Annotated in this window: 110 protein-coding genes, 1 tRNA gene, 2 rRNA genes and 3 pseudogenes (1 of these 116 cut by a window edge); 68 read left to right on the plus strand and 48 right to left on the minus strand. The window is 63.4% G+C overall.

What is annotated here, in order from left to right; all coding sequences use genetic code 11:
• Both CLU85_RS02170 and rrf read left to right on the plus strand, forming a co-directional pair.
• A 23S ribosomal RNA gene (locus tag CLU85_RS02170) occupies positions 1-2,291 on the plus strand; it begins 588 nt to the left of the window's first position.
• Positions 2,292-2,430: 139 nt separating this feature from the next.
• Positions 2,431-2,543: ribosomal RNA gene (gene rrf, locus CLU85_RS02175) — 5S ribosomal RNA — on the plus strand.
• Between the two features lie 197 nt (positions 2,544-2,740).
• Here the strand turns inward: rrf and CLU85_RS02180 are convergent.
• The 5 genes from CLU85_RS02180 to CLU85_RS02200 form a co-directional block, all read right to left on the minus strand.
• A complete protein-coding gene (locus CLU85_RS02180) occupies positions 2,741-3,508 on the minus strand; it encodes a class II glutamine amidotransferase (protein ID WP_100408853.1) in 768 nt (255 codons plus the stop codon).
• 86 nt (positions 3,509-3,594) lie between these two features.
• A complete protein-coding gene (locus CLU85_RS02185) occupies positions 3,595-5,052 on the minus strand; it encodes a DHA2 family efflux MFS transporter permease subunit (RefSeq protein ID WP_100412327.1) in 1,458 nt (485 codons plus the stop codon).
• Positions 5,053-5,110: 58 nt separating this feature from the next.
• Positions 5,111-5,299: a 4-oxalocrotonate tautomerase gene (locus CLU85_RS02190; protein ID WP_100408854.1), complete on the minus strand. Its 189-nt coding sequence runs from the start codon at positions 5,297-5,299 to the stop codon at positions 5,111-5,113.
• Positions 5,300-5,338: 39 nt separating this feature from the next.
• The gene (locus CLU85_RS23245; protein WP_232727700.1) at positions 5,339-5,482 is read right to left on the minus strand and encodes a hypothetical protein; all 144 of its coding nucleotides are present in this window, start codon (positions 5,480-5,482) and stop codon (positions 5,339-5,341) included.
• A 278-nt stretch (positions 5,483-5,760) separates the two neighbouring features.
• Positions 5,761-7,968, minus strand: coding sequence for a malate synthase G (locus CLU85_RS02200; RefSeq protein ID WP_100408855.1), 2,208 nt, complete (start codon positions 7,966-7,968; stop codon positions 5,761-5,763).
• 304 nt (positions 7,969-8,272) lie between these two features.
• On the opposite strand from CLU85_RS02200, the gene CLU85_RS02205 reads away from it, so the two are divergent.
• Together CLU85_RS02205 and CLU85_RS02210 are read left to right on the plus strand one after the other, a co-directional pair.
• On the plus strand, positions 8,273-9,196 hold the full coding sequence (locus CLU85_RS02205; RefSeq protein ID WP_100408856.1) for a LysR family transcriptional regulator: 924 nt from the start codon (positions 8,273-8,275) through the stop codon (positions 9,194-9,196).
• A 53-nt stretch (positions 9,197-9,249) separates the two neighbouring features.
• Positions 9,250-9,696: a DUF2214 family protein gene (locus CLU85_RS02210; protein WP_100408857.1), complete on the plus strand. Its 447-nt coding sequence runs from the start codon at positions 9,250-9,252 to the stop codon at positions 9,694-9,696.
• A 136-nt stretch (positions 9,697-9,832) separates the two neighbouring features.
• Here the strand turns inward: CLU85_RS02210 and CLU85_RS02215 are convergent, their stop codons facing one another.
• Positions 9,833-10,126, minus strand: coding sequence for a PsiF family protein (locus tag CLU85_RS02215; protein ID WP_100408858.1), 294 nt, complete (start codon positions 10,124-10,126; stop codon positions 9,833-9,835).
• Between the two features lie 110 nt (positions 10,127-10,236).
• Positions 10,237-10,761, minus strand: a complete 525-nt coding sequence (locus CLU85_RS02220; RefSeq protein WP_100408859.1) for a hypothetical protein — start codon at positions 10,759-10,761, stop codon at positions 10,237-10,239.
• A gap of 121 nt (positions 10,762-10,882) precedes the next feature.
• On the opposite strand from CLU85_RS02220, the gene argS reads away from it, so the two are divergent.
• The 9 genes from argS (at position 10,883) to CLU85_RS02265 (ending at position 19,436) form a co-directional block, all read left to right on the plus strand.
• Positions 10,883-12,604, plus strand: a complete 1,722-nt coding sequence (gene argS, locus CLU85_RS02225) for an arginine--tRNA ligase (protein WP_100408860.1) — start codon at positions 10,883-10,885, stop codon at positions 12,602-12,604.
• A 15-nt stretch (positions 12,605-12,619) separates the two neighbouring features.
• Positions 12,620-13,267 (plus strand): SPOR domain-containing protein, encoded by a 648-nt coding sequence (locus CLU85_RS02230; RefSeq protein WP_100408861.1) that lies wholly within the window; start codon positions 12,620-12,622, stop codon positions 13,265-13,267.
• A 56-nt stretch (positions 13,268-13,323) separates the two neighbouring features.
• On the plus strand, positions 13,324-13,980 hold the full coding sequence (locus tag CLU85_RS02235; protein ID WP_100408862.1) for a thiol:disulfide interchange protein DsbA/DsbL: 657 nt from the start codon (positions 13,324-13,326) through the stop codon (positions 13,978-13,980).
• 109 nt (positions 13,981-14,089) lie between these two features.
• Positions 14,090-14,746, plus strand: coding sequence for a lipopolysaccharide transport periplasmic protein LptA (lptA, locus tag CLU85_RS02240; RefSeq protein WP_100408863.1), 657 nt, complete (start codon positions 14,090-14,092; stop codon positions 14,744-14,746).
• Positions 14,743-15,525, plus strand: a complete 783-nt coding sequence (lptB, locus tag CLU85_RS02245; protein ID WP_100408864.1) for an LPS export ABC transporter ATP-binding protein — start codon at positions 14,743-14,745, stop codon at positions 15,523-15,525. The genes lptA and lptB overlap by 4 nt, the downstream gene beginning before the upstream one ends.
• On the plus strand, positions 15,525-17,126 hold the full coding sequence (locus CLU85_RS02250) for an RNA polymerase factor sigma-54 (RefSeq protein WP_100408865.1): 1,602 nt from the start codon (positions 15,525-15,527) through the stop codon (positions 17,124-17,126). Before lptB ends, CLU85_RS02250 begins: the two co-directional genes overlap by 1 nt.
• Positions 17,127-17,198: 72 nt before the next feature.
• Entirely contained in the window at positions 17,199-17,630 is a 432-nt protein-coding gene (locus CLU85_RS02255; RefSeq protein ID WP_100412328.1) for a thioesterase family protein, read from the plus strand.
• A gap of 32 nt (positions 17,631-17,662) precedes the next feature.
• Positions 17,663-18,955 carry a class I SAM-dependent RNA methyltransferase gene (locus tag CLU85_RS02260; RefSeq protein WP_100408866.1) on the plus strand — a complete coding sequence of 431 codons (1,293 nt, stop codon included), beginning with the start codon at positions 17,663-17,665 and terminating at the stop codon, positions 18,953-18,955.
• A complete protein-coding gene (locus tag CLU85_RS02265) occupies positions 18,945-19,436 on the plus strand; it encodes a putative toxin-antitoxin system toxin component, PIN family (RefSeq protein ID WP_100408867.1) in 492 nt (163 codons plus the stop codon). The genes CLU85_RS02260 and CLU85_RS02265 overlap by 11 nt, the downstream gene beginning before the upstream one ends.
• Positions 19,437-19,447: 11 nt before the next feature.
• Here the strand turns inward: CLU85_RS02265 and CLU85_RS02270 are convergent, their stop codons facing one another.
• The 3 genes from CLU85_RS02270 to CLU85_RS02280 form a co-directional block, all read right to left on the minus strand.
• Positions 19,448-21,199, minus strand: a complete 1,752-nt coding sequence (locus CLU85_RS02270; RefSeq protein ID WP_198509239.1) for an ABC transporter ATP-binding protein/permease — start codon at positions 21,197-21,199, stop codon at positions 19,448-19,450.
• A 283-nt stretch (positions 21,200-21,482) separates the two neighbouring features.
• Positions 21,483-22,313 carry a hypothetical protein gene (locus CLU85_RS02275; protein WP_100408869.1) on the minus strand — a complete coding sequence of 277 codons (831 nt, stop codon included), beginning with the start codon at positions 22,311-22,313 and terminating at the stop codon, positions 21,483-21,485.
• Positions 22,310-24,052: an FMN-binding glutamate synthase family protein gene (locus CLU85_RS02280; protein WP_100408870.1), complete on the minus strand. Its 1,743-nt coding sequence runs from the start codon at positions 24,050-24,052 to the stop codon at positions 22,310-22,312. The genes CLU85_RS02275 and CLU85_RS02280 overlap by 4 nt, the downstream gene beginning before the upstream one ends.
• A gap of 215 nt (positions 24,053-24,267) precedes the next feature.
• Between CLU85_RS02280 and CLU85_RS02285 the strand changes: the two genes are divergently transcribed.
• On the plus strand, positions 24,268-25,122 hold the full coding sequence (locus tag CLU85_RS02285) for a UPF0149 family protein (protein ID WP_100408871.1): 855 nt from the start codon (positions 24,268-24,270) through the stop codon (positions 25,120-25,122).
• A gap of 130 nt (positions 25,123-25,252) precedes the next feature.
• On the plus strand, positions 25,253-26,776 hold the full coding sequence (locus tag CLU85_RS02290) for a SulP family inorganic anion transporter (RefSeq protein ID WP_100408872.1): 1,524 nt from the start codon (positions 25,253-25,255) through the stop codon (positions 26,774-26,776).
• Here CLU85_RS02290 and CLU85_RS23580 read toward each other — a convergent pair.
• Positions 26,773-26,937: a hypothetical protein gene (locus CLU85_RS23580; protein WP_369858328.1), complete on the minus strand. Its 165-nt coding sequence runs from the start codon at positions 26,935-26,937 to the stop codon at positions 26,773-26,775. The two genes, CLU85_RS02290 and CLU85_RS23580, sit on opposite strands and share 4 nt — an antisense overlap.
• Between CLU85_RS23580 and CLU85_RS23585 the strand changes: the two genes are divergently transcribed.
• Positions 26,911-27,123 carry an SEC-C metal-binding domain-containing protein gene (locus CLU85_RS23585; RefSeq protein WP_100408873.1) on the plus strand — a complete coding sequence of 71 codons (213 nt, stop codon included), beginning with the start codon at positions 26,911-26,913 and terminating at the stop codon, positions 27,121-27,123. The two genes, CLU85_RS23580 and CLU85_RS23585, sit on opposite strands and share 27 nt — an antisense overlap.
• 92 nt (positions 27,124-27,215) lie before the next feature.
• Here CLU85_RS23585 and CLU85_RS02305 read toward each other — a convergent pair whose 3' ends face one another.
• The 10 genes and pseudogenes from CLU85_RS02305 to CLU85_RS02340 all read right to left on the minus strand — a co-directional run bounded on the left by CLU85_RS02305 (position 27,216) and on the right by CLU85_RS02340 (position 34,837).
• Positions 27,216-28,478, minus strand: a complete 1,263-nt coding sequence (locus CLU85_RS02305) for a hypothetical protein (protein WP_100412329.1) — start codon at positions 28,476-28,478, stop codon at positions 27,216-27,218.
• Between the two features lie 208 nt (positions 28,479-28,686).
• Positions 28,687-28,917 (minus strand): hypothetical protein, encoded by a 231-nt coding sequence (locus tag CLU85_RS22890; RefSeq protein ID WP_157803904.1) that lies wholly within the window; start codon positions 28,915-28,917, stop codon positions 28,687-28,689.
• A gap of 90 nt (positions 28,918-29,007) precedes the next feature.
• On the minus strand, positions 29,008-29,496 hold the full coding sequence (locus CLU85_RS02310; RefSeq protein ID WP_100408874.1) for a nuclear transport factor 2 family protein: 489 nt from the start codon (positions 29,494-29,496) through the stop codon (positions 29,008-29,010).
• Between the two features lie 52 nt (positions 29,497-29,548).
• Positions 29,549-30,454 carry an alpha/beta fold hydrolase gene (locus CLU85_RS02315; RefSeq protein ID WP_100408875.1) on the minus strand — a complete coding sequence of 302 codons (906 nt, stop codon included), beginning with the start codon at positions 30,452-30,454 and terminating at the stop codon, positions 29,549-29,551.
• 108 nt (positions 30,455-30,562) lie between these two features.
• Entirely contained in the window at positions 30,563-31,090 is a 528-nt protein-coding gene (locus CLU85_RS02320; protein ID WP_100408876.1) for a CinA family protein, read from the minus strand.
• Positions 31,087-31,614 (minus strand): phosphatidylglycerophosphatase A, encoded by a 528-nt coding sequence (locus CLU85_RS02325; protein WP_100408877.1) that lies wholly within the window; start codon positions 31,612-31,614, stop codon positions 31,087-31,089. Before CLU85_RS02325 ends, CLU85_RS02320 begins: the two co-directional genes overlap by 4 nt.
• 18 nt (positions 31,615-31,632) lie before the next feature.
• Complete coding sequence (locus tag CLU85_RS02330) at positions 31,633-32,112, minus strand: universal stress protein (protein WP_100408878.1); 480 nt, start codon at positions 32,110-32,112, stop codon at positions 31,633-31,635.
• 90 nt (positions 32,113-32,202) lie between these two features.
• A complete protein-coding gene (locus tag CLU85_RS23500; protein WP_255409624.1) occupies positions 32,203-33,084 on the minus strand; it encodes a DUF4139 domain-containing protein in 882 nt (293 codons plus the stop codon).
• A gap of 10 nt (positions 33,085-33,094) precedes the next feature.
• Positions 33,095-33,832: pseudogene (locus tag CLU85_RS23505) on the minus strand (DUF4140 domain-containing protein); the annotation flags it as partial.
• 120 nt (positions 33,833-33,952) lie between these two features.
• Positions 33,953-34,837, minus strand: coding sequence for a LysR family transcriptional regulator (locus CLU85_RS02340; protein WP_100408879.1), 885 nt, complete (start codon positions 34,835-34,837; stop codon positions 33,953-33,955).
• 131 nt (positions 34,838-34,968) lie between these two features.
• On the opposite strand from CLU85_RS02340, the gene CLU85_RS02345 reads away from it, so the two are divergent.
• The 3 genes from CLU85_RS02345 (at position 34,969) to CLU85_RS02355 (ending at position 38,710) form a co-directional block, all read left to right on the plus strand.
• Complete coding sequence (locus tag CLU85_RS02345) at positions 34,969-36,009, plus strand: NAD-dependent epimerase/dehydratase family protein (protein WP_100408880.1); 1,041 nt, start codon at positions 34,969-34,971, stop codon at positions 36,007-36,009.
• A gap of 32 nt (positions 36,010-36,041) precedes the next feature.
• Entirely contained in the window at positions 36,042-37,223 is a 1,182-nt protein-coding gene (locus CLU85_RS02350) for a twin-arginine translocation pathway signal protein (protein WP_100408881.1), read from the plus strand.
• Positions 37,224-37,393: 170 nt separating this feature from the next.
• A complete protein-coding gene (locus tag CLU85_RS02355) occupies positions 37,394-38,710 on the plus strand; it encodes a ferric reductase-like transmembrane domain-containing protein (RefSeq protein ID WP_100408882.1) in 1,317 nt (438 codons plus the stop codon).
• A 23-nt stretch (positions 38,711-38,733) separates the two neighbouring features.
• On the opposite strand, the gene CLU85_RS02360 is transcribed toward CLU85_RS02355, so the two are convergent.
• From CLU85_RS02360 to CLU85_RS02375, 4 genes are all read right to left on the minus strand, one after another.
• Entirely contained in the window at positions 38,734-39,288 is a 555-nt protein-coding gene (locus CLU85_RS02360; protein WP_232727701.1) for an RNA polymerase sigma factor, read from the minus strand.
• Between the two features lie 19 nt (positions 39,289-39,307).
• Complete coding sequence (locus CLU85_RS02365) at positions 39,308-39,511, minus strand: DUF2892 domain-containing protein (RefSeq protein WP_100412331.1); 204 nt, start codon at positions 39,509-39,511, stop codon at positions 39,308-39,310.
• Positions 39,512-39,641: 130 nt separating this feature from the next.
• The gene (gene thiL, locus CLU85_RS02370; protein ID WP_100408883.1) at positions 39,642-40,625 is read right to left on the minus strand and encodes a thiamine-phosphate kinase; all 984 of its coding nucleotides are present in this window, start codon (positions 40,623-40,625) and stop codon (positions 39,642-39,644) included.
• 85 nt (positions 40,626-40,710) lie between these two features.
• Positions 40,711-41,607 carry a LysR family transcriptional regulator gene (locus CLU85_RS02375; protein ID WP_100408884.1) on the minus strand — a complete coding sequence of 299 codons (897 nt, stop codon included), beginning with the start codon at positions 41,605-41,607 and terminating at the stop codon, positions 40,711-40,713.
• Between the two features lie 137 nt (positions 41,608-41,744).
• On the opposite strand from CLU85_RS02375, the gene CLU85_RS02380 reads away from it, so the two are divergent.
• Positions 41,745-41,969, plus strand: a complete 225-nt coding sequence (locus tag CLU85_RS02380) for a hypothetical protein (RefSeq protein WP_157803905.1) — start codon at positions 41,745-41,747, stop codon at positions 41,967-41,969.
• Complete coding sequence (locus tag CLU85_RS02385; RefSeq protein WP_100408886.1) at positions 41,951-42,376, plus strand: tautomerase family protein; 426 nt, start codon at positions 41,951-41,953, stop codon at positions 42,374-42,376. The genes CLU85_RS02380 and CLU85_RS02385 overlap by 19 nt, the downstream gene beginning before the upstream one ends.
• Positions 42,377-42,385: 9 nt before the next feature.
• On the opposite strand, the gene CLU85_RS02390 is transcribed toward CLU85_RS02385, so the two are convergent.
• The 4 genes from CLU85_RS02390 to apaG form a co-directional block, all read right to left on the minus strand.
• Positions 42,386-43,510, minus strand: coding sequence for a YbdK family carboxylate-amine ligase (locus tag CLU85_RS02390; RefSeq protein WP_100408887.1), 1,125 nt, complete (start codon positions 43,508-43,510; stop codon positions 42,386-42,388).
• Positions 43,500-44,759 (minus strand): cation:proton antiporter, encoded by a 1,260-nt coding sequence (locus CLU85_RS02395; protein ID WP_100408888.1) that lies wholly within the window; start codon positions 44,757-44,759, stop codon positions 43,500-43,502. The genes CLU85_RS02390 and CLU85_RS02395 overlap by 11 nt, the downstream gene beginning before the upstream one ends.
• 157 nt (positions 44,760-44,916) lie before the next feature.
• Positions 44,917-46,929 carry a site-specific recombinase gene (locus CLU85_RS02400; protein WP_100408889.1) on the minus strand — a complete coding sequence of 671 codons (2,013 nt, stop codon included), beginning with the start codon at positions 46,927-46,929 and terminating at the stop codon, positions 44,917-44,919.
• Positions 46,926-47,333, minus strand: coding sequence for a Co2+/Mg2+ efflux protein ApaG (gene apaG, locus CLU85_RS02405; protein ID WP_100408890.1), 408 nt, complete (start codon positions 47,331-47,333; stop codon positions 46,926-46,928). Before apaG ends, CLU85_RS02400 begins: the two co-directional genes overlap by 4 nt.
• 88 nt (positions 47,334-47,421) lie before the next feature.
• Here apaG and rpe point away from each other — a divergent pair, with 88 nt between their 5' ends.
• Positions 47,422-48,102 (plus strand): ribulose-phosphate 3-epimerase, encoded by a 681-nt coding sequence (gene rpe, locus CLU85_RS02410; RefSeq protein WP_100408891.1) that lies wholly within the window; start codon positions 47,422-47,424, stop codon positions 48,100-48,102.
• A gap of 653 nt (positions 48,103-48,755) precedes the next feature.
• Here the strand turns inward: rpe and CLU85_RS02415 are convergent.
• From CLU85_RS02415 to CLU85_RS02440, 6 genes are read right to left on the minus strand one after another with little or no spacing between them, the layout of a single operon-like run.
• The gene (locus tag CLU85_RS02415) at positions 48,756-51,761 is read right to left on the minus strand and encodes a pilus assembly protein (RefSeq protein WP_157803906.1); all 3,006 of its coding nucleotides are present in this window, start codon (positions 51,759-51,761) and stop codon (positions 48,756-48,758) included.
• A 17-nt stretch (positions 51,762-51,778) separates the two neighbouring features.
• The gene (locus CLU85_RS02420) at positions 51,779-52,357 is read right to left on the minus strand and encodes a PilX N-terminal domain-containing pilus assembly protein (RefSeq protein ID WP_100408893.1); all 579 of its coding nucleotides are present in this window, start codon (positions 52,355-52,357) and stop codon (positions 51,779-51,781) included.
• Positions 52,354-53,448: a PilW family protein gene (locus CLU85_RS02425; RefSeq protein ID WP_100408894.1), complete on the minus strand. Its 1,095-nt coding sequence runs from the start codon at positions 53,446-53,448 to the stop codon at positions 52,354-52,356. The genes CLU85_RS02420 and CLU85_RS02425 overlap by 4 nt, the downstream gene beginning before the upstream one ends.
• 10 nt (positions 53,449-53,458) lie before the next feature.
• Positions 53,459-54,004 carry a type IV pilus modification protein PilV gene (pilV, locus tag CLU85_RS02430; RefSeq protein WP_100412332.1) on the minus strand — a complete coding sequence of 182 codons (546 nt, stop codon included), beginning with the start codon at positions 54,002-54,004 and terminating at the stop codon, positions 53,459-53,461.
• The gene (locus tag CLU85_RS02435) at positions 54,001-54,489 is read right to left on the minus strand and encodes a GspH/FimT family pseudopilin (RefSeq protein WP_100408895.1); all 489 of its coding nucleotides are present in this window, start codon (positions 54,487-54,489) and stop codon (positions 54,001-54,003) included. The genes pilV and CLU85_RS02435 overlap by 4 nt, the downstream gene beginning before the upstream one ends.
• A gap of 10 nt (positions 54,490-54,499) precedes the next feature.
• The gene (locus CLU85_RS02440) at positions 54,500-54,907 is read right to left on the minus strand and encodes a type IV pilin protein (protein ID WP_100408896.1); all 408 of its coding nucleotides are present in this window, start codon (positions 54,905-54,907) and stop codon (positions 54,500-54,502) included.
• Between the two features lie 238 nt (positions 54,908-55,145).
• Between CLU85_RS02440 and CLU85_RS02445 the strand changes: the two genes are divergently transcribed.
• From CLU85_RS02445 to CLU85_RS02455, 3 genes are all read left to right on the plus strand, one after another.
• A complete protein-coding gene (locus CLU85_RS02445) occupies positions 55,146-56,027 on the plus strand; it encodes a DUF6502 family protein (RefSeq protein ID WP_232727702.1) in 882 nt (293 codons plus the stop codon).
• 81 nt (positions 56,028-56,108) lie between these two features.
• Positions 56,109-56,468, plus strand: coding sequence for a hypothetical protein (locus CLU85_RS23085; protein WP_198509127.1), 360 nt, complete (start codon positions 56,109-56,111; stop codon positions 56,466-56,468).
• A complete protein-coding gene (locus CLU85_RS02455; protein ID WP_100408897.1) occupies positions 56,465-57,532 on the plus strand; it encodes a DUF5666 domain-containing protein in 1,068 nt (355 codons plus the stop codon). The genes CLU85_RS23085 and CLU85_RS02455 overlap by 4 nt, the downstream gene beginning before the upstream one ends.
• Positions 57,533-57,650: 118 nt before the next feature.
• Here CLU85_RS02455 and CLU85_RS02460 read toward each other — a convergent pair whose 3' ends face one another.
• Together CLU85_RS02460 and CLU85_RS02465 are read right to left on the minus strand one after the other, a co-directional pair.
• On the minus strand, positions 57,651-59,825 hold the full coding sequence (locus tag CLU85_RS02460) for a HAMP domain-containing sensor histidine kinase (RefSeq protein WP_100408898.1): 2,175 nt from the start codon (positions 59,823-59,825) through the stop codon (positions 57,651-57,653).
• On the minus strand, positions 59,822-60,520 hold the full coding sequence (locus CLU85_RS02465; RefSeq protein WP_100408899.1) for a response regulator transcription factor: 699 nt from the start codon (positions 60,518-60,520) through the stop codon (positions 59,822-59,824). The genes CLU85_RS02460 and CLU85_RS02465 overlap by 4 nt, the downstream gene beginning before the upstream one ends.
• A 228-nt stretch (positions 60,521-60,748) precedes the next feature.
• Here CLU85_RS02465 and CLU85_RS02470 point away from each other — a divergent pair, with 228 nt between their 5' ends.
• The 3 genes from CLU85_RS02470 (at position 60,749) to CLU85_RS02480 (ending at position 64,395) form a co-directional block, all read left to right on the plus strand.
• Positions 60,749-62,098 (plus strand): SPFH domain-containing protein, encoded by a 1,350-nt coding sequence (locus CLU85_RS02470; protein ID WP_100408900.1) that lies wholly within the window; start codon positions 60,749-60,751, stop codon positions 62,096-62,098.
• Positions 62,099-62,100: 2 nt separating this feature from the next.
• Positions 62,101-63,621 carry a hypothetical protein gene (locus tag CLU85_RS02475; RefSeq protein ID WP_232727703.1) on the plus strand — a complete coding sequence of 507 codons (1,521 nt, stop codon included), beginning with the start codon at positions 62,101-62,103 and terminating at the stop codon, positions 63,619-63,621.
• A 66-nt stretch (positions 63,622-63,687) separates the two neighbouring features.
• The gene (locus CLU85_RS02480) at positions 63,688-64,395 is read left to right on the plus strand and encodes a phosphoglycolate phosphatase (protein WP_100408901.1); all 708 of its coding nucleotides are present in this window, start codon (positions 63,688-63,690) and stop codon (positions 64,393-64,395) included.
• 10 nt (positions 64,396-64,405) lie between these two features.
• On the opposite strand, the gene CLU85_RS02485 is transcribed toward CLU85_RS02480, so the two are convergent.
• Positions 64,406-66,058, minus strand: coding sequence for a methyl-accepting chemotaxis protein (locus CLU85_RS02485; protein WP_100408902.1), 1,653 nt, complete (start codon positions 66,056-66,058; stop codon positions 64,406-64,408).
• Between the two features lie 227 nt (positions 66,059-66,285).
• The gene (locus CLU85_RS02490; RefSeq protein ID WP_100408903.1) at positions 66,286-66,873 is read right to left on the minus strand and encodes a chalcone isomerase family protein; all 588 of its coding nucleotides are present in this window, start codon (positions 66,871-66,873) and stop codon (positions 66,286-66,288) included.
• A 364-nt stretch (positions 66,874-67,237) separates the two neighbouring features.
• Here CLU85_RS02490 and trpE point away from each other — a divergent pair, with 364 nt between their 5' ends.
• The 7 genes from trpE to CLU85_RS02525 all read left to right on the plus strand — a co-directional run bounded on the left by trpE (position 67,238) and on the right by CLU85_RS02525 (position 73,028).
• Positions 67,238-68,737 carry an anthranilate synthase component I gene (gene trpE, locus CLU85_RS02495; RefSeq protein ID WP_100412334.1) on the plus strand — a complete coding sequence of 500 codons (1,500 nt, stop codon included), beginning with the start codon at positions 67,238-67,240 and terminating at the stop codon, positions 68,735-68,737.
• Positions 68,734-69,069 carry a chorismate mutase gene (locus CLU85_RS02500; protein WP_100408904.1) on the plus strand — a complete coding sequence of 112 codons (336 nt, stop codon included), beginning with the start codon at positions 68,734-68,736 and terminating at the stop codon, positions 69,067-69,069. The genes trpE and CLU85_RS02500 overlap by 4 nt, the downstream gene beginning before the upstream one ends.
• Positions 69,066-69,650, plus strand: a complete 585-nt coding sequence (locus CLU85_RS02505; RefSeq protein WP_100408905.1) for an aminodeoxychorismate/anthranilate synthase component II — start codon at positions 69,066-69,068, stop codon at positions 69,648-69,650. The genes CLU85_RS02500 and CLU85_RS02505 overlap by 4 nt, the downstream gene beginning before the upstream one ends.
• On the plus strand, positions 69,647-70,318 hold the full coding sequence (locus tag CLU85_RS02510; protein ID WP_100408906.1) for a LysE family translocator: 672 nt from the start codon (positions 69,647-69,649) through the stop codon (positions 70,316-70,318). The genes CLU85_RS02505 and CLU85_RS02510 overlap by 4 nt, the downstream gene beginning before the upstream one ends.
• A gap of 19 nt (positions 70,319-70,337) precedes the next feature.
• Positions 70,338-71,375 carry an anthranilate phosphoribosyltransferase gene (trpD, locus tag CLU85_RS02515; protein ID WP_100408907.1) on the plus strand — a complete coding sequence of 346 codons (1,038 nt, stop codon included), beginning with the start codon at positions 70,338-70,340 and terminating at the stop codon, positions 71,373-71,375.
• A 56-nt stretch (positions 71,376-71,431) separates the two neighbouring features.
• Positions 71,432-72,235 carry an indole-3-glycerol phosphate synthase TrpC gene (trpC, locus tag CLU85_RS02520; protein WP_100408908.1) on the plus strand — a complete coding sequence of 268 codons (804 nt, stop codon included), beginning with the start codon at positions 71,432-71,434 and terminating at the stop codon, positions 72,233-72,235.
• Between the two features lie 70 nt (positions 72,236-72,305).
• Entirely contained in the window at positions 72,306-73,028 is a 723-nt protein-coding gene (locus CLU85_RS02525) for a uracil-DNA glycosylase (protein WP_198509128.1), read from the plus strand.
• 26 nt (positions 73,029-73,054) lie between these two features.
• Here the strand turns inward: CLU85_RS02525 and CLU85_RS02530 are convergent, their stop codons facing one another.
• The gene (locus CLU85_RS02530) at positions 73,055-73,960 is read right to left on the minus strand and encodes a LysR family transcriptional regulator (protein WP_100408910.1); all 906 of its coding nucleotides are present in this window, start codon (positions 73,958-73,960) and stop codon (positions 73,055-73,057) included.
• A 233-nt stretch (positions 73,961-74,193) separates the two neighbouring features.
• Here CLU85_RS02530 and CLU85_RS02535 point away from each other — a divergent pair, with 233 nt between their 5' ends.
• Entirely contained in the window at positions 74,194-75,177 is a 984-nt protein-coding gene (locus tag CLU85_RS02535) for a tripartite tricarboxylate transporter substrate binding protein (protein WP_100408911.1), read from the plus strand.
• A 145-nt stretch (positions 75,178-75,322) separates the two neighbouring features.
• Positions 75,323-76,933, plus strand: a complete 1,611-nt coding sequence (locus CLU85_RS02540) for a gamma-glutamyltransferase family protein (RefSeq protein WP_100408912.1) — start codon at positions 75,323-75,325, stop codon at positions 76,931-76,933.
• Between the two features lie 85 nt (positions 76,934-77,018).
• Here the strand turns inward: CLU85_RS02540 and CLU85_RS02545 are convergent, their stop codons facing one another.
• The 4 genes from CLU85_RS02545 to CLU85_RS02560 all read right to left on the minus strand — a co-directional run bounded on the left by CLU85_RS02545 (position 77,019) and on the right by CLU85_RS02560 (position 81,466).
• On the minus strand, positions 77,019-77,930 hold the full coding sequence (locus CLU85_RS02545; RefSeq protein WP_232727704.1) for a DMT family transporter: 912 nt from the start codon (positions 77,928-77,930) through the stop codon (positions 77,019-77,021).
• Entirely contained in the window at positions 77,927-79,090 is a 1,164-nt protein-coding gene (gene queA / locus CLU85_RS02550; RefSeq protein ID WP_100408913.1) for a tRNA preQ1(34) S-adenosylmethionine ribosyltransferase-isomerase QueA, read from the minus strand. The genes CLU85_RS02545 and queA overlap by 4 nt, the downstream gene beginning before the upstream one ends.
• Positions 79,091-79,189: 99 nt before the next feature.
• Positions 79,190-80,146, minus strand: a complete 957-nt coding sequence (locus CLU85_RS02555; RefSeq protein WP_100408914.1) for a 1-phosphofructokinase family hexose kinase — start codon at positions 80,144-80,146, stop codon at positions 79,190-79,192.
• 39 nt (positions 80,147-80,185) lie between these two features.
• A complete protein-coding gene (locus CLU85_RS02560; RefSeq protein WP_100408915.1) occupies positions 80,186-81,466 on the minus strand; it encodes an HD-GYP domain-containing protein in 1,281 nt (426 codons plus the stop codon).
• A 111-nt stretch (positions 81,467-81,577) separates the two neighbouring features.
• Between CLU85_RS02560 and recG the strand changes: the two are divergent.
• The 5 genes and pseudogenes from recG (at position 81,578) to ubiA (ending at position 88,219) form a co-directional block, all read left to right on the plus strand.
• A pseudogene (recG, locus tag CLU85_RS02565) lies at positions 81,578-83,721 on the plus strand (ATP-dependent DNA helicase RecG).
• Between the two features lie 4 nt (positions 83,722-83,725).
• Positions 83,726-84,691 (plus strand): LysR substrate-binding domain-containing protein, encoded by a 966-nt coding sequence (locus tag CLU85_RS02570; RefSeq protein ID WP_100408916.1) that lies wholly within the window; start codon positions 83,726-83,728, stop codon positions 84,689-84,691.
• A gap of 163 nt (positions 84,692-84,854) precedes the next feature.
• Positions 84,855-86,594 (plus strand): dipeptidase, encoded by a 1,740-nt coding sequence (locus tag CLU85_RS02575; RefSeq protein ID WP_100408917.1) that lies wholly within the window; start codon positions 84,855-84,857, stop codon positions 86,592-86,594.
• Positions 86,595-86,709: 115 nt separating this feature from the next.
• A complete protein-coding gene (locus tag CLU85_RS02580; protein WP_100408918.1) occupies positions 86,710-87,213 on the plus strand; it encodes a Dps family protein in 504 nt (167 codons plus the stop codon).
• A gap of 121 nt (positions 87,214-87,334) precedes the next feature.
• Positions 87,335-88,219: a 4-hydroxybenzoate octaprenyltransferase gene (gene ubiA, locus CLU85_RS02585; RefSeq protein WP_100408919.1), complete on the plus strand. Its 885-nt coding sequence runs from the start codon at positions 87,335-87,337 to the stop codon at positions 88,217-88,219.
• A gap of 58 nt (positions 88,220-88,277) precedes the next feature.
• Here ubiA and proC read toward each other — a convergent pair whose 3' ends face one another.
• From proC to CLU85_RS02605, 3 genes are all read right to left on the minus strand, one after another.
• Positions 88,278-89,114 (minus strand): pyrroline-5-carboxylate reductase, encoded by an 837-nt coding sequence (gene proC, locus CLU85_RS02590; RefSeq protein WP_100408920.1) that lies wholly within the window; start codon positions 89,112-89,114, stop codon positions 88,278-88,280.
• A gap of 73 nt (positions 89,115-89,187) precedes the next feature.
• Positions 89,188-90,681 (minus strand): glycerol kinase GlpK, encoded by a 1,494-nt coding sequence (glpK, locus tag CLU85_RS02595; RefSeq protein ID WP_100408921.1) that lies wholly within the window; start codon positions 90,679-90,681, stop codon positions 89,188-89,190.
• Between the two features lie 194 nt (positions 90,682-90,875).
• Complete coding sequence (locus tag CLU85_RS02605) at positions 90,876-91,640, minus strand: DeoR/GlpR family DNA-binding transcription regulator (protein WP_100408923.1); 765 nt, start codon at positions 91,638-91,640, stop codon at positions 90,876-90,878.
• 192 nt (positions 91,641-91,832) lie between these two features.
• Here CLU85_RS02605 and CLU85_RS02610 point away from each other — a divergent pair, with 192 nt between their 5' ends.
• The 25 genes from CLU85_RS02610 (at position 91,833) to CLU85_RS02730 (ending at position 108,821) form a co-directional block, all read left to right on the plus strand.
• Complete coding sequence (locus CLU85_RS02610; RefSeq protein ID WP_100408924.1) at positions 91,833-92,924, plus strand: ABC transporter ATP-binding protein; 1,092 nt, start codon at positions 91,833-91,835, stop codon at positions 92,922-92,924.
• A 1-nt stretch (position 92,925) separates the two neighbouring features.
• A complete protein-coding gene (locus CLU85_RS02615; RefSeq protein WP_100408925.1) occupies positions 92,926-94,002 on the plus strand; it encodes an ABC transporter ATP-binding protein in 1,077 nt (358 codons plus the stop codon).
• Complete coding sequence (locus CLU85_RS02620) at positions 93,999-94,895, plus strand: carbohydrate ABC transporter permease (RefSeq protein ID WP_100408926.1); 897 nt, start codon at positions 93,999-94,001, stop codon at positions 94,893-94,895. The genes CLU85_RS02615 and CLU85_RS02620 overlap by 4 nt, the downstream gene beginning before the upstream one ends.
• On the plus strand, positions 94,888-95,700 hold the full coding sequence (locus CLU85_RS02625; RefSeq protein WP_100408927.1) for a carbohydrate ABC transporter permease: 813 nt from the start codon (positions 94,888-94,890) through the stop codon (positions 95,698-95,700). The genes CLU85_RS02620 and CLU85_RS02625 overlap by 8 nt, the downstream gene beginning before the upstream one ends.
• Before the next feature lie 12 nt (positions 95,701-95,712).
• The gene (locus CLU85_RS02630; protein ID WP_100408928.1) at positions 95,713-96,021 is read left to right on the plus strand and encodes a DUF2160 domain-containing protein; all 309 of its coding nucleotides are present in this window, start codon (positions 95,713-95,715) and stop codon (positions 96,019-96,021) included.
• Between the two features lie 187 nt (positions 96,022-96,208).
• Positions 96,209-97,942, plus strand: coding sequence for an ABC transporter substrate-binding protein (locus tag CLU85_RS02635; protein ID WP_100408929.1), 1,734 nt, complete (start codon positions 96,209-96,211; stop codon positions 97,940-97,942).
• Between the two features lie 181 nt (positions 97,943-98,123).
• Positions 98,124-99,719 carry a glycerol-3-phosphate dehydrogenase/oxidase gene (locus tag CLU85_RS02640; RefSeq protein ID WP_100408930.1) on the plus strand — a complete coding sequence of 532 codons (1,596 nt, stop codon included), beginning with the start codon at positions 98,124-98,126 and terminating at the stop codon, positions 99,717-99,719.
• A 195-nt stretch (positions 99,720-99,914) separates the two neighbouring features.
• Positions 99,915-100,283: a 50S ribosomal protein L14 gene (gene rplN / locus CLU85_RS02645; protein ID WP_007861702.1), complete on the plus strand. Its 369-nt coding sequence runs from the start codon at positions 99,915-99,917 to the stop codon at positions 100,281-100,283.
• Positions 100,284-100,292: 9 nt separating this feature from the next.
• Positions 100,293-100,613 (plus strand): 50S ribosomal protein L24, encoded by a 321-nt coding sequence (rplX, locus tag CLU85_RS02650; protein ID WP_055395669.1) that lies wholly within the window; start codon positions 100,293-100,295, stop codon positions 100,611-100,613.
• A gap of 9 nt (positions 100,614-100,622) precedes the next feature.
• A complete protein-coding gene (rplE, locus tag CLU85_RS02655; RefSeq protein WP_092698010.1) occupies positions 100,623-101,162 on the plus strand; it encodes a 50S ribosomal protein L5 in 540 nt (179 codons plus the stop codon).
• Positions 101,163-101,170: 8 nt separating this feature from the next.
• The gene (gene rpsN / locus CLU85_RS02660) at positions 101,171-101,476 is read left to right on the plus strand and encodes a 30S ribosomal protein S14 (RefSeq protein ID WP_100408931.1); all 306 of its coding nucleotides are present in this window, start codon (positions 101,171-101,173) and stop codon (positions 101,474-101,476) included.
• Positions 101,477-101,496: 20 nt separating this feature from the next.
• Entirely contained in the window at positions 101,497-101,892 is a 396-nt protein-coding gene (gene rpsH / locus CLU85_RS02665; RefSeq protein ID WP_100408932.1) for a 30S ribosomal protein S8, read from the plus strand.
• A gap of 25 nt (positions 101,893-101,917) precedes the next feature.
• Positions 101,918-102,451, plus strand: a complete 534-nt coding sequence (gene rplF / locus CLU85_RS02670; protein WP_100408933.1) for a 50S ribosomal protein L6 — start codon at positions 101,918-101,920, stop codon at positions 102,449-102,451.
• Positions 102,452-102,462: 11 nt separating this feature from the next.
• On the plus strand, positions 102,463-102,828 hold the full coding sequence (rplR, locus tag CLU85_RS02675) for a 50S ribosomal protein L18 (protein WP_005793639.1): 366 nt from the start codon (positions 102,463-102,465) through the stop codon (positions 102,826-102,828).
• A gap of 17 nt (positions 102,829-102,845) precedes the next feature.
• Positions 102,846-103,364, plus strand: a complete 519-nt coding sequence (rpsE, locus tag CLU85_RS02680) for a 30S ribosomal protein S5 (RefSeq protein ID WP_100408934.1) — start codon at positions 102,846-102,848, stop codon at positions 103,362-103,364.
• A gap of 13 nt (positions 103,365-103,377) precedes the next feature.
• Complete coding sequence (gene rpmD / locus CLU85_RS02685) at positions 103,378-103,560, plus strand: 50S ribosomal protein L30 (RefSeq protein WP_007861725.1); 183 nt, start codon at positions 103,378-103,380, stop codon at positions 103,558-103,560.
• A 10-nt stretch (positions 103,561-103,570) separates the two neighbouring features.
• Positions 103,571-104,002, plus strand: a complete 432-nt coding sequence (gene rplO / locus CLU85_RS02690; RefSeq protein WP_100408935.1) for a 50S ribosomal protein L15 — start codon at positions 103,571-103,573, stop codon at positions 104,000-104,002.
• A 24-nt stretch (positions 104,003-104,026) separates the two neighbouring features.
• Complete coding sequence (gene secY, locus CLU85_RS02695; RefSeq protein WP_100408936.1) at positions 104,027-105,346, plus strand: preprotein translocase subunit SecY; 1,320 nt, start codon at positions 104,027-104,029, stop codon at positions 105,344-105,346.
• Positions 105,347-105,490: 144 nt separating this feature from the next.
• Positions 105,491-105,604, plus strand: coding sequence for a 50S ribosomal protein L36 (rpmJ, locus tag CLU85_RS02700; RefSeq protein WP_005793651.1), 114 nt, complete (start codon positions 105,491-105,493; stop codon positions 105,602-105,604).
• Positions 105,605-105,627: 23 nt separating this feature from the next.
• Positions 105,628-105,993, plus strand: a complete 366-nt coding sequence (gene rpsM / locus CLU85_RS02705; RefSeq protein ID WP_008906516.1) for a 30S ribosomal protein S13 — start codon at positions 105,628-105,630, stop codon at positions 105,991-105,993.
• A gap of 16 nt (positions 105,994-106,009) precedes the next feature.
• On the plus strand, positions 106,010-106,414 hold the full coding sequence (gene rpsK / locus CLU85_RS02710) for a 30S ribosomal protein S11 (RefSeq protein WP_005793662.1): 405 nt from the start codon (positions 106,010-106,012) through the stop codon (positions 106,412-106,414).
• Positions 106,415-106,506: 92 nt separating this feature from the next.
• Positions 106,507-107,130 carry a 30S ribosomal protein S4 gene (gene rpsD, locus CLU85_RS02715; RefSeq protein ID WP_092698009.1) on the plus strand — a complete coding sequence of 208 codons (624 nt, stop codon included), beginning with the start codon at positions 106,507-106,509 and terminating at the stop codon, positions 107,128-107,130.
• Positions 107,131-107,246: 116 nt separating this feature from the next.
• A complete protein-coding gene (gene rpoA / locus CLU85_RS02720; protein ID WP_100408937.1) occupies positions 107,247-108,239 on the plus strand; it encodes a DNA-directed RNA polymerase subunit alpha in 993 nt (330 codons plus the stop codon).
• A 91-nt stretch (positions 108,240-108,330) separates the two neighbouring features.
• Positions 108,331-108,723: a 50S ribosomal protein L17 gene (rplQ, locus tag CLU85_RS02725; RefSeq protein WP_100408938.1), complete on the plus strand. Its 393-nt coding sequence runs from the start codon at positions 108,331-108,333 to the stop codon at positions 108,721-108,723.
• 21 nt (positions 108,724-108,744) lie between these two features.
• A tRNA-Met gene (locus tag CLU85_RS02730) sits at positions 108,745-108,821 on the plus strand.
• A gap of 272 nt (positions 108,822-109,093) precedes the next feature.
• Here the strand turns inward: CLU85_RS02730 and CLU85_RS02735 are convergent.
• The gene (locus tag CLU85_RS02735) at positions 109,094-110,629 is read right to left on the minus strand and encodes an IS3 family transposase (RefSeq protein WP_100408939.1); all 1,536 of its coding nucleotides are present in this window, start codon (positions 110,627-110,629) and stop codon (positions 109,094-109,096) included.
• A 101-nt stretch (positions 110,630-110,730) separates the two neighbouring features.
• Here CLU85_RS02735 and glnQ point away from each other — a divergent pair.
• A pseudogene (gene glnQ, locus CLU85_RS23250) lies at positions 110,731-110,850 on the plus strand (glutamine ABC transporter ATP-binding protein GlnQ); the annotation flags it as partial.
• Between the last annotated feature and the right edge of the window lie 47 nt (positions 110,851-110,897).

The following is a 110,897-nucleotide window of genomic DNA, read 5'->3' on the forward strand; positions in this document are numbered from 1 at the left end:
AGTGGCAAGGTTAACCGAATAGGGAAGCCGTAGAGAAATCGAGTCCGAATAGGGCGAATCAGTCGCTGGGTGTAGACCCGAAACCAAGTGATCTATCCATGGCCAGGATGAAGGTGCCGTAACAGGTACTGGAGGTCCGAACCCACTAGTGTTGCAAAACTAGGGGATGAGCTGTGGATAGGGGTGAAAGGCTAAACAAACTTGGAAATAGCTGGTTCTCTCCGAAAACTATTTAGGTAGTGCCTCAAGTATTACCGTCGGGGGTAGAGCACTGTTTAGGCTAGGGGGTCATGGCGACTTACCAAACCTATGCAAACTCCGAATACCGACGAGTACAGCTTGGGAGACAGAGCACCGGGTGCTAACGTCCGGACTCAAGAGGGAAACAACCCAGACCGCCAGCTAAGGTCCCTAAAATTGGCTAAGTGGGAAACGAAGTGGGAAGGCTAAAACAGTCAGGATGTTGGCTTAGAAGCAGCCATCATTTAAAGAAAGCGTAATAGCTCACTGATCGAGTCGTCCTGCGCGGAAGATGTAACGGGGCTAAGCCAGTTACCGAAGCTGCGGATTTGCAATTTATTGCAAGTGGTAGGAGAGCGTTCTGTAGGCCTGTGAAGGTGTCTGGTAACGGATGCTGGAGGTATCAGAAGTGCGAATGCTGACATGAGTAGCGTTAAAGGGGGTGAAAAGCCCCCTCGCCGTAAGCGCAAGGTTTTCTACGCAACGTTCATCGGCGTAGAGTGAGTCGGCCCCTAAGGCGAGGCAGAGATGCGTAGCTGATGGGAAACAGGTCAATATTCCTGTACCGATCAATAGTGCGATGTGGGGACGGAGAAGGTTAGCTCAGCCAACTGTTGGATATGTTGGTTCAAGCCTGTAGTCGTGCTCGGTAGGCAAATCCGCCGGGCTTAGATGAGGGGTGATAACGAGTCTGCTTGCAGACGAAGTGAGTGATACCCTGCTTCCAGGAAAAGCCACTAAGCTTCAGCTATTGACGACCGTACCGCAAACCGACACTGGTGCGCGAGATGAGTATTCTAAGGCGCTTGAGAGAACTCAGGAGAAGGAACTCGGCAAATTGATACCGTAACTTCGGGAGAAGGTATGCCCCAAGTAGGTGAACCTGTACAAGGCGAGCCCAACGGGGTTGCAAAAAATCGGTGGCTGCGACTGTTTAATAAAAACACAGCACTCTGCAAACACGAAAGTGGACGTATAGGGTGTGACGCCTGCCCGGTGCTGGAAGATTAAATGATGGGGTGCAAGCTCTTGATTGAAGTCCCAGTAAACGGCGGCCGTAACTATAACGGTCCTAAGGTAGCGAAATTCCTTGTCGGGTAAGTTCCGACCTGCACGAATGGCGTAACGATGGCCACACTGTCTCCTCCTGAGACTCAGCGAAGTTGAAATGTTTGTGATGATGCAATCTCCCCGCGGAAAGACGGAAAGACCCCATGAACCTTTACTGTAGCTTTGTATTGGACTTTGAACAGATCTGTGTAGGATAGGTGGGAGGCTTTGAAGTGATGTCGCTAGATGTCATGGAGCCAACGTTGAAATACCACCCTGGTGTGTTTGAGGTTCTAACCTAGGTCCATTATCTGGATCGGGGACAGTGCATGGTAGGCAGTTTGACTGGGGCGGTCTCCTCCCAAAGCGTAACGGAGGAGTTCGAAGGTACGCTAGTTACGGTCGGACATCGTGACGATAGTGCAATGGCATAAGCGTGCTTAACTGCGAGACTGACAAGTCGAGCAGATGCGAAAGCAGGACATAGTGATCCGGTGGTTCTGTATGGAAGGGCCATCGCTCAACGGATAAAAGGTACTCTGGGGATAACAGGCTGATACCGCCCAAGAGTTCATATCGACGGCGGTGTTTGGCACCTCGATGTCGGCTCATCTCATCCTGGGGCTGTAGCCGGTCCCAAGGGTATGGCTGTTCGCCATTTAAAGAGGTACGTGAGCTGGGTTTAAAACGTCGTGAGACAGTTTGGTCCCTATCTTCCGTGGGCGCTGCAGATTTGAGGAAGCCTGCTCCTAGTACGAGAGGACCGGAGTGGACACACCTCTGGTGTATCGGTTGTCACGCCAGTGGCATTGCCGAGTAGCTAAGTGTGGAAGAGATAACCGCTGAAAGCATCTAAGCGGGAAACTCGTTTCAAGATGAGATCTGCCGGGGCCTTGAGCCCCCTAAAGAGTCGTTCAAGACCAGGACGTTGATAGGTCAGGTGTGGAAGCGCAGTAATGCGTTAAGCTAACTGATACTAATTGCTCGTGAGGCTTGACCCTATAACTTTGATAGCCAACACGCTGTGCGTGAAAGCTCAAAGATTGTTATGCCAAGTTGACGCAGTCAAAACACATAAAATCTGATTCCACTCTATGAATTCGTTGTCTTGCTCCAAGAGCAGGACGACTCCAAGTTATGCCTGATGACCATAGCAAGTTGGTACCACTCCTTCCCATCCCGAACAGGACAGTGAAACGACTTTGCGCCGATGATAGTGCGGGTTCCCGTGTGAAAGTAGGTCATCGTCAGGCTCTTATAGCCCCAAACCCCCTCAGTCTCCAAAGGACTGGGGGGTTTTGCGTTTGGGGATAGGAAAATAATTGCCTGTCTTTGGAATGAAAATCTCCGGCAGCAAACACCAAACCCCGGAATTGAAGAATAAGGGGCGGACGATCGATTGTCCTGCTCCCATCACATGCGGTTTCCGTGTGTGTCGGCTTGGGGTTGCCTAAACGGCCAGTCTTCTGCCCTCGCAAAATACCAGCAGTTCTCCTTTGCCGAAAGCTGTCCATGCTTCGTTGGTTGTCAGCGGGCTTGTCACGATCACAGCGACCTCGTCTTGCTCGCTGGTTTCCCGCGAGAAATCCAGCCTCACGTCCTCATCGCTCAGTTGCGCTTCGCCAAACGGATGTCGCCGCTCCAGGTAATACAAACTTGTCGTGGCGTGGGACCACAGCGCCTGGCCGTTGGACAGTAAAAAATTGAAGGTCCCATGAGGGCTGATCCGGGCAGCAAGCTCCTTCAACGTCAGGGTGAGTTCGCGTATGGGCGGCACGCTGGCGTGTGACTTGGCCAACTCCTGCATGATCCAGCAAAAGGCATGTTCGCTGTCGGTGTCGCCCACAGGGCGGAAATGCGAGTGCAGGCGAGGGCGGAAATCCTTGAGGTCTCCGTTGTGAGCAAATACCCAGTAGCGCCCCCAGAGTTCCCGAACGAAGGGGTGGCAGTTCTGCAGGCTCACCACTCCCTGGGTTGCTTTGCGGATATGAGCGATGACATTCTGGCTTTTGATTGGATAGCGGCGAATCAGCTCGGCGACCGGGGAGTCCACCGCAGCTTGATGATCGACAAAATGCCGCAGTCCCTTGTCTTCAAAAAAGGCGATCCCCCAACCGTCGCTGTGATGGTCGGTATTGCCACCGCGCTGTGCAAACCCTGTGAAGCTGAAGGTCACATCGGTGGGTACATTGCAGTTCATGCCGAGCAATTGGCACATAGCGAGGATTCCGTTTCTTCAGTGTTATGGACGCACGGGCGCTGTTTTGTCGTCTGTACAGCCTGCATCAAAACAAGGCTTTTGTCTCAGCGGGCCTTCGCCTCGCGCAACTGCCAGGCTGCCACAAGGGCCAGCACACACAGCAAGGTCAACATCAAAAAGGTTTCCCCAAAGGCGGTAATACGGGCCGTATTGCTTGCGCCAGCGGTTAACGAAGCGCCATGTGCGCCCAGCCGCCATTCGAGCACGATGCCGCACAGGCTGACGCCGGCTGCCCCACCCAGCATGCGCAGAAAACCGATGGCACTGGAGCCCTGGGAGATCAGTGATTTGTCCAGCGGGCGCATGGCCCCGAGGTTCAGCGAGGGCAAGATGAACCCGAGGCCGATCCGGCCCAGAATGGCAAAGGCCACCAGCATCCACAGGGGAGAACCCAGGCCCACAAACACCATGAGCCCGAATGAGAGCGCCAGCAGCCCCAAGCCCGTACTCACCAGAAAATGCGTGGGCTGGCGGTCCGCGAGCCGGCCTACAAAAGCAATGGTGGCCGCCAGTACAAACCCGGCAGGCAGCATGAGTGTTCCTACATGCGAGGCTGACAATTCCAGCCCCAGTTGCATAAACACGGGCAGCAGATAGGTCGACCCGAACAAGGCCGTGCCATAAATGAAAGCCACCACGCTGCCCATGGCAAATTGTCGGTACTGGAACAGCCGCAGATCCATGAGAGGCTTGCGCCCATCGCGGATCAGTCGACGTTGCCATGCAATGAAACAACCGACCGCGAGTGCGGCACCCACCAGCAGCGCGGCCGCTTCCACCATGGAGCCGCCATGCAACGACACCAAGCCGTTGAGCAGGCACAGCGTACCCACAGTGCCCAGCAGAAGACCGCGCCAGTCGAGTGCTTCGCCCTGCCGGTTGGCCTCCACGCCGCCAGGCGCCGTCACAGGTACAAACTTGTACGCCAGCCAGAGCGATGCCAGGCACAGAGGCACCACCATGAAAAAAATGGAGCGCCAGCCAAACCAGTCCACCAACAGGCCGCCAATGCTGGGACCAATGGCTGGCGCAAGCACCACGCCCATACCGAAAATGCCGCTGGCGCGGCCTTGTTCATGCGGCTGGAACGCGTACAGGATGATGACGGCGGGAATGGGCTGCACCACACCGGCCGCCAGCCCTTCGGCCACGCGCGCGGCCAGTACCAAGCCAAAGTCGCGCGCGAGCCCGCCCCCCAAACCGCCGAGCAGCAGCAAGAGCATGGCTCCGACATACGTGGCGCGGTAGCCATACCTGGACAGCAGCCATGGCGTGGTCAGCATGGACACGGTGGTGGCCACCATGAAGCCCGAGGTGACCCACTGGGCACGCGCCTGCCCCAGCGTGAAGTAGTGGCTCATGTCCGGGATTGCTACGTTCACAATGGTTGAGGACATGATCGACGCCATGGTGCCCACCATGACCGACAGCAGCAACAACCATCGATAGCGCTCGCCATAGCGCTCGCGTAACACGGACAGGGACCCTGAGGATGCCGTCATGGGTGGTTTGGCGTGGTCACTGGGGTCGGCCAAATGCGGTCAGGCTTCTGGGTTCCGCTCAGGAGCGCTCCAGCCAGAGCTTGCCGCCTGTGGCCCAGTTCTCGCGTTTCACATCGGTGATCAGGATGTCCACGGATTCGGGCGAACCGCCCAGGATCTCCACGCTCACGCGGGTGATCTCCTCGACCAGCTTGCGCTTTTGCTCGACCGTGCGGCCTTCCATCATCTCGACATGGTACGTAGGCATCTCAGACTCCTTCAGGGCTGTAACAGCGAAAAGCAGGAATCATATCGGTGCAGGCGGAGCGCCGTTCGCAAAGGGGCGCTGCCCGCTGCTGTAGGCAGCACCGCACGCCGCACAGATGCACACCTGGCCACGCTGCGCCTCGGACACGGCGGCCAAGGCCGTGGGGCCGATGGGCTGGGTCATGCACCAGCAACTCTCGGGGGGCGGCCTGCCACCATCGCACATTGGTTGGGCCCGCCACACAGAGGGCAGCGGGACTTCGGGGCGAGGGAGGGGTTCTCGGTGGACATGGGCCGGTGGCAGTAGTGCTCACAGCCAGTGTAAGGCGATGCTCTGCTTGCTGGTGCGGCCCATAGGCCCTCCACGGGAGTTCTAAGTGAAAATAGCTGCCAGCGCTTGACGGTCAAGCGCTAGCAGCTATCAATTAGAGAGCGCTTGGTGGTGCTCGTTGTCGACGGTCGTCAAGACGCCAGGGCTGCCTTGAGCTTCAGGCGCCAGGCATGAAGCAGCGGCTCGGTGTAGCCGCTGGGCTGCTCCATACCCTTGAAGACCAGGTCGCAGGCTGCCTTGTACGCCATGCTGGTGCCAAAGTTGCCGGCCATGGGCTGGTACAGCGGGTCGCCAGCATTTTGACCGTCCACCACCGCCGCCATGCGCTCGAAAGTCTCGCGCACCTGCGCCTCGGTCACCACGCCGTGCAGCAGCCAGTTGGCCATGTGCTGGCTGCTGATGCGCAGGGTGGCACGGTCTTCCATCAGGCCCACGTTGTGGATGTCAGGCACCTTGGAGCAACCCACGCCCTGGTCCACCCAGCGCACCACGTAGCCCAGGATGCCCTGGGCGTTGTTGTCCAGTTCCTGCTGCTTCTCGGCGTCGTTCCAGTTCGGGGCGGCGGCCACAGGCACGGTCAGCAGGCCGGTCAACAGGTTGTCGCGCTCGGCATTGGCGTCGGTCTTTTCCAGCTCGATCTGGATGTCGCTCACCTTCACCTGGTGGTAATGCAGGGCGTGCAGCGTGGCGCCGGTGGGGCTGGGCACCCAGGCGGTGTTGGCGCCGGCCTTGGGGTGGGCGATCTTCTGCTTGAGCATGTCCGCCATGAGGTCGGGCATGGCCCACATGCCCTTGCCGATCTGCGCCTTGCCGCGCAGGCCGCAGGAGAGGCCCACCAGCACGTTGTTCTTCTCGTACGACTGGATCCAGGCGCTCACCTTCATGTCGCCCTTGCGGACCATGGGGCCGGCATGCATGGCGGTGTGCATCTCATCGCCCGTGCGGTCCAGGAAACCCGTGTTGATGAAGGCCACGCGCGCCGATGCGGCGGCGATACAGGCTTTCAGGTTGACCGAGGTGCGGCGCTCCTCGTCCATGATGCCCAACTTCACCGTGTTGGCGGGCAGGCCCAACAGTTGCTCCACGCGGCCAAACAGGTCGCCTGCAAAACCCACTTCGGCGGGGCCGTGCATCTTGGGTTTGACGATGTAGACGCTGCCCTTGCGGGAGTTGCGAATGCCGTTGGCGCCGTGGCCTTGCAGGTCGTGCAGGGCGATGGCGGTCGTCACCACCGCATCCATGATGCCTTCGGGGATCTCGCGCTGCGTGCCCTGCGCATCCTTCCACAGGATGGCGGGGTTGGTCATCAGGTGGCCCACATTGCGCAGGAACATCAGCGAGCGGCCGTGCAGGCGCACTTCGCCACCCGTGGGGCCCGTGTAGACACGGTCAGGGTTCAGGCCGCGCGTGATGGTCTTGCCACCCTTGGCGACTTGCTCGGTCAGGGTGGCCTGGATGATGCCCAGCCAGTTGCTGTAGCCCAGCACCTTGTCCTCGGCGTCCACGGCGGCCACGGAGTCTTCCAGGTCGAGGATGGTGGACAGGGCCGCTTCCAGCACGAGGTCGCTCACGCCGGCTGCATCGCTCTGCCCGATGGGGGTGGAGCGGTCGATCTGGATATCGAGGTGCAGGCCGTTGTGCTGCAGCAGCACCGACGAGGGCGCCGCCGCGTTGCCCTGGTAGCCCTTGAACTGCGATGGGTCCTTCAGGCCCGTGCTGCCATTCGTGAGCGACACCACCAACTGGCCGCCTTCGACCTTGTAGCCCGTCGACTCCTTGTGCGAGCCACTGCTCAGTGGCGCCGTGTCGTCCAGCACCTGGCGTGCAAACGCGATCACCTTGGCACCGCGCACGGGGTTGTAGCCCTTGCCCTTCTCGGCGCCGTCGGTTTCGGGGATGGCATCGGTGCCATACAGCGCGTCATACAGGCTACCCCAGCGCGCGTTGGCGGCGTTCAGTGCATAGCGTGCGTTCAGGATGGGCACCACCAGCTGGGGGCCGGCCTGCGTGGCCAGCTCATCGTCCACATGGGTGGTGGTGGCCTTCGCCTCTGCGGGCTGGGGCACCAGGTAGCCGATTTTTTCGAGGAAGCCGCGGTAAGCCACCATGTCCTGGATGGGGCCGGGGTTGGCCTTGTGCCAGGTGTCCAGCTCGGTCTGCAGGCGGTCGCGCTCTGCCAGGAGGGCGATGTTGCGTGGGGCCAGGTCGGCCACGATGGCGTCAAACCCCTTCCAGAAGGCGGCGACATCGACACCCGTGCCGGGCAGCACCTTGTCTTCGACAAAGCGGTACAGGGAGGTGGCCACTTGCAGGCCATGGATAGAGGTGCGGTCGGTCATGGGGTGCCCAGAGAGTTGGTGAACAGGGGATCAAAAAAATAGAGGCTTCTGCACGCAGAGCATGGGCAGACTGTATTGCAAATGTTTGCACACATAAATACGCTGAAAATCTCAAAACCAGTGACTTTTACGCAAAAGTGGGCCCATGGCGAGGTGCTGTGCCTCTGCCATTTTGCTATCTAATTAATAGCAATAACCCGTTATTCAACATGCGCTATAGCCAATTTTTCTCACATTCCTGATCTAGTGCGCTGGCGCGGCGGTCTGAGGGGCTGAATTCCCGTGGTCCCCATAATGGTCGCCCATGGACAAACTCAAAGCCTTCGAATCTTTTGTGTCGGTGGCCACGCGCGGCAGTCTCACCGCAGCCGCCAAGGCCGAGGGCGTGGCGCCCGCCATCATGGGGCGCAGGCTGGATGCCCTGGAAGAGCATCTGGGTGTGAAGCTCCTGGTACGCACCACGCGCCGCATCAGTCTCACGCATGAGGGCAGCGCCTTTCTGGAAGACTGCCAGCGCCTGTTGTCCGATGTTGCCAATGCCGAGGCCAGTGTGTCCGAGGGCGGCGTCAAGGCCACGGGCCACCTGCGCATTACAGCGCCCGCCGGATTTGGGCGCCGCCACGTGGCGCCGCTGGTGCCGCGCTTTCGCACATCGCACCCCGATGTGACCATTTCGCTGAACCTCAGCGATCGCGTGGTGGACCTGGCGGGTGAGGGTTTTGACTGCGCCGTGCGCGTGGGCGACCTGCCGGATTCCTCCCTGGTCAGCGTGCGTATCGCCGACAACCGCCGCCTGTGCGTGGCCACCCCCGCCTACTTGCAGCGCCACGGCACGCCAGGCCACCCCAGTGAGTTGTCGGCGCACGACTGCCTCACACTGTCGAGCGAGGCTTCGCAAACACGCGGCTGGGCGTTTCGCATGCCAGTAGAGGGGGGCAACACGGAGGTGATTCACCTCAAGCCCGGTGGCCCGCTGGATTGCTCGGACGGGCAGGTGCTGCATGACTGGTGCCTTGCCGGTTACGGCATTGCCTGGCGCAGCACCTGGGAGGTGGAGGCGGAGATTGCCGCTGGACGTCTGGTGGAGGTGCTCCATGCGTTTGCCGCGCCTCCCAACGGCATTTACGTGGTGTTTCCCCAGCGCAAGCACATGCCATTGCGAGTGCGGCTGTGGATCGACCTGCTCAAGCACAATTACAGTCAGCCGGGGTTCTGGAAAGCTGTGTGACACCACGCTGACTTTTCTCTGAACCTGCAGGACTTTCACAAGGAATTGATCCCATGACTCTCGAAGCCGTCCTGGCTGCCCTCCACTTGGTGGCCATCCTGACTTTTGTGGTTTTTCTGTCGAGCCAGGCCGCGCTGTGCCGTATCGAATGGCTCAACGCCGCCGTGGTGGAGCGCCTGGCCCGTCTCGATCTGATCTGCGGCGTGGCAGGTGCGGTAATGATCGGCAGCGGACTGGCGCGCGTTCTGTGGGGCGTCAAAGGGGCGTCGTGGTACTTGTCGCAACCACTGTTTCACATCAAGATCACCATCGTCCTGGCCATGGTCGTCCTGTCGTTTGTGCCGTCGGTTGCATTTCGCCGTTGGCGCCACACGGTGCGCAGCACGGGCGCCTTGCCGGACGCATTCGAGGTGGCACGGGTGCGCCGCCTTGTGATGATCCAGTCGCATGTGCTGCCGGTCGTGGCCGTGATTGCGGTGTTCTGGGCGCGTGGCTGGTAGCGGCGCCGTGGTGGCGTTGCATTTCGCGCCTTCTTGCCCTGTGTGGTGAGCGCGCCGAACACAGCAAAAGAAAAGCCCGCCCGGCAGAAGCCGGCGGGCTTTTCTTTTGTCACGCGGTGCGTGTGGAGGATCTGGCTTACTTCTTCAGGCAGTCGCTCATGAAGGCTTTGCGTTCGTCGCCTTTGAGCGTTTTGGTCTTGGCATCGGCATTGCAGGTCTTCATCTTGTCCTGCTGTGTGACCGGTTTGTTGCTCAGGCAGGTTTTCATGAACGCCTTGCGTTCGTCGCCCTTTTGGTCTCCCGCTTCCTTGTTGCAGGTGGCCATCTTGGACTGCTGCTTGGTCGGCGCCTTGGCGTCGTCGGCAGCATGAACGTTAGCGCCCAAAGTCAGGGCCAGGCCGAGTGCGGTCAGGGAAATCAGCTGTTTCATGGAATCTCCTGGTGTGAGTGCGTTATGGGGGGTCCCGGCGGCATTGCACCATAGAACGCTGCGGGCGGCAACGCAGAGAAGGGAGGGCGAGCATCGGGGGACGGCGCGGTCTACCGCAGCGAAGGCCTCCGCGGCACCGCTGCGGCGTGGTGGGCGCGCAGCGCGGTATGAATCTGCCGTGGGTCGTAAGCCAGTCCCTCAAGGAGGACCACCACATCGCCCCCCCGTTGCCAGCGCTGCAGCGTTTTGACGATCACGCCCAGCGCCGATACCGTGCTGCTGCTGCGCAGCTTCACGCGGATGGCGTTTTCGTAGCCATCGAACTGTACGCGCTCCATGGCCTCCCACGGCACGGTGGCCGAATCATCGTCGCGCAGGTCGGTGATGCCGGATTCGTCGATCACCACCGCAGGCTCCCGTACGCTGTAGGCCTCCCAAGCCGACCGGCCCAGGGTCCCTGCGATGCAAAACGAGCTGAACGCCCCGACCGAAGCGATGAGCGTAATCAACCTGTTGTCGGCCGCATAGATCAGAAGCACCGAGTAGGCCAGGCACGCGACCATGAGCAGTGTGAAGGGCACCTGAAACAGCAGGGTCCACCGGCGTCGGTACAGAAAAATGGGTTGAGGCTGCATGCGTAAATCTCCTGAGCCAGGGCGTGGCAGCACCTTCTGCCGACGGGCCATTGTCGCTGTGCCAGCGCGATCCCGGCGGGTCGTCCGGCGCCTTCGTTAAACGGCCCCGTAAAATCCGCCGATGCTCACAGCCAAAAATGAATTGCTCGCTGCGCTTGCCGCCGAGCTGGAAGTCCTGTCCGAGGGCGCCGGCGCCAAGGCAGCGTTTGAATCCCCCAAGGTGGCCGCGCATGGCGATTTCGCCTGCACCGCCGCCATGCAGCTGGCCAAGCCGCTCAAGCTCAACCCCCGCGCGCTCGGCGAGCAGCTCAAGGCTGCCTTGGAGGCCACACCGGCCTTCCGGCGCTGGGTCGATGCGATCGAGATCGCTGGCCCCGGTTTTCTCAACATCCGCCTCAAGCCCGCCGCCAAGCAGGAAATTGTGCGCGAGGTGCTCGCCGCTGGCGAGCGTTTTGGCTACCAGACGGATCGGGGCGCCAAGGTGCTGGTCGAGTTCGTCTCGGCCAACCCCACGGGCCCGCTGCATGTGGGCCATGGCCGCCAGGCCGCGCTGGGTGATGCCATCTGCAACATCTTTGCCACCCAGGGCTGGGACGTGCACCGCGAGTTCTATTACAACGACGCCGGTGTGCAGATACAGACACTCACAAACAGCACCCAGTTGCGCGCCAAGGGTTTCAAGCCCGGTGACGACTGCTGGCCTATCGACCCTGAGAATCCGGCCAGCAAGGCCTTCTATAACGGCGACTACATCCAGGACATCGCCAACGACTTCCTGGCCAAGAAGACCGTCAAGGCGGACGACCGTGAGTACACCGCCACCGGCGATGTGGATGATGGGGAGTCCATCCGCCAGTTCGCCGTGGCCTACCTGCGCAACGAGCAGGACAAGGACCTGCAGGCCTTCAACCTGAAGTTCGACGAGTACTACCTGGAATCGAGCCTGTACACCAGCGGCCGCGTGGACGCCACGGTAGGCAAGCTCGTCGCCAACGGTAAGACCTACGAGCAGGACGGCGCCCTGTGGCTCAAGAGCACCGACTACGGCGACGACAAGGACCGTGTCATGCGCAAGCAAGATGGCACCTACACCTACTTCGTGCCCGACGTGGCCTATCACATCGCCAAATGGGAGCGTGGCTTCACCAAGGTCGTCAATATCCAGGGCACAGACCATCACGGCACCATCGCCCGGGTGCGCGCCGGGCTGCAAGCGGCCGATGTCGGCATTCCCCAGGGCTACCCGGACTACGTGCTGCACACCATGGTGCGTGTAGTCAAGGGCGGCGAAGAGGTCAAGATCAGCAAGCGCGCCGGCAGCTATGTGACGCTGCGCGACCTGATCGAGTGGACCAGCAAGGATGCCGTGCGCTTCTTCCTGCTCAGCCGCAAGCCTGACACCGAGTACACCTTCGACGTGGACCTGGCGGTGGCTCAGAACAACGACAACCCGGTGTACTACGTTCAGTACGCACATGCGCGGATTTGTTCGGTGCTGCGCGCCTGGCAAGAGTCCGTGGTCGGGCAGGGCGGTGGCGACGTGGCCTCGCTGCAGGGCGTGGACCTGTCGGCCCTGGAAGGCCCACAGGCCCAGGCGCTGATGCTGCAACTGGCCAAATACCCCGAGATGCTCACTGCCGCTGCTGACGGGGAGGCTCCGCACGACGTGACCTTCTACCTGCGCGACCTGGCCGCCAGTTACCACAGTTACTACGACGCCGAGCGCATTCTGGTGGACGATGAAACAGTCAAGCGGGCTCGCCTGGCTCTCGTCGCCGCCACTGCGCAGGTATTGCACAATGGCCTCGCCGTGCTGGGCGTGTCGGCCCCAGCCAGAATGTAAGCAGTGACGTTGAATATGAAGAAACAACAGACGGGCGGGACCATCATCGGCTTCATCGTCGGGGTCATTGTGGGCCTCGGCGCTGCACTGGCTGTTGCCGTGTACGTGACCAAGGTGCCGGTACCCTTCCTGAACAAGGGCAACGGCCGGGGCGCCGACCTGGATGCAGCCGAATCGCAGAAGAACAAGAATTGGGACCCGAACTCGCCGCTGTATGGCAAGAACCCCGCGCGCCCTCCCGCACCGGCCGTGGCGGCGGCTGCGTCGGCCCCGACCTCCACGCCAGCGCCCGAGGTGCGTGCTGCAGCTTCTGCTCCCAAGCCTGCCGCCAGCAAGCCCGAGGCCGCCAAGGCCGAAAGCAAGCCCGGTGCCGACCCGTTGGGGGATCTGGCCGTGGCCAAAGCGGCTGCCAAGGGCAATGTGGACCCGTTCGACTATTTTGTGCAGGCAGGTGCGTTTCGCACCCAGGCCGATGCCGACGCCCAGCGCGCCAAGCTGGCCATGTTGGGTTGGGAGGCCCGCGTGAGCGAGCGTGAGCAAAACGGCCGTGCGGTTTTCCGCGTGCGGGTGGGCCCGTTCACCAAGCGCGACGACGCAGAGCAACTCAAGGAAAAGCTTGATGCAGCTGGGGTGGAGTCTGCCCTGGTGCGCGTGCAGCGCTGAACTTTTTACTGAGCCTTGGCTCACACCCCCATACCCGAACCAGGAGAGTCTTTGTCATGAAACGCCGTGAGTTTTCTTTGTCCGCCGCCTCCGCAGTTGCTGCTACCACCCTGACGCTGCCAGTGGCCAACACCGCGCTGGCCCAGGCCCGCCAGTTCAAGGAGGGCAAGGACTTCAAGCGGCTGGACAAGCCCGTGGCGCCCGACGCGCCCGCTGGCAAGACCGATGTGATCGAGTTTTTCTGGTACAGCTGCCCCCATTGCAATGCGTTCGAGCCCACGCTGGACGCCTGGGTCAAAGCGGCGCCCAAGGATCTGAGCATCCGCCGTGTCCCCGTGGCGTTCAACGCCAGCTTTGTGCCACAGCAAAAGCTTTACTACGCGCTCGAAGGCATGGGCAAGCTCGAAGCGTTGCATGCCAAGGTGTTCCGTGCGATCCATGTGGAGAAGGCGAAGCTGGCCAAGGACGATGAAATCCTGGCCTGGGTGACCCAGCAAGGCGTGGATGTCGCCAAGTTCAAGGAGGTCTACGGCTCCTTCGGCGTGTCCAATCAGGTCCGTCGCGCTTCGCAGCTGCAGGACGCTTACGGGGTGGAGGGCGTGCCTTCGATGGGTGTTGCTGGCAAGTTCTACACAGACGGCACCATGGCTGGCAGCATGCAAACCGTGTTGCAAGTGGTGGAATACCTGGCCACCACGGCCCGCAAAGGCTGACGTTAAGCTGCCGCCTACCGTCTGGCACCCCCTCAAAAGCCCGCACAAGCGGGCTTTTTTCGTGGTGAAGGCCAACGGGTGGATACAATGATTGCAAGATTCGTGCCCTATGAACCATCGCCTCATCCCCCTTCTCTTGCTCGCAGCCCTGCTTGGCCCCTTGGGCGTGGCGCACGCCGAAAAGGCAGACCGCGCCAAACCGATGAACATCGAGGCCGATGCCCTGCGCCACGATGAACTCAAGCAGACCAGCGTGTTTTCGGGCCGCGTGGTCATGACCAAGGGCACCATCGTGCTGCGCGGTGCGCGGCTGGATGTGCGCCAGGATGCTGATGGCTATCAATATGGCGTAGTCACGGCGGAGGCCGGTAAACGGGCCTTTTTCCGCCAAAAACGCGACACGCTGGCCGGGGTGCCTGATGAGTTCATCGAAGGCGAGAGCGAAGTCATCGAGTACGACGGCAAGGCCGACAACGTGCGCTTCATTACCCGTGCCGAGCTGCGCCGCTACCGTGGGGCGATGCTCAGCGACGAAATCACGGGCGCCGTGATCGTCTACAACAACCTCACCGATGTGTTCACTGTGGATGGCCAGCGGACCCCTGCAGCCAATGCAGCGGGCGACGCCCCAGCCTCCGGCAGCCGCGTGCGCGCGGTGCTCGCGCCCAAGGACCCCAAGCCCGGCGCGACAGCACCGGTGCCGGCACTGCCTTCGTCAGCCCCTGTGCTGCGGCCCAGCAACAGCCTTGGCGGCGACGCGAAGTGAGCGCGCCGCCTGACCGTTCCGGCCCTGACTCCCAGGCCGGCAGCCGACTGGAAGTTCAGCACCTGGCCAAGTCCTATGGCAGCCGCAAGGTCGTCAAGGACGTGTCACTCACGGTTCAAAAGGGCGAGGTCGTGGGGCTGCTCGGCCCCAACGGCGCGGGCAAGACCACCTCGTTCTACATGATCGTGGGTCTGGTGCGCAGTGATGAGGGCGACATCCGCATCGACGGCCAATCGGTGGCCCATATGCCCATCCACCGCCGCTCGCGGCTCGGGCTGTCTTACCTGCCTCAGGAAGCCTCCATCTTTCGCAAGCTCTCGGTCGAAGAGAATGTGCGCGCCGTGCTGGAGTTGCAGCGTGGCGATGACGGCCAGCCGCTCTCACGTGACGCCGTTGAAGAGCGCCTGACGGCCCTGCTGCAAGAGTTGCGCGTGGACCACCTGCGTGCCTCGCCCGCCATGGCTTTGTCGGGCGGTGAGCGCCGCCGCGTTGAAATCGCTCGCGCCCTGGCCACCCAGCCGCGTTTCATTCTTCTGGACGAGCCCTTTGCGGGCATCGACCCCATCGCCGTGATCGAGATCCAGCGCATCATCGGCTTCCTGAAAGCGCGGGGCATCGGTGTACTGATCACGGACCACAACGTGCGTGAGACCCTGGGCATCTGCGATCACGCCTTCATCATCAGCGACGGCCGCGTGCTGGCGCAGGGCACGCCGTCCGAGATCGTGGACAACGCCGAAGTGCGCCGGGTGTACCTGGGCGAACATTTCCGCATGTGATGAAGCCAGGTCTCTCGCTGCGCGTCTCGCAGCATCTTGCACTGACCCCCCAGCTTCAGCAGTCGATCCGGCTGCTGCAGTTGTCCACGCTCGAACTCTCGCAGGAAGTCGAGCAGATGCTCGACGAAAACCCGTTCCTCGAACGCAATGCCGACGAAGCTCCGCGCGAAGAGTTTGGCCTGGAAGCGGCCGACACGCCCGCACAGGCCGATGACTACAGCGCGGACGATGCTATTTTTTCAGGAGCTACTAGCGCAAGCAGCACAAGCACTGAAAGCCAAAATGATGCTGAAGTCTCCAGCGCTGGCTCCGACGAGCCCGACTGGAGCGGCGACGGTACCGTGGAGATGGCGCCCAACGACGCCGAGTGGGGCGGAGATGCCCCTGCCCGCACGCGCAACGACTCCGAAGGCGATGAGGCCGACGCCACCGAGCTGGCCCGCTCCCATGAATCGCTGACCGCTTTTTTGCACCGCCAGGCGTTGGCGCTGCGCCTGTCCGAGATCGACCGCGCTGCGCTGCGCTTTCTCATCGAGTCGCTCAACGACGACGGCTATCTGGAAGACCCCCTGGAAGAGCTGGCCGTCAGCCTGGCGGGCCCCGAGGATCTGGAACAGATCGAAGAGCTGGTGCACCGCTTTACTGTGGCGCAGCGTTTGCTGCAAAGCCTGGAGCCTGTGGGTGTGGGCGCACGCGGCCTGGCGGAGTGCCTCACGCTACAGCTCAACGCCTTGGCGCAGGATGAAGACAGCGATGCCGACCCTGACACGGTGCAAACGGCACTGCGCATCTGCCAGCAGCCGCTGGAGATGCTGGCCCGGCGCGACGTGCGCCGCCTGACCCAGGCCTGCAGCGAAGGCGGCAGCAGTGGCGAAGAACGCACGCGCGCAGCCATGGCCCTGATTGCCCGGCTGGAACCGCGCCCAGGCCGCAGGTTTGTCGATGTGGAGCGCAACATCATCGTGCCCGACGTCATCGTGCGCAAAGCGGGGCGCGCCAATGGGCGTGATGGCCAGCACAACTTCATCGTCGCACTCAACCCCGACGTCATGCCGCGCCTGCGCGTGCATGACATCTACGCCGGCGCCCTGCGCGGCCACAAAGGCGGCGAGGGCCACCAGGGCATGCAGCAGCGCCTGCAGGAAGCGCGCTGGTTCATCAAGAACATCCAGCAGCGCTTCGACACGATCCTGCGGGTGTCGCGCGCCATCGTCGAGCGGCAAAAGAACTTCTTTACCCATGGCGAACTGGCCATGCGCCCGCTGGTGCTGCGCGACATTGCCGACGAGCTGGGCCTGCACGAGTCCACCATCAGCCGCGTGACCACCGCCAAGTACATGGCCACGCCGATTGGCACCTACGAGCTGAAATACTTCTTTGGTTCGGGCCTGGGCACCGAGACGGGTGGCAATGCATCCAGCACCGCCGTGCGCGCCCTCATCAAACAGTTCGTCGCGGCAGAAAGCCCCGCCAAGCCGCTGTCCGACAGCCAGATCGCTGAAATGCTCAAGGAGCAGGGCATTGAATGCGCGCGCCGTACGGTGGCCAAGTACCGCGAGGCGCTCAAAATTGCGCCAGCCAATCTGCGCAAGGCGCTGTAGATGTGCTGGCAGGTGGGTGCGCCCACCTGGTTTTTCCGTTCTGCTATTTCTCCTTCTACCCGCCGCTCCACCATGGCCCGCATCGTTTTCGACCTTCCTGCGCACTTCGGTTTTTCCACCGAAATGCAGATCTACATCAGCCACGTCAACCAGGGCGGCCACCTGGACAACGCGCAACTGCTCAGCCTGGTGTCCGAGGCGCGCGTGCGTTTCTTCCAGTCGCTGGGTTACCCCGAGGCCGATGTGGGTGGGTTGTCCATCGTGGTGGGCGACATCGTGGCGCAGTACAAGTCGGAAGGTTTCCACGGCGAGACCATGCGGGTGGAGATGGCGCCTGCGGACTTCAATCGCTACGGTTTTGACCTCGTTTTTCGCATGACCGAGAAGGCCGAGGGCCGCGAGGTGGCGCGCGGCAAGATCGGCATCGTTTTCATTGGCAAGGCCGACCGCAAGGTGGCGCCCATCCCCGAGTCCATCCGCCAATTGCTGCTTTTGCGCGCCTGAGAGGCTGAGCGCGTATCCTTTCGGCCAGTCTTATGAACCAACTCCAACTTTTCCTCCCCTGCGCCGCCGGCGTCGAGGGCTTTCTGGCCGACGAGGTGCACGCCATCACCGGCCTCACGGGGCAAGACCTGCTCATGGGCCGTGGCGGCGTGCTGCTGCGTGCCTCGTGGCGCGATGCGCTGCTGCTCAACCTGCACAGCCGCCTGGCCCAGCGCGTGCTGGTGCAATTGGCCCACCGCCCTTACCGTTCTGAAAACGACCTGTACGCCGCCGCCAGTGACGTGGCCTGGGAGATCTGGTTCACCACGCGCCAGACCTTCAAGGTCGAGGTGACCGCCCAGCACAGCCCGCTGCAGAGCCTGAACTTCGCGGGCCTCAAGGTCAAGGACGCGGTGGCCGACCGCTTCCGCGCCAAGAGCGGTGTGCGGCCCGATGTGAACACCCAGTGGCCCGACGTGCGCATCCACCTGCACCTGACCACCGACGAAGCCACGATTTACATCGACACCTCGGGCGAGCCGCTGTTCAAGCGCGGCTGGCGCGAGGACAAGGGCGACGCGCCGCTGAAAGAAACCCTGGCCGCTGCCATGATCGCCGCCAGCGGCTGGGACCCGCACGGTGACAACCCCCAGCCGTTGTACGACCCCTGCTGCGGCAGCGGCACCATCGCCATCGAGGCCGCCCAGATCGCCTGCCGCATTCCGGCCGGCATGCTGCGCCGCTTTGCGTTCGAAAAACTGCTGCCGTTCCAGCCCCATGTCTGGACTGCTATAAAAAACGAAGCTGATGGCGCAATACAGACAAGCACTGTGCCCATATTTGGCAGTGATGTGGCCCACCGCATGGTCGATTTTGCCCAGCGCAATGCCGAGCGTGCTGGCGTGGCCGACGCCGTGCAACTGCGCGGTGGCGACGCCCTGCAGCGCATGCCGCCGTGTGAGCAGCCCGGTGTGATGCTGCTGAACCCACCTTATGGCGAGCGCATTGCCGCCGCCGGTGCCGCTGGCCAGAACGCCAACGAACGCGCGGCCGAGCGCGCTCTGGGCGCCAGCGTGGGCCGCGAGGCTGCACACACCGATGATGGCGGCGAGTTTTTCAGCCAGCTGGCCACCCACTGGAAGAAGAACTACAGCGGGTGGACGGCCTGGATGCTCACGCCCGACCTCAAGCTGCCCGGCAAGATGCGCCTCAAAGAATCGCGCCGCGTGCCGATGTGGAACGGCCCCATCGAATGCCGCATGTTCCGCTTCGACATGATCAAGGGCGCCGTGCGCGACCGCCCTGCAAAGGCGGCTCCAGACAACGGCACTGGCCATGCAGGTTGAACTGCGCCTGCCCGCCGAAGGTGTGGCGGGCGAATCCGCACGCCCCGTGGTGGTGGACACCAACGTCGCGCTGGATTTACTGATCTTCTCCGACCCGCGCACCATCCCCCTGCGCACGCTGCTGGCCCAGGAGCGCCTCACCTGGATCGCCACGCAGGTCATGCGCGACGAGCTGGAGCGTGTGCTGGCCTACCCGCACATTGTGGAGCGCATGAACTACTACCGCGTGGACGCGGCGCAGGTGCTGGCGGCGTTCGATGCGCAGGTGCGGTGGGTGGCGATTGCGCCCAGGGTGGTCTATGTCTGCAAGGACGCGGACGACCAGAAGTTCATCGACCTGGCCGCCGCGCACCGCGCCATCTTGCTGAGCAAGGACAAGGCGGTGATCTGTATGCGCAAGCGGCTGCTCACGCTCGATGCCCATGTGGCAACGGCGCTGGTGTTCGACCGCGCAGGGGAGTCTGCAGTCGTCGACGCCTGAGCCCGCCGCGCTCAGCGATCGAACGTGAAGTCTGCGGCGGCGTGCAGAGCCCAGGCGCCATCGCCCTGGAGTTCCAGCACATGTGTGTGGTGCTTGAGCAGGGCGGGGCGGTGGGCAATGCTGATCAGGGTGGTGCCGCTCGCGCGCAGGCGCTCATAGAGGGCGGTTTCGTTGGCGCTGTCCAGCGCACTGGTCGCCTCGTCGAGGATCACGATGCTGGGCTTGCGCGCCAATACCCGGGCAAAGGCCAGGCGCTGTTGTTCTCCGGTGGACAACTGCTTTTCCCAGTCGTGCGACGCGTTGAGCCCACCCACACGCTCAGCCAGTAATTGCAGTTGCACCTCCTGCAGCAGCTCCAGCAGGCGTTCGTCGCTCAGCGTGGTCTGCTTGCTCGGGTAGATGATCTGGCTGCGCAGCGTATCGATCTGCATGTAGGGGCGCTGGGGCAGGAAGAAGAGGTCTTCCAGGGGCGGGTGCTGTACGGTACCGCTGCCCGTGTGCCACAAGCCGGCAATGGCACGCAGGATGGAGCTTTTGCCGCAGCCACTCGGCCCGGTGATCAGCAGTGCATCGCCGGGCTGCAATTGAAGCGACAGGTCGCGCACCAGCAGGCGGCCAAATTGGGGCGTGTAGAGGCAAAGGTCTTCGATGGCCAGTGTGTCGCCGATGCGGGTGGTGATTTGCGGGAGCGGCTCGGTGGTGTTGGTGGGCGCCTTGGGCACCCGCGCGTCGTCCATGTCGTCCGCCGTTTTTCCCCCTGCGCCAGGTTCTGCCCACGGAGTGGGCGCGGCTGGGGTTTTGAGCACCACCTGCGACAGGGCGTGCAGTCGGTCGATGCCCGCGACAAACCGGCTCAGGCTCTCGAAGTTGTCCACAATCAGTGAAATGGCGCCCAGCACGGCAGCGAAGGCTCCTGCGGCCTGGATGGCTCGCCCCACTTCCAGCTCGCCCGACAGCACCCCGTTGGCCAGGATGATGCTGGGCAACACCAGCGTGAGCTGGCTGAAAGCGCGCTGATACAGGTTGAGCGAGCGCTGCTTCTTGATGAGCCGAGCGTAGTTGGTGAACGCCGCCTCGAACCGATTGTCGATCTGGACGCGCTCTTGCGGCTCGCCGCTGTAGAAGGCAATGGATTCGGCGTTTTCACGCAGCCGCATGAGTCCAAACCGGAAATCTGCTTCACGCCGGATCTGCCAGAAGTTCAGCCGAATGAGCGGCGCGCCAAACAAGTACAGCGCCCCGAAGGTACCCAGCAGGGCATACACCGCCAAAAAGGCCACCAGGGTCTTGGAGATGGACCACAACACCGCACTGAAGGCCACCAGCTGCATCAGCGAGCCGAGGAAGATCAGCAGGAAGTGCGTGGACTTGCCCGTGAAGGTGTTGATGTCTTCGCTGATGCGCTGATCGGGGTTGTCGATGTCGCTGCCAGCGCCAATTTCATAGTACTTGCGCTCGCTCAGGTAGCCATCCAGGAAACGGTGGGTGAGCCAGCGCCGCCAGTGGTTGGAGAACGCGTCGCGCATGTAGTAGTAGTAGGCGTACACCGGCACGGCAAACGCCAGCACCACCAGGGTGGTGAGCACCGCAGACCAGAAGCGGTCAGCCTGCTTGGCAGCCAATGCCGATGTCATCTCCCCGGTCTTGTCGATCAACATCACGGCGAGCTGTGTCTCACACACCATGAGTCCGATCAGCAGCCCGAGCAAGCCCCATGCGGTGCGTTTCTTGTCACCTGTCCAGTAGGGCCGGGCCACGCCCATGAACTGCTTCCAGGCTGCCCGCGACAGGGTCGGCGGGCGCTGGCGGCGAGGCGTGGTATCGGGAGGCGGTAACGGCGCAGGCGCTGAAGAGGCGGGGGTCGCGGCGGCAGGAGTGAACATGGGAAGAAGTGTGACGAAAGGAGGCTCCGCCTGCACCTTAAATCGTCGTTCGGTCGGGCGCTGTCAGCGGATGGCAACAGCCCGCCAGGGGCGGCTGTGTCAGGGGTTCGTTGGCTGTGGAATCCGCACGATCTTCAGGCATCGCGCGGCGCCTGCAGCCGACTCATTGGCTGAGCAGGTCGTACGCTGCGCGTACCCGCTGCAGGTCGCGGCCCAGCCTGCGGCTGGGGGGCAGGTGCCGCATCCACCGCATGCGCCGAATGCTGGTGGCCAGCACGGCCTGCATCTCCGCGCTGCCTTGTGCCACCCACGCGGCCCAGCGCTCGCGTGCCTCGGGCAGCATTTCGGTTTGGTGCAGGTAGATGGCGGTGGAGTGCGCGTAACACAGCGCATCGCGCACATGGCACAACGCCAGCGGCAGCACGGCGGCCGGGTCGTCTTCAAAATCGATGCAGACCACGGCGCCTGTCGGGTCGCGCACCATGTTGCGTGCAAAGGCCTGGCTCAGGCAGGTGCCCTGGTGGTGTACATGGGTCATCGCATCCAGCCCTTGCTGCCACAGCAACAGTACGGCGGCGGGGTCGTTGGCGCGCAGGGTCCGGTCGATCGCGTTGCCCAGTGAATGGGCCTCTTCGCCCACGCGGCCCAGGTGGCGCATGGCAAAGCCATCGGCTTGCACGGCCAGAACCTCTGGCACCCGCACGCCGCGTGCGGCCAAGTCCTGCAGGCGCCGCACCTCGGTGGCGATGGCGGCGGGCCCGCCCGGGTTGGGCACGGGGCGCAGCACGTCCAGCCGCAGCAGCCCGGCCAGCATGGCCATGGCGCGGTAGCGGCCCGTGCCATGCGGCACGCCCGCGCGTTTGACCCAGATCTGTTCATTGCCCAGCACGTGGCTCATCACGCTGTGGGGTTGGGTGGCCAGTTTCTGCTGCAAGAAGGCGCTGTAGTCTGTGGCCTGCAAAGAGGACCGGGGGGCCGGGGTGTCCATCGTCATACGCTGGCGTTTCCTGCCACCACGGCCGAGGTGCCGGCGGCTGCCGCCTGCACCATCTCCACATGGTGCGGCACCGAAGGCTCCAGCGCAGGCTCGCTGGCCTGAAAACTGTGGGCGCTGGCCAGGGGCCAGTACAGGCGGAACACGTTGTGCTGCGCATCGAGCGGGCCCAGCAGCGCGCCGGGCTGCATGCGTGTGATCAGGTTGGACAGCAGCCGCACCTCGGTGTCGCTGATGCGGCGCACGATGTGGTGGGCCGTGATGTCCTTGGGGTGCGTGAGGCCTGCGGCCTGCACCAGCTCCTGCAGCGCGTGCAAGGTGCTGCGGTGGAACTGTGCCACGCGCGTGGCCTTGTCGGGCACCACCAGCGCCTGCTGGCGCAGCGGGTCTTGGGTGGCCACGCCGGTGGGGCAGTGGCCGGTGTGGCAGTTTTGCGCCTGGATGCAGCCCAGCGCCATCATGAAGCCGCGCCCCGCGTTGCACCAGTCGGCGCCCAGCGCCATCATGCGGGCGATGTCGAAGGCGCTGATGACCTTGCCCGCGCAGCCAATGCGCACGCGGTCGCGCAGGTTCACGCCCACCAGCGTGTTGTGCACCAGCAGCAGGCCCTCTTGCAGCGGCGCGCCCACATGGTCGGTGAACTCCACGGGCGCCGCGCCCGTGCCGCCTTCTGCACCATCGACCACGATGAAATCGGGCGTGATGCCCGTGACCAGCATGGCCTTGACGATGGCAAACCACTCCCACGGGTGGCCCAGGCAGAACTTGAAGCCGGTGGGCTTGCCGCCTGACAGCGTGCGCAGCCTGGCGATGAACTGCATCATCTCCACCGGGTTGCGAAACGCGCTGTGGCTGGCGGGCGAGATGCACGCCTCGCCCTGTTGCACGCCGCGTGCAGCCGCAATCTCGGCCGTCACCTTGGCCCCTGGCAGCACGCCGCCGTGGCCCGGCTTGGCGCCTTGGCTGAGTTTCAGCTCGATCATCTTGACCTGCGGGTCGATGGCGCTGGCGGCAAAACGCTCTTCGCTGAACGTGCCATCGGGGTTGCGGCAGCCAAAGTAGCCCGAGCCAATCTCCCAGATCAGGTCGCCGCCGTGCACGCGGTGGTGCTGGCTGATACTGCCCTCGCCCGTGTCGTGCGCAAAGCCGCCTTTTTTTGCACCCTGGTTCAAAGCCAGGATCGCATTGGCCGACAGCGCACCAAAGCTCATGGCCGAGATGTTAAACACGCTCGCGTGGTAGGGCTGGGTGCAGGGCGATACGGATTGCGACGGCGCATCTGGGTTGCCGCCAATCCACACCCGAAAGTCGTGCGACGGTAGCTGGGTGGGTGCCAGCGAATGGTTCACCCACTCGTAGCCCTGCGCCCCCACATCCAGGTGCGTGCCAAACGGGCGGTTGTCCGGGTCGCCCTTGGCGCGCTGGTACACCAGCGAGCGCTGCGCGCGCGAGAACGGCGCGGCCTCGCTGTCGCTTTCGATGAAATACTGGCGCACCTCGGGCCGCACATATTCGAGCATGAAGCGGATGTGGCCGATGACCGGGTAGTTGCGCAAAATGGCGTGGCGCGACTGCTGCAGGTCGTACACCCCCACACCCACCAGGGCCGCAAACACCAGCACCACCGGCAACCCCACGCCAAACGCTAGCAGCGCAAACAGCGACAGCAGCAGCCCGAACGCACACAGCGCAAAGGCCGTGTATCGCACCGGGTAGAGGGAGTTGAGTTGGTGGAGCATGGGGGTCCTGGTTCTGGTGGCGGAGCGAGAGGGGGCTACACTGACCGCCTTTTTATCGGGTTGCGATGTTGCGCGCGGCGTTCTTTGTGGAGGCCCGGCACCCCCTGGTCGCCGTGCTGGCGCTCCGCCAGCGCCACGGCACAAGGCCTGCGCATCATAAAAGTAAAACTTTGCCCTGCAGCCCCCGCTTTCTCGCTTGACGACCGGAGTCCCCCATGACCGAACCCACATCGCCCACACCCGCCACCGACGATCTTGACCCCGCAGCCGCACCGGCCGCAGCACTGGGCCCGGAGGAACTCGAAGAGATGGACAACATCCTCGACGACCTGCGCGCGCGCGGCGAGGAAATCCCGCAGTGGGAGTTCTGCGATGGTTTCATGACCGCGCTGATCTGCAGCCGCCGCCCCATCGCCCCGGCCGAATACCTGCCCATGCTGCTGGGCGATGGCGCCGAGCTGGATGTGGCTGAGGGCGACCCGCTGCCGCAGCTGCCCGCCTTTGCCGATGCCGCCCAGCAGACGCGTTTTCTGGAGCTGTGGAACCTGCGCTGGGCCGAGATCGTGACCCAGCTCGACACCGACGTGAACACGCTGGACGACGACCGCACCTTCCAGCCCGAAGCCATGGACATGCGCGGCGCCGTGGCCAGCCTCACCGATGAGCAACGCGCCGAAATGGGCGACGACCAGGAGATCCCGTCGTTTGGCCAGGTGTGGGCGCTGGGCTTCATGTTTGCCGTAGAAAACTGGCCCGAGGACTGGGCTGCCCCGCGCGACAAGGAAGCCGCCAAGTGGCTGGACAACGCGCTGGAAAGCATCGTGGCCCTGACCGAAGACGACACCGGCAAGCCCGAAGTCTGCATGTACGACGAAGACGGCGCGCCCAGCACCAGCCAGGCGCGCGTCGAAGCCTTTGGCGAAGCCATCTGGGCCGTGTACGACCTGCGCCAGCTGTGGAAGAGCATGGGCCCGCGCGTGGAGACCCTGCGCAAGGCCCCCGAGCCTGGGCGCAATGACCCTTGCCACTGCGGCAGTGGCAAGAAGTACAAGAAGTGCCACGGAGCTTAAGTTTGTGGGGTAGTTTGCTATAAATTGAATAGCTAATTGTGCTTGATGGATAAGCACTAGAGCCTGTTTTGATCTTCAACCCCTTGCAGCGCGCCTTCGGGCGCGCTTTGCTTTTTGCAGTGCACGCCGCATGTACTCTTCCACCCTGACCCGCCTGCGCGCCGAATGGGCGCCCAGCATTCCGCGCGAACTGTTGGCCGGGGCTGTGGCCACGTTTGCCCTCATCCCGGAAGTCATCGCCTTCTCGTTCGTAGCGGGGGTGGACCCATCCGTGGGGCTGTTTGCCTCGTTCGTCATCAGCATCGTGATTGCCTTCACCGGCGGGCGGCCTGCCATGGTGTCGGCCGCTGCGGGCTCGGTGGCGCTGGTGGCGGCGCCCTTGGTGCAATCACACGGGTTGGGCTACCTGCTGGCGGCGGGGCTGCTGGCGGGCGCGGTGCAGGTGGCGTTTGGGTTGATGAAGCTGGGCGTGCTGATGCGATTTGTGTCCAGCTCGGTGCGCACCGGGTTTGTCAACGCGCTGGCGATATTGATCTTTGCCGCGCAGCTGCCGCACTTGCATGGCGCCAGCGTGGCCACCTGGGGCGCGCTGGCGCTGGGGCTGGCGCTCATCTACGGCCTGCCGTGGCTGGGCCAGCGGCTGGCGTGGCCCGCGCTCACGGCCATTCCGTCGCCGCTGATCTGCGTGGTGGTGCTGACCGTGCTGGCGTCGGCCCTGGGGCTGCACCTGCCCACGGTGGGCGACCTGGGCAAGCTGCCTGATTCTTTGCCCGTGTTTGCATTGCCTGCGGTTCCCGTGTCGCTCGACACCCTGCGCATCATCTTGCTGCCCGTGCTGGCCATTGCCATGGTGGGCCTGCTCGAATCGGTGCTCACCGCCGCCGTGGTCGATGAAATGACCGACACCCCCAGTGACAAGAACCGCGAGTGCACGGGCCTGGGGCTGGCCAACATCGCCGCCAGTTGCTTCGGCGGCATCGCAGGCTGCGGAATGATCGGCCAGGCCGTGGGCAACGTGAAATACGGTGGCCGCGGGCGGCTGTCCACGCTGTTTGCCGGGGTGTTCTTGCTCATCCTCATGGTGGCGCTGAAAGACTGGGTGTCAAAGGTGCCGGTGATCGCGCTGGTGGCCATCATGGTCATGGTGTCCGCCGAGACGTTCGACTGGAAATCGCTCGGCGCCCTGGTGCGCCACCCGCGCCTGTCCAGCGCCGCCATGCTGGCCACCGTGGTCGTGACCATCGCCACGCACAATCTGGCCGCCGGGGTGGCGGTGGGCGTGGTGCTCAGCGGGGTGTTCTTTGCGTTCAAGGTCTCGCACATGCTGGAGGTGCAGATGCATGACGAGCCCGACCCAGGTGCAGCGCTGGGCCAGCGCACCTGGCGCGTGTCGGGTCAGGTGTTTTTTGCCTCGGCCGATGCGTTCATCGAAGCCTTCGACGTGCTGGGCGCCGAGGGCCGCCCGGTGGTCATCGACGTGACGCACGCGCACTTCTGGGACATCACCGCCGTGGCCGCGCTCGACAAGGTGGTGCAGCGCCTGCGCCACCATGGCTGCACAGTGCAGGTGCTGGGGCTCAATGAAGCCAGTGCGGTGCTGATTGATCGCATGGGGAGCGATGCAGCTCCCGCCAAGTCGCCTACAGGCTCCTAGCCGCTCTGCGCCAGAAACCTCTTCAGATTGCCCGCTGCCGTGCTGCGTACCTTGCGTTGGAGCGAGGGCGACCAGCCCGGCAGGCCCAGCGCTTGACGGCCGACTTCGTCGCCGCCGTGCACCGCATTCGCCACATGTCCCGCCGCAATGATCCGTGCCATTGCGGCAGTGGCAAGAAGTACAAGCGTGCTACGGGTTTGAGGTGGAAAACTACTGATTTGATAGCTGCTAGCGCTTATGGGATAAGCGCTAGAGGCCAATTTTGCTTGTTTTTTCACTGCTGCCCGGTCAGATGCGAGGGTGAGGTTCAAGGTGAGTGGCCGCCTGCCGCTGATCGAGGGCAGTGATAGGTGCCTTGGGGCCATAGGCGATAGTTAAGCGGCTGAAAATAGCGCCCTAAAGCGGGAGTCGAGCGGCGTCGCTCCTTGTCTTCCCTAGACTAGACAATGCCGCCAGCCCCCCTGAGCGGCTCTCGAAAGCTGTCGTGCCAGTGAGGGCTATCTTCCTTCACGAAGAAGTTCGTCACTCCACCCATATCCATACTTCCGTCTACTGTGGGGTGAAGACCGCTGCGACTGCCAAAGACAACGCCTACAACATGATCAGGCGCGCCCGTCAGGAACTCGCTGACACCTAGACGTAGCCCAGTAGGTTGCTGTCCAGGATCGCGGTCCTGCTCATGGACCGACGTCAACTGCTCCGCGTCCAGTCCCTGCAACGCTACCCAGAACAAAGCACCTCGCTGCCCTGTGAATTGCCGAGAAGCCGAGTCATTGAGGGTTGCGAACACTTGATTAAGGACATCGTCCTCGACGGCGCTCTGCATCACGAAAGCCAACATCCCTCCACCAGTCGTGCCGTACAGCGCAGCTTCCCGATTGACTGTTCCCGTCGCCAAGTCGATTGCGCGGCGCATGACTCGGGGATCAACCGCAATCGCAGCCTTGACCATTTCCGGTTCGAAGTTCTGAACTCGCAGATTCACGCCTCCGCTCAGGCTGGCGCTGGTACCCGCTACAACTTGAGAAACAACCTCCCGTGCGAGCGCCCCACGGTCCTCCGGTTCAACGGGCAGACGATAGGGGACCGTTAACACTACGGCCATACCGGTCTGCAAATGCTGCGCGACCGTGGAGATGTCCTTCCATACCTCTCCCCAGAAGTTCAGCGCATCCAGTCGATGGATGCGTCTGCCTTTGTCGTCGGAGATCGACTTGCACTCGACTTCTAGCCCCGATGTGCCAAGGTCATCGACCAAGAGATCAAATGTGCCGACGTTGTTCGCCCTGTGCCACGACACGTGTTTTCCTCTGCGAGTGAAGTGCGTGGCTGCCTGCAACTCGAGGCTTAGCCCATGCATGTTCTCTGCGCTGCTGAAGGCTGTCCTGACGCGCCTGACGAATGTACGAGCTTGCTTCGCCGTGCATCGATTCAACACGCCCAAAACTTGCGCGGCGAATCCCAACGCAGGGAAGATGGATTGGTCGTTGCAAACCTCCCAAGGTATGTCGCCATGCGCGGCAACTAGCACCCGGAGCCTCTCCAACTGGTACGCGATGGCGTATTCAGCATGCAAGTAGTCGCGGAGGAACCAATTTGAGCGAATCGCTGCCTCTTGCCTCGCCACCGCCCCCTGCCATTGATCGGGCCCAATCGCTGTCGCAAGGCGTCGATAGACAGTCGGCATCTGCGCTGTGGTCATCTCTGTGGCTAGCATTTAAGTTTAGAGGCCTCGCTTGTTTGTCTCGGAGCATCTGCCTAGTCAACCCTACCCGGCGTCGTCGTCATGTTGCTCGTCGGAAGTTGAAGCGATACCGTGAAGCTGTCAATCGCCAATGTAGGGAACTGGCCGAATTCTGCTCTGTGCTACAGGGAGCTGAGGGTTTATCGCGGACGCTGCTATAGGCAACTTAGTCAAGAAAATCGCGAACCGTGAGAACGCCCAAGAGGATTGTCATCAGCAGAAAAATCCATCCCAAGACTCCGAGTCCGAATGGTGCATAGACACCTTCAACCACCATGCGCGAATTGCCCTCTCTTGTATTGGGGTGTTCATCGCGCAATGGTGCCTTGAGCCTTGATGCGTCATAGCACAGCCATGCGCAACCCAGCGTGAGAAGCAACAGTAACCAAGCTGTCATCAGACTCTCCCTTATCGCGGCTTGTCGACTTTTGCCCGAGAGCCTAAGCTTCAATGCGGTGAGTCATTTGACTCACCGCCGCGCCACCCATCACCCCTGCGCCAAAAACTTCTTCAGGTTCCCCGATGCGGTGCTGCGCACCTTGCGCTTGAGCGAGGGCGACCAGCCCAGCAAAACCCCCGGCAGGCCCAGTGCCTGGCGTGACCAGCTCCAGAAGTTGAAGCGGTCGCGGTGCGTGGCAATGAGCCCGTCGGGCGTGAAGGTGAACGTGCCGTCGATGATGTTGTGCACCTTGCGCCCTGTGGCGCTGAAGAGGTAGTGGGCCTCCCAGTGGGCTTTGCCACCTTTGGCATCGGCGTCGATGCCGCTGAACTCCAGCTTCCAATGCTCGGCGGCGCCGGGCTTTTTCGTGGCGGTGCACAGCATGCGCCACATGCCGCCGATCTGGTCGCGGCCTTTTAGCGAGAAGGCCTCGTCGTCAAACGTGGCGTTGGGCGCGTAGCAGGCGGCCATGGTGGCGTGGTCGAGCTGCGCAAACGCGGTGTAGAAGCGTTGCAGGGTTTGGGCGTTGGGGTGCATGGAGATTCCGTGGCAAGGGTGAGAAGAGGCAGTCGACGTTGATGGTCGGATGTCAGTGCATGAACGCACGCAGCGCATCGGCCGTTTCGCTGGGCAACTGCTCGGGAATGAAGTGACCGGCGGGCACGGCTTGCCCCGTCACCACGCCCGCGCACTGCGCCTGCCACAGCGCCAGCGGGTCGAACAGCCGGTGCACCACGCCATGCGCGCCCCAGATCACCAGGGTGTCACACGCAATCTTCTCGCCGCGCGAGCGGCCCTCGCGGTCGTGGTCCAGGTCGATGCCTGCGCTGGCGCGGTAGTCCTCGCACGCGGTGTGGATGGCCTCGGGCGTGCAAAAGCAGCGTTCGTAGTCGGCCAGGGCCTGGGGTTCGATGTGGGCCAGGCCTGCGCTGCCCCAGCCGCCCAGTTTGGCGTGCAGGTAGGCGAGCGCGTTGCCGCCGATCATGGTTTCGGGCAGCGGGGCGGGCTGGATCAGATGGAACCAGTGGTAGTAGGCGCGGGCAAAGTCCATGTCGGTGCGGGCGTACATGTCGAGCGTGGGGGCGATGTCGATCACGCACAGCCGCTTCACGCGCGCGGCGTGGTCCAGCGCCAGGCGGTGCGCCACGCGGCCGCCCCGGTCGTGGCCGCACAGGTAGAAGCTGTCGTGTCCCAGCGCAGTCATCACCTCGGCCATGTCTTGCGCCATGGCGCGTTTGCTGTAGTTGCTGTGGTCAGGCAGGCCGGGCGCGTGGGATGAGTCGCCATAGCCGCGCAAATCTGGCAGCACCAGAAAGTAGTCGCGCGCCAGCTGTTGCGCCACGCGGTGCCACAGCGCGTGGGTTTGCGGAAAGCCGTGCAGCAAGAGCAGGGGCGGCGCGCCCACGGTGCCGCCGGTGCGCACAAGGATCTCGGCGCCCGAGGTGGTGATGCGCTGGGTGGTGAAGCCGTCAAACCAGGGGGATGTGTTTGTCATGGGGGTATGTTGTGGCAACGGGCCGGTGCAGCGCTGTCCTGTGGACGACAGTGGGGGTGTGTGGCAGCCCTGGCACTGTGGCCAGGGGTGTGGCGTCTTGCCGGCCCGTTATGCCGGCAGCAGGCTGAGCAGCCGCGTCAGGGCGTACCGCACTGTGGCCTGGCGAACGGCGGCGCGGTCGCCTGCAAAGTGCTGCATTTCGCTGTGGGTTTCGCCGCCCACGCACCAGGCAAACCACACGGTGCCCACGGGCTTGGCGTCGCTGCCGCCCGTGGGGCCGGCCACGCCGGTCACGGCCAGGCTGACATGCGCCTGGGAATGGGTGAGGGCGCCGTCGGCCATGGCGCGGGCCACGGCCTCGCTCACGGCGCCTTGCTGTTCGATCAGCGTGGCGGGCACGCCCAGCATCTCGACCTTCGCGGCGTTGGAGTAGGTGACAAAACCGCGCTCGAACCACTGGCTGGAGCCGCCCAAGTCGGTGCAGGCCGCCGCGATCATGCCGCCCGAGCAACTCTCGGCGGTGGCCAGCAGGTGGCCGTGTTTGAGCAGTTGCAGGGAAATTTGAGTCAAATTAGCCTCTAGCGCTGATGTATCAAGCGCTAGTAGCTCTTTATTTGATAGCGATGCGGTCGTCATACAAACCTCCACACTGCAATGACCAGCAGCGTGCAGAAGGCTGCCACAAAGTCGTCCCACAAGATACCCCAGCCGCCGCGCCAGCCAAACCCTTTGAACAGGCTGTCGGCCCAGCCCACCGGGCCGGGCTTGGCGGCATCAAAAAAGCGAAAGAGCGCGAACGCCGTCAGTTGGCCCCACCAGCCCATGGGCATGGCCAGCCACAGCACCAGCCAGAAGGCCACGACTTCGTCCAACACGATGCTGCCGGGGTCGGCCACGCGCATGTGGCGTGCGGTGGTCGTGCAGGCCCACCAGCCCACCACCGTGCTGGCCACGATCAGCAGGCCCATGTTCAGGGGCGATAGCCACTGCTGCAGCACCAGGTAGGCCAGCCACGCCCACAGCGTGCCTACCGTGCCGGGCGCCTTGGGGGCCAGGCCCGCACCAAAACCCAGTGCGATGAAGTGGGCTGGGTGGGCCAGCATGAAGCGCACGCTGGGGCGCAGGGGCGAGAGGGGTTGAATGGGCTCGGAAGCGGTCATGGCACCAGGGCGTATGGGTCAGGCGCCTGCGGCGGCAGCGTTGGCCCCGGCGGGCAGGCGCACCAGCAGCACGGGCACGGGTGAGGTGCGTGCAATGTGCTCGGCATCGCTGCCCATCAGTACACGCTCCAGGCCGCGGCGCCCGTGGGTGCCCAGCACGATCAGGTCGGCACCCCAGGTCTGTGCATGTTCCACCACCAGCTGCGCCACGCGGGCGTCCAGGTTCTCGATCAACACGGTGTCCACCGGAACGCCGCGTTCTGCCACGCGCTCCTGGGCCCGGTGTAGCAAGGCCTCCCCCGCCTTTTGCAGGCGGGGCAGCACTTCCTGGCTGTAGACCGACGGCAGCTCGAAGCCGCTGACGTGGGCCACGGGGTCTATCACGTTCAGCAGCCGGATGCGACCGCCGCTGGCTTGCGCCAGACCCGTGGCCTGTGCCACGGCGTGGTCTGACGTGGGGCTGCCGTCAACGGCAACGAGGATATGTTGGTAACTCATGGCGGGGTGGACTCCTTGGGGCTCCCATGCAGGAGTGTTGTGATTGTGAACGCCCGTTCGGCGTGATGGGGCGGGCCACGGGTTTTGGGCTCACTGGCGCTCTAGCAGTTCAATGTCCTTGGGGTAGCGGATGGTGTGCTCGGCGCTGAACTGCGCCGTGGCGCCCGCAGCCACGGGCTGTTGCCAGGCCACGGTGCCGGGCGTGCGGTTCCACGTCAGTTCCGCAGGCTGGGGCTGGTAGCGCGATTCCACTTCAATCTTTTCGTTGCGCGACACGGGCGCTGCATGCAGCACCTGCAGTGTGATGCTGGCCTTGTGGCGGTTCTCTACGCTGTAGCTGCGCCGTGTTTTGCGCTCGGTGCGCGAGCCGGTAAAGCCCGTGGTGCCCGTCAGGTCCTGGGTGGGCTCGGCGCGCACCGTGACCAGTTCATCGCGGCCAAACGACAGGCTGGTGCTGCCCGCCGGGACCCCCGCGCTGGGCGAGCCAAAGTCGATGCGCCCGGTGCCCACAAAGGCGTCGTCACGGTACAGGCCCGCAGCGCCTGCAGGCCACACCCCGGGCGGTTGGGCAATGTGGGCCACCAGATAGGCCGCTTCTTCCATGGCCGGGGCCGTGCGGGTGATCAGCGTGGCGGGCGCCGTGTGATTCCCCAGGGCCAGTGTCACGCGCTGGCCGCTCGATGGCACGGTGATGCGCTGGGGCACGGCGAACTCGGTGGCAAACCCCTTGTCGGTAGCGCTCACCTCGAACGTGGGCATGGCCTCGTCGGCGGCATTGCGAGACCGTGACACGGATGCGATGGAGGGCGCGGGTGCGGGCGCCATGGCCATGGCGGGCGCTGGCGCTGAAGGGCTTTGCGGTGGCGGCGCCACATTCAGCCACCAGGGGCGCGGCAACTGGCCCTGCGTGGCGCGGCAACTGGCCCTGCGTGGCGCGGCCCGGCTGACCGGTAGACAGTGTGAGCTGCACATTGCCCCAGTCCTCGCCGCTGTTCTGTGCCACCAGCGCTTGTCTTTCGATCAGCACCGTGGCCTTGGTGGCATCGAGCGTGGCACGGTAGCTGGGCTGCCAGCCCGGGCCGCGCACCTGGTAGGACAGGCGCAGCTCGGCCTCGCGCTCGGTCGCCAGGTGGATGGTGACCGACACCACCCGCGCACGCTGGCTGGCCACGCGGTCGCGCTCGGCCACCAGCGGTTTGAGCGACAGCTCCAGCGCCTCTTGCTTGCGCTTGAGCTGGTGGGTGCGCGTGAAGGCGTCCTGCCCCGACTTGCGCAGCACTTCGGCCGTGGCGGTGATTTGTGCGGGGGTGGGGCTGGCTGCGCGGCCCTGGGCGGCTTCTTCAGCGGGATGGGTGCTGGCCACGCTGCGCAGGTAACCGTCCACCAGTTGCAGGGCCGAGGCCTCGGCCTTCACCCCGGCGATCTGGTCTTCCAGATCACGGACGCGGCCGTCCAGCGGGCTGGCGCAGGCGGTCACCACATCGCGGTCTTCGGTGAGCACATTGAACTCGCCCACACGCACGGCGGGGTCGGCGTTGATCTGCAGGCTTTGTGCATCCAGCGACGCAGGCAGGCAGGCCAGCGTGAGCTTGCGTGCGCCTGCGGGCACCCTGGCCACACGCTCCACGGTGGCACTGCCGGGGTAGACGGTGACGCGGGCGATGCGGGAGGTGTCCTGGGCGTGGGCGGCCGGGGCCATGTTGCACAACCCCATGGCCATGGCGGTGAGGCCCAGGCGCCGCAGGGGGCGGTACAAGCGCAAGGTGATAGGGGCTTGGGTCACGGGGCTCCTTGGGCGCGGTGGACAAAGGGAATGGGATGCTAGCAGTCGCACAGGTTCTTACAGCACCCCCGGCACCTCTGCCGCCAGAAAGTCATACACCGCCCGAATCCTGCGGCTGGTGCGGATCTCGCGGTGCACCGTGAGCCAGATGGGCAGCTCGGGCAGGGGGAGCATGGGCAGCACCGCAACGACGTTGGGATCGGTTCGGGCCATGTAGTGGCCCACAAAACCGATGCCCAGGCCTGCACGCACAGCCTCCCAGTAGGCCATGAGGTCGTCGGTGCGAAAAGCGAAGTGCGCGCGCTCGACGGGGTAGCCCATGGTGGCAAAACCTTGCAGGATTTCTTCATGCCGGTCGTTGCCCACCAGCTCATGTTGCAGCAGGTCGGGCGGTTGCCTGGGCGTGCCGCTGCGGCGCAGGTAGTCGCGGTGGGCATAGGCGCCCAGCGTCACCGCGCCGATGCGTTTGGCCACCAGGCTGGCCTGGTCTGGCCGCACCATGCGCAGGGCGATGTCGGCCTCGCGGCGCAGCAGGTTCGTGACCTCGTTGCTGGCCACCAGTTCCACCTGCACCTCGGGCAGCGCCTGCCGCATGCGTGCCAGTACCGGCGGCAGCAGCACGCAGGCCACGGGCTGGCTGGCCGTGATGCGCACGGTGCCGCTGACCCCCGCCTCGGCGCCCGACACACTGCGCGCCAGCTGGTGCGCCCCGGCCTCCATGGCGCGGGCCGATTCGGCCAGCCGCAGTGCCGTGGCGGTGGGCTGCAGGCCGCGCCCGGTGCGCTCGAAAAGCACCACGCCCAGTTGCGATTCCAGCTCGGCAATGTGGCGGCCAATGGTGGGCTGGCTGGCATGGAGCATGCGTGCTGCGCCCAGCAGGCTGCCCTGGTCGAGCGCGGCCAGGAAGGACTGCACCAGGCTCCAGTCAAAGGTCTGCTTCATGGCGGTAGCGTGCAGTCAATGGAGGCGGTTGAGGTATTCAAATTTGCATTGCTGCTATGAATGATTGGGCAATTGTGTAACGGTTGCTGCGTTTCCACAATCGCTCCATCCCTCATGAACGGAGCCCTCACATGACCGCCCACCCTCTGCACCGCCCCTCCTCAGACACTCCCTCCACGGTGCTGATCCTGGGCGCCCGGGGCCGCTTGGGCCTGGCGGCCACCCGTGCCTTTGCGCAGGCCGGGTGGCAGGTGCTGGCCCAGGTGCGGCCCGGGGCGCAGGGGGCCGCATTGCCCGCCATTCCCGGCGTGTGGTGGATGCCGGTGGCAGTCCATGAGACCGCCGTGCTGGCTGCCCAGGCGCAAGGCGCGCAGGTGGTGGTGCATGCGCTCAACCCGCCCTATACCCACCAGGCCTGGCGCGAGCAGGCCCCGGTGCTGATGGAGGCGGCCATCGCCGTCACCCGCCAGCTGCGCGCCACGCTGATGCTGCCTGGCAACGTCTACAACTTTGGCGAAGGCATGCCACCCGTGCTGCACGAAGACACGCCCCAGGCCGCCACGGGCTTCAAGGGCCGGATGCGCGTTGAGCTGGAACAGCGCCTGCAGGCTGCCACGCGAAGCGGCGACATGCGCGCCGTGGTGCTGCGCGCCGGAGACTTCTTTGGCAGTGGCACCGGCAGCTGGCTCGACCAGGCCATTGCCAAGGACTTGCCCCGGGGCCGCATCACCTGGCCCGGCCCGCTGGATGTGGCCACGCCCTGGGCCTACCTGCCCGACCTGGCCCGCACGTTCGTGCGCGTGGCGCAAGAACGTGACCGCTTGGCTGCGTTTGAATGCCTGCATTTTGCGGGGCACCACGTCACGGCGCAGCAGTGGCTGCACAGCTTCACGGCCATTGCCGCAGAACAAGGCTGGCTGCCTGACGCTGGCGCGCTGCGGGTGGGTCGGTTGCCCTGGCCCCTGCTGCGCATGGCGGGGGTGGTGGCGCCCACGTTTGCCGCGCTGTCCGCCATGCGCTACCTGTGGACCACGCCCCATGCGCTGGACAACACCCGGCTGCGCGCCCTGATCGGCGACGAGCCCCATACCCCGTTCGACCCTGCCGTGCGCCAGGCGCTGGCGGACCTGGGTCTGGTGGCCATGCGTTCGACCCGCGCCGCGCTGGCCTGACAACACAACCCCTTTAAACCTGGAGCATGCTCATGAACCGTCGCAAATTCATTCGGCTGGCTGGTGGTGGCACCATCGCCGCCGCAACCGCAGGCACGCTGGCCGCCTGTGGCGCCGTGGGCTCGCACTATCCCGCCGAGGCGGTCGAGGCCTGGAACGGCCCTGTGGGCGAGAACGATGCACGTCGCCGCGCCGTGGCCTATGCCATCACCGCGCCCAACCCGCACAACCTGCAGCCCTGGCTGGTGGACCTGCGCGAGCAAGATGTCATCACGCTGCGCACCGACCCCGAGCGCGTGCTGCCGCACACCGATCCGCTGGGGCGGCAGATCCTGATCGGCCACGGTGCGTTTCTGGAGCTGCTGGTCATGGCGCTGGCGCAGCAGGGCGTGGCCAGTGACGTGTTGTTGTGGCCGCAGGGCGAGCTGCCCACGGCCCTGAAGGACTGGGACAACCGCCCCGTGGCGCGCATCACCCTCCAACCCGGCGGCCAGCCTGACCCGTTGTTTGCCCAGGTGCTGCAGCGCCACACGCCCAAGACCGACTTCGACACCACCCGGCCCGTGGCCCCGGCGCTGCTGGCCCAATTACTGAACAGTGCGCAGGCCCACACACCGCTGCGCGTGGGTGGCACGGTCAACGCCGACCAGTTGCCCGCGCTGCGCACGCTGTGCGGGGAGTCCGCCCGGGTCGAGCTGCTCACGCCCCGCACGATGATGGAGAGCATCCATCTCACCCGCGTGGGCCCGGCCGAAATCCTGCAGCACCGCGACGGCATCTCGATCAATTCACCGTTCGTGCGGGCGGTGTCGGCACTGGGTCTGTTCGATCGCTCGGCCCCACCGGCCGAGGGCAGCGCCGCCTACAACAACGCCATGGGGCGCTTTGAGGGCCACAGCCGAACCGCCATGGGTTTTGTGTGGATCACTGGCCCCAACACGCGCACCGACCAGATCCACACCGGCCGCCTGTATGTGCGCCAGCAGTTGCAGGCCACGGCGCTGGGTGTGGGCATGCACCCCATGAGCCAGGCGGTGCAGGAGTTTGCCGAAATGGCCCCGCACTTTGAGCGTGTGCACCAGCTGGTGCTGGGGCGGCGCGCACCCCGCTCGTCCGAAGAGGCCACCGTGCAGATGTTTTGCCGCATGGGCTACCCGCAGGGCGAGGTGCCTGCCACGCCGCGCAGGCCGCTCGCGCGTTTTGTGCGGACGTGATGGCCAAGCCGAAGCGTACAAGGGGCGTTGCACCTTGGGCGAAGGACTGATCCAGATCAACCCCCGCGCGCAAGTGGCTGTGCTTTGCCGCGTCTTCACAAACCGTTCAGGTGGCATTCATCGCCGTTTTCTACATTTGTTGCATTGCAATAAAAAAGCAGAGGCTGGTCATGCTGAAGAAGGTTTTGGGGGGCGCTCTGGCGCTGGGATTAGGGGCGTGGCTGCTGGCACTGTGGGTGCCCCAGTCTGCGCCACCAGCGTGGGGCGATGTCTGGTGGTGGCGCAACCAGTTGATATTGCTGTCGGGGCTGGCTGCCTGGACCCTGATGTCGCTCGTCATGGTGTTGGCTGTGCGGCCGCAGTGGCTGGAGCGGCCTCTGGGCGGGCTGGACAAGGGCTACCACCTGCACAAGTGGGCGGGCATCGGCGCGATTGTGCTGGGGTTGGTGCACTACGGGCTGCAGCTGTCACGCAGTCCGCTGGCCGCCTGGGTGGGCCGCCCTGTGCGCACGCCACGGGTGGACTGGTGGCTTAACACCTTTCGCCATCTGGCCGAGGAGATGGGCGAATGGGCGGTGTGGTTCCTTGCGGCCATGCTGCTCATCACGCTGTGGCAGCGGTTCCCGTACCACGTGTGGCGCTACCTGCACAAGCTGCTGGCGGTGGTGTATCTGGTGCTGGCCTTTCATTCCGTGGTGCTCACCCCGCCTGCGTGGTGGTTGCAACCTGCGGGTGTGCTGGTGGGTCTGTGCTCGTTGGTGGGGGTTCTGTGCGCCGTGCGTTCGCTGGCCGGTGCCATTGGTCGCAGCCGCCGCCATGCGGCCCGGGTGGTGAGCGTGTTGCCGCAGGAGGCAGGTGTGTTGGAGGTGACCTGTCAGCTCACGACCGCCAGTGGCTGGCACCATGCCGCCGGCCAGTTTGCGTTTGTCACGTTCGCGCCGGCCGAGGGCGCACATCCTTTCACACTGCTCAACGCCGATCAGGGCGACGGTGTGTTGCGGTTTGCCATCAAGGCGCTGGGCGACTACACCGGTCGGCTTGCCTTGCAAGTGCAGTCGGGGAAGGAGGTGATGATCGAGGGCCCCTATGGTTGCTTTGACTTTCGCCGCGACCGCGCGCCCGAGCAGGTATGGGTGGCGGCGGGTATTGGCGTCACGCCATTCATGGCCTGGCTCGAATCACTGCAGGCGGCGCCCACGCGGGCTCCCCGGGTGCACCTGCACTACTGCGTGCGCCATGCCGGTGAAGCCGTGTTTGCCGAACGCATGACGGCACTCTGTGCCCGCTTGCCCAGCGTGGTGCTGGAGATTCACTACAGCGACGAGTCGGGGCCGGTGGCACCTGCGGCACTGCTGGCAGGCACCAGCCGGGCGGCGAGTGTGTGGTTCTGTGGGCCGCAGGGTTTTGCCGAGGCGGTGCGCCAGGGCATGGAGCAGCTGGGGCGCTCGCCTGCGCGCTTTCACCAGGAGCTGTTCCAGATGCGCTGAGGCGGGTTCTCCGCGCCGCAGCGCTACGTGGCGCCGGTGCGGTCCGTGGGCGCCAGGTACTCCCGCACCAGCGCCCGCGCACGGTGCAGGCGGCTTTTGGCGGCCTCACGCGTCACACCCAGCCGCTGGGCTATTTCCTCGATCGTGAGTTCCTCGAAGTCGCGCATCAACAGGGCGTCGCGGTATTTGGGCGGCAGCGAGTCGATGGCCAGGGCCAGGTCGTGGCGCAGCTCGTGGTCGGGGCGGTGCGACCAAGCGAGGTGGTTGTCTACCTGCGCCAGCGACTCGGCCTTGAGCCACGTGAGCACCGGCCGCATGCACAGCCGTTGCACGATGCGCACCACCCAGCCGCCAAACGCCGCCACCTCGCGCAGCGCGCCCACGCGACGGTAGATGATGATGAGCGCCTCCTGCACCACGTCGTCGGTGGCTGTTGTAGCAGCGCAGTGGCGCAGCGCATAGCGGCGGATGTCGGGGCGGGTCAGGCGCAGCAGCTGCTCCATCGCCATGGCGTCGCCATTGCGCGCGGCAGGCAGCAGCTGGGCCGCGGTGAGGGGTGAGGATGTAGTTGCGGTCACAGGGGGCACGCTCCGGCCATCATTCCACCGACTTGCGGCCCGCCATGGCGCAGGCGGGGCAATAGCCCAATGCCCCGCTCAGGATGCTTCCGACACCCGAGGCGGCCAGTGCCAGGCCCAGGGGCGATGCGGCCAGCCACCAAAGGCCTGCGGCGATCAGGGCCACGCCCAGAGCGACGCGCAGCAGGCTTTCGGGACGGGTGATGTTTTTGCGGTACAGCATGGTGAAAAGCTCCTTGGCGGGTGGGTTGAAGGAGGCGCCAACACAGTGCGCCTCCCCCACCAAGAGCGGCGGGTTTCGCAAAAGGATTCATGGGGGACGAAAAAAAGTCGCTGCCGGTCACCGCTGCCCGTCACCGGAAATGGTCAAACGAGGCGTAGCGGTTGTTGACGGGCTGCCCATGAGCGTTCACCAGTTGCAGGCCCGGCTCGGAGAGCACAGTGCCGATGCGGGTGATGGGCGTGTCGCTTGCCTGCGATGCGGCGGCTACCGCATTGCGCCGCGTGGGCGGAGCGGTGAACGCCAGCTCGTAGTCGTCGCCTCCGGCCAAGGTGCATTGGAGAGCCAATTCTTGGTCAAATTGCCCTGTAGTGCCTGATATATATGCGCCGGAAGCTATCAAATTTGATGTGATGCAGGTGTCGATGCGTGCCCCCACGCCCGACGCCTTGAGGATGTGCGACAGATCGCCCAGCAGGCCGTCACTCACATCCATGGCGCTGCTGGCCACACCGCGCAGGGCCAGGCCCAGGGCCACGCGCGGGGTGGGGCGCTCCAGCCGCAGGCGGGCGCGGGCGAGCACATCGGCGGGCAGGGTGACGTGGCCCTGCAGCGCCTCCAGTGCCAGACGGGCGTCGCCCAGCGTGCCACTCACATAGATGTCGTCGCCGGGCCGCGCGCCACTGCGCAGCAGGGCCTGGCCGGGGGGCACCTCGCCAAACACGGTGATGCAGATGTTGAGCGGGCCCTGCGTGGTGTCGCCGCCCACCAGCTCGCAGCCGTGGGCATCGGCCAGCGCCAGCAGCCCGTGCGAGAAGCCTGCCAACCAGGCCTCATCCACCCGGGGCAGTGACAAGGCCAGGGTGAACGCGAGCGGTTTGGCACCGCAGGCCGCCAGGTCCGACAGGTTCACGGCCAGCGCCTTGTGGCCCAACGCCTCGGGGTCTACGTCGGCAAAGAAGTGGCGGCCTTCTACCAGCATGTCGCTGGAGACGGCCAGTTGCATGCCGGGCGCGGGTGCCAGAAGCGCGCAGTCGTCCCCCACGCCCAGGGCGACGGCACCGCCCGGGCGCATGGGGCGGGTGAAGTAGCGGGCGATCAGGTCGAACTCACCCATGGTGCACCTGGGCCAGTGGCGTGCGAGCGAGACAGAAATCGGAAAACATGGGCAGCAGCAATGAAGAAGGTGGTGAAACGATGCGCTAGTGCGGTGCAAACCACTGCGCCCAGTGGTCGATGCAGGCCTGGATCTTGGGCAGCCGGTGCCTGCGGGTGAGGGTGATGGCGTGAATGGGGCTGGGCTGCAGGTCCACCCAGTCGGCCAGAACGGGGGCCAGCAGGCCTTGGCGTACCAAGGGCTCGGCCACCACCGTGGCCAGGCGCGCAATGCCCAGGCCCTGCAGCGCCAGCCGCGCGGTGACGGCCGTGCTGCCTGAGCGCCAGTGGCCGTCGGCGACCCGCACGTGGGGCTCGCCATCGATGCGGAAAGGCCAGTGGTTCAGGAACGCCACCGCGCTGTTGGTGATGAGCCGGTGCTGGCGCAGATCGTCAGGGTGCTGTGGCACGCCGTGCGCCTGCAGGTAGCCAGGTGTGGCGTACAGGGCGCGGGCCAGCGTGCCCAGCGGGCGGGCTACCACGGTGTCGGTCAGCGGCAGCCCGGTGCGGATGGCGATGTCGATACCGCCCTGCACCATGTCGGCCATGCGGTCGTCCACCACCAGTTCCACGCGCAGTTGCGGATGCTTTTGCTGCAGGCTGTCAAAGCTGGGGATCAGCAGGTGCTCGGCCACGACCGAGCTGGAGGCCACGCGCACCCAGCCGCTGGGTTGGCCGCTCTGGTGGGCGAACTCGCCTTCCAGTTCGTCAAGCGTGCCGGTGATGCGGCGGCAGTAGTCCAGAAAGGTCAGCCCTTGGGGCGTCAGGGTGAGACCGTGGGTGGTGCGGTGGAGCAGGCGCACGCTGCACGCTTTCTCGATGCGCGCCAGGGTGCGCGAAACCTGGCTCACCGGTGCATCGCGCTCGCGCGCCACCGCCGAGAGCGAACCCAGGTCGGCCACCCGCACGAACAGGTGCATGTCTTCAAAGCGGATCTCGCGCATCGGGCAATGGTAACGGCGGGGCTTTGCGGTCCACGCAAAACGCTCTTGCGTTGCGCACGGTTTCCGGCAAGCTCTTCGCTGCCTACAGTGGACTCCACCCCAAGCACAGGTTCTTGGAGACCCCGAAAGGAACAGCCATGTCCCCGCAACACATGCACCCCGATGACTACCAGCGCCTGCGCGAATCCGCCAAGCGCCACGCGCTGCATTTGCGTCAGGAGGCCCTGCGTGAAGCCCCTGGTTGGGTGGTGCGTGGATTCATGCGTGTGGCCCGCCGGGTTCTCCGGGGTGCACCGCTGGGCGTTCCGTTATCCACCCCTTCAACCCCGGAGCTGACCACACCATGCCAACCCTCGTTCTGAAACTGACCCCGCTACAAAACCCCGAGCGCTATTCGTTGTTGGCTCGCGCGTTGACCGATCTCACTGTGCAGCTGTTGGGCAAGCGTCGGGATGTGACAGCGGTGGTCATTGACGACCTGCCCGCGGCGCGCTGGCACATCGGCGGTGCACCTGCCGAGCAACCCACGGCTTTGCTGGAGATCAGCATCACGCAGGGCACGAACACGCAGGATGAGAAGGCCGCCTTCATCCAGGCCGCGTTTGCCGAACTGCAGCGTCAGCTGGCCGGTGATGGCACGCTGGCCACCGCCAGCTATGTGGTGGTGCGGGAGTTGGCGGGCGCTGACTGGGGCTATGGAGGCCACACGCAGCAGGCGCGACAACAGGCACGCGTGGTTACAGCGGACGTATCGCTTCAGCCTGGGTGACGGGCCGGTTCAGACCGGCGTGCCGCGAAAGCGCTGGGCCGCCTGGCGGCTCACCTCGGCCAGCAACTGCTCTTCGCGCTGGCGCTCGCGCAGCCAGAGCGCATCGTTCTGGCCCGCTTCCACCTCGGTGCGCAGCATGTGCATGGCACTGGACGCCCCCTGCACGGCGGCGTGGCCCGCGATTTTGTCCATGGTTTTCAGGATGTGTTCACGCAGCGGCATGTGGTCGCCCGTGGCCGGGTCGACATACACCGCGTCCATGCCGAAGCGGCAGGCCTGGAAGCGGTTGTAGGTGTACACAAGGTAGTCGTCTTCTTCGGGCATGAAGGGCTGGTCGGCCAGGAACCAGGCCCCCAGCGACTGTACGAACCCCGCAAGCGCAGCGGCACGCTCAATGGTCAGCGGGGTGTCGAACACCCGGATCTCAATGGTGCCGAACTCGGGCTTGGGGCGGATGTCCCAGTAGAAGTCCTTCATGCTCTTGACCACACCGGTGCGCGTCATCTTGTTGAAGTAGGCCGTGAAGTCTTCCCACGTGAGCGCAAACGGCGCGCGGCCTGACAGCGGGAAGGCGAACACCGAGTTCAGCCGCGCTGAATCGAAAGCCGTGTCCTGCCCTTGTACGTAGGGGCTGGAGGCCGACAGCGCGATGAAATGCGGGATGTAACGCGACATGCGGTGCAGCATGAGCAGCGCTGCGTCGGCGTTGGGGCAGCCAATGTGCACATGCTGGCCAAAGATGGTGAATTGCTTGGACAGGTAGCCATACAGCTGCGACAGCTCCTGAAAGCGGGGTTTGTCGTAGATGCGGCGCTCGTGCCACTGCTGGAAGGGGTGGGTGCCCCCGCCGACCACAGCGATGTTGAGCTTGTCGGCGCTCTTGACCAGTGCATCGCGGATGGGCGTGAGCTGGCCCAGTACCTCGCTGGCCGAGTGGCAGATGTCGGTGGAGATTTCGATCATGCTGTTCGTCATCTCAGGCACCACGCTGCCGGGCAGCGGGGTCTTTTTCATGAGGCGCAGCATGTCGTCGGCGTAGGGTGCCAAGTCGTAGTCGTTGGTGTTGACGAGCTGCAACTCCAGCTCGACGCCCAGGGTCAACGGTTCGGAATGGTTGAAGGCTTCAAGACTCACGGGGGGACTCTCCGTTGTTGCTGCGGGTCAGTGGCGCCCAGGGTTTGGAGCTTTCGCCCGCACGGTAGATCGCCACGGTGGCAATGACGGCGCCAAACACCTCCATCAGCAAGATGGCGGGCAACGCCACACCGGCGATCACGTGGCCTGTGGAGGGTGACGCCAGCACGAACTGCGAGGCGATCAGCAGGGCGATGGAGGACATGGGCGTCATCGCGCAGCCCACCCACAGCGCCTGCTTCCAGCTCGCGCCGCTGCCCACATTGCCCAACGCCACGCCCATGGCCTTGGCCAGCAGGCGCACAGCAATCAGGGCCAGCACCACGCCAGCCACCGGAGCGCTCCAGTCGGCCTGTGCGGCCACGGTGGAGACCAGCACGAACATCAGCATGGTAAGCAGCGACGATGCGTTACCGAGCTGGCGCGGCCAGGCCCAGGGACGCGGGTTGAGCTGCTTGAGCAGCATGCCGCCCAGCAGCGCCGCCAACGGCGCGGAGCCACCCATGTGCGCGGCCACGGCTGTGCCCGCGGCCACCAGGGCCAGGAACAGCATGGAGGTGTTTTCGCTTGTCGGGCTCATGAAGCGCAAGGCCATGCGTAGCACCAGGGCCAGCACCGCCGCCACCACGATGGAGACGCCCAGCACCACCACCACCGGGTACACGGTTTCGAGCACCGTGACGCTCTGGCGGTTGATGAGCTCGGCCTTGGCACTGCCGAGGGTGAGCGCATACAGCGTGGACAGCGTGGTGAGCACGATGGCGCGTTCGGTCACGGGGCCGGCGGCCCGCGTGTCGGCCACCACGCGTGTCAGTACGGCGGGTGACGCGGCCAGCGCCACCAGGGCCAGGGGGCCAGCAGCTTGGGGTGGCAACTGAAGCCACACCAGCACCCAATAGACGGCGAAGTAGGTCAGAACTGACTCGGTGATGCTCTGCACCAGCACCATGGGGTTGTGGCGGAACCAGCGCAACGGGATGCGCCCGCCACACTCGAACAACACGATGGCAATGCCGAGTTCGAGCAAGAACAGGCCAATGCCTTGCAGCGGCCACACGGCCCCGCTGAAGCCAGCCAGGCCGGCCACAGTGCCGACCAGCGAATAGCCCACCACCTTGGGCAGTCCGGTGTGGCGTTGTGTGAGGTAACCCGCCATGGCGGCCACTGCCAGCAGCAGTGACCATTGCACCGTAGGCAGCCCGGCCGAGGGGCGCAGCCACTGCGCCCAGAAGCTCAGGATTTCATTCATGTCATGGGACCTCTGCGTCAGGCGGGCTGTGCCCGGTGGTGTGAAGGGACCGGCGCACGGGCTCTCCGCAGTCGGGAGGGGTGCGCTAGGCATTGGCCCCTGAATTTACACGCGGAAACACTCCGCCCGTGTAGGACAGGGGCGGCGGTTGCCCCGGTCAGCTGCCGGTTGCTGCCTGGGTGTCTGTCCGGCGGTCGGGCATGAAAAAGCTCAGGGGCGCCGTGCGCAAGCGGGCCCGGATCGCCGCATAGATGCGCGATCGGTCCACGCCGCTCACGCTTTGCGCACGCAGGGCGAGGCTGAACGCCAGGTAAAAACTCACCGACACATTCAATGCTCCCAGGAAGGGCAGCGAGGCCATGGCCCACCAGAACGTGGGCATCTGCAGCACTTGAAGCCCGAGCACGGCGCTGGCCGCGCCCATCTGGCCCGTGGACAGCGTGACGTGGCGCACATCCAGTCCCAGGCCAAAAAAGGCGGCAAACGCGGGCACCAGGCCCAGCATGAATCCGAGCGAGATGTTGGCAGCAAAGCCCGAGAGGTTTTCTCGCAGAAAACGTGCCCAGCGCGCTGCGCGCCGGGTACCCAGCAGCTGGGTGATGCGCGGGTTGTAGTGCATGGCCGAGTCGAGGCGGTTGAGCACAAACCAGTTCTCCGTCCAGCCCGCGATGATGCTGGATGCAAACAGCAGAACCCCGGTGAAGGCGGCAAAGAACAGCGAGGGCCCGAGCAGGTGCAGGGACTCGAACACATGCTCTGCCTGGTGTTTGCTGAGAACGGGGCTACCGCTGGCCCAGGCAATCAGCGCGGCCAGTGCCAAGACCGCAGGGGCTACCACCAGCACGTTGCCCAGCACGGCGGCGACCTGCGAGCGCACCAGGTGCGTGATTTCGTCCACAAACGCCTCGATGGCATTGCCGGTGCCCAGCTCCTTGAGCTTGGCCGCCATGGCGGGTGCCGTCATGGCCGGCTGTTTGGTGGCCACCGTGAAATGCAGCAACTGGATCAGTACGAAACTGACGGCATAGTTGATGCCAGCCATGAACCCTCCCCAGAATGCGGAGAGAGCCAGGGCGTAGAGCCCGAACTTGGCCAGGGTGGTGAAAGCCATCAGAGCGCCGCCGCCCGCGGCCTTGCGGAGCATGGAGCGGTACTCTGCTCCCGTGCGGGTGATGTAGTGCTCGCCGGTTTCTGCGCTGCGTTCGGCCACCTTGGCTGCCAGCAGCGAGGAATTCGCGGCCAGCAGGGCCCGCAGGCTGCGCCGCTCTTGCCCCACCATCACCAAGTGTGCCATCAGGCGCGCTGCGTTGACGGCAGGTTTGGGCGACAGCAGGCAGTCGAGCAGCTCGCGCACGCGCAGGATGCGTTCGCGCAGTTGCCGCAGTCGAAACACCAGCCCTACCGAAATGCCGTTCTCTTCAAAATGGGCATACACGGTGGCTGCCGCCGCGCGGCAGGCCTCCAGGCGCTCGCGCAGGCGCTGGGCAGACTCGTTGAGGCGGTCGGGGGTGCGCAGCGCATGCAGCACCTCGACGCGCAGACTCTCCACATCGCGGATGAGCACATGAAACGGCTGTGCCTCGCGGGCGGATTCGCTCATGCGCAGCCGCAGCTCGGGGGCGAACCCGGTCGAGAGGATCTGACCGGCGCAGTACGTGATGGCATCGAGCAAAGCCCGGTGCCAGCGCGTTGCACCCCCAGCGCTTTCTCCCGCATCGGCCGGTGCGAGCAGATCGACCAGCCGGTTGAGCTGGGCCTCTTCGAGCGCTGCCAGCCATTGGGCATCGAAGGCGCTGGGCAGCGCCAGCATGAACAGCTCAGAAGCGTCGATGGTCTCAGGGCTGCCCGGCAGCAGCTTGGTGCGCAGGCGCTCGGCGACTTCGCTGACCAGTGCCGTGCGGGGGGCAAAACCGAAATCGGCGAGCAGCGTGGTGACATCCACCTGGTCGACCAGGGTGAACCACCAGGCCTGAAGCCGCCGTTGAATGTCCGGTCGCGCAGCCACGGCATCGAGAAAAAGTTGCACCCGTCCCACGGACGCCGGGACCGAGTCGCGTTTGCCACGCACCCAGTCCAGCAGGTTGATGAGCCACAGATGACGGTGGGCCAGATCCGCCGAGGGATCCAGCGCCGCGAGCAGGCTGCCCAGGTCTTTGGGCGCGGCGCTCAATGCAGCACCCGGCCGCTCAGCGGCTCACCCGAAGGGCCGTGATTGATGGCCTCCAGTACGAACAGCGGCACGGGGGTGTTGAAGGGCTCGCCATCTTCGGCCACGCAATGGAAGGTGCCGTGCATGGTGCCACTGGAGGTGCGCAGTCGGCAGCCACTGGTGTACTGAAACGACTCTCCGGGCTTGAGCAGTGGTTGTTGACCCACGACGCCCAAGCCCTTGACCTCCTCGGTGTGGCCGCGTGCGTCGCTGATGATCCAGTGCCTGGAAATCAACTGTGCGGGCGCGTCCCCGGCGTTGGTGACGGTGATGGTGTACGCGAAGCTGAAAATCCCGGTGTCCGGCGCAGATTGCTCGGGCAGGTATTCAGGCAGCACTTCCACGTCAAACTGGTACTTTGGCATGGGGCGAATGGTAACGCTGCGGGTTCGTTCCATGGGCATTGGGGACCCTCAAACCCCCATGCCTTCTGTGCTTTGCGACAATCGGGGGATGAGCCGCACCTACCAAATCGCCCCCTCGATCCTTTCCGCCGACTTTGCCCGCCTGGGCGAAGAAGTGCGCAACGTCATTGCCGCTGGCGCCGACTGGATCCACTTCGACGTGATGGACAACCATTACGTGCCCAACCTCACGTTTGGCCCCATGGTCTGCCAGGCGCTCAAGCCGCATGCCAAAACGCCTGCGGGCGTGGCCGTGCCGATCGACGTGCACCTGATGATCCAGCCGGTGGACGCCCTGGCCGCCGCGTTTGCCGACGCTGGGGCGGACTACATCAGCTTCCACCCCGACGCCTCGGGCCATGTGCACCGCAGCATCCAGGCCATCCGTTCCAAGGGCGTCAAGCCCGGCCTGGTGTTCAACCCAGCCGAGCCGTTGGATGTGCTGGACTGGGTGATCGACGACATCGACCTCATCCTCATCATGAGCGTGAACCCCGGCTTTGGCGGCCAGAGTTTCATCGACTCGGCCCTGCGCAAGATCGAAGCCGTGCGCAAGCGCATCGACGCCTCGGGCAAGGACATCCGCCTGGAGGTGGACGGCGGCATCAAGGCCGACAACATTCGCCGTGTGGCTGACGCGGGCGCCGATACCTTTGTGGCGGGCAGCGCGATCTTTGGCAAGCCCGACTACAAGGGCGTGATCGACGCCATGCGCGTGCAGCTGGGATGATCTTCAGGGCAGGTGATGGCCTGCGCTTTTGTGCAACGCATATTTCGGCATGACGGTGGTAGTGACTGATTCACGCAGCACACCGCTACCCGACACGCAGCCTCCGACGGGGATTGCACTCCGTGAACACGTTCAGCTGGCTTGGCTGCGTCTTGAAAGGCAGCATGTCGCCGCGCGGCGTTGTCGTTAGCGCCCGCCCCAGGGTGACACAGCAGCCCTCTATTGGCAGTCGGCCTCCCACAGGCAGATGGTGCGGGTGCCTTGCGTGATGTTTGCATGCACTTTGGGCACTTTTTCTCATAGCCTGTGCGTGCACCCTGTGGCGGTGGATGTGACTTGGGGCAGCGGCAGCCGTTGGGGCCACGGCAAAAAGTGCGAGGCAGGTCATGGCTGGGCTCTTTGCTGCAATCACTGAAGGTTAAAAGTGCCTGGAGCGGAGTCCTCTGTGTCCTGCAATCGTGTCGGACAAAGCCTTCCACACTGTGGCACTCAATTGCCTATTCCCTATTCCCTATTCCCTATTCCCTATTCCCTATTCCCTATTCCCTATTCCCTATTCCCTATTCCCTATTCCCTATTCCCTATTCCCGGTGACCTTGTGCTAATCAAAAAAAGGCCGACATAGGTCGGCCTTTTGAAGGAAGTATTCAAAATCAACGCGCGTTTTCTTGGTACCAGAAGCGGCGCTTGCGAGGGACACCCAAGGTCGCTGTGGACTTCCCTGCTTCAATGCCTGACTCCTTGGCGTTTGGCGCTCCGATCACGAACTCCTTTTGCTTGGTCACTTCCGACGTAGTGCCGTCTGCGTTGGTTTGGGTGTAAGTGATGGTCACAAACCCTGCCACGGGACTGGGGGGGAGTCCGCCGCCATTGAGTTTCTGGCTGGTGGGGGCCCTGCAGAACAGGGGCGCCGCGTAGGTACGCGCTTCGCCGAGGTTGGCCGAGCACATATCGCTTGGGGGGGTTGGCTTGTTGGTGCCGAAGTAGGTCTGGCCTCGGAAGGTGGTGGCTGCGTTCACGACCTTTTCGCCGGCTGTCATGGGGATATAGCAACCATTGGTCATGTCGGCGGTGGTGCTGCCCGACCGCCCAAGTGATCCAGGAACAATCGCGGTGAAGCCGGTGGCAGTGCCTTTTGCGGTGCGGTCATCAAACACGGTGAAAAAGGCGTCAGAAGCATCTGCGGTGTTCTTGAGCGGTTTTTCCCGGTCACCAGATCCAACCTGAACGGCCGTGAAGGTTTTTGTCGGCACCACGTCAGGGGCGTAGAAAAATTTGCGTGTATCCGTCCCCGCCAAGGCTGCCAGCTTGTAGATGCCCCAATCCGCAACGGCAGTAGACGTGGGCGTCTCCAGATCGATGCGGTAGATGTTGCCGCCGGTGTCTACGGCGTAAGCGCGGTCGGTGTAGCCGTCATTGTCAGAGTCGACAAGCGTAACATCGGCCGGAACGCTGCGTGCTGTATCAAACCGCTTGAGCACGGCGCCTGTGAAGGCGTCCAGCACATAAATGGCGTTGCCCATGGTGGTGGTGCCGGATGTGGCCGCGTCTTCAGCTGCCGCATCGTAGCCGCCGCCCATTACCAGCACCGGGTCAGTGCGCCCCTTGATCTTGGTGACGCGCGGTTCTGACCATGTCTGACCCAGTACGTTGAAACGGGTGTCCGTGTCCGTGTTTGACTTCTTCCAGAGGAACTTGGGCTGAGTGGGGTCTGTAACGTCGAGCGCATAGATGAAGCGCCCGCCGCGCCGCATGCCGACATACATGTACACCTTGGCATTGGATCCATCCGCATTCACTTTCTGGTAAACGCTGATGGGTCCATCGACAAAATAATCCCGTGGCGTGGGCTTGCTCGTGGATGTTTCGTCCAGAACTAGCGTGGTGGACAAACGTATGTCGGGGGTGTTGTCGCGCAGGCGTTTGAGCTTTCCAAAGTGTTCTTCTGGGATGAACCCCCAAAGCTCTTTGCCAGCATCCGTGCCACTCTGATTGCCACTGATGGCGCGAAGCATGCCGTCGTTCGACCCATAGAAAACGACGACCCCCGTAGTGCCGCCGTAGTTCACCACGGCAGGGCGTGAATGCAGGATGTCGCCGTGCACGCTGGGCCGGATGGTTGTGGCTGGCGTGGTCGTGGGACCTACTTCGCCGGCGTTGTTGGTGCCGCGTACCCAGTTGATGGTGTTTGTGTCCAGACTGGAAGTCAGGGATGAGTTGGATGCCTTGAAACTGGCCGACGTGTTGGTCGATAGATTGGTTCCAGCAGCGCAACTGATACAGGTGTACAGGTTCCGCGATGTCTGGTTGGTTGCATAGGTGCTGCGGATCAACTGTGCCACGCCCCCCTTTTCAACAATTTCCCCGTCTGGCGAGTCAGATGCGCTGGGTGGTGTGCCCAACAACTCTTTGGCCCAGAAAGTGCTCGGAGAGGTCCAGTAGGAGATCGCGGTAGGTGAAATGAACCCAGATGCGCCGCTGACGGCGGCCTTTCCATCAGCGCCTGCGAGAAACAAGGTGTCCGTGGGCACGTCATATCCGAACTGGTACTGCTTGAGGTTGCCGCGCCAGCGGGGGTGCGAGTCGGGATCGGGGCGGAACATGCCCATGAATACCTGGTTCTGGTAGGTGCCGCGGGCGTTTACGCTGACGGGCAGACTGGCAGACGAAAACACACTGTCCTTGGCCTGGAGCTGGTTGAAGATGGACAGCAGTTTTTCGGCGATATCGGTGCCCGAAGAGCTGGCGGCAAAATATTCACCGCCGCTGTTCACGGCCATGCTCCCCAGCAATGCGCTCCACCCTGGGCCCTGCCCCGTGGTGATGCGGTCCACGTCCATGGTGTACGTGGTGATGTTGCTAGGCGACTGCTTCATGAAGCGCGACCATTCATCGGCAAAGTTGCTTTGTGAGCCATTGGGCGAGAGATCAGTGATGTCTGCCGGGCGTGCCATGCTGGCGGCGGTGTACGCGGCAGACAGACGGGTCGATGCATCCGTGTTGTCACTGCTGTTGTCTTGCGCTGCTCCGTTGCTGATGTAGATGATGTAGTTGCGGGCACAAGCATCGACCAGTGGGCTACGGTAGGGCGAGCCCGCGAAAGAGAGCAGGGCATTGTCCGGTTGGGCGTAGATGGCGTTCGAGAACGCCGTGCCGGTGGTGTTGCCTGTGTAGTCCGCCTTGACCTTGTTGTTGCCGGAGTTGGGCGCCGCGCCTGTGAAATAGTAGTAAGCCTCGGCCATGGTTTTGCCGGCTTTCCCGCCATTGGACTTGTCCCCCAGCTTGTCCAGACTGAGGAGCATGTTGGTGAGCTTGCCCTTGTAGTCGGCGTCCAGCGGGCGGATAGCAGCGCGCATGTAGCCGCCATCGACATTGTTGTTGGGGTTACCGGTTTCCGTGAACAGCATGAGGCCTACACGAAATTTGCTGACGGGCAGTGCCCTGATCGTGCTGACCATCGCAGCTATTTCGTTGGTAAATGCGCTGTTCCAGTTGGCCGTGTTGTCCAGCAGGATGAGCACGTTGGGCGGGTCTGAAGTGGACGTCCCACTGTAGATGTCGATATCGCTGGTGTATTGGGCCAGACTGGGCAGCGCGGCCGCAAGCCCTATGGCCAGAACGGTCCACCTGCGCAGTTGACGGGTTGTGAAGCCTTGCATGGTGAAACTCCTGATGTTTACTTGCAGTAACTGGATACTTCGTTGCCGAAGACGACGACGGCAACGCCCTGATTGACGGCGACCTTGGTCTGGGTTTGACGATCGTTGACCTGGGCCCTGACGTTCCATTCGCTGTTGGCGCAGCTCTCAGGGTCTATGCCTGCTATTGGTGTGTCCCGTTCGATGAACGTCCCCCCTTGTTTGGGTGATGGGCGGCACGGGGCGTAAACATCGACAGCGGTGGGGGTCTTTGGCGCCGCCGGAAGATCGCCCGCCAGAATGGGCTTGGCCCTGGTGCATTGCGGCCTTGGCGAGAGCGTTGCTGAATAGTCCGTCGTGCCGTTGCCGTCCATGTCGACCAGGACCGGTGAGGCTGCCACGCCGTCAGGGTTCGTATAGAAGGTTGAAGAGCTGATGGTTTTTTCCACAGCAAGTTGCGCTGCAGAAAGCCCCTCTTGGCGTGCCTGCGTGTTGCCAATGATTCGCAGGTTCCCTGTCGAGCTGTTGAAGGCGCTGATGGCAAACAGGCTCATCAGGACAAGGAAAATGAGGGCCACCACCAACGTGGCGCCGCTTTGGGTGGTGGGACTTTTCATGGTGATGACGCTGGCGGGGCGGAGGGGGGAACTTCCCGCAGACCCGCCACATTGGTAAGGCGCACCGTGGTGGTGTACACACGGCGCTTGAAGCCACTGCTGTCTCCGGAGACGCTGGCCGGCCCGAGTGCATAGGTTTTTCCGCTGTCGCTGTAGTCCGAAGACTTCTCAGTCGTTCTGGACAGCAGATGTAGACGCACTGCCACCACATTGGCCCATTCGTTGTCACGCGCGCCGACCACGCCACTCAATCCGGTGAGGAACACGTCAGGGCTGCCTTTGCTCGCGTCGTTAGCGGGGTTGGCATCGGCGGGGTCTGTGGTGTCGAAACCATATTCGAGGACAAGATTCTCGATGCCTTCCACCAGCGGCACCGTCACCATCTGGGCTCCTCGCAGTTCCGCCATCTTGAGGGTGGGGGTGGTGTCGTTGCCGCATTCGTTGCAGTCTGCGATGTAGTAAATACGGGACACGTACGGACGGACCTGGTTGACCCCCGTGCATTGCAAGTTCTTGAGCGTGAAATCACTCGTCGTTGTGGACACAAAGAAAGGGTCAGCAACGGGGTCGGTAACGCAGCGGGAGGTCTGCACATAAGGGCTACTGGCCGTCATGGCTGCAGGCATCACAGAATCTGCTCCCAGACGATGTACGGCAAATGCAATCGTTCCGGCCTTGTGGTTCGCGATACAGGCTGTGGGCAGCGCCTGGGCCTGTGCTGCTGTCAACCCCATGATGGGCAGCGGCACCTTGGGGTCTGAGGGGGTGGTTTTGTCAAAGCCGAGATTCAGCAAGGCTGTTGCGCACACATCGGGCGTGGTGTAACCCAGGAAGTCTGTCGGCACTTCGCCGTAGAAGCCCGCAAGGTTGATGTCGTCGTGCAGCAGTTCGACAGCGTAGCGGCCGTTTTCGATCTGCCGGATGCTTTTTTCCAATTCATTGCCTGACCGGCTGCTGCTGGCGAACAGCAGGGACAACCCTGCGACCAGCACCAGACCGATGGCAAGACCTACCATCAATTCCACCAATGAAAATCCGCGCTGCTGCAGGCTTGGCAACTGTGGGCGGGGATGTACGTTTGCGTGCTTCATGGGACTCTGGTCAGGGCGCGGGGTCGACGAGTTGGGCTACTTGCATAACAACGGAAACGACACGCCGTGTGTCTTCGCTGCTGTACGCGTTCTGGCCGCAGGTGTTGGTGGGAGCCCCGCTGGGCTGCAAGCCTTGCCATGCCACGGCGATGAGGTATTGGTTGGTGGCTGGATTCGTAATGCAACCGCGCGCATTCAGCATGGCGCCGACCTTTGTCCCTCCCTGTACTTCCCCTGCGCCCTGGAGAGTTGTAGCCCATTCGCAAATGTCTTTTTGGGATGCTGTGAGTGCCACATTCGTGCAATCGCCTGGTGCGGTAGTGCCGATATTGCTGCTCACGTAAGTCGCGGCATTGATACGGTTCAATTTCATGCGCTCGACCATGTCGTTGACCAGGATGAGTGCTTGGGAGCGCTGGTAGCCTTCTAGATTGGCCACCGTGGTTCGCGCTTGCAGACCCACGAAACCCAATACGCCAAATGCCACGATAAGCATGGCAATCAGAGCCTCGATCAACGCGACGCCCTGTTGAAGAGGAGGGATGAGTTTCTTCATGGCGGGCATGCCGTGGTGGCACTCTTGGGGCGACCGGATGGGTCGAGGGAAATGCAGCGACTGCGATTGGCACTGCTGTTCACCAATGCAAACCGTGCGACTGTGGTGGCGCTCGATACGCGGCCATTGCGATCGAATGTCACAAGCGCGGGGCCCGTGAACGTGACGCCGTTGCCCAGGGAATTCTTTCGGCTCACGACCTCTGTCCCAACCATCACGCTCCAGCCCGACTCCCAATGGGTTGCGTCACCTGAAGTGGGGCGAAGCGTGACCGGGTTGGCAAGGTCTCCGCGTTTAAGTGCTTCGTTGCGGGCCAGGGTCAGGTCCGCCATCAGATCGAAGGCTGCGGCACGCATCCGTTGCGTCTCTAGCAGGGCCTGGAAGGACGGCGCCGCCAAAGACAGTAATACCGCCAGCAAAGCCACTGTCACCATCAGCTCTATGAGCGTAAAGCCGAGGGCAGAGTTGCGTATTGCGAAGCGCATCGTGCTACCCCTACCAGCAGCCCGTTTGGGTGCTTCCGCTTTTCAACGCAGTCTTCGTGCCAGTGTTGTCAACGCCCAGCGTCCCACATTTGTCCTTTGTCTGGTCTCCCTGAGGAGTGGCCGTCGCCGTGAACGTTGGAGGGGTGCTGGCTGGTGCAGAAACGCTGACGGCGTAGTAGGCGGTGACTTGGGGAGGGACGGTCACGCTCAGAGATGCAGCCGTTGCTGCATAGCTGCGTGTATCCAGCAACATCTGTTGTTGACGGGTGCCGATATTCATGAGCACCGACTGCGCTTCTGCACGACGTGATTTGCGCACTTGATCCTGGTAGGACGGATAAGCAATGGCCGCCAAGATGCCAATGACGGCCACCGTGATCATCAGCTCTATCAGGGTAAACCCCTTGTTCCGATCCATGCCGTTTCTCCTTTGCCCAGTTACAGCATTAGTATGCGAATGTGAATTTATCACATTTAATGCATTGAAACATCTTGCAATAAGTGACCGGAGATGAATGGTGCCTGGAGGGCGATCAGTGGTAAGACGGCCAGTGCTGCGGTCTGTTGGACTGGCGACGGGTGGTCCTGCTGGTGACGGGCTGGGCATGGCGGAGGCTGCGAAATTCGCGGAAAATCACAGGTTATTCAGAAACTTCATGCACGATCGACTTTCTTGGACCCAAGCTGCCTTTGCGCGCATCCTGCGGCCAGCGGTGCGTCTGGCCCTGGCCATGGGTCTGAAGCATCCGCAGCTCGAAGAAGTCCTGCGCGACCTGCTGGTGGATGAGGCTCGCAATCTCTGGCTCAAGAAAGACGGCTCAAAGCCCAACCTCAGCCAATTGGCCACCACAACGGGGCTCAATCGCAAGGACGTGACGGCCAGGGTCCGTGATACCCGCGCTGTCTTGCCTGCCACCGAAAGTTCAGCCGCAGCCAAGGCCTATACAGCGTGGCTGCAAGTTGTGTCCGAGGACGAGTCGCAGCGCACGCTGCCTTTGGCGGACTCGGGGGTGGGTCATTCGTTTGAACTGCTGTCCCGATTTGCCACCCGTGGCAATGTCCATCACCGCACCGTTTTGGAAGAGTTGCAGAGACTCAAATTGGTGACACTGTCCGATGGCGAAGTCCATTTGCTAGGCGACAGTTTTCTGCCCACAGCCAGCGTGCGTGACATGCTCGCATTTCTGGGAGATAACGTGCGAGACCATTTGCAGGCTGCGGTTTCCAACACGCTGGGCCAACAACCCCGCATGTTGGAGCGCGCGGTTTACGCATCAGGTTTGACACTTGAGGACTGCGAGCGCATACACAAGCTAACTCGCCAGCATTGGGACACGATTCACCATCAGCTTGTCCGTGAGATGACCGATGCTGTGGAACAAAGCGATGGGCAAGGTGCAGGGCGAATGCGCGTCGGAATCTACACCTATTATGAAAATGAACAGGACTCGCGCCAGCCTGTGGAGGCTACCGTGACTGCTGTAGAACCGGATGTGAACCTGCCGGGGCCCTCTGAGCCAGTGAAAGAAAAACGGTGACACACATCATGAATGCGTTGACTCGATCTGTTGTGCTGGTGCTGTGGCTCGCTTTGGCCTCCTGCGGCGGCGGATCGCAGGATGGCTCCTCAGCAGCTGGTACGGGTGGGGACACCTCTGGTCCGGGTGCAGGTGCTGGTGCTGACACAGGTACAGGTACAGGCACAGGCACAGGTACAGGCACAGGCACAGGCACAGGCACAGGCACAGGCACAGGCACAGGCACAGGCACAGGCACAGGCACAGGCACAGGCACAGGCACAGGCACAGGCACAGGCACAGGCACAGGTACAGGTACAGGTACAGGTACAGGTACAGGTACAGGTACAGGTACAGGTACAGGTACAGGTACAGGCACAGGCACGGGGGACTCGTCTGGCGATGGCGTGGCCGCAGGTCCTGGAGAGGGTGGCGGGGTGGGGTCCGGTGGTACCGGCGTGACAGCCTCTGCAGTCGGTATTGGGGTCGCGGATGGCTTTGGCAGTGTGATCGTGAACGGCGTGCGGTTCGCCACGGATACGGCCCAGATCACGACAGAAGATTCAGACGCGCTGCGTCTTGGGATGACTGTTCTGGTCAGCGGCTCCATCCAGCCGGACCTTGCGACGGGTACGGCGACAGCAGTGCTCTCAGTACCCGAGTTCCGAGGTCCCGTTACAGCGGTGGATACAGCCGCAGGTGATGTGGAGATATCTGGAGTCCGGATCTCGGTGGACGACTCCACCATCTATGACGGCGTCACTGCACTGTCGTCCGTAGCGGTCGGTTCCACCTTGCAGGCGTATGCGTTGCCAGTGGGTGACGGCCGCTGGCGCGCAAGCCGGATCGAGCGCAAAGATTCGAGCTTGCCGCTGATCTTGTCTGGTGCCATTGGTCAGCTCGACGCGGCGTCCAAAACCTTCCGCCTCGGAAGCAAGCTGGTCAACTACGGCGCAGCTTCTTTTAGCGGAACGCTCCTCAGCGGATCACTTGCCAACGGCATGATGGTGTATGTCCGGGCGACCACCCTGCCCACCAACGGGGTCATCAACGCGCAGCAGATACGAAGGGGGCACACCTTGCCCACTGCCGGGAGCTTCTCTGCGAATCTGCTGGGCATCGTGTCCAATTTCAGTGGGCTGAGTTCAGACTTCCTGCTTTATGGGACGCCGGTGAATATTGCATCTGCCGTTGTCACGGGCGGTCCCGCATCGAGTATCGGAAATGGGGTCCGACTCGAAGTTGCTGGAACCATGGTCGGTGGTGTCCTGGTGGCCCAGCGGGCGCGCATCCGATATGCCCCTGGGGCAGGTGGACCGGCAAGTTTTGAGCTGATAGGGCCCGTGGGACAATTTCGATCCACTGCGGAGTTTCGCGTCAACGGACAGCCGGTGAATGCGTCGAGCAGTACCGTCGTGTTTATTAGTGGGGCCGCGAAAGACTTGCGCAACGGTGTGCGTGTGTCGATTCGTGGCAGCCATGTGATTTCAGGCGTGCTTCAGGCGACCGAAGTCCAGTTCGAGTAACTCGCGGGCTTAAGGCGTCCGGTAACTCACAGCAGTTTGCGTTTCACTCGAGTTTCAGTTGATATTGAGTGGTCAAGGCACTGCTCCGAAGTATCGAGATGCCTGGGGTCGTGTGGTCTTACCCCAGCCGCTGAAACGTCAGCACAAACGCCACGCCACCCTCGGTGTTGCGGGCGTTGATGGTGCCGCCCATCTTGGCCATGTAGGTCTTGGCCACAAACAGACCCTGGCCCCGGTGTTCGCCCTCACCCAAGGGGGTGGGGCTGGCGGGGTCTGACACGCCCAGCTCAAAAATCCGCTCCAGCAGGTCTTCGGCAATGGTCGAGCCCCGGTTGTGCAGCGTGGCGCTGGCGGTGGATTCTGATGCGGTGAGCGTCAGTGTGATGGGGCTGCCTGTGGGGCGGTAGCGGTCGGCATTGCGCAGGATGTGGGTCACCACGTCTTCGAGCGCAAACTCGTCGGCCCGCACGATGACTGGGCCAGGGTGGCCTGGGCCCAGGTCGTACGCCACATCCAGAATGCCTGCAAAGTGCGCGTTGTCGGCCACGTTGCGCAAGAAGGCATCCAGGTCCAGCCGCCCCTCTGGCACATCGGCGGCCTGCAGTGCCTCGGCGGGCGATGCCGTGCCATACAGCACATGGATGGCCTGCTGCATGCGCTGCACATAGCGGTGGCCGGGGTCCTGCGGGCCGTTCAGCGCCATCAGCGACTGCAGGGGCGACATGATCTCGTGCCCCACGGCGTGCCACATGTCGCGCTCTTGCTGAGCGCGCAGCTGCTCGCGCTGCAGGTCGTCCTTCACGCGCTGAAGCAGGTCGGCCAGGCCCCCGGCCAAAATGCCCAGCTCGTCCGAGCCGCGCAGGTCTGACACATCCAGGTCGCCCAGCCGGGGCCCGGTGTGGCCGGGCTGCACGTTGTACGACACAGCGGCGGCGCGGCGGGTGAGGGCCGTCACGCGGCGGATCAGGCCCACCTCCACCACCAGCCAGGCCAGCGCAATGGCGGCCAGCATGGCGCCCAGGTACCACGATAGGCGCGTTGCCACGGCGGCCAGGCCCTGCTCCACGCCGCGCAGGTGGCCGGTGAAGTTGACCACGTAGTTGCCGGTGGGTGTGTCCAGAATGTCCAGGGCCGTGGGGGCGGCGGGCGTGGCTGCCGCCGGGCCCACGCCTGCTGCCTCCAGCGGCAGCCAGCGGATCAGGCGCAGCAGCCAGGGCGCGGACGGCTCGGCCTGCACGTCCAAGCCCTTGAGGGTGATGGCGCTGGCTTCGTCGCTGCCCATTTTGCGTATCTGCACACGCTCCCCCGGCAGCAGGCTGCGCGAGAGGTCGCCCAGCGATGCGGCCAGCTGCGCGTCGGGCGCGTCGCTGTCAAACAGTGGTTTGCTGTCTTCGCCCGGCGCCAGCATCTCCACCCGCACACGCATCTGCCCCAAGTCTTCCGGCGGCCAGACGAGGCGCTCGTCCTTGCGAAATAGCGCTTCGCGGAACAGTTCGACCGGCAGGCGGATGGAGTAGTGCGTGCGGCGCAGGCAGTCAGTGGTGGTGGCCTCGCCAGCGGGCGAGCTCGCAGATGGGGGCGGCAGGTCGCGGCACTGGCCGTTTTGCCACAGCCAGCCGCGAAAGTCGCGCACCGGCCGCGCGCGGGCGTCGAGCTGCGGCGTGCCGTTGTCCACAAACCCCGTCAGGCGCCCGCGCACAGCCGCGCTGCCCTGTGGGGGCATGGCCTCGTACGGCGCAATCCAGCGGTAGGTGGCACCCCGCATGTCCAGGGTGATGCGCGCACGGTGTGCCTCGGCGGGCACCAAGGCGCCGCGCTCGCGGGGCGTCAGCGCGCCCGCATAAAAACTGCCCACCAGGTAGATGAAGCCGCCCGCATAGGGGTTGTTGCCAATCGCCGCGCACACTGAGGCGCCATCGGGGTACTGCACGGAGCACCCCGCCATCTCCACGGCTTGCTGTGATTTTTGCGGGTCATCAAAGTCGATAGCCGCATAGGGCAGCAGCAGCGGCGCCAGCGGCGTCACGCCCTGGCCGAGGTGGCTGGCATTGAGCAGCGCCAACTGGCCCGAGGGGTGGCGCAGCCGTGCCATGACCTCTGCCTGGCTGCGCACAAAACCGTGCTGGTAGGCCTGCCAGGCGCGTTCTTTTTCGTCCTTGAGCACCACCACGCTCAGCGCTATGGTGGCCAGCGCGAGCAGTACGAAAACACCACGAACCAGGATGCGCAGGCGGAAGGCCGGAAGCCCCAGCCGAGGCATTTCTAGCGTGGGCCGACGCAGCAGGCGCTTCATTTACCGACCCAACGAAAGCCCCGCATGGGCACGTTCTCTATGCCCTCGAAGCCAGGCTCGACTTCACGAAGGGCCTCGCGAATGGTGCTCACATGCTTGCGCACGTTGTCACGGTTGCGCCCGCTTTTCACCACCTCGAACAGTTCGTCATACGACACCACCTCACCATTGCGCTGGTGCAGCGTGGCCAGGATGCGCTGGGCCGTCAGCGGCAGGTTGATGCGCTCGCCGCGCCAGGTGGGGGTGCGCTGCCACAGCGGGTCCAGCACCAGCGCATCACCCACGGGGGCGGGGGGCGCACTGGCTGGGGCCTGGGCCTGTGTGGTACGCAGGATGTCGAGAAAGGTCTCGATGAAATCGGCCTCTTCGAACGTGGTTTTCTGCAGATAGTCCCACGCGTCCAGCGCTTTCATGATGCTGCGGTAAATAGCCGCAGGCATGGCGGACACCACCAGCACCGGCGTGCCCTGGCGCAGCTTGTTGATGGCGTTGATGAGGGCCACGCCCGCATGGCGCTCGCGGCCTAACTCAATGTCCAGCACCACCGCGTCGTAGTGCTCGCGGGCCAGCGCAGCCTCGGCCTCGTCGCGGGTGAACCACTGGTCGATGACGATGCCGCTCTTCGCACTGCGTATCCACCCGGCCAATTGGTTGCTGGTGGGCAGGTCGTCTTCGATCACGGCAATGCGGGTCATGGGCAGGGCGGGCAGTAGAGGGTGGGCAGATTATCCCGGCGCCCTGCGCTGGCCAGTGTGAGTTTTTCTTCCGGGGCCGGAGGGTTTGTGCGGGCGGTATGAGCGCATTGGGGGCCGCGCTGCATTGTTGCTTCCGGGGTAGATCCGAACAATCGGTCCTCAATGAGTCAGCCACGGCGGCGGCTCAGAACCGACAACAACACCGAACCAACCCGAGAGAGAAACACCATGAAAGCCACCTGGAACCGCATCGTGCAGACCCTGAAGGGCCGCCGCTCTACCCCGTTGTCCGAAGCCGGCACGGAGCCCGTGCTGGACGCTGAATCGCAAAGCCCTGTGGCAGCCGATGCACGCGGTGCCGATGCCCCTCGCCTGAATTGGGCCTACCTGCTGCCCACCGCCCGCACCGTGCGCTGGCTGACCGCTGGCGCGGTGGTGGCCGCCGCAGGCTTGATGGTGTACTGCAACCCCCCGGTGCAACACCTGGCGCAAGGCGACCTGGGTGTGCGCCTGAACCAGTTCACCGGTGCCGTGAGCCTCTGGCGCGATGGCAGCGTGTGGGTGGTGCCCGGCCTGCACACGGTGCGGGTGTTCTCCCTGCGCGACCAGAGCTACCGTCCCGAAGCCATGCGCCAGGCCACTGGTAGCGCGCCGCTGCAGTCGGTCGAAGGCCTGTCGCTGGGCTTGGACCTGAGCGTGCGCTACGCCCTGGACCCCAACTCTCCCGCCGTCAAGGCCGGCAATCTGCCCGACAACGTGGGTGTCGACATCGTGGAGCCCGCGGTGCAGGGTCTGGTCTACAAGGTGTTTGCCCGCTACACAGTGCGTGAAATCTTCTCGTCCAAACGCGCCGAGATTGCGCAGATCATCGAAACCGAACTGCGCGCCCGCCTGGCGGCCGATGGCGTGACGCTGCGCAGCCTGCAGATCGGTAAGGTGGACCTGCCTGCCGAGTACCGCCGGGGCATGGACAGCCTGCTGGCCGAAGAGTTGGCGTCCGAAAAAATGCGCTATACGCTGGAGCTGAAAGACAAGCGCGTGCGTGAAACCGAGTTGGACGCCAACGCCGACAAGGTGCGCCGCGAAGTGGCCGCCGAAGCCGCCGCGCGAGAGCAAGTCATCGCCGCCAAAGCCCAGGAAGAGGCCATGAAGCATGTGCTGCCCTTCAAGCAGCGCCAGATCGAGCAGCGCCAGCTCGAAGCTGAAGCTGAACGTGTGGCCCGCGTCAAAGCCGCTGAAGGCAACGCCCAGGCCCGCCGCATCGAAGCCAACGGCGAGGCCGACGCCCGCCAGAAGCTGGCCGAAGCCGAGGCCTACCGCATGGACCGCGTGGGCAAGGTCAATGCCGAGCAAATGGCCCGCGAAGGCGCACTGGTGACCAAGCACCCGCTGCTCATCCAGAAGACACTGGCCGACAAGCTCTCGGACAAGATCCAGGTCATCATCGCGCCCCCGCCCACCAATGGCGACTTCATCGGTGCCGCGCTGCTGGGCGGCAACCGCAACGCCCAGGCCGGGGCCGCACAGGCTGCTGCCGTAGCCGACGACGCCACCACCACCCAAGCCGTGGAGCAGTGAACATGAACGCGACCTTCGCAACTTTGTTGGCAGCCGTGGCCAGCGCCGCAGTGACCGTGGCGGCCGAGGCCGCCCCCCAGCCATCGCCCGGCGCCCAGGGCAGTGCCATCGTGGTGCAAGACCAGGCCAGTTTGCGCGCTGCACCGCGCGATGGTGCCCAGCAGCAGGCCAGCCTGTGGCAGGGCGAAGTGCTCGAAGTGCGCGGCGAACGCCTCGACTATTTGCAGGTGTGGGACCACAAGCGTGAGCGCGGTGGCTTCATCCGCGCCAGCGATGTGCGCCGCGTGGCCCTGACCGAAGCCGAAGGCCCCGCGCTGCTGGCCGTGGTGCGCTTTGTGCAGGACACCCCAGGCGCCGAAGCGCTGGGCATTGGCCTCACCGCCGCTTACCTGCAAGCCGCGCCCGCCAAGGCTTTGGCGGGTGTGGAGGGTACCCAGGCTTTCGATGCGCTGGGCACCTTTGCCGACCGGCTGGCCCGCCGTGCCTCGGTGGCCGTGCCGGGCAAGGCCTCGGGTGCCACGCTGTCGGCACACCTGGATGTGGCCAACGGCTACGGCGTGCGATTTGCCACCTACGAGGTTGAAGGCCGCATGCAGGTCTGCTACGAGGGTGAGGCCTTTCGCCGCCTGCTGGCCATGCCCGTGGCCGATGCCGAGCAGCGCGCCCGTGCCGTCCTGGCGCTGACCCGGCCCGAATGCATCAACCCCGACCTGCCCGCACACGAGCGTGCCAAGGTCACCACCTGGCAGGCCGAGGTGCTGGAGCGCGTGGACGGCGCGGGCCTGCCCGGCTACCTGCGCAACCGCGTGCAGATGCGCCGCGCCAGCGTGTGGGGCGCCGCAGCCTTTCAGCAGGCGCGCAAGAACGCAGCCGACCCCGCAGTGGCTGCCGCCGCCGCCCGTGCGTTGACCGAACTCAGCGGCGTGAGCAAGTCCGATTTGCCCGATGAAGACCAGAGCGGCTACAACGATGCCGCCATGCGTGTGAGTGCCGTGCGCTGGGCCTTGGTGCCTGCTGCGGCTCCCGGGGCGGCTGTGGGCACCCGCCCCACACTGCTGACCGAACCCGGCGCCCCCGGCGAAACCTGCGTGCTGCTGGTGGACGCGCAGCACAGCGCCAAGGCCCCGCTGCTGCGCCGCTGCACCTACGGCGTGGTGTGGGCGGCATCGGCCAGCACCAACCGTGAAGGCACCGCTGTGGCCCTGGCGGTGCAACCCATGGAAGGCTGGCGCGAGCTGTGGGTGCTGCGCAAAACGGAAGGCGGCTGGCTGGCCGATGTGCTGCCGCCCGCCGCCGCCACGCCCGAGACGGGTGTGGCCGAATGGGCGGGCTGGGTACCCGGCGGCCAGCAGATGCTGGTGGCGCGCGAAGCCCGGGGCCAGGGCCGCTACCGCAAGAGCTTTGAGGTGGTGCGGCTCGACGGCCTGACCACCGAGCGCGTGACGGGCGATGTGTCGGCCCTGCCCCTGTTCCAGCGCTGGCAAGACCCGGCCTGGAAGCGGCAGACGCTGAGCTTGCGTTGAAGTGTGTGCAGAGGTGAGCGCGTTGGCTCTTTAAACTTGGCGGTCTTTTTCATCAGAGCCCGTCCCATGCCCGATCACGCCACCGCCCTGTCTTCTTTGCTGTCTCGCACCGACGCCGTCATCGTGGACCTGGATGGCACCATGGTGGACACCATGGGTGACTTCAACGAGGCGCTGAACCGGATGCTGCACGACCTGGGCTTGCCAGCGATCGAGGCAGAGCGCATCGAGAGCATGGTGGGCAAGGGCTCGGAGCACTTGCTGCGATCCGTTCTAAATCATGTGCTGGCGCATATGGATAAAGCGCAAGCAGCTATCAAAACAGAAGCATTTTTCCCCCAGGCCTGGGCCAGCTACCAGCGCCACTACCTGGAGATCAACGGCAGCTATTCGGCGGTGTATCCCGGCGTGGTGGAGGGGCTGACGGCCCTGCAAAGCGCGGGCCTGCGCATGGCTTGCCTGACGAACAAGCCGCTGTCATTTGCGCGGCCTTTGTTGCAGGCCAAGGGCCTGGCGGGGTATTTCAGCCAGGTGTTTGGGGGCGACAGCTTTGAGCGCAAGAAGCCTGATCCGCTGCCCCTGCTCAAGACCTGTGAGGCGCTAGGAAGCCTGCCTGCGCGCACGCTGATGGTGGGCGACTCCAGCAACGACGCCCAGGCCGCCCGTGCTGCTGGGTGCCCCGTGGTGTTGGTGACCTATGGCTACAACCATGGCCAGCCGGTAGGGGGCGTGGACGCGGATGGTTTTGTGGACTCGCTGACGCAGTTGGCCTGAGCGGGTGGGTTCAGGCGGTCAGCTGGCGCGGAGCCATATGGCGATAGTCCAGCCGCGATGCCACGGGCGCGCTGCCACGCACGGGGGTGGGCGCAGCGCCGCCGTGGCGGGAGTCATGGGTCGACGACAAGCGGAAGACCGCCACAGCTTCCACCAGTTGCCCCGCCTGGGTCTTGAGGCTGTCGGCAGCTGCGGCGCTTTGCTCTACCAGGGCGGCGTTTTGTTGTGTGGCCTGGTCCATCTGCGTGATGGCTTCTCCAACCTGCGAGACACCTGAACTTTGTTCGCTGCTGGCGGCACTGATCTCGCCCATGATGTCCGTCACGCGCCGGATTGCCCCAACCACCTCGCTCATCGTGGCGCCAGCCTTGTCCACCAGGGCCGTGCCGCGTTCCACGCGCTCCACGCTGGTGCCAATCAGTCCTTTGATTTCTTTGGCGGCCTCGGCGCTGCGCCCTGCCAGGCTGCGCACTTCACCCGCCACCACCGCAAAGCCCCGGCCCTGCTCGCCTGCGCGCGCGGCTTCCACGGCGGCGTTCAGTGCCAGGATGTTGGTCTGGAACGCGATGCCGTCAATCACACTGATGATGTCGGCAATCTTGCGGCTGCTGTCGTTGATGCCTTTCATGGTCTCGACCACTTCTGCCACCACGTCGCCACCCTGTTGGGCGACGGTGGATGCGCTCATGGCCAGCTGATTGGCCTGGCGCGCGTTGTCCGCGTTCTGGCGCACCGTGGACCCCAGCTCTTCCATCGATGCGGCGGTTTCTTCCAGTGCCGATGCTTGCTGCTCGGTGCGGGCTGACAGGTCGTTGTTGCCCGAGGCGATTTCGACACTGGCTGTGGCCACGCCCTCGGCGTTGTGGCGCACGTTGCCGACAATGGTGGCCAAGCGTGATTGCATGGTGGCCAGCGCCTGCAGCAATTGGCCGGTCTCGTCGTTGCCGGTAGCGTCGATGGGGCGGGTCAGGTCGCCATCGGCAATGCTTTCAGCGGCCTGTTTGCCTTGTTGCACCGGGCGCACGATAGAGCGCGTCACCGCCAGTGCCAGCAATGCGCCCAGCGCCACGGCCACCACGGTGCCCACGCCCAGCAGCACTTGGCTGGCCTGGGCCAGGGTCGAGGTGTCTGCCTGGCTTTCGGCCAATTGGGTGGCCATGGTCTTGCGCAGGTCGTCCAATGATTTCAGATACTTGTCTGCCAGCGGGCGCAGGTCCTTGTCCACCATGGCAGGCACATTCGGTTCGCCACCCCGGTGCAGTTCACGGATCTCGTTGAGCTTGTCGTTGTAGGCCTGGCGGGCTGTTGCAATAGTGGAGATAAGGCCTTTGGCTTGGTCGCTTTGTGCCAGCGCTTCAATGCGCTTGACCTTGGTTTCCATGCCCGTCGCGGTGGCCTGCGTGTCGGCCGTGAGCTTGTCCATGTAGTCGCGATCGATGGCCTTGAGAAAGGCTTCGGTACGCACCCAGTTCAGGCGGATGTCCGAGGCCCAGTCTTCCACCAGGGTTTGTTGCTCGATCTCCTGCGTGGCGACCCGCTCGCTGGCGCTTTGCAGGCTGGCAATGCGCCATATGCCCGTGGCAGCGATGAGGGCGGTAATGAGCAGGATGGCGCCAAAGGATGAGCCCAGGCGCAGGCCGACGGAAAAATTGCTGAGTTTCATGATGGTGTCTGGCGCGGAAAGTGTCTGGGGGCAGAAATGGGCGTGGCAGGCGGCTCGTTGCGGGGCGCGGGTAGCGCGAAAAGCTCGGTTCAGGCCGTGGCCTCGGATGCTGCGGGTTGCGCGCAGTGAGAGGCCGTTTGTCTGGGGATGCGGGGGTAAAAGGATGTGAATGCAAAGGCTACTCCCCGGTCAGGGGGCGCGCCTGTCGGACGCGCGACAGCCCCTGGTTATGCAGGTTTGCCCAGTAGCGCGTCCTTGAGCTTCCAGTCAGCAGGGGTGTTGCCCAACCAGATGCCCATCAACGCGTTGAAGAATTCGGGTTCCTTGAAGGGCTCGCCTTGCGACTTGCCTTTGACGGTGATGACCGTGCCGGTGCCCGGAATCCAGTCGATCTGGAACTGGTCGCCTGCCTGCAGCTTCTTGTGGTCGGAGAAGATCTGGCTCATGCGCAGCACGCCAGGGATCAGCTTGGAGAATGCCGCGCGGTCCATGTTGTCCTCCATCCCGCGCGAGAACAACTTGCCCAGCTCGGTGGAGTCGATTTCGCGCAGCATCGTCATGCTCATGCGCTTGGGGCCCTTGAGGGCGGCGATGTCCTGGGTGGTATGCGCCTTCTTTTCAAGATACAGGCCCGCCGTGTAGACCTTGAACACGGCCTTGTAGCGCACACCCGCGCCATTGAGCTGCAGCGTGCTGCCGCCCAGGCTGGTGGTCTCTTCGTATTTCACATCGGCCACGGTGATGGGCTGGGCGATTGCGGTGGCTGCCAGCAGGCAGGCACCGGCCACCAAAGCGCATCGCTGGAGGAAGTTCATGCACAGCTCCTAAAAAAAGAACGATCGTTCGTTTCTAATTGTTGCAGCGCTCTGGATTGCCCGCAACAGGGTTTTCGATGGGTTGTGTGATCTCGCCTTGAGGGATGTCAGATCGGGCCGCCAAAAAAGCTTTGCTACACTTTGGCCCATGTTCATTCACCACGTGTTCATCACAGGTTGCAGCGACCGGGGAGCCTGGCCCTGGCGTCCGCCTGTCTCATTGAACGCCTGATAGCACCTGGGCAAACGCCCCAGCGTGCACCCGTGGCCACCCCCTGATGCGGTGGAGGCCGATTGAATGGACCGCAGCGCCCCTTTTTTCGTTGCACAGGGATGCGCGCTGCGACAGCTGGGAGACTTCCCCGTGATCACAGAACTTGAATTCAAAAGCTTGGCCAGCGAAGGCTACAACCGCATTCCGCTCATGGTCGAGGCCTTTGCGGACCTGGAAACCCCGCTTTCGCTGTACCTGAAGCTGGCGCACTCCAAGGACGGCGGCAAACACAGCTTCTTGCTCGAATCCGTGGTGGGCGGTGAGCGCTTTGGGCGCTACAGCTTCATCGGCCTGCCTGCACGCACCCTGTTGCGCGCCAGTGGTTTCGGATCGGAGGCCCGCACCGAGGTCGTCACGGATGGCCAGGTGGTCGAGACCGCCGAAGGCAACCCGCTCGACTTCATCGAGGCCTACCAAAAACGCTTCAAGGTGGCCCTGCGCCCTGGTCTGCCGCGCTTTTGCGGCGGCCTGGCGGGTTACTTTGGCTACGACTCGGTGCGTTACATCGAGAAGAAGCTCGAAACCACCTGCCCGCCCGACACCCTGGGCTGCCCCGACATCCTGCTGCTGCAGTGCGAGGAACTGGCGGTCATCGACAACCTGTCGGGCAAGCTCTACCTCATTGTGTATGCCGACCCGGCCCAGCCCGAGGCCTACACCCGCGCCAAAAAGCGCCTGCGCGACCTCAAGGAGCAGCTCAAGTATTCGGTGAGCGCGCCCGTGGTGAAGGCCACCGAAAGCCACCCCGCTCAGCGCGACTTCGCCAAAGCCGATTACCTGGCTGCCGTGAACCAGGCCAAGGAGCTGATCGCTGCGGGCGACTTCATGCAGGTGCAGGTAGGCCAGCGCATCCACAAGCGCTACACCGAATCGCCCCTGTCGCTGTACCGTGCGCTGCGTTCGCTCAACCCATCGCCGTATATGTACTTCTACGACTTTGGCGACTTCCATGTGGTGGGCGCCAGCCCTGAAATTCTGGTGCGCCAGGAAAAAACCGAAGAAGGCACCAAGGTCACCATCCGTCCCCTGGCCGGCACCCGCCCGCGCGGTGCCACGCCCGAGAAGGACAAGGCCACGGAGGTCGAACTCATCAACGACCCCAAAGAGCGTGCCGAACACGTGATGCTGATCGACCTGGCACGCAACGACATTGGCCGCATTGCCAAGACGGGCACCGTGAAGGTGACCGAGGCCTTTGCGGTGGAGCGATACAGCCATGTGATGCACATCGTGAGCAATGTCGAAGGCATCCTCAATGATGGCATGACCAGCATGGATGTGCTCAAGGCCACATTCCCTGCAGGCACGCTGACTGGCGCGCCCAAAGTGCACGCCATGGAGCTGATCGATCAGCTCGAACCTACCAAGCGCGGCCTGTACGGTGGCGCTTGCGGTTACCTGAGCTACGCGGGTGACATGGATGTGGCCATTGCGATCCGCACCGGCATCATCAAGAACGGCACCTTGTATGTGCAGGCCGCCGCCGGCGTGGTGGCCGATTCGGTGCCCGAGCTGGAGTGGAAAGAAACCGAGCACAAGGCCCGCGCCCTGCTGCGCGCCGCCGAGCTGGTCGAGGAGGGGCTGGAATGACCCTCGCTATCACCCGAGTCAAACCCTGCGTCACCATGCAGGACGTGCGCCGCGAAGTGAACGCGCTGGACGACGTGCTGGTGCCCCTGCTGGTCGAGCGCGTGGGCTACATGACCCAGGCCGCCCGCATCAAGCAGGACGCGACCCAGGTGCGCGACGAAGCGCGCATTGCAACCATCGTGGCCCGCGTGCGTGAACGCGCCCTTGCCGAAGGCGGTGACGCCGACGTGATGGAAGCCATCTACCGCAGCCTCATGGAAGCCTGCATTGCCTATGAACACCGCGAGTTCGCCCGTCTGCGCGAGCCCGCCCTTGCCGGGAGCGCCGCATGAAACTCTTGATGGTCGATAACTACGACAGCTTCACCTACAACATCGTCCAGTACTTCGGGGAGCTGGGTGCCGAGGTCGATGTGTTCCGCAACGACGAGATCACCGTGGCCGACATCGAGGCGCGCCTGAAGGCGGGCCAGCTCGACCGCCTGGTGATTTCGCCCGGCCCCTGCTCGCCCGCCGAGGCGGGCATCTCGGTGGCCGCGATCCAGCACTTTGCGGGCAAGTTGCCCATCCTGGGCGTGTGCCTGGGCCACCAGGCCATTGGCGCGGCGTTTGGCGGCACCATCGTCCGCGCGCAGGAGCTGATGCACGGCAAGACCAGCGTCATCACCACCACGCAAAAAGGCGTGTTCGCTGGTTTGCCGGAGAAGTTCACCGTCAACCGCTATCACTCGCTGTCGATCGAGCGCGCCACCTGCCCGGATGTGCTGGAGGTGACGGCCTGGACCGATGACGGCGAAATCATGGGCGTGCGCCACAAGACGCTGGCGATCGAAGGCGTGCAGTTCCACCCCGAAAGCATCCTCACCGAGCACGGCCACGCGATGCTCAAGAACTTTCTGGAGCAGCGCGCATGAACTTCATCGACAGCCACCAGCTGGTGATGTTCATCGCTGCGGGCTGGTTGCTGAACCTGACCCCGGGCCCGGATGTGCTTTACATCGTGACCAATGCGCTCAAGTCCGGCACCCGCGCGGGCATCGTGGCGGGGCTGGGCATCACGGCAGGTTGCTTCGTGCACATCTTTGCGGCCGCCGTGGGTGTGGGCGCGCTGTTGGCCGCATCGGCCATGGCGTTCACCGTGCTCAAGTGGATGGGTGCGGCGTACCTGGTGTGGATGGGCGTGCGCATGCTGCTGTCCAAGCCCGGTGCTGATGGTGGCAACCGTGCAGCGCTGGCGGCTGCGCAGGCGGCCCCTGCGCCGCACACGCCGCTTCGCAAGGTGTTCCTGGGGGGCTTCTGGACCAATGTGCTCAACCCCAAGGTCGCTATCTTCTTCCTGGCCTTTGTGCCGCAGTTCATCGCGCCGGGCACCGACAACAAGGCGCTGGCCTTTGTGCTGCTGGGTGTGCTGTTCAACCTCAACGCCATCCCCGTGAATGTGGGATGGGCGCTGGCAGCGTCATGGATGGCGCGGCGCGCCGGGGTCATCCAGCGCGGCGTGCACTGGCTGGACCGCGTGGCGGGCGCCATGTTCATCGGCTTCGGACTCAAGCTGGCCTTCACCAACCAGCCCACCGCGTAAACACCAGGAGACAGTCACCATGCCTATCACCCCTCAGGAAGCGCTGCAGCGCACCATCGAGCACCGCGAGATCTTCCACGACGAGATGCTGCACCTGATGCGCATGATCATGAACGGCGAGCTGTCTCCCGTCATGACGGCCTCCATCATCACTGGCCTGCGCGTGAAGAAGGAAACCATTGGCGAGATCACTGCCGCCGCACAGGTGATGCGCGAGTTCAGCACCAAGGTCCACGTGCCAGACAGCAAGCATCTGGTGGACATCGTGGGCACCGGTGGCGACGGCGCCAACACCTTCAACATCTCCACCTGCTCGATGTTCGTGGCGGCCGCTGCGGGCGCCAAGGTCAGCAAGCATGGTGGCCGGGGCGTGTCGAGCAAAAGCGGCAGCGCCGACGTGATGGAAGCCCTGGGCATCCACATCAACCTCAAGCCCGAGCAGATCGCCCAGTGCATCGCAGAGGTCGGCATCGGCTTCATGTTTGCGCCCAACCACCACCCGGCCATGAAGAACGTGGCCCCGGTGCGCAAAGAGCTGGGCGTGCGCACCATCTTCAACATCCTGGGCCCGCTGACCAATCCCGCTGGCGCGCCCAACATACTGATGGGCGTGTTCCACCCCGACCTCGTCGGCATCCAGGTGCGCGCGCTGCAGCGCCTGGGCGCCGAACACGCGCTGGTGGTGTACGGCCGTGACGGCATGGACGAAGTCAGCCTGGGCGCCGCCACGCTGGTGGGCGAGCTGAAAAACGGCCAGATCACCGAGTACGAAATCCACCCCGAAGACTTCGGCCTGCCCATGGCCAGCAACCGCACACTCAAGGTCGAAACCCCCGAGCAGTCGCGCGAGATGCTGATCGGCGTGCTCAAGGGCGAACCCGGCGCCGCACAAGACATCGTCTGCCTGAACGCCGGTGTGGCGCTGTACGCCGCCAATGTGGCTGGCTCCATCCAAGACGGCATTGCCAAGGCCCGTGCCGCGATTGCCTCGGGCGCCGCGCTGGCCAAGCTGGAGCAGGTGGTCACGCGCACGCACGCGCTGGCCTTAGCCGCCTGATCGGTCATCCGAAATTCAAGAATCAACGGCCCGCAGGGGCCGACAAGGCAGCAAACATGAGCAGTGACATCCTCAACAAAATCGTCGCCGTCAAGCACGAAGAAGTGGCCGCCGCCAAAAAGCGCCTGCCTTTTGACGCCATGCGCGCCGATGCCGAGAGCCGTGTGCTCACGCGCGACTTTGAAGGCGCCCTGCGCGCCAAGATCGCCAAGGGCCAGGCGGCGGTGATTGCCGAGATCAAGAAGGCCAGCCCCAGCAAGGGCGTGTTGCGCGCCGATTTCGAGCCCGCCGACATCGCCCAGAGCTACATGGAAGGCGATGGCAAGGTCAGCGCGGCCTGCCTGTCGGTGCTGACCGACCGGCAGTTCTTTCAGGGCCAGCCCGACTACCTGAAACAAGCCCGCGCCAGCACCTTGCTGCCCGTGCTGCGCAAGGATTTCATGGTGGACCCTTACCAGGTGTACGAAGCCCGGGCCATGGGCGCCGACGCCATTTTGCTGATCGCCGCCTGCCTGGACGATGCGCAGATGGCCGACTTCGAGGCCATTGCCCGCAGCCTGGACATGGCGGTGCTGGTGGAGGTGCATGACCGGCCCGAGCTGGAGCGCGCCTTGAAACTCAAGACGCCCTTGGTGGGCATCAACAACCGCAACCTGCGCACGTTTGAAGTGACGCTGGACACAACGCTCTCCATGTTGAAGGACGTACCCGCTGACCGCCTGCTGGTCACCGAATCCGGCATCCTGAAACCCCAGGACGTGAAGACCATGCGCGACGCGGGCGTGCACGCCTTCCTGGTGGGTGAGGCCTTCATGCGCGCCGATGACCCGGGTCTGGCGCTGGCCAAGCTGTTTGCCTGATAGCTGCCGCTCACTATTCTTTTGATAGCTGCTGGCGCATATGTAAATTGCGCTACCTGCCGATTTCGCCATGAATCCCTCTGAAATGCCCGCCACACAACTCCAGACGGCACACCCGGCCGACTGGCTGGTGGCGCCCGGCTGGCAGCCGTTGGTGGATGCCTTTTTTGCCGGCGCACGCGGGCAGGCGTTGCTTGCGTTTTTGCAGGCCCGGCTGCAGGCGGGCGCGGCGATTTTTCCGCCCCAGCCTCTGCGGGCGCTGGAGCTGACGCCGCCCGAGGACGTGCGCGTGGTCATCCTGGGGCAGGACCCATACCACGGCCGGGGCCAGGCCGAGGGGCTGGCTTTTTCGGTGGCGCCGGGTGTGCGCCTGCCACCCTCTCTGCAGAACATCTTCAAGGAAATGCAGCGCGACCTGGGCGTGGCCTTTCCCCCCTTCCCGAACCCGGGCGGCAGCCTGGTCAAGTGGGCCAAAAACGGCGTGCTGCTGCTCAACACCGGCCTCACGGTGGAAGAGGGCCAGGCCGCCAGCCATGCTGGCAAGGGCTGGGAGGCGCTGACCGACGCCGTCATTCGCCATGTGGCCGAAGGGCCGCGCCCGGTGGTGTTCATGCTCTGGGGGGCACATGCCCAGTCCAAGCGCGCGTGGATTCCCGCAGACCGGGGGCATCTGGTGCTCACGTCCAACCACCCCTCGCCGCTGTCGGCGCTGCGCCCGCCCGTGCCCTTCATCGGCAACGGGCACTTTGGCAAGGCCCGCGAGTTTCGTCAGCGCCACGAAAACCAGGGTTGACAGCGCCTTGCCGGGCGAATCAGCAGTCAACCCGGCAACTGCTCCCTGAGCAACTCCAGAAACGCCTGCGCCGCTACCGGCAGGCTGCGCCCGGCCAGGGTCTGGATCTCGATGTCGCGCAGGTCCATGCCGGGGTCGCTGATGGGCAGGGCCACGATGGTGCGATCGGCCACCAGGTGGCGCACGGCGATCTCGCTGGCCACCGACAGTCCGCCGCCCAGCTGCACAAAGTTGACCACCGTCTTGGCGTGGTTGCTGATGAGCACGGCCTCCAGTTGCAGGCCCTGGCGGCTGCAGACGATGTCGATCATCTGGCGCACCGTGGTTTCGGCTGGGGGCAATGCCAGCGGGTATTCGGCCATCTGCGCCAGGGTCACACTGCCCGCGCCCGCCAGCGGATGGCCGGGCGGCAGCAGGGCCAACACCGGCGCGCTCTGGCGGTAGGCCACCTCGATGTCCTTGTGGGGCGCGCGGCTGAAACACAGGCCGACGTCGGCCGCGCCGCTGCGCACGGCGTCGGGCACCTGCGCGGTGGGCAGGGCAATCACACTGAACTGGATGCCCGAGTGTGTGCGCTGGAATTCAACACACAGGCGGGGCACCAGCTCATTCGCAAAGGCGTCCGAAGTGGCCAGCCGCACCTGCCCGGCGCGCAAACCCTGCAGTGCGCCGATCTCGCCCAGCGCACGTTCTGCGTCCAGCACCGTGCGGCGCGCATGCACCGCCAAAATCTCTCCGGCCGCCGTCAGCACCATGCCACGCGGGTGGCGCTCGAACAGTGGCGTGCCCAGCTGGGCCTCCAGCCCCGCAATTTGGCGGCTCAGGGCCGATGCGGCGACATGCAGGCGGGCCGAGGCCTCTGTGAGCGAGCCGCTGTGTGCCACTTCCAGAAAGTAACGCAGTGTGGTGTCTTGCAAAAGCTGGGGGCGCATGGCGGGGCGATGGGATGGTGATGGGTGCGGGTGGATAGAGAGAGAGCGGCGGCGCGCTGCCTGGTTTGCTTGCCAGGGTAATAAGTATGAAGTGCTTTGCCGTGACGGCAAAGCTCCTTGCCGAATTGGTGGTGGTCATCCCCGCCGTGCGTTCCTAAGATGATTGCTCTGCACGGCCTGTGGCAGTCGCCACCGGGCCGCCTGTGTTCTACCGTCGTCGGGGAGTGTGGTGTATGCGTCTTGCATCTTGGGGTCGTGGCCTGTGTGGCCTGGTGGGGCTGATGGCCTTTGTGGCGGGTGCGCATGCGCAAGCTGCCTGGCCTGATCGCCCCGTGCGCGTGATCGTGCCGTTTCCGGCCAGTGGCGCAACCGACCTGGTGGCCCGCGTCGTCACGCAGCGCGTGGCGGCCGACCTGGGCCAGCAGATGGTGGTGGACAACAAGCCTGGCGCAGGTGGTACCCTGGGCACGGCCGAGGCGGCCAAGGCCGCACCCGACGGCTACACGCTGCTGCTGACGACCAGTAGCACCCACGCCATCTCGCCCCATCTGATGCCCAAGCTGGCGTACGACCCGCGCAAGGACTTCGTGCCCGTGGCCCATGTGGCCGACGCACCCAGCGTGCTGCTGGTCACGAACTCGCTGCCCGTCAAGACGGTGGCCGAACTGATTGCCTACGCCAAAGCCCACCCCGGCAAGCTCAACTACGCCACCAGTGGCAACGGCACCATCGTGCACCTGAATACGGCGGCCTTCAGCGCCCAGGCGGGTGTGGAGATGACACATATCCCCTACAAGGGCACGGCGCTGGCCATTCCGGACCTGATCGCCGGGCAGACGCATGTGTTGTTTGATTCGCTACCCACCGGCATGCCCCACGCCAAGGCGGGCCGCCTGCGCGCCCTGGCTGTGACCAGCGAAAAGCGCAGCGCGCTGGCGCCCGATCTGCCCACGCTGGCCGAGTCCGGCTTGCCCGGTTATTCGTCGGTGACCTGGTTTGGCGTGTACTTGCCCGCAGGCGCCCCCCCTGCGCTGGTGGACCGCGTGCACAAAGCCTTTGCCAAGGCCGTGCAAGCCCCCGAAGTGGCGGCCAGCCTGGCCAAGCTGGGTGTGGAGCCCGCCGCGCCCAGCACGCCCGCGCAGTTTGGCGCCATGGTGCAGGCCGACAGCACCCGCTGGTCCGCCGTGATCCGTCAGCACAAAATTTCACTGGATTGATTCAAGCACCCCCTGAGTCGCCTTCAGCGCCTTCGCCCCAAGGGGACGACGCCCTCGGTGCGGGTGGCCCCTCCTCGGCGTCCCTCGCCTGGGGCGCGCCAGTTTTCATCCGAGCGGGTCTTCGCCCGCCATGGAGTCTCATCACATGAATCCTCAAGCCCTCGACTGGTCCCTTCCCTATGCCTCTCACCGCAGCGCGGTGATGGGGCGCAATGTGGTGTCTGCCTCGCAGCCGCTGGCGGCGCAGGCGGGCCTGCGCATGCTGCTGGCCGGTGGCAATGCGGTGGACGCCGCGCTGGCTGCCGCCATGGTGCTCACCGTGGTCGAGCCCACCGGCTGCGGCCTGGGCAGCGACGGTTTTGCCATCGTGTGGGACGGCAAGGAACTGCACGGCCTCAATGCTTCGGGCCGCTCGCCTGCGGCGTGGACGCCTGAATACTTTGAGAAGTTGGGCGGCATCCCCGAAACGGGCTGGAACGCTGTCACCGTGCCTGGCGCCGTGTCGGCCTGGGTGGCGCTGTCCAAACGCCTGGGCAAGCTGCCTTTTGCGCAACTGGCCCAGCCTGCCATCGACTACGCGCGCAACGGTTTCCCCGTGTCGCCCACCATCGCCCGGCAATGGGCGCTGGGCGCGGCCAAGCTCGGTGCGCAGCCCGGATTTGCCGAATGTTTCATGCCCAGCTACCTGGGCGGCCGCGCGCCGCTGGCGGGTGAGATTTTCCGCAGCGAGGCCCATGCCCGCACGCTGGAGCTGATTGCCGAAACCGAGGGCGAGGCCTTCTACCGCGGCGTGATCGCCGAGCGCATCGTGGCGCATGCACAGGCCAACGGCGGCGCCATGACGCTGGCCGACCTGGCCGACCACCGGGCCGACTGGGTGGGCACCATCAGCCAACGTTTTGGCGATTCGGTGGTCCATGAGATTCCGCCCAACGGCCAGGGCATCGCGGCGCTGATGGCGCTGGGCATGCTCGACGCCCACGGCATCGGGGCGCACCCGGTGGACGATGTGGAGACCGTGCACGCCAGCATCGAGGCCATGAAGCTCGCGTTTGCCGACCTGCACCAGTACAACGCCGACATCGACGCCATGCCGGTGGCGCCGCGTGACCTGCTCGATGCCGACTACCTGCGCGGCCGCGCCGCCCTGATCGACCGCGAGCGCGCGGGCGACCCTGGCCACGGCGCTCCCCGCCCCGGTGGCACGGTGTACCTGGCGGCGGCCGATGCGTCGGGGATGATGGTGTCGTTCATCCAGTCCAACTACATGGGTTTTGGTTCGGGCGTGGTGGTGCCAGGCACCGGCATCAGCCTGCAGAACCGGGGCCACGGCTTCAACCTCACGCCCGGCCACGCCAACCAGGTGGCGCCGCGCAAGCGCCCCTCGCACACCATCATTCCGGCCTTTGCCATGCATGCCGACGGCACGCCGCAGATGGCGTTTGGCGTGATGGGCGGCCCCATGCAGAGCCAGGGCCACACGCAGATGGCACTGCGTGTGCTGCGCTACGGCCAGAACCCCCAGGCCGCCGCCGATGCGCCCCGCTGGCGCGTGACCGGTGGCAAGGGCGTGGCGGTGGAGCCGGGGTTCGATGCCGCCGTGATCGCCGCGCTGCGCGCGCGAGGCCATGAGGTGACGGTGGAAGAAGGCAACGGCGTGTTTGCCTTTGGTGGCGCCCAGCTCGTGCTGCGCAATGGCCACAGCTATATTGCAGGCTCTGACCCCCGCAAGGATGGGCATGCGGTGGCGTTCTGATCGGCGCCGTGGGCAGGATCTGTTTCACTATTCAATTGATAGCTGCTAGCGCATATCCCATAAGCGCTGGTGGCTATTTTGGTGCCTAACGGGTCTCGCGCACGGTCAGCCAGGCGCTGGCCGCGCCGCTGAGCACGATGGCCGCGATGCCCGCCATCGACCACGCATCGGGCACATGGCGGTACACCAGCCAGCCCGCCAGCATGGCAAACCCGATCTGAGAATACAGAAACGGCGCAATCGTCACCGGCGTGGTGCGCGCATAGGCGTTGAGCAGCAGCATGTGGCCCACCGCGCTCGACAGGCCCATGGTGAACATGCCCGCCCACAGCCACGGGTCATTCACGGTCTGCCAGACGAATGGCACGCCCAGAGACACCAGCGCGGTGGCGATCCAGCTGGTGTAGAGCTGGGTGGTGGCGGGGCTCTCGTGCCCGGCCATCTTGCTGCTGATGACCTGGTAACCCGTGCCCGAGGCCAGCAGGCACAGCGGCCACAGCAGGGCCCAGGTGAAGGCGTCGCTGCCCGGGCGGATGATGGCCAGCGTGCCCGTGAGACCAATGGCTACCAGCCACCAGCGCCAGGCGCTCACGCGCTGGTGCAGCCACAGCGCGGCCACCACCGTCACGCACAGCGGCGTGGTCGCCACCACCGCCGTGAACTCGGGCAGCGGCATGTGCATGATGCTGATGAAGCCAAACAGGCTGGTGGCCGTGAACAGCGCCCCGCGCAGCGCCTGAAAACGCGGCTGTGTGGTGCGCAGCGCGGCCAGCCCCTCGCGGTGCAGAACAAAGGCCGTGGTCAGCAGCGACTGGAACAGGTAGCGCATCCACAGCGCCATCAGCAGCGGCACGCCCACGCTCACCAGCTTGGTGGCGGTGTCCAGCAGCGCAAAACACGCGCAGGCCACCACCGTCAGCACAATGCCCACCAGGGCTGATCGCAGCCGGGTGCGGCGTGCGTGCAGCCCGTCGGTGGCGGGGGGCGTGGGGCTCACGGCGTGCTGCGCGCACGCTCCAGCAGCATGGCGTCGCCATAGCTGAAGAAGCGGTACTGCTGCGCCATCGCGTGCCGGTACAGGCCCATGATGTGGGCGTAGCCCGCAAACGCGCTCACCAGCATCATCAGCGTGCTCTTGGGCAGGTGAAAGTTGGTGATCAGCACATCCACCACCTGGAATGCAAAGCCCGGTGTGATGAAGATATTGGTGTCGCCAGAGGCCTGGCCCGTCTTCGCCCAGGATTCGAGTGTGCGCACGGTGGTGGTGCCCACGGCCACCACGCGGCCGCCGCGCTGGCGGCAGCGCTCCAGCGCTGCCAGCGTGGCCAGCGGAATCTCGTACCACTCGCTGTGCATCTGGTGCTCGGCCAGGTTCTCGGTCTTGCAGGGCTGGAAGGTGCCTGCGCCCACGTGCAACGTGACGCTGGCGCGCTCGATGCCGCGTGCGGCCAGGTCGGCCAGCACGCCTTCGTCAAAGTGCAGCGCGGCCGTGGGGGCTGCCACGGCGCCGGGGTTGCGGGCAAAAACGGTCTGGTAGCGCTGGCTGTCCTCGGCCTCGTCGGGGTCGTGGTCGGTGTTTTGCTGGCGCTCGATGTAGGGCGGCAGCGGCAGGTGGCCGTGGCGGTCCATCAGCTCCCAGGGCGACTCGCCTGCGGGGCCGTGCAGCGCAAAGCGGAACAGCGGGCCGTCCTCGGTGGGCCAGCGGCCCAGCAGCTGCGCGTCAAAGCCGCCCGCCTTGCGGCCACCGGCCATGTGCACCACGCTGCCAGGCAGGGGCTTCTTGCTGACCTTCATGTGGGCCACGACTTCGTTACCCGGGTTGCCAGCCTCAGCAGGCAGCACGCGTTCGATCAGCAGCTCCAGCTTGCCGCCGCTGGCCTTCTCGCCAAAGATGCGCGCCTTGACCACGCGCGTGTCGTTGAACACCAGCAGGTCGCCTTCGCGCAGCAGTCCGGGCAGCTCGCGGAAGATGCGGTCCACGGGCTGCATGGCGCGGCCATCGAGCAGGCGCGAGGCGCTGCGCTCGGGGGCGGGGTGCTGGGCAATGAGTTCGGGGGGCAGCGAGAAGTCGAAGTCGCTGAGGGTGAAAACGCGCGGCGTGGAAGGGCCGCCGGAGGCGAGGGGCGCACTGGTTGCGCCGCTGGAGAGATCAGTCATCGTGCTTGAGGGCCGAACGGGCCCGTGCCAAGGTAAAAATTGCGGAAGGGGCGATTGTCCCATGGGGCTGCAGGCCCTGTAGGCCCTGCAGGTGCGGTGCTAGGGCGAGGTGGTGAATGCCACCGGTGCCGGTACGCTGTGCACCAGCCGTTGCACGTCATCGGCCTGGGCCAGGGTGGTGCCCGGATGCAGCAAGGCGGCAGCGCCTGCTGCCACGCCCCAGCGCAGCGCCTCGGCAGGCGCATCGCCCCGGTCCAGCGCCCAGACCAGCGCCGCCAAAAAGCAGTCCCCCGCGCCCGTGGTGCCGGTCGTAGCGGGCATGTTCGGCGCTGGCGCCTGCCACATGCCCTCGCGCGTGGCCAGCACCGCGCCCTGTTCGCCCACCGACAGGGCCACGATCTCGGCCGCGCCGCTCGTAACCAGGGATCGGGCGGCGACACACCAGTCGGCCGCGTGTTCCAGTGGCTGCTGCACCACGTCGCGCAGCTCGCGCAGGCTGGGCTTGACCAGCGCCACGCCGGCCTGCAATGCGGCGGCCAGCGGTGGGCCCGATGTGTCGATCACCACACGCACTCCCCGGGCCGATAGGGCCCGTGCCAGTTGCGCATAGAAGTCATCGGGCGTGCCGGGCGGCAGGCTGCCGCTGGCAATGAACCAGCGGGGCGACGGGGTGTGGGCCGTCAGCGCATCCAGGCAGGCCTGCCATTCGGTGGCTTGCAGCGTGGGGCCGGGCAGTACAAACCGAAATTCCTGGCCCGTACTGGTCTCGACCACCGAGAAGTTCTCGCGCGTGTCGCCCGCAATCGGCTGCAGTGTTGTGGGCACGCCTTCATCGGCCAGCAATTGCTGCACCTGTGCGCCCGCCGCGCCACCCGCCAGCGCCCAGGCCAACACATCAGCGCCCAAGCGGTGCAGCACCCGTGCCACATTGATGCCGCCGCCGCCCGCAAAGCGCTGCACGGGGCCGCAACGCAGCTTGTGGGTGGGGGCCACGTGGTCTGTCGTGGTGGCCAGGTCCAGCGCCGGGTTCAGGGTGAGGGTGATCAGTGCGGGCACGGGGCCACCATGCAGGGCGAAGCGAAAGGCATGCGTGAGCTACCAGGCATTTTCCGCAAAGCCCGACCACAGCTCGTCCAGGTCCGGGAAACGCCATTTTTCAGGGTCTTCGCGCGCCACGATCTTTTCGGTGCAGCCAGGGGCCGCCAGGTCCACCCGCTCCGGGGGGATGCGCAGGTCGGACTTGGTCGAAAAAAACACGTTGACGATGGGGGTGGTGAGGGCCGTCGGGGCCTGTTCCGTGACGACGCCAATGCGTCCCGAGGTCAGTCGCACCAGCGAGCCCACGGGATAGATGCCAATGCTCTTGACGAAGGCCTGGAACAGGCGTGGGTCGAAGTGGTCGGTGGTCCATTCGGCCATGCGCCGCAGCGATTCGGAAGGGTCCCAACCGCTTTTGTAGGGGCGGTCAGAGGTGATGGCGTCGTACACATCGCAGATGGCGGTCATGCGGGCGATCACGCTGATGCCGTCGCCCTGCAGCTTGTCGGGGTAGCCTGAGCCGTCGATTTTTTCGTGGTGGTGCAGGCAGGCATCGAGTACGGCGTCGGGCACGTTGCCGCCCTCTTTGAGCATGTGAAAGCCCTCCATCGGGTGGCTGCGCACCACGGTGAATTCTTTGTCGGTGAGTTTGCCGGGCTTGTTGAGCACCGCCAGCGGAATGGCCGCCTTGCCCAGGTCGTGCAGCAGACCCGCCATGCCGGCGAGCCGCGCCTGTTCGTCATTGAGCCTGAGCTGGCGGGCCAGTGCCACCATCAGGGCACAGACCGCGACCGAGTGCATGTAGGTGTAGTCGTCAGCCGTTTTCAGGCGGGCCAGGCTGATCAGTGCGCCGGGGTTGCGGGTGACGGAGTCTGAAATTTCCTCGACCAGGCTTTGCGCCGCCGCCGAATCCACCGCGCGGCCCATGCGGGCCTCGTTGAACATCGACACCACCGCCTGTTTTGATTTCACGCAGATGGCTGCGGCCATCGTGAGTTCGCTGCGCATGTCGGTGGGCGTGCGGCTGCGCACCGGCGGGGGGGGCGGCACGGGCAAACTCACCTTGATGGGGGGCAGGTCCTCCAGGCGACTGAAGTCGGTTTCTATCTGGGCGTCCACCTCTTCGCGCGACACCGATGCCGTGCCGCTGGCCACATCCAGGCCCTTGGAGGTGTCAATCCAGCATTCGTGAATGGCGGTGGACTGGATGCGGGCCAGGTCCTTGGGGTCTTTGAGCAGGAACTTGGCCCGCCAGAACGGGTGCTCCATCCACGAGCCGCAGAACTCGTGCAGATACATGCCCAGGGTGAGGTGTTGGATTTGAATGCGCTTGAGCATGACGGAAGCCCTGGACTCGAAAACACGCCGTTTGCAGACGTTAGCAATGGTAACCATGGTAGCCTTTTTGGGTTGCGATGACCGATCGTTTTCCCTAGCAAATTGCTCCCAATGCCTGCCTCTGCCAAAGCCCGCCCCACAACCCCTGCCCCGGCCGCCGCCAAGGGCGGGGCGTCGGTGGCGCAGAAAGCGCTGCAGAAGCTGGGCTTGCGCCGCGACATCGACCTGGCCTTGCATCTGCCACTGCGCTACGAGGATGAAACCCGCATCACCCCGCTGGCCAATGCGCGCGACGGGCAGATGGTGCAGATCGAGGCCACGGTGTTGGCGAGTGAGGTGCAATTGCGTCCGCGCCGCCAACTCGTGGTGCAGGTGGAAGACGCCACGGGGTCGTGCGAGCTGCGCTTCTTCAGCTTCTATCCGTCGCACCAGAAAACACTGTCTGTGGGCGCTCACCTGCGCATCCGGGGGAAGTCAAGGGTGGCTTCTGGGGGCGCCAGATGCTGCACCCGGCGTTCAGGCTGGCCGGCGGCGAACTGCCCGCGGCACTGACGCCCGTCTATCCCACCACGGCGGGTTTGCCACAGCCCTACCTGCGCCGCGCAGTGGTTGGCGCTCTGACGCGGGTGGACCTGTCAAACACGCTGCCCCCAGGCATCGAACCCCCGAGTGCGCGTTATTTGCATCAAAGCGGCTTGCAGCGCCTGTTCAGCTTGCGCGAGGCGCTCACTTTTTTGCATCACCCTGCGCCCGATGTAGCGCTGTCCACGCTGGAAGACCACAGCCACCCTGCCTGGCAGCGCCTGAAGGCGGAAGAACTGCTGGCCCAGCAGTTGTCGCAGCAGCAGTCGCGCCGCGAACGGGAGATGCTGCGCGCGCCCGTGTTGCTGGCACAGAGGTCTTTTGCGGGCGGGTTGCCCCTGCATGAGCAACTCATGGCCGTGCTGCCGTTTGACCTGACCGCTGCCCAGCGCCGCGTGGGTGAAGAAATCGCCGTGGACCTGGCCCGCCAAGTGCCCATGCACCGCTTGCTGCAAGGCGATGTGGGGTCCGGAAAAACCATCGTGTCCGCCCTGGCCGCCTGCCTGGCCATGGACGCAGGCTGGCAATGTGCGCTGATGGCACCCACCGAAATCCTGGCCGAGCAGCACTTTGCCAAGATGATTGGCTGGCTCGAACCCCTGCTGGCCGCGCGCGGCCGCAAGGTGGCCTGGCTGGTGGGCGGGCAGAAAAAGAAGGACCGCACCGCCGTGCTGGCGCTGGTGGCCAGCGGCGAGGCTGCGCTGGTGGTGGGCACGCACGCCGTGATCCAGGAGCAGGTGCAGTTCAAAAATTTGGCGCTGGCCATCATTGACGAGCAGCACCGCTTTGGCGTGGCGCAGCGGCTGGCCCTGCGGCAAAAGCTGGCGGCGCACGGCATGGAGCCGCACATGCTGATGATGAGCGCCACGCCCATCCCGCGCACGCTGGCCATGAGCTACTACGCCGACCTCGATGTATCGGTCATCGACGAGCTGCCACCGGGCCGCACCCCCATCGTCACCAAACTCATCGCAGACAGCCGCAAGGACGAGGTGATTGAGCGCATCGGCGCTCAGGTGGACGCCGGGCGACAGGTGTACTGGGTGTGCCCGCTGATCGAAGAGAGCGAAGCGCTGGATCTCTCCAACGCCACCGCCACCCACGCGGACCTGAGCGAGGCCTTGCCGGGCTGCATGGTGGGCCTGTTGCACTCGCGCATGCCCACGGCCGAGAAGAAGGCCGTGATGGCGCTGTTCACCAGCGGCCAGATGGGCGTGCTGGTGAGCACCACCGTGATCGAGGTCGGCGTGGACGTGCCCAACGCCTCGCTCATGGTCATCGAACATGCCGAGCGTTTTGGCCTCTCCCAGCTGCACCAGCTGCGCGGCCGGGTGGGGCGGGGCGCGGCGGCGTCGGCCTGCGTGCTGCTGTACGCCACCAACGACAGCGGCCGGGTGGGCGAAACTGCCAAGGAGCGCCTGCGCGCCATGGCCGAGACCAACGACGGCTTCGAGATCGCCCGGCGCGACCTGGAGATCCGCGGCCCCGGCGAGTTTTTGGGCGCGCGCCAGTCGGGCGATGCACTGCTGCGGTTTGCCGACCTGGCCACCGACACCCACCTGCTCGAATGGGCGCGCGAACTGGCACCGCAGATGCTCGACCGTTACCCCGAATTGGCCGCCAAACACGTGGCGCGCTGGTTGGGTGGAAAATCGGACTATCTCAAGGCATGACACCATGACCCTCACCGAACTCAAGTACATCGTTGCCGTGGCCCGCGAAAAACACTTTGGTCATGCGGCCGATGCCTGTTATGTGTCGCAGCCCACGCTCTCGGTGGCCATCAAGAAGCTGGAAGAAGAGCTGGATGTGAAGCTCTTTGAGCGCAGCGCGGGCGAGGTGACGGTGACGCCGCTGGGCGAAGACATCGTGCGCCAGGCGCAGAGCGTTCTGGAGCAGGCGGCGGCCATCAAGGAAATCGCCAAGCGCGGCAAGGACCCGCTGGCTGGGCCGCTCACACTGGGCGTCATCTACACCATCGGGCCCTACCTGCTGCCCGAGCTGGTGCGCCAGTCCATCACACGCACGCCGCAGATGCCGCTGATGCTGCAGGAGAACTTCACCGTCAAGCTGCTGGAGATGCTGCGCACCGGAGAGATCGACTGCGCCATCCTGGCTGAACCTTTTCCCGACACCGGCCTGGCCATGGCGCCGCTGTATGACGAGCCCTTCATGGCTGCAGTGCCCAGCACCCATGCGCTGGCGGGTCAAAAATCTGTCACGGCGGCCGAACTCAAGAGCGAAACCATGCTGCTTTTGGGTGCGGGCCACTGTTTTCGCGACCATGTGCTGGAGGTCTGCCCCGAGTTTGCGCGTTTTGCGAGCAATGCCGAGGGCATTCGCAAATCGTTCGAGGGCTCGTCGCTGGAGACCATCAAACACATGGTGGCCGCTGGCATGGGTGTGACACTGGTGCCGCGCCTGTCGGTGCCGCGTGATGCGCTGCTGACGGTATCCCGCCGCCGCAAGAGTGACGAGACCTACATCCGCTACCTGCCCATCCGCGAGGAAGATGGCGGCCCGCCGCCCACGCGCCGGGTGGTGCTGGCCTGGCGCCGCAGCTTCACGCGCTACGAGGCCATTGCGGCCCTGCGCAATGCCATCTATGCGTGCGAGTTGCCGGGTGTGACGCGCCTGTCCTGAGCGGGCCTGGTGGCACCGGTTTGCCACAGAAAATCGGCGCTACACTCGCGCCGCCCCTGCGCTGGCCGACCTGGCCCCACGCAGGTTTGGCATGCATGTTTCGCAGTGTCCGCTGACGATCGTCCGGCTGCGTTCCGCTCTCTCTACAAGACAAGAGGTTCCCATGAAGAAGCTTTGGCTGACCGCTACATTGGCCGCCGCCCTGACGGCCTGTTCGACCATCTCCCCCACCACTGCGCCTGCAGCCTCCACGCTCAAAAAGCCTGCGCTCGATCGCATCTCAGCAGCGCCTGAAGCGGCGGCCACCGGCGATTTTCGCCAGTTCCTGGCGCTGGCGGCGCAGATGCAGCCTGACCTGCAACCGGCCGTGGCCGCTTACCTGGCGAAGAAACCCCTGGCTGGCGATGACCTGGTCAACATCAGCCGTTTGCTGGGCTTGCACAACCGCCTGCGCAACCAGGCGGCGGTGATCGACGCCACCGCGAAGATGGTGGCCATCCCCACGGTGCGCGCCGACAAGCTGCCGCCGCACGAAGACAAGCACATCATTGCCTTTGGGGCTTTGGTGGAAAGCATGGCCAAAGACTTTGGCCTGCAGTACCGCAACGTGGACAACCGCATCTTTGAAGTGAAGCTGCCCGGTAGCGGCCCTGAAGAGTTCGGCATCCTGACCCACGCCGACGTGGTGCCTGTGGTGGCCGATGAGTGGGTGCTGGACGACGGCACCAAGCTCGACCCCTTCAAGCTCACCCGCGTGGGCGGCAACCTGTATGGCCGGGGCTCCATTGACGACAAGGGCTCCATCGCCACCGTGCTGTACGCCATGAAGGCCGTGAAGGACAGCGGCCTGCCGCTGGCCCGCACCATCCGCCTCATGATCGAAACCACCGAAGAAACCGGTGGCGACGCGATGAAGTACTACCGCGCCAAGACCGCGCTGCCCGAGTACAACATCGTGCTCGACAGCAAGTACCCCGCCGTGGTAGCCGAAAAGGGCTCGGGCGCGCTGCGCACCACCTTTGCGTTGGGCGCCGCCGCAGGCAACCAGCCCACCATCGTGTCCATGGCCGGTGCTGCATCGGCCAACGCCGTACCCCAGTCCGCCACGGCGCGCCTGCGCGGCGGCAATGCCGACGCCACGGCCCGCCAGTTGAGCGCAGCCAAGGACGCGTTTGTCGGCAAGTACACCGGGCAGGGCGGCAAGTTTGGCATCGATGTCTCGCGCGATGGCGCAGACGTGCTGGTCAAGGTCACGGGCGTCTCAGCCCACGGCTCGCGCCCTGAAGAAGGCGTGAACCCGCTGCCGCGTCTCGCGCTGTTCCTCAAGGAGGCGGGCGTTGCGCTGGCTCCCAATGGCTATGCCCAGGCCGTGAAATACATCGCTGACCTGTATGGCATGGATTACCTGGGCCGCCCCCTGGGCCTGGCCTACAGCGACGACTTCATGGGCCCGCTGACGATGTCGCCCAACCTGATCCGTGAGAAAGACGGCAGGGTCGATGTGCTGGTGAACGTGCGCATGCCGCGTGGCAACACGCCCGAGGCGCTGGCCAAGGCCACCACCGAACGCATCAAGGCCTGGGGCGCCCAGGCCGGTGTGGCGGTGGAGGTCGATCACAGCCAAGGCAACTGGATGGCCCGCGACCCCCAGGGCGCCTGGCTGGCCACCTTGCTCAATACCTTTGGCGACACCACCGGCCTTGAAGCCAGGCCCGTGCCCACCGCCGGCAGCACCACGGCCAAGCTCATGCCCAACGCCATCAACTTCGGCCCCGCCATGCCGGGCAAGAAGTACACGGCCCACAACGCGAAGGAATTCAAGGAAGTGGCCGACCTGGATGCCGACATGCAGATGTTCACCGAAATGCTGGTACGCATCGGAAACTTGAGCCAGATGCAGTGAAGGATTTGGGGCTTGCGCTAAAGTGAATACGAGCCGCCGCGCTGGGGCCACGGAACCCCACCGGGACATCACGGCGCGGCATGTCCATCGATTGCATTTGAACGAAGGAGCCTCTATGGCCAAAGCTGCCAAGACCACCACCGCCCCCAGCATCAACATCGGCATCAGCGACAAAGACCGCGCTGCCATCGCCCAGGGCCTGTCGCGCCTGCTGGCCGACACCTACACGCTGTACCTCACCACCCACAACTTCCACTGGAACGTGACGGGCCCCATGTTCAATACGCTGCACACCATGTTCATGGCGCAGTACACCGAACTGTGGAACGCCGTGGACCCGATCGCCGAACGCATCCGCTCTCTGGGCCATGTGGCGCCGGGCTCCTATGCCGAATTCGGCAAGCTGGCCACGGTGCCCGATGCACCCGCCAAGCCCCCCAAGGCATTGGACATGGTGCGCGTGCTGGTTGAAGGCCACGAGGCCGTGGCCCGCACCGCGCGCAGCCTGTTCCCCTTGGCCGACAAAGCCAGCGACGAGCCCACGGCCGACCTGTTGACCCAGCGCCTCACGGTGCATGAGCAGACCGCCTGGATGCTGCGTTCGCTGCTGGAGGAGTAAGCCGCAGCGGCGTTGCGTGGCAGTTGCCCACGCCTGCACCCTACGCCCGGAGCCCGCAAGGTCTGCGGGCGTTTTTGTTGGAGGCTTGGAGGCGCGCAGGCATCTGTGAAAATCCGGCCCCATGACTTCCGCACCCCGCAGCCGTTTCTCCCTCTACCTTGACCTGATCCGCTGGGATCGTCCCGCCGGTTGGCTGGTGTGCCTGTGGCCCACGCTCAGCGCGCTGTGGATTGCCGCCGACGGGTTTCCGGGCTGGCACCTGCTGGGGGTGTTTGTCCTTGGCACGTTTCTGATGCGCAGCGCGGGCTGCTGCGTGAACGATGTGGCTGACCGCGACTTTGACAAACACGTCAAACGCACCGCGCAGCGCCCGGTGACCACCGGTGCTGTGAGCGTGAAAGAGGCGCTGGGCCTGGGGGCGGTGCTCGCACTGGTGTCCTTCGGTCTGGTTCTCACCACCAACACGGCCGCCATCCTCTGGTCGGTGCCCGCCTTGCTGGTGGCCATTGCCTACCCGTTCACCAAACGCATCATTTCCATGCCGCAGGCGGTGCTGGGCATTGCGTTCAACTTCGGCATCGTCATCGCGTTTGCCGCCGTGCAGGGCAGTGTGCCTGCCGTGGCGTGGTGGATGTGGCTGGGCAATATGTTCTGGGTGCTGGCCTATGACACCGAATACGCCATGGTGGACCGTGACGACGATCTGAAGATCGGCATCAAGACCTCGGCCATCACCCTGGGGCGGCTGGATGTGGCCGCCATCGCGGCTTTTTACCTGCTTTTTCTGGGTATCTGGGTGGTAGCGCTACAGCCCTATGCCTTGGGTGCTATTTTTTATGTAGCGCTTGCTGTGGCGTTGGCGCAGGCCGTGTGGCACTTCACGCTCATCCGCACCCGCACCCGCGAGGGTTGCTTCAAGGCGTTCCGCATCAATCACTGGCTGGGCGCCACGGTGTTTGCGGGCATCGCGGTCAGCTACCTGGTGCGGGCGATGCTCTCAAATTAATAGCTTCTGGCGCTTGATGGGTAAGCGCTAGAGGCCAAAAACACTTAAAAATTCAGGCTCACGCGCCAAATTCATTGCCCAGCTCGTGGGCGCGGTGCTCGGCGGCGCGCATGGCCGCCTCAAAGCTGGCCGCCATGCCTGCGGCCTCCATCGACTGCAGCGCCGCATACGTGGTGCCGCCTTTGGAGGTGACACGCTGGCGCAGCACGGCGGGTGTTTCGTCCGAGCGGCGGGCCAGTTCGGACGCGCCCACAAACGTGCCCACGGCCAACTGGTGCGCCTGCTGCTCGCTCAGGCCCATGCCCACGCCGGCACGGGTCATGGCTTCGAGGAAATAGAAGACGTAGGCCGGACCAGAGCCCGAGAGTGCGGTCACGGCGTCCAGTTGTTTCTCGCTCTCCACCCACAGGAACTCACCGGTGGACGCCATGATGGCTTCCACGCTCTGGCGCTCGCTGCGGGTCACCGTGGGGCGTGCGTAGATCGCGCTCATGCCCTTGCCCACCAGTGCGGGCGTGTTGGGCATGGTGCGCACGATGCGCTCGGTGCCCAGCCATTGGGCGATGCTGTCCGAGCGGATGCCCGCGGCCACGCTCAGGTGCAGGGCCTCTGTGGTGTGGGCCTTGGCCTGTGCGGCGGCGTCCTTGAAGGTCTGGGGCTTGACGGCCCAGACCACGATGCGGGCGCGCTGCAGGGCAGGGCCCGCCTCGGCCTGGGCTTCGATGCCGTAGTTCTTGCGCAGTGCTTCGCGCGCATCGGCCCAGGGCTCGACCACCTCGATCTGGCTGGCGGGGTGACCTTGGTGGATCAGCCCGCCAATGATGGCGCTGGCCATGTTGCCGCCGCCGATGAAGGCGATGATGGGAAGGGAGGGGGATGCGGCGGTTTGGCTCATGGGAGGTGCAAGGTGGCAACAACAGGGGCCACGATGGTAGCGCCGCCGCGCTGCCATCCGGCGCGCGGCGGCATCAATCAGCCGTTGTTTGCCGCACGGCATGTTCCCAGTTCGCCATCAGCTCCTGCGCGCGCGCGCTACTGAGCGTGGGCACAAAACGCCGATCAGCGCGCCACAGCTTCGAGAGTTCATCCGTGCTGCCGTACACACCGCTCGACAGCCCTGCCAGATAGGCAGCGCCCAGTGCGGTGGTCTCGATGACGGCTGGGCGCACCACCGGAATGCCCAGCAGGTCGGCCTGAAACTGCATCAGCAAATCGTTGATGCAGGCACCGCCGTCTACGCGCAGCTCGCTCACGGGCGCGCCGCCAGCGGCCACGGCATCACGGCTCATGGCCAGCAGCAGGGCGGCACTTTGGTAGGCAATGCTTTCCAGCGCCGCACGGGCGATGTGGCCCAGCGTGGTGCCGCGGGTGAGGCCCGTGATGGTGCCGCGCGCGTCGGGCTTCCAGTACGGCGCGCCCAGGCCCGTGAAGGCGGGCACCATCATCACGCCGCCCGAGTCGGGCACGCTTTGCGCCAGCGACTCGACCTCGCCGCTGGTGGAGATGGCACGCAGGCCGTCGCGCAGCCACTGCACCACGGCGCCACCCACGAAAACCGAGCCTTCCATGGCGAACTCGGGCTGGGCCGTGGCTTGCGCTGCACTGGTGGTGAGCAGGCCGTTCTGCGACGTCTGGAACGTGCCGCCCGTGTGCATGAGCATGAAGCAGCCTGTGCCATAGGTGTTCTTGGCCATGCCGGCGGTGAAGCAGGCCTGGCCGAACAGCGCACTTTGCTGGTCGCCCGCCACGCCGCCGATGCGGATTGCGTGGCCCAGCAGGTCGGGGGCGATGTCGCCAAAGTGGGCGCTGGACGGCAGCACCTCGGGCAGCAACGCCTTGGGAATGCGCAACAGCGCCAGCAGGTCGTCGTCCCACTGGTTGGTGTGCACATTGAACAGCATGGTGCGCGAGGCGTTGCTCACGTCGGTCACATGTACCTGGCCGTGCGTGAGCTTCCACATCAGCCAGCTGTCCACCGTGCCAAAGGCCAGCTCGCCGCGCTCGGCCGCTTCGCGTGCGCCGGGCACGTGGTCCAGCATCCACTGCAGCTTGGTGCCTGAGAAGTAGGCGTCCACCAGCAGGCCCGTCTTGGCCTGGATGGTGGCGGCATGGCCTTGTTCGCGCAGCTGGGCGCAGGCGGGTTCTGCGCGGCGGTCTTGCCACACGATGGCGTGGTGCACGGGCTGGCCGGTTTGGCGGTTCCACAGCACGGTGGTCTCGCGCTGATTGGTGATGCCCACGGCACGTATCGCCCTGGCATCAATACCTGCCTTGGCGAGGGCATCGCGTGCCGTGGCCAGCTGGGTGCGCCAGATCTCCAGCGGGTCGTGCTCTACCCACCCCGGCTGTGGGTAGATCTGCGGCAGCTCCAGCTGGGCCTGCGCCACGATGTGGCCGCCCTCGTCAAAAACGATGCTGCGGGAGCTGGAGGTGCCTTGGTCGAGTGCGAGCAGGTAGGTCATAGAAGAACAGGTTTTTCAAGCATGTAGTTCAGCCCAAATTTGGAGAGCTGGCCAATGAAAGCGTGCAGCCAATGCCGGCGACCGCCGCGCAAGGGCCGCCCCGCCGCGCTGGCGGTGTCCCCCTTGCCGAATTGCAACGCAATTCGAGAGAAGGGGGAAGGCGCGACGCGCCTCAGGGGGTTGCACTCTGCCTTTCATGCGGCCACGGTGCAGATGACTTCCGCGTCCTGGAGCAATGCAGGAAAAGGTTCAGGCGGCGGCGCATCGGTGAACAGCCGGTCGATTTGCGCCAGCGTGGCCAACTGCACCATGGCCGGGCGGTTGAACTTGCTGTGGTCGGCGGCCAGCCAGACCTCGCGCGCGTGCTCGATGATGGTTTGCGCCACCTTCACCTCGCGGTAGTCGAAGTCGCGCAGTGAACCATCGGTCTCAATGCCCGAGATGCCGATGAGCGCAATGTCCACCTTGAACTGGCGGATGAAGTCCACGGCGGCTTCGCCCACGATGCCCCGGTCGCGGGCGCGCACCACGCCGCCGGCCACGATCACCTCGCACTCGGGGTTGCCGCTCAGGATGGCGGCCACGTTCAGGTTGTTGGTGATCACACGCAGGCCCCGGTGGTGCAGCAGCGCCTTGGCAATGGCTTCGGTGGTCGTGCCGATGTTCAGGATCAGCGAGCAGTCGTTGGGCACCTGTTCGGCCACCGCGCGTGCAATGCGCGCCTTGCCTTCGGCGTGCAGCGTCTCGCGCTGGGTGTGGGCCAGGTTCTCTACCGTGGAGCTGGGCACGCGCACGCCGCCGTGAAAGCGCGTGAGCAGGCCCGATTCGGCCAGGCGCTGCACATCGCGCCGCACCGTCTGCAGGGTCACGCCCAGGGTGTCGGCCAATTGTTCGACCGTGGCGGACTTGCGCGCACGGACTTCTTCCAGAAGCAGCAGTTGTCGGGGGTTCGTATTCACGCGAATCAATCGGCTAAGGGGTAGAGATACTTTAAATCGAACAAAAAGGAACCTGTTAAGGGTAAACCTTGATTCGATACGATCAGAAAAGAACAAAAATGAACGCAATCGAAAACGAGAGGGCCTGCTGCGTCCGGAGTGTCGGCAGCGGCGATTTCACCAAGCCCTCGGGCTACAAAGAAAGGTTGCGTGATGCAGCTGGCATTGGACAGCATCAGCAAGAAGGTGGGGGCACAGACCTGGCTGTATGACATGAGCCTGGCGCTCCAGAGCGGTGCCGTCACGGTGCTGCTGGGTGCCACACAGGCGGGCAAGACCAGTCTGATGCGCATCATGGCTGGGCTGGATACGCCGACTTCGGGCACGGTCAAAGTGGATGGCGTGGATGTGACCGGCATGCCCGTGCGCGACCGCAACGTGGCCATGGTGTACCAGCAGTTCATCAACTACCCCTCCATGAAGGTGGCGGCCAACATTGCGTCGCCCCTGAAGCTGCGCGGCGAAAAAAACATCGACGCCCGGGTGCGCGAGATTGCCAGCCGCCTGCACATCGACATGTTCCTGGATCGCTATCCGGCCGAGTTGTCGGGTGGCCAGCAGCAGCGGGTGGCGCTGGCGCGCGCTCTGGCAAAGGGAGCGCCCCTGATGCTGCTGGATGAGCCTTTGGTGAACCTGGACTACAAGCTGCGCGAGGAGTTGCGTGAGGAGTTGACGCAGTTGTTCGCGGCGGGGCAATCCACCGTGGTGTATGCCACCACCGAGCCGGGTGAGGCCCTGCTGTTGGGTGGCTACACGGCGGTGCTCGACGAGGGCCAGTTGCTGCAGTACGGCCCTACCGCCGAGGTGTTCCACGCGCCTAATTCGTTGCGTGTGGCGCGTGCTTTCAGCGACCCGCCAATGAACCTGATGGCGGCGTCTGCCACGGCGCAGGGTGTGCGTTTGCAAGGGGGGGCAGAGCTGACACTGCCCCTGCCACAGGGGGTGGCCACTGCGGCTGGGCTGACAGTAGGCCTGCGGGCCAGTGCGCTGCGTGTGGTGGCCCGCCCTGGCGATGTGAGCGTGGCCGGGGTGGTAGAGCTGGCTGAGATATCGGGCTCCGACACCTTCGTGCATGCCTCCACGCCCTGGGGGGATTTGGTCGCACAGCTCACCGGTGTGCATTATTTTGAACTTGGGACGGCCATCACGCTGCATCTGGACCCGGGACAGGCCTACGTGTTTGGCGCCGATGGCCGGCTGGCTTGGGCGCCCGTGCGACACCTCGCCATACAAGGAGGGCGCTGAGATGGCCCGTATCAGTCTGGATTTGGCGCATTCATACAAGCCGAACCCGCAGCAAGACAGTGACTATGCGCTGCTGCCTTTGAAGATGGAGTTTGAGGACGGCGGGGCCTATGCGCTGCTCGGCCCCTCGGGATGTGGCAAGACCACCATGCTCAACATCATGTCGGGCCTGCTCGTGCCCTCACACGGCAAGGTGCTGTTTGACGGCCGCGACGTGACGCGTGCCAGCCCGCAAGAGCGCAACATTGCCCAGGTGTTCCAGTTCCCCGTGATCTACGACACCATGACGGTGGCCGAGAACCTGGCGTTCCCGCTGCGCAACCGCAAGGTGCCCGAGGATCAGATCAAGCAGCGCGTCGGTGTGATCGCCGAAATGCTGGAGATGAGCGGGCAGCTCAATCAGCGTGCTGCGGGCCTGGCGGCGGACGCCAAACAAAAGATATCGCTGGGCCGGGGGCTGGTGCGTGCCGATGTGGCGGCCGTGCTTTTCGATGAGCCGCTCACGGTGATCGACCCGCACCTCAAGTGGCAGCTGCGTCGCAAGCTCAAGCAGATCCACCATGAGCTCAAGCTCACGCTGATTTACGTGACGCACGACCAGGTGGAGGCACTGACCTTTGCGGACCAGGTGGTGGTGATGACGCGAGGCCGTGCCGTGCAGGTGGGCTCGGCCGATGCGCTGTTCGAGCGGCCTCAGCATGTGTTTGTGGGCCACTTCATCGGCTCGCCAGGCATGAACTTTTTACCAGCGCAGGTGGATGGCGGTCAGCTCAGCATCGCCGGCCACCGCCTGCTGGCCCCTGCGGGGCGTGCCTTGCCGGCGGGGCCGTTGCAGGTGGGTGTGCGGCCTGAGTATTTGGCGCTGGCATCCGCAGGTCAACCCGGCGCCATCGGCTGCACGGTGGCGCAGGTGCAAGACATCGGCACGTATCTGATGCTGACCGCCAAGGTGGGTGAGTACACGCTCAAGGCCCGCTTCAGCCCGGAGACACGGTTGCCTTCGGCGGGTGACACGGTGTGGCTGCAGGTGCTGGGTGAGCACACCTGCTACTACCAAAACGAGGAGCTGCTGGCATGAGCACCACGACCAAACCCGTGAACCAGAAGGCCTGGTTCCTGATCCTGCCGGTCATCATCTGCGTGGCTTTCTCGGCCATCTTGCCGTTGATGACGGTGGTGAATTATTCGGTGCAAGACATCATCAGCCCCGAGCGCCGCGTGTTCGTGGGCACCGAGTGGTTTGCCGCTGTGATGCGCGACGAGGAGCTGCATGCGGCCCTGTGGCGGCAGATCACGTTCTCGCTGGCCGTGTTGGCGGTGGAGATTCCGCTGGGCATTTTGCTGGCGCTGTCCATGCCTGCCCAGGGCTGGAAGTCGTCTGCCGTGCTGGTGGTGGTGGCCCTGTCGCTGCTGATCCCCTGGAACGTGGTGGGCACCATCTGGCAGATCTATGGCCGCGCCGACATTGGCCTGATGGGCCGCATGCTGCAGGAGATGGGCATTGAATACAGCTACACCGGCAACGCCACGCAGGCGTGGTTGACGGTGCTGCTGATGGACGTGTGGCACTGGACGCCGCTGGTGGCGCTGCTGGCCTTTGCCGGGCTACGGTCCATCCCTGATGCGTACTACCAGGCGGCCCGCATCGACGGCGCGAGCAAGTTTGCGGTGTTCCGCTACATCCAGCTGCCCAAGATGCGCGGTGTGCTGATGATTGCGGTGCTGCTGCGCTTCATGGACAGCTTCATGATCTACACCGAGCCCTTTGTGCTCACAGGCGGCGGGCCAGGCAATGCGACCACGTTCCTCTCGCAGTACCTCACGACCAAGGCCGTGGGCCAGTTCGACCTGGGCCCCGCCGCAGCGTTCTCGCTGATCTATTTCTTCATCATCCTGCTGCTGTGCTTCATCCTCTACAACTGGATGCAGCGCGTGGGCACCGTCAGCGACGAAGGGGCTGGCCATGAATGAAAAACGCTTCCAAAAACGCACGCTGTTCCTGATCGCGTACCTGCTGTTTGCCCTGTTGCCCATCTACTGGATGATCAACATGAGCTTCAAGACCAACGCGGAGATCTTGTCAACGTTCTCGTTCTTCCCGCAGCATTTCACCTGGGACAACTACAAGACGATCTTCACCGACGCATCGTGGTACTCGGGCTACATCAACAGCCTGATCTATGTGGCCATCAACACGGTGATCTCGCTCACCGTGGCGTTGCCAGCGGCCTATGCGTTCTCGCGTTACCAGTTCATGGGTGACAAGCATGTGTTCTTCTGGTTGCTGACCAACCGCATGACGCCACCCGCGGTGTTTTTGCTGCCGTTCTTTCAGCTTTACACCACCGTGGGGCTCATGGACACGCACATCGCCGTGGCGCTGGCGCACCTGCTGTTCAACGTGCCGCTGGCGGTGTGGATTTTGGAGGGCTTCATGAGCGGTATCCCGCGCGAGATTGACGAGACGGCCTACATTGACGGCTACAGCTTTCCAAAGTTTTTCATCAAGATCTTTCTGCCCCTCATCAAGGCGGGTGTGGGCGTGGCCGCGTTCTTCTGCTTCATGTTCAGCTGGGTCGAACTGCTGCTGGCACGCACGCTGACGAGCGTGAACGCCAAGCCCATCGTCGCGACGATGACGCGCACCGTGAGCGCATCCGGCATGGACTGGGCGACCCTGGCCGCGGCCGGTGTGCTGACTATCGTGCCGGGCGCCATCGTGATCTGGTTTGTTCGCCACTACATCGCAAAAGGCTTTGCGATGGGTCGGGTTTGAGGAGGCTGCGAAATGTTTGACTGGATGGCCTGGACGCTGCCCGTGGCAGTCTTTTTTATCTGCATCGTGCTGATGCTGATTGGCATGGCGGTGTGGGAGATCAAGTCGCCCACCGTGATGCGCAAAGGTTTTCTGCCGCTGGAGACCACGCGCGGCGACCGTCTGTTTATCGGGTTGCTGTCGGCGGCCTATGTGAACCTGATTTTCGTGGGCATCAGCGGCAAGCTTGCCCAGTGGTTCAGCCTGGAGGGCGACCCGACGATCTGGATCAGTTTTGTGTTGTCGATGGCGCTGCTGGCGCTGATCCTGCGCAAAGGTTGAAGCGCTTTGCAGTATCAAAAAGATAGCTGCTGACGCCTGATAAATAACGGATTCAATGTGAAATCTATCTAAAACAAAGCAATGAAAAGCGCTAGCAGCTATTGTTTTTGATGATGACAAGCGCCGGCCCGATTTCCCCCCGGGCCGGTGTTCATCCACCACGGGGGTTCCATCTGAGGAGACAACAATGAAGATGCAGTTCACGGCGATCGCTTTCGCCGCCGCCACCCTGGCATTGGGGCAGGCCGCTTGGGCGGGCGAGGCCGAAGCCAAGAAGTGGATCGACAGTGAGTTTCAGCCATCCACGCTGAGCAAAGACCAGCAGATGGCCGAGATGAAGTGGTTCATCGACGCTGCCAAGAAGCTCCAGGCCAAGGGCATCAAGGAAATTTCGGTGGTTTCTGAAACCATCACCACCCATGAATACGAGTCAAAGACCCTGGCCAAGGCCTTTGAGGAAATCACGGGCATCAAAGTGAAGCACGACCTGATCCAGGAAGGCGACGTGGTCGAGAAGCTGCAGACCTCCATGCAGTCGGGCAAGTCGATCTATGACGGCTGGATTTCCGACTCGGACCTGATCGGTACGCACTACCGCTACGGAAAGATCATGAGTCTGACGGACTATATGGGCGGCGCGGGCAAGGAGTGGACCAACCCCGGCATCGACCTGAAGGACTACATCGGCACCAAGTTCACCACGGGACCCGACGGCAAGCTGTATCAGTTGCCTGACCAGCAGTTCGCCAACCTGTATTGGTTCCGCGCCGACCTGTTCGACCGCAAGGACATCAAGGACAAGTTCAAGGCCAAGTACGGCTATGACCTGGGCGTGCCACTCAACTGGAGTGCGTACGAGGACATCGCTGAGTTCTTCACCAATGACATCAAGCAGATCGACGGCAAGGCCATTTACGGGCACATGGATTACGGCAAGAAGGACCCGTCGCTGGGCTGGCGCTTCACCGATGCCTGGCTGTCGATGGCCGGCTCGGCGGATATCGGTGCGCCCAATGGCCTGCCGATCGACGAGTGGGGCATCCGTGTGGCCGATGACAAGTGCACACCCGTGGGCGCCTCGGTGGCCCGCGGCGGTGCGACCAATTCGCCTGCTGCCGTCTATGCGCTGACCAAGTACGTGGACTGGATGAAGAAGTACGCGCCCAAGGAAGCCACGGGCATGACCTTCGGCGAAGCCGGCCCCGTGCCTGCCCAGGGCCAGATCGCGCAACAGATCTTCTGGTACACCGCCTTCACGGCCGACATGACCAAGCCCGGTCTGCCTGTGGTGAATGCCGATGGCACACCCAAGTGGCGCATGGCTCCCGGCCCCAACGGCCCGTACTGGAAGCAGGGCATGCAGAACGGCTATCAGGACGTGGGTAGCTGGACCTTCTTCAAGGATCATGACGCCAGCAAGACGGCCGCTGCCTGGCTCTATGCCCAGTTTGTGACCGCCAAGACCACCTCGCTCAAGAAGACCCTGGTGGGCTTGACCCCGATCCGCGAGAGCGACATCCAGTCCAAGGCCATGACCGATGCAGCGCCCAAGCTGGGTGGCTTGGTCGAGTTCTACCGCAGCCCCGCCCGCGTGGCCTGGTCGCCCACAGGTACCAACGTGCCCGACTACCCCAAGCTGGCCCAGCTGTGGTGGAAGAACGTAGCCCAGGCCGTGACGGGTGAAAAGACCCCGCAAGGCGCCATGGACACGCTGGCCGACGAGATGGACCAGGTGATGGCACGCCTGGAGCGCGCCGGCATGGCCCACTGCGCGCCCAAGCTCAACAAAAAGGAAGACCCCAACAAGTGGCTGAGTGACAAGCAGGCCCCTTGGAAGAAGTTGGCCAACGAGAAGCCAAAGGGCGAAACCATTGCCTACGACAAGCTGCTGCAGGCTTGGAAGGATGGCAAAACGCGTTGAGTCGGTGACGACCGTGTTTTGACAACCTGCTGGCAGCCAGGGCTCACAAGGTCTCTGGCTGCCTTTTTCACTCCATGCCGTCCTCGACAGTTTCTGTGCCGAGGGCGGTTTCCTCCCCGGAAGTGTCGGGAAATAAAGGGTAAACCCTAGTTTCTCGCTCCGCCCATGGACAATCGCTCCCATGACCACTGTCTCTGCTGCCCCCCTTCCGACGCAACGCGCCGACTTGCTGGCTCGTCTGGCCCAGCCGCACCACTATGACCTCGCGGTGATTGGCGGGGGCGCGACGGGGCTGGGGGTTGCTCTGGATGCAGCGGCGCGGGGGTTCAGTGTGGTCCTGGTGGATTCACACGACTTCGCCAAAGGGACGTCGTCCCGCGCTACCAAGCTGGTGCATGGTGGGGTCCGCTATCTGGCGCAGGGCAATATCGCGCTGGTGCGCGAAGCGCTGCACGAGCGCACCACCCTGTTGCACAACGCGCCCCATCTGGCGCAGCCCTTGCCCTTTGTCATGCCGTCGTATCGCTTCTGGGAGACGCCCTTTTATGGCATCGGGCTCATGATGTACGACGCCCTCGCCGGGAAGGCCGGGCTGGGTGCTACCCAGTTTTTGGGGCGCGCACGTACCCTTGAATGCCTCCCGACGGCCCGGAGCGAGCGGCTCAAAGGGGGTGTCAAGTATTGGGATGGGCAGTTTGACGATGCGCGCCTGGCACTGGCCCTGGCGCGCACTGCGGCTGGCTTGGGGGCGTTGGTGGTCAACTATTGCCCCGCGCGCGCGCTGGTCCACGAAGGCGGCAAGGTGGCCGGTTTTGTCTGTGAGGATGCTGATAGTGGGCGGCAGTTCACGGTGCGCGCCAGCGCGGTGGTGAATGCCACAGGGGTCTGGGTGGACACCCTGCGCCAGATGGATGGCGAGGCCATCGGCCGCCCCGTCAAGCCGATCGTGGCGCCCAGCCAGGGGGTGCATATCGTGGTGGACCGCGAATTCCTGCCCTCCGACCACGCCCTGATGGTGCCCAAGACGGCCGATGGCCGGGTCTTGTTTGCGGTGCCTTGGCTGGGCAAGCTCATCCTGGGGACCACCGACAGCCCGCGCCAGGACATCGTGCGCGAGCCGACGCCTTTCCGTGAGGAAGTCAGCTTCATTCTGGAAGAATCGGCACGCTACCTGACCCGTGCACCCAAGGTGGAGGACATCCGCAGCATCTGGGTGGGCCTGCGTCCTTTGGTGAAGCCGCAGGATGACGACGGAGACAACACCAAAAAGATCAGTCGTGAGCACACGGTGCTGGCCAGCCGCAGCGGCCTGGTCACCGTAACAGGGGGCAAATGGACCACTTACCGGGCGATGGCCGAAGATGTGTTGCAAAAATGCTTCACTGCGGGTCTGCTTGCCGAAAAACCGGCTGGTGTAACCAATCATTTGCCCCTGGTGGGTACGCCCCAAGGGCCTGTGCAGCATCGCATCAGCGACGCCCAGGGTGTGCACTCTTACGGCAGCGAGGCGGCTGTGGTCCTGGGGATGCCTGGTGCGCAGAGGGTGTTGGAGGGTGGCCTGACGGAGGCCATGGTGCGTTTTGCTGCGCGGTATGAGTACGCCTGCACGGTAGAGGATGTGCTGGCTCGCCGGTCCAGGCTGCTGTTCCTGGATGCGCGCAAAGCCATACAGCTGGCCCCTGTGGTGGCCGGCATTTTGCGCGAGGAGTTGGGGTCGGACCCTCAGCTGGAAGCATTCCTGGCCCTGGCGCAGCAGTATCTGCACGTTCCTTTGTGATAACGCGCTTGACTTCTCAAAAGTCATTTGCCATAATCGAGGGCTTCGCGTTTCAAGCGTGAAGTTTCTGCCCAGCGGGAAGTGTCGCAAATGGTTTGCGGTGCGGACGACGGGCCCAAGACTGACTGGCTGATCTGCAGCCCTTGAGAAGTTCTCTGGGGCCGTGGTCTTCTGGTGCAAGTTGGGAATATTGAAATGATCCAGACAGAATCTCGGTTAGAGGTTGCCGACAATACCGGCGCTAAGTCCGTCCTTTGCATCAAGGTGCTGGGTGGTTCCAAGCGTCGCTATGCAAGCGTTGGCGACATCATCAAGGTGAGCATCAAGGAAGCTGCTCCACGTGGCCGCGTCAAAAAAGGCGAGGTTTACAGTGCAGTGGTTGTCCGTACGGCGAAGGGTATTCGTCGTGGCGATGGCTCGCTCGTCAAATTCGATGGCAACGCTGCAGTGTTGCTGAACGCAAAGTTGGAGCCTATCGGCACCCGCATCTTTGGACCCGTGACGCGTGAACTGCGTACCGAAAAGTTCATGAAGATCGTGTCCCTGGCTCCTGAAGTTCTCTAAGGACGCGCCATGAACAAGATTCGCAAAGGCGACGAAGTCATCGTGCTGACAGGGCGCGATAAGGGCAAGCGCGGCACAGTGTCGCTGCGCAAGGATGACTCCTATGTGGTCATCGATGGCATCAATCTGGTCAAGAAGCACGCCAAGCCAAACCCCATGAAGGGTACGACGGGCGGCATCGTTGAAAAGTCCATGCCTATCCATCAGTCCAATGTGGCCATTTTCAATGCCGCCACGGGCAAGGCTGATCGCGTGGGCATCAAGGTGCAGGCTGACGGTTCGCGCATTCGCGTGTTCAAGTCCAGCGGCGCTGAAATCAAGGCGGCCTAAGGGGTAAACATGGCACGACTGCAAGAAATTTACCGCGACAAAGTCGCTCCCGAACTGATCAAACAGTTTGGCTACACCTCGCCTATGCAGGTTCCGCGTCTGACCAAAATCACCCTGAACATGGGTGTGAGCGAAGCTGTTTCGGATAAGAAGGTAATGGACAACGCCGTGGCGGACCTGACCAAGATTGCTGGTCAAAAGCCCGTGGTGACCAAGGCCAAGAAAGCCATCGCCGGTTTCAAGATCCGCGAAGGTCAGGCCATTGGTTGCATGGTTACGCTGCGTGGCGTTCAGATGTATGAGTTCCTGGATCGTTTTGTGACCGTGGCGCTGCCCCGTGTCCGTGACTTCCGTGGTATCTCTGGTCGCGCCTTCGATGGTCGTGGCAATTACAACATCGGCGTCAAAGAACAGATCATCTTCCCTGAAATTGAGTACGACAAGGTCGATGCCTTGCGCGGTCTCAATATCAGTATCACCACGACGGCCAAGTCCGACGAAGAAGCCAAGGCGCTTCTCGCTGGTTTCCGTTTCCCGTTCAAGAACTGAGGCGAAGCATGGCTAAAGTAGCTTTGATCCAGCGCGAACTGAAGCGCGAAAAATTGGCAGCCAAGTACGCAGTGAAGTATGCGGAACTGAAGGCAATCGCTGGCGACGCAAAGCGCAGCGACGAAGAGCGTGACGCAGCCCGTCTGGGTTTGCAGAAGCTCCCGCGCAATGCAAATCCCACGCGTCAGCGTAACCGTTGCGAAATCACCGGTCGTCCACGTGGCACCTTCCGTCAATTCGGTCTGGCTCGCGCCAAGATCCGCGAACTGGCTTTTGCAGGCGACATCCCCGGTGTCACCAAGGCCAGCTGGTAAGCAGGCAGGAGAGATACAACATGAGCATGAGTGATCCTATCGCTGACTTGCTGACCCGCATCCGTAATGCACAGATGGTCGCTAAGGCCACGGTTCTGGTGCCTTCTTCCAAAGTGAAGATTGCCATTGCCCAGGTGCTGAAGGACGAGGGTTATATCGACGGCTTCCAGGTGAAAACCGAAGCTGGCAAGTCCGAACTCGAAATTGCCCTGAAGTACTACGCAGGTCGTCCTGTGATTGAGCGCATCGAGCGTGTCAGTCGCCCTGGACTGCGTGTCTACAAGGGCCATGATTCCATTCCACAAGTCATGAACGGTCTGGGTGTGGCTATTGTCACAACGCCCAAGGGCGTGATGACCGATCGCAAAGCGCGCGCTACCGGTGTCGGTGGCGAAGTGCTCTGCTACGTGGCCTAACCCGCGGCATTGAGGAGAAACTGAAATGTCCCGAGTAGGAAAAATGCCCGTGACCATCCCCGCAGGTGTGGATGTGTCCGTGAAAAGTGATCAGATCTCTGTCAAGGGTTCTGGCGGTGCACTGTCCCTGGCGCAAAATGCGCTGGTGAAAGTGTCGAGCAACGAAGGCAAGCTCAGCTTTGAGCCTGCCAACGACTCCCGCGAAGCAAACGCCATGAGCGGCACGATTCGCCAGTTGGTCAACAACATGGTTGTCGGTGTCAGCAAGGGTTTTGAAAAGAAGCTGAGCTTGGTTGGCGTGGGCTACAAGGCTGCGGCCTCGGGTTCCAAGCTGAACCTGGCTGTTGGCTATTCGCATCCGGTCAATATCGAAATGCCCGCTGGCATCACGGTTGCCACCCCTACCCCCACGGAAGTGGTGGTCAAGGGTGCTGATCGTCAGCGTGTGGGTCAGATCGCTGCTGAGATTCGTGCTGTTCGTCCTCCCGAACCCTACAAGGGTAAGGGCATCCGTTATTCGGACGAAAAGATCACGATCAAAGAGACCAAGAAGAAATAAGGAGCTGCAACATGTTGACCAAGAAAGAGCAGCGTCTTCGTCGTTCGCGCCAGACCCGCATCCGCATTGCACAGCAAGGCGTGGCTCGTCTCACCGTGAACCGTACGAACCTCCATATCTACGCCAGTGTGATTTCCGGCGACGGCAGCAAGGTGCTGGCAAGCGCATCTACGGCAGAAGCCGATGTTCGCAAGTCCCTTGGCGGTTCGGGCAAGGGTGGCAATGCCGCTGCAGCCCAGATCATCGGCAAGCGCATCGCTGAAAAAGCGAAGGCAGCAGGCGTCGAGAAGGTTGCATTTGATCGCGCAGGCTTTGCCTACCACGGTCGCGTCAAGGCTTTGGCCGACGCAGCCCGTGAAGCCGGCCTGCAGTTCTAAGCGGAGCGGAATACAAAATGGCTAAATTTCAACCCAAAGTGCAGAGCGAAGGCCAGGACGACGGTCTGCGCGAAAAAATGATCGCGGTCAACCGCGTGACCAAAGTCGTGAAGGGTGGCCGTATTCTCGGTTTCGCCGCACTGACCGTGGTTGGCGACGGTGATGGCCGCGTGGGCATGGGCAAGGGCAAGTCGAAAGAAGTGCCAGCTGCCGTGCAAAAAGCGATGGAAGAATGCCGTCGTAACCTGATGAAGGTTTCGCTCAAGAGCGGCACCATTCACCATTCGGTGAAGGGTCACCACGGTGCTGCATCGGTGGAACTTCATCCAGCTCCTAAGGGTACCGGCATCATCGCTGGCGGCCCAATGCGCGCTGTTTTTGAAGTGGTAGGTATCACCGACATCGTGGCCAAGAGCCATGGTTCGTCCAACCCTTACAACATGGTTCGCGCCACGTTTGACGCGTTGGTGAATTCCACGACTCCGTCGCAAGTTGCTGCTAAGCGTGGCAAAGCGGTTGAAGACATCTTCGCCTGATTGGAAGTTGACTATGACTACGCAACAAACCGTCAAGATTCAACTGGTGCGCAGCCCGATTGGCACCAAAGAATCGCACCGCGCCACCGTCCGCGGCCTGGGTCTGCGCAAGCTCAATAGCGTGAGCGAACTGCAGGACTCGCCCGAAGTGCGCGGCATGATTAACAAGATCAGCTATCTGGTCAAAGTCCTCTGAGAGATAGATCATGGAACTCAATAGCATCAAGCCCGCAGACGGCGCCAAGCATGCCAAGCGCCGTGTAGGCCGTGGTATCGGCTCCGGCCTGGGCAAGACCGCTGGCCGTGGTCACAAGGGTCAAAAGTCCCGTTCCGGTGGCTACCACAAGGTCGGTTTCGAAGGCGGTCAAATGCCTCTGCAACGTCGCTTGCCCAAGCGTGGCTTCAAGTCGCACTTGCTCAAGTTCAACGCAGAAGTGACTCTGACGGCACTGGAGCAACTCGGCCTCGCGGAAGTGGACGTTCTGGCGTTGAAGCAAGCAGGTCTGATTGGTGAACTGGCCAAGGTGGTCAAGGTCATCAAGAGCGGTTCCCTGACCAAGGCTGTCAAGCTCAATGGTGTGGGCGCTACGGCTGGTGCCAAGGCAGCTATTGAAGCTGCTGGTGGCAGCGTCGCCTGAGTGTGACTCTGAAGGAAGGCATCTGTGGCTACTAGCGCGGCTCAAATTGCAAAGACCGGGAAATTCGGCGACCTGCGTCGTCGTCTGGTTTTTCTGTTGCTTGCGCTGGTCGTATATCGCATTGGGGCTCATATCCCTGTGCCTGGTATCGATCCAGCCCAACTCCAGCAGCTGTTCAGTGGCCAACAAGGCGGCATCCTGAACTTGTTCAACATGTTCTCGGGTGGTGCGCTTTCGCGTTTCACTGTGTTTGCGTTGGGGATCATGCCGTACATCTCGGCATCGATCATCATGCAGTTGATGAGTTACGTGTTGCCCTCGTTTGAGCAGCTGAAGAAAGAAGGTGAGGCTGGCCGCAGGAAAATCACGCAGTACACCCGATACGGGACGCTGGGTTTGGCCCTGTTCCAGTCCTTGGGTATTGCTGTGGCGTTGGAAAGCTCCGCAGGTCTGGTGTTAAGCCCAGGTCTTGGTTTTCGTGTGACCGCAGTAGTGAGTTTGACCGCCGGTACCATGTTCCTGATGTGGTTGGGTGAGCAAATTACCGAGCGTGGTCTGGGCAATGGGATCTCGATTTTGATTTTCGGCGGAATCGCTGCAGGCCTGCCCAGTTCGATCGGCGGACTTCTGGAACTCGTTCGCACGGGTGCCATGAGCATTCTGGCTGCTATCTTCATTGTCATTGTGGTGGGTCTGGTGACTTACTTCGTGGTCTTTGTTGAGCGGGGTCAGCGCAAGATCTTGGTGAACTATGCCCGTCGACAGGTGGGGAACAAGGTATACGGCGGTCAGTCGTCGCACCTGCCCCTGAAGTTGAACATGGCGGGTGTGATTCCTCCAATTTTTGCATCGTCGATCATTCTGCTGCCGGCAACGGTGGTGAACTGGTTCAGTGCAGGGGAGTCGATGCGCTGGTTGAAGGATATTTCGGGTGCGTTGACTCCTGGTCAGCCCATCTATGTCATGTTCTACGCTGCCGCGATCATTTTCTTCTGCTTCTTTTACACGGCACTGGTATTCAACAGCCGGGAAACTGCAGATAACTTGAAGAAGAGTGGTGCGTTCATTCCGGGTATCCGCCCAGGTGAACAGACTGCTCGGTACATCGACAAGATTCTGGTTCGCCTGACCTTGGCGGGTGCTGTCTACATTACCTTCGTGTGTTTGCTGCCAGAGTTTTTGATCTTGAAGTACAACGTTCCGTTCTACTTCGGCGGTACTTCACTGCTGATCATTGTGGTAGTGACCATGGACTTCATGGCTCAGGTTCAGAACTACATGATGTCGCAACAGTACGAATCACTGCTCAAAAAAGCCAATTTCAAAGGCAATGCGGGCAGTTGATGGTTGAGGAAGGTGGCAGCCTTATGGCGCGCGCTGCCTGCAAGTTGGATATCGTTTAGTTGGCGCCCCCCGATTGTTTCGCGGGCACAAATTGTGTTCCGTGCAAAGCAGCCGGGACGGATGGAAAAGTTTTAGGAGAATGCAATGAGAGTTTCGGCTTCGGTCAAAAAAATCTGCCGCAACTGCAAGATCATCCGCCGCAAGGGTGTGGTGCGCGTGATCTGCACGGATCTGCGTCACAAGCAGCGCCAAGGTTGATTGGAAAGTATTAGAGGACGCATATGGCACGTATCGCTGGCATTAACATTCCGCCCCACAAGCACGCGGAAATCGGTTTGACCGCCATTTTTGGCATTGGTCGCACCCGCGCTCGCAAGATTTGCGAAGCAACTGGTATCGCTTACTCCAAGAAGATCAAAGATCTGACGGACGGTGATCTGGAAAAAATTCGTGAGCAAATCGAGCAGTTCACCATTGAAGGTGACCTGCGCCGCGAAACCACGATGAACATCAAGCGTTTGATGGACATCGGCTGCTATCGTGGCTTCCGCCATCGCCGCGGTCTGCCAATGCGTGGTCAGCGCACCCGTACCAATGCACGTACTCGCAAGGGTCCGCGCAAGGGTGCTGCTGCACTGAAGAAATAAAGATTGAAAGATCATCATGGCTAAGTCTCCTGCCAATAACGCAGCTCAGCGCGTTCGCAAAAAGGTCCGGAAGAACGTTTCGGACGGCATTGCACACGTGCACGCCTCGTTCAACAACACCATCATCACGATCACCGACCGTCAGGGCAATGCCTTGTCGTGGGCATCGTCCGGTGGCCAAGGTTTCAAGGGTTCGCGCAAGTCCACCCCATTCGCAGCCCAGGTGGCTTCGGAAGTGGCTGGCCGCGCTGCCATCGATCAAGGTATCAAGAACCTTGACGTTGAAATCAAGGGTCCTGGTCCTGGCCGTGAATCGTCGGTGCGCGCACTGGGCGCACTGGGCATCCGTATTACGTCGATCTCCGACGTGACCCCGGTGCCACACAACGGTTGCCGCCCTCAAAAGCGCCGCCGTATCTAATCTCTCTCTAAGCCCACCGCCGCCTGTGAACGCGCAAGCGCCTCAGGCGGCTCCCGCAATTGTTTGCGGTAGATGACACAAAGGAAGCTCAAGTGGCACGTTACCTCGGCCCCAAGGCCAAACTCTCCCGCCGTGAAGGCACGGACCTGTTCCTGAAGAGCGCTCGTCGCTCCATCGCCGACAAGTCCAAGTTCGACTCTAAGCCTGGTCAGCACGGCCGCACTTCCGGTGCCCGTACTTCTGACTACGGTCTGCAACTGCGTGAAAAGCAGAAGGTCAAGCGCATGTACGGCGTGCTGGAGAAGCAATTCCGCCGTTACTTCGAAGCCGCTGAAGGCAAGAAGGGCAACACGGGCGCGAACCTGCTGTTCTTGCTGGAATCCCGCCTCGACAACGTCGTGTATCGCATGGGCTTCGGTTCGACCCGTGCCGAAGCACGCCAGCTGGTGTCGCACAAGGCTATCACCGTGAACGGCAAGTCCGTGAACATTGCCTCGTACCTCGTGAAGACGGGCGACGTGGTGGCTGTGCGTGAAAAGTCCAAGAAGCAAAATCGTATTGTCGAAGCTCTGCAGCTGGCCGCCCAGGTTGGCATGCCGGCATGGGTGGACGTCAATGCTGAAAAGGCTGAAGGCATTTTCAAGAAGGTGCCAGACCGCGACGAGTTCGGTGCCGACATCAACGAATCGCTGATCGTTGAGTTGTATTCGCGCTAATCGCTAGTTCGAATCACATTTCGAAAAAACCGTACCTGAACCGCGAGGCATCGCGGTTTAGGCGCTTCACCAGCCTTACCGGTGTAACGAGCTGGGGGTATTGAGAGGAAGTCTGAATGCAAACCAATTTGCTGAAACCCAAGGCGATCAATGTCGAGCAGCTTGGCCACAACCGGGCCAAGGTCGCGCTGGAGCCGTTCGAGCGTGGCTACGGCCACACGCTGGGCAACGCCATTCGGCGCGTCCTTCTCTCGTCCATGGTGGGTTACGCAGCGACGGAAGTCACTATTGCGGGCGTTCTGCACGAGTATTCGTCCATCGATGGCGTCCAGGAAGATGTGGTCAACATTCTTCTGAACCTCAAGGGTGTAGTGTTCAAGCTGCACAACCGTGACGAAGTGACGCTGAGCCTGCGTAAAGATGGCGAAGGCGTGGTTACTGCGCGTGATATCCAGACCCCCCATGACGTGGAAATCGTCAACCCTGATCATGTGATTGCCAATTTGTCGCAAGGCGGCAAGCTGGACATGCAGATCAAGGTCGAGAAGGGTCGCGGCTACGTTCCTGGTAACCTGCGTCGCTATGCCGACGAGTCGACAAAATCTATTGGCCGGATTGTGCTGGATGCATCGTTCTCCCCTGTGAAGCGCGTGAGCTACACGGTGGAAAGCGCTCGCGTGGAACAACGTACGGACCTGGATAAGCTGGTTGTCGAGATCGAAACCAACGGTGCTATTACTGCTGAAGACGCGGTGCGGGCATCGGCGAAGATCTTGGTGGAGCAGCTGGCTGTGTTCGCACAGCTGGAAGGTGGTGAGCTGGCTGCATTCGATGCACCAGCAGGCCCGCGTGGTAACGCCACGTTCGATCCGATTCTGCTGCGCCCTGTGGACGAGCTGGAATTGACCGTGCGCTCTGCCAACTGCCTGAAGGCAGAGAACATCTACTACATCGGTGACCTGATCCAGCGCACCGAAAACGAGTTGCTCAAGACGCCTAACCTGGGTCGCAAGTCGCTCAATGAAATCAAGGAAGTGCTCGCATCGCGTGGTCTCACGCTGGGCATGAAGCTTGAAAACTGGCCGCCAGCCGGTTTGGATAAGCGTTAAGTTATAATCTTAGGTTCCCTTCTTGGGAACAGTGCCTCGGGCAGTACCTGATACGGCTGCCTGAATTAATTACATAGTAGGAAAAAGCACCATGCGCCACGGACACGGACTCCGCAAACTCAATCGCACCAGCTCGCACCGCCTTGCGATGCTGCAGAACATGATGAATTCGCTGCTGCAACACGAAGTCATCAAGACCACCGTGCCCAAGGCCAAAGAACTGCGCCGCGTGGTTGAGCCCATGATCACCCTGGCCAAGGTCGATACCGTCGCCAACCGCCGTCTGGCATTCAACCGTCTGCGTGACCGCGACATGGTGACCAAGTTGTTCAACGAACTGGGTCCTCGCTTCAATGCGCGTCCCGGTGGTTACACCCGTATCCTGAAGATGGGATTCCGCGTGGGCGACAATGCGCCTATGGCACTGGTCGAATTGGTGGATCGCGCTGCAGAAACCGAAAATAATTCGGCAGCCACTGAATAATAGAGTATAATTTAAACATACCGCGCGATGGAGCAGTCTGGTAGCTCGTTGGGCTCATAACCCAAAGGTCGGAGGTTCAAATCCTTCTCGCGCAACCAATAAAATCAAGCACTTAGCTTGTCTTCAAGGCCCACTTCAGTGGGCCTTTTTGTTTTGTGTCGAGGTTTGTGACGAGGTCTGTGTCGTCACAATTGCAAGCCTCAGCGCTAGTGACCATTGGGTATGCGTCGAGTTTCTGGAGTCAAGAGGTCGAGAGTTGTCGCTATGCGCTGAGTGTTGTACTGCCGAATTCGAGACATCAACGAATTGGAACAACACGGGGGCCCTACCTTTGTACTTTTTGGGGTGCGGATAAAAACTTGGACTGGTTTTATGCCGCAAGTCCCAGGCTCACCCGGTATTCAATCGGGCTGAGAGAGCCAAGGGAGATCTTGATCCGCTTTTCGTTGTACCAGCGGATGTACGAGTCGACCATCTCAATAAATTGCTCGATGGTCGTGCCCTTCCAGTCTCGAGGATAGAACATTTCATTCTTCAGCCGACCGAAGAAGCCCTCGCACGCCGCATTGTCCGGAGAGCAAGCCTTGCGAGACATCGAGCGGGTAAGGTTCGCCTCACTCATTCTCGATAGCCAGCCTGGCCAGCGGTAGTGGCCACCGCGGTCAGAGTGAACCACGGGCCTCTCGGTGGTTTCTGCCACAGTCTCGATGGCGGCATCCAGCATGGTGTTGACCAACTCAGCATCCGGGCTCGTGCCAATCGTCCAGCTCACCACCATCCCGTCGAAGCAGTCGATGATCGGCGACAGGTAAACCTTGCCTGCCGGGATCTGGAACTCCGTGATGTCCGTGAGCCACTTCTCGTTGGGGGCTGAGGCCTGGAAGTCGCGGTTGATGATGTTCTCAGGCGCTGGACTGATCTCACCCAGGTATGAGGCGTACCGGCGCTTCTTGGGCTTTGGAACGACTAGGTGTGCCTGCTTCATGAGCCGCTGTACCACCTTCTCGGAGATCGGCCCCTGTTGCCTGGCCAGCGAGGCCTGCAACCTGCGATAGCCATAGCACCGGTGATTTGACTCGAAGATCTCAGTGATGGACTGCCGCACCTGGAGATACTTGTCGCCCACCACTGCACGGGCTCGGTGGTAGAAGTACGAGCTACGGGCCAGCCCCACCTGCGCGAGGAGCTCTGGGAGCCCATAGTGCTCTCTCAGGGCGTCAATCAGCAGTGTCTTCTCCCGGTTGGATAGGAGCTGCAGATTGACGCCCAGGCCTTTTTTTAACAGTTCATTGGCCTTATTCAAGAGGTCCTGTTCAAGCCTCAATTGCCGGACCTCGCGGCGCAATACAGCCACTTGGAGTTCGAGCTCGTCGCGCTCTCGTTGCTGGGGAGATCGATGGGTGTGTTTCATTGAAGCTGGGGCCTCACGTCCCAGAAGTTGGTTCTTCCAGTTGTACAACGTCGGCCGGCAAACGCCGAGCTTGTCGGCAACAGCCTGTGCACTTTCCTGCCGCGTGCAGAGCTCCACCACTCCCGTTTGCTTCAACGACTCGGGATACCTTCGCCCAACACGACCGACGATTGCTTTCCTGGCCTCAGGAATGGCCTCGCGAATCCACTTGGTGAGCGTTCCACGACCGGGATAGCCCAGGGCCCTCATGGTGGCTGCAATGCATCTATCATGGGTGAGGTAGTGCTCAAGGGCGGCAGCCTTTTGCGCCTGTGAGAACTTGGGCTCACGCCCCGCATAGCTTTTAGGCAAGTCCTGACGCTGCTGATATTCCCGATACCAACCTTTCAATGAGTTCTTGGTCGGGTATCCCAACTGCCTGATGGTGGGCCTGACTCGCATGCCCAGCTTGATGAAGAGCTCAACTGCTCGGATTCTTTCTTCGTAGGAATACATGAACTACCTCTTGGTAGTCCAAGTTTTCGTCCGCACCCCCTCGGCTGCAGTGGCATGAGCACTTAAACCAAACAGCCTCCGCAAAACCCGGGGCGGTTCAGGCTGACCGGGTGGTCTTCATGGACGAGGGCAAGGTGCTGGAGGTCAATACGCCAGACGCGTTTTTTGAAAGCCCTCGCCACGAGCGCAGCAAGGCATTCTTGCAGCAGATCTTGCGGTAGTCATTCGGAAATGAAGGGATTTTTGCTTCACCCGCTTATGAACGAAC

Source organism: Acidovorax sp. 69, assembly GCF_002797445.1.
GTDB lineage: Bacteria > Pseudomonadota > Gammaproteobacteria > Burkholderiales > Burkholderiaceae_C > Acidovorax.

Bases quoted from the DNA above. Each gene is read 5' to 3' on its own strand.
- thiL (WP_100408883.1), bottom strand. From the start codon at position 40,625: ATGGGTGAGTTCGACCTGATCGCCCGCTACTTCACCCGCCCCATGCGC.
- CLU85_RS02435 (WP_100408895.1), bottom strand. From the start codon at position 54,489: ATGCGCTTCGCAATACGCAACTCTGCCCTCGGCTTTACGCTCATAGAG.
- CLU85_RS02610 (WP_100408924.1), top strand. From the start codon at position 91,833: ATGCAGCTGGCATTGGACAGCATCAGCAAGAAGGTGGGGGCACAGACC.
- trpC (WP_100408908.1), top strand. From the start codon at position 71,432: ATGAGCAGTGACATCCTCAACAAAATCGTCGCCGTCAAGCACGAAGAA.
- CLU85_RS02505 (WP_100408905.1), top strand. From the start codon at position 69,066: ATGAAACTCTTGATGGTCGATAACTACGACAGCTTCACCTACAACATC.
- CLU85_RS02615 (WP_100408925.1), top strand. From the start codon at position 92,926: ATGGCCCGTATCAGTCTGGATTTGGCGCATTCATACAAGCCGAACCCG.
- CLU85_RS02460 (WP_100408898.1), bottom strand. From the start codon at position 59,825: ATGAAGCGCCTGCTGCGTCGGCCCACGCTAGAAATGCCTCGGCTGGGG.
- CLU85_RS02630 (WP_100408928.1), top strand. From the start codon at position 95,713: ATGTTTGACTGGATGGCCTGGACGCTGCCCGTGGCAGTCTTTTTTATC.
- rpoA (WP_100408937.1), top strand. From the start codon at position 107,247: ATGCAAACCAATTTGCTGAAACCCAAGGCGATCAATGTCGAGCAGCTT.
- CLU85_RS02635 (WP_100408929.1), top strand. From the start codon at position 96,209: ATGAAGATGCAGTTCACGGCGATCGCTTTCGCCGCCGCCACCCTGGCA.
- CLU85_RS02535 (WP_100408911.1), top strand. From the start codon at position 74,194: ATGCGTCTTGCATCTTGGGGTCGTGGCCTGTGTGGCCTGGTGGGGCTG.
- CLU85_RS02350 (WP_100408881.1), top strand. From the start codon at position 36,042: ATGAACCGTCGCAAATTCATTCGGCTGGCTGGTGGTGGCACCATCGCC.
- CLU85_RS23245 (WP_232727700.1), bottom strand. From the start codon at position 5,482: ATGACCCAGCCCATCGGCCCCACGGCCTTGGCCGCCGTGTCCGAGGCG.
- CLU85_RS02260 (WP_100408866.1), top strand. From the start codon at position 17,663: ATGAACCAACTCCAACTTTTCCTCCCCTGCGCCGCCGGCGTCGAGGGC.
- CLU85_RS02280 (WP_100408870.1), bottom strand. From the start codon at position 24,052: ATGCTCCACCAACTCAACTCCCTCTACCCGGTGCGATACACGGCCTTT.
- CLU85_RS02620 (WP_100408926.1), top strand. From the start codon at position 93,999: ATGAGCACCACGACCAAACCCGTGAACCAGAAGGCCTGGTTCCTGATC.
- rplO (WP_100408935.1), top strand. From the start codon at position 103,571: ATGGAACTCAATAGCATCAAGCCCGCAGACGGCGCCAAGCATGCCAAG.
- rpsK (WP_005793662.1), top strand. From the start codon at position 106,010: ATGGCTAAGTCTCCTGCCAATAACGCAGCTCAGCGCGTTCGCAAAAAG.
- CLU85_RS02305 (WP_100412329.1), bottom strand. From the start codon at position 28,478: ATGACCACAGCGCAGATGCCGACTGTCTATCGACGCCTTGCGACAGCG.
- rplF (WP_100408933.1), top strand. From the start codon at position 101,918: ATGTCCCGAGTAGGAAAAATGCCCGTGACCATCCCCGCAGGTGTGGAT.
- trpD (WP_100408907.1), top strand. From the start codon at position 70,338: ATGCCTATCACCCCTCAGGAAGCGCTGCAGCGCACCATCGAGCACCGC.
- CLU85_RS02315 (WP_100408875.1), bottom strand. From the start codon at position 30,454: ATGACAAACACATCCCCCTGGTTTGACGGCTTCACCACCCAGCGCATC.
- rplE (WP_092698010.1), top strand. From the start codon at position 100,623: ATGGCACGACTGCAAGAAATTTACCGCGACAAAGTCGCTCCCGAACTG.
- CLU85_RS02510 (WP_100408906.1), top strand. From the start codon at position 69,647: ATGAACTTCATCGACAGCCACCAGCTGGTGATGTTCATCGCTGCGGGC.
- CLU85_RS02485 (WP_100408902.1), bottom strand. From the start codon at position 66,058: ATGAAACTCAGCAATTTTTCCGTCGGCCTGCGCCTGGGCTCATCCTTT.
- CLU85_RS22890 (WP_157803904.1), bottom strand. From the start codon at position 28,917: ATGACAGCTTGGTTACTGTTGCTTCTCACGCTGGGTTGCGCATGGCTG.
- CLU85_RS02215 (WP_100408858.1), bottom strand. From the start codon at position 10,126: ATGAAACAGCTGATTTCCCTGACCGCACTCGGCCTGGCCCTGACTTTG.
- CLU85_RS02270 (WP_198509239.1), bottom strand. From the start codon at position 21,199: ATGGGCGTGGCCCGGCCCTACTGGACAGGTGACAAGAAACGCACCGCA.
- CLU85_RS02385 (WP_100408886.1), top strand. From the start codon at position 41,951: ATGCCAACCCTCGTTCTGAAACTGACCCCGCTACAAAACCCCGAGCGC.
- rpsN (WP_100408931.1), top strand. From the start codon at position 101,171: ATGGCTAAAGTAGCTTTGATCCAGCGCGAACTGAAGCGCGAAAAATTG.
- CLU85_RS02500 (WP_100408904.1), top strand. From the start codon at position 68,734: ATGACCCTCGCTATCACCCGAGTCAAACCCTGCGTCACCATGCAGGAC.
- CLU85_RS02340 (WP_100408879.1), bottom strand. From the start codon at position 34,837: ATGAAGCAGACCTTTGACTGGAGCCTGGTGCAGTCCTTCCTGGCCGCG.
- apaG (WP_100408890.1), bottom strand. From the start codon at position 47,333: ATGCCAAAGTACCAGTTTGACGTGGAAGTGCTGCCTGAATACCTGCCC.
- CLU85_RS02425 (WP_100408894.1), bottom strand. From the start codon at position 53,448: ATGAAGCACGCAAACGTACATCCCCGCCCACAGTTGCCAAGCCTGCAG.
- CLU85_RS02320 (WP_100408876.1), bottom strand. From the start codon at position 31,090: ATGACGACCGCATCGCTATCAAATAAAGAGCTACTAGCGCTTGATACA.
- CLU85_RS02200 (WP_100408855.1), bottom strand. From the start codon at position 7,968: ATGACCGACCGCACCTCTATCCATGGCCTGCAAGTGGCCACCTCCCTG.
- rplN (WP_007861702.1), top strand. From the start codon at position 99,915: ATGATCCAGACAGAATCTCGGTTAGAGGTTGCCGACAATACCGGCGCT.
- CLU85_RS02355 (WP_100408882.1), top strand. From the start codon at position 37,394: ATGCTGAAGAAGGTTTTGGGGGGCGCTCTGGCGCTGGGATTAGGGGCG.
- CLU85_RS02180 (WP_100408853.1), bottom strand. From the start codon at position 3,508: ATGTGCCAATTGCTCGGCATGAACTGCAATGTACCCACCGATGTGACC.
- lptA (WP_100408863.1), top strand. From the start codon at position 14,090: ATGAACCATCGCCTCATCCCCCTTCTCTTGCTCGCAGCCCTGCTTGGC.
- CLU85_RS02525 (WP_198509128.1), top strand. From the start codon at position 72,306: ATGAATCCCTCTGAAATGCCCGCCACACAACTCCAGACGGCACACCCG.
- CLU85_RS02265 (WP_100408867.1), top strand. From the start codon at position 18,945: ATGCAGGTTGAACTGCGCCTGCCCGCCGAAGGTGTGGCGGGCGAATCC.
- CLU85_RS02735 (WP_100408939.1), bottom strand. From the start codon at position 110,629: ATGTATTCCTACGAAGAAAGAATCCGAGCAGTTGAGCTCTTCATCAAG.
- rpmD (WP_007861725.1), top strand. From the start codon at position 103,378: ATGACTACGCAACAAACCGTCAAGATTCAACTGGTGCGCAGCCCGATT.
- rpe (WP_100408891.1), top strand. From the start codon at position 47,422: ATGAGCCGCACCTACCAAATCGCCCCCTCGATCCTTTCCGCCGACTTT.
- proC (WP_100408920.1), bottom strand. From the start codon at position 89,114: ATGAGCCAAACCGCCGCATCCCCCTCCCTTCCCATCATCGCCTTCATC.
- CLU85_RS02345 (WP_100408880.1), top strand. From the start codon at position 34,969: ATGACCGCCCACCCTCTGCACCGCCCCTCCTCAGACACTCCCTCCACG.
- CLU85_RS02285 (WP_100408871.1), top strand. From the start codon at position 24,268: ATGACCGAACCCACATCGCCCACACCCGCCACCGACGATCTTGACCCC.
- CLU85_RS23500 (WP_255409624.1), bottom strand. From the start codon at position 33,084: ATGTGCAGCTCACACTGTCTACCGGTCAGCCGGGCCGCGCCACGCAGG.
- CLU85_RS23085 (WP_198509127.1), top strand. From the start codon at position 56,109: ATGGCTCCTCAGCAGCTGGTACGGGTGGGGACACCTCTGGTCCGGGTG.
- CLU85_RS02440 (WP_100408896.1), bottom strand. From the start codon at position 54,907: ATGGATCGGAACAAGGGGTTTACCCTGATAGAGCTGATGATCACGGTG.
- CLU85_RS02575 (WP_100408917.1), top strand. From the start codon at position 84,855: ATGAAGAAGCTTTGGCTGACCGCTACATTGGCCGCCGCCCTGACGGCC.
- CLU85_RS02230 (WP_100408861.1), top strand. From the start codon at position 12,620: ATGAAGAAACAACAGACGGGCGGGACCATCATCGGCTTCATCGTCGGG.
- CLU85_RS02205 (WP_100408856.1), top strand. From the start codon at position 8,273: ATGGACAAACTCAAAGCCTTCGAATCTTTTGTGTCGGTGGCCACGCGC.
- CLU85_RS02365 (WP_100412331.1), bottom strand. From the start codon at position 39,511: ATGCTGTACCGCAAAAACATCACCCGTCCCGAAAGCCTGCTGCGCGTC.
- CLU85_RS02570 (WP_100408916.1), top strand. From the start codon at position 83,726: ATGACCCTCACCGAACTCAAGTACATCGTTGCCGTGGCCCGCGAAAAA.
- CLU85_RS02250 (WP_100408865.1), top strand. From the start codon at position 15,525: ATGAAGCCAGGTCTCTCGCTGCGCGTCTCGCAGCATCTTGCACTGACC.
- pilV (WP_100412332.1), bottom strand. From the start codon at position 54,004: ATGAAGAAACTCATCCCTCCTCTTCAACAGGGCGTCGCGTTGATCGAG.
- CLU85_RS02290 (WP_100408872.1), top strand. From the start codon at position 25,253: ATGTACTCTTCCACCCTGACCCGCCTGCGCGCCGAATGGGCGCCCAGC.
- rplQ (WP_100408938.1), top strand. From the start codon at position 108,331: ATGCGCCACGGACACGGACTCCGCAAACTCAATCGCACCAGCTCGCAC.
- argS (WP_100408860.1), top strand. From the start codon at position 10,883: ATGCTCACAGCCAAAAATGAATTGCTCGCTGCGCTTGCCGCCGAGCTG.
- CLU85_RS02325 (WP_100408877.1), bottom strand. From the start codon at position 31,614: ATGACCGCTTCCGAGCCCATTCAACCCCTCTCGCCCCTGCGCCCCAGC.
- CLU85_RS02330 (WP_100408878.1), bottom strand. From the start codon at position 32,112: ATGAGTTACCAACATATCCTCGTTGCCGTTGACGGCAGCCCCACGTCA.
- CLU85_RS02640 (WP_100408930.1), top strand. From the start codon at position 98,124: ATGACCACTGTCTCTGCTGCCCCCCTTCCGACGCAACGCGCCGACTTG.
- ubiA (WP_100408919.1), top strand. From the start codon at position 87,335: ATGACTTCCGCACCCCGCAGCCGTTTCTCCCTCTACCTTGACCTGATC.
- CLU85_RS02190 (WP_100408854.1), bottom strand. From the start codon at position 5,299: ATGCCTACGTACCATGTCGAGATGATGGAAGGCCGCACGGTCGAGCAA.
- CLU85_RS02185 (WP_100412327.1), bottom strand. From the start codon at position 5,052: ATGACGGCATCCTCAGGGTCCCTGTCCGTGTTACGCGAGCGCTATGGC.
- CLU85_RS02220 (WP_100408859.1), bottom strand. From the start codon at position 10,761: ATGCAGCCTCAACCCATTTTTCTGTACCGACGCCGGTGGACCCTGCTG.
- CLU85_RS02470 (WP_100408900.1), top strand. From the start codon at position 60,749: ATGAAAGCCACCTGGAACCGCATCGTGCAGACCCTGAAGGGCCGCCGC.
- rplX (WP_055395669.1), top strand. From the start codon at position 100,293: ATGAACAAGATTCGCAAAGGCGACGAAGTCATCGTGCTGACAGGGCGC.
- rpsE (WP_100408934.1), top strand. From the start codon at position 102,846: ATGGCTAAATTTCAACCCAAAGTGCAGAGCGAAGGCCAGGACGACGGT.
- CLU85_RS02395 (WP_100408888.1), bottom strand. From the start codon at position 44,759: ATGAATGAAATCCTGAGCTTCTGGGCGCAGTGGCTGCGCCCCTCGGCC.
- CLU85_RS02580 (WP_100408918.1), top strand. From the start codon at position 86,710: ATGGCCAAAGCTGCCAAGACCACCACCGCCCCCAGCATCAACATCGGC.
- CLU85_RS02625 (WP_100408927.1), top strand. From the start codon at position 94,888: ATGAATGAAAAACGCTTCCAAAAACGCACGCTGTTCCTGATCGCGTAC.
- CLU85_RS23580 (WP_369858328.1), bottom strand. From the start codon at position 26,937: ATGGCACGGATCATTGCGGCGGGACATGTGGCGAATGCGGTGCACGGC.
- rpmJ (WP_005793651.1), top strand. From the start codon at position 105,491: ATGAGAGTTTCGGCTTCGGTCAAAAAAATCTGCCGCAACTGCAAGATC.
- CLU85_RS02465 (WP_100408899.1), bottom strand. From the start codon at position 60,520: ATGACCCGCATTGCCGTGATCGAAGACGACCTGCCCACCAGCAACCAA.
- CLU85_RS02445 (WP_232727702.1), top strand. From the start codon at position 55,146: ATGCACGATCGACTTTCTTGGACCCAAGCTGCCTTTGCGCGCATCCTG.
- CLU85_RS02375 (WP_100408884.1), bottom strand. From the start codon at position 41,607: ATGCGCGAGATCCGCTTTGAAGACATGCACCTGTTCGTGCGGGTGGCC.
- rpsH (WP_100408932.1), top strand. From the start codon at position 101,497: ATGAGCATGAGTGATCCTATCGCTGACTTGCTGACCCGCATCCGTAAT.
- CLU85_RS02540 (WP_100408912.1), top strand. From the start codon at position 75,323: ATGAATCCTCAAGCCCTCGACTGGTCCCTTCCCTATGCCTCTCACCGC.
- CLU85_RS02420 (WP_100408893.1), bottom strand. From the start codon at position 52,357: ATGAAAAGTCCCACCACCCAAAGCGGCGCCACGTTGGTGGTGGCCCTC.
- CLU85_RS02415 (WP_157803906.1), bottom strand. From the start codon at position 51,761: ATGCAAGGCTTCACAACCCGTCAACTGCGCAGGTGGACCGTTCTGGCC.
- CLU85_RS02235 (WP_100408862.1), top strand. From the start codon at position 13,324: ATGAAACGCCGTGAGTTTTCTTTGTCCGCCGCCTCCGCAGTTGCTGCT.
- CLU85_RS02275 (WP_100408869.1), bottom strand. From the start codon at position 22,313: ATGACGATGGACACCCCGGCCCCCCGGTCCTCTTTGCAGGCCACAGAC.
- CLU85_RS02560 (WP_100408915.1), bottom strand. From the start codon at position 81,466: ATGCTCAAGCGCATTCAAATCCAACACCTCACCCTGGGCATGTATCTG.
- CLU85_RS02310 (WP_100408874.1), bottom strand. From the start codon at position 29,496: ATGCACCCCAACGCCCAAACCCTGCAACGCTTCTACACCGCGTTTGCG.
- CLU85_RS02475 (WP_232727703.1), top strand. From the start codon at position 62,101: ATGAACGCGACCTTCGCAACTTTGTTGGCAGCCGTGGCCAGCGCCGCA.
- rplR (WP_005793639.1), top strand. From the start codon at position 102,463: ATGTTGACCAAGAAAGAGCAGCGTCTTCGTCGTTCGCGCCAGACCCGC.
- CLU85_RS02480 (WP_100408901.1), top strand. From the start codon at position 63,688: ATGCCCGATCACGCCACCGCCCTGTCTTCTTTGCTGTCTCGCACCGAC.
- CLU85_RS02380 (WP_157803905.1), top strand. From the start codon at position 41,745: ATGTCCCCGCAACACATGCACCCCGATGACTACCAGCGCCTGCGCGAA.
- CLU85_RS02530 (WP_100408910.1), bottom strand. From the start codon at position 73,960: ATGCGCCCCCAGCTTTTGCAAGACACCACACTGCGTTACTTTCTGGAA.
- CLU85_RS23585 (WP_100408873.1), top strand. From the start codon at position 26,911: ATGTCCCGCCGCAATGATCCGTGCCATTGCGGCAGTGGCAAGAAGTAC.
- CLU85_RS02210 (WP_100408857.1), top strand. From the start codon at position 9,250: ATGACTCTCGAAGCCGTCCTGGCTGCCCTCCACTTGGTGGCCATCCTG.
- queA (WP_100408913.1), bottom strand. From the start codon at position 79,090: ATGACTGATCTCTCCAGCGGCGCAACCAGTGCGCCCCTCGCCTCCGGC.
- glpK (WP_100408921.1), bottom strand. From the start codon at position 90,681: ATGACCTACCTGCTCGCACTCGACCAAGGCACCTCCAGCTCCCGCAGC.
- CLU85_RS02490 (WP_100408903.1), bottom strand. From the start codon at position 66,873: ATGAACTTCCTCCAGCGATGCGCTTTGGTGGCCGGTGCCTGCCTGCTG.
- CLU85_RS02255 (WP_100412328.1), top strand. From the start codon at position 17,199: ATGGCCCGCATCGTTTTCGACCTTCCTGCGCACTTCGGTTTTTCCACC.
- rpsM (WP_008906516.1), top strand. From the start codon at position 105,628: ATGGCACGTATCGCTGGCATTAACATTCCGCCCCACAAGCACGCGGAA.